Source organism: Streptomyces sp. NPDC055189, from assembly GCF_053606765.1.
The window spans coordinates 1-113282 of the sequence record NZ_JBSGSG010000003.1 but is presented as its reverse complement, the minus strand read 5'-3'; the positions used below and the strand labels follow the sequence as shown (position 1 = coordinate 113282).

Sequence of the window (113282 nt, the reverse complement as noted above, 5' to 3'; positions counted from 1 at the left end):
TGGCGACCTTGGGCGCCTCGCCGATGCCGAACCAGATGATGAACAGCGGGATGAGCCCGACGAAGGGCACGGTGCGCAGCATCTGCACGCTGGCGTCGACAAGATCCTCACCGACGCGGAAGAGCCCCGAGACGAGCGCGAGCGAGGTCCCGACGAGCGTGCCGAGCAGCATGCCCACGGCGACCCGCTGCAGGGAGACCCCCATGGCGGAGGTCAGCGAGCCGTCGGAGAGGAGGTCACGGCCGACACCGGCGATGGTCCCCGGCGAGGCGAGGATGTCGGCGCTCAACGTCCCTGTGGAGCTGAGGAGTTGCCACAGGGCGAGGAGCGCGAGGGGGCCGGAGGTGCGGCGCAGCCAGCGGGGGACGCGGGCGCGGCGGGTGGAGGAGGGGACGATGGGGACGAGGTCGGGCTCGGCGCCTGACCGGGTGGCGGTGCTGGGGTCGTCGGCGGTCTCGGCGGGATCATCCGGCTTGGATATACCCGAAATGTCGGATACGGGATCCGGCGGGGCATGGCTGATGCTCAAGGGTGCTCCACGGCAGGGCAGGAGGGAGGGATGCCCGAAGGCCAGGGCGGGGGGCGGCTAGGCCGACTGGATCAACCGCACGCAGGCGTCAGGGCAGAGAAAAGCACAGGGTGCAAAAGAGAGAGGGGGAGCTGAGGCTGAAAGAGCGTCAGCAGCCGCGGCGACACGCAGCAGAAGCCACCCGCAGCAGGTCGATGTGACCGCGCGTGGTGAGCAGGGCTGAACGCAACATGCCGCAGAACGTAGCCAGATCGTCGGCGTACGGTCAATGCCGTCTCGAAAGGCGGACTCCACGTATCAGTGAATGGAAGTCGCGTGAGGGAGGATGGGCCCATGTCCGACGCTTTCACCACACGTGTCCTGAACGTCACCACCGGCTCGGAAGAGAAGGTCTTCGACCTCACCGACGCCTGCCAGAGTTTCCTGCGCGAGGTGGCAGGCGGCCGCGACGGCCTGCTCAACCTCTTCGTCCCGCACGCGACCGCCGGCATCGCGATCCTGGAGACGGGCGCGGGCAGCGACAACGACCTGCTTGCCGCGCTGCACACCCTGCTCCCCGCCGACGACCGCTGGCAGCACCGCCACGGCAGCCCCGGCCACGGCCGCGACCACGTCCTGCCGGCGCTGGTACCGCCGCATGCGACGCTGCCGGTCCTGGAGGGGCGCCTTGAGCTGGGGACGTGGCAGTCGGTGTGCCTGGTGGACACGAACCGGGACAATCCCCGGCGGGAGGTGCGGATGAGTTTCCTGGGCTGACGAAGATCGCCGCCCGGGGCGGGGCCGGGCAGGCGGAGGCTCGCGCTGTATCCGTATTCGGGAGTGCGCCGGTGATCCCCGGTCAGCGGCGGCCGGTGGCCAGGATGACGAGGAACTGGCCGCCGCCCGGCTGGATGTCGGCGGTCACCGGCAGCCCCGGTACCAGTCGGGAGAACCGGTCCACCAGCCAATCCGCCGCCTCTTGGGCGTCCCGCTCGGTCGGACAGCGGCCCACCATTTCGCGGCCCCCCTTGCGCTCCAGCCTCTCGGCAACGGTGATCAGCGGTGCGGGTTCGACCACGTACAGGCGGTCAGGCCAGGCGATGGTCACCTTGACCGCGCCCTTGCGGGTGTTGCATCCGCGGTGCGCGAGCCGCTCGGCGATCTTGGCCTTCCGGTCGGCGGTCCGGCTGTCGACGCTGGGACCCCGCGGGTCGTTGACCGACTCGTCGGGGTCGACCGCTTCGTCACACACCCAGCACTGCCAGCCGTCGCGCTCGGCCACATCATCAAGGAGACTCATCCGAGCAAACTAGCCTGCCCGGCCGCCACTCCGCGCACCAGGGCACGGGCCGACCGCCGCTCCCGCAATGAAGTGATCACAGCCCTGCACATCTACGCCCGTGCGGTCACGGAACGCGACCTGGCCGACGGTGCACGGGCCGATCTACGTGAGGCGAGCCGGAGCTGTTGCGGCGGTAGCCGAGCACGGCAGCGCGAGGCTACGGGGGAGGGGTTGTCCGTCTGCTGCGCGGTGGCTCCGAACGGGTGGACTTCATGACAAGGCGACGGGCGGTCGGGTCTGCGTCACGGACCGAGGTGGTGATGTTCGTGACGTCCGCCCCCTGTCTGGAAGAGGCGCCCCCGAATGAGACGGTCCACCTCCCGCCGTACCCTCTGCGCAGCGCTGCTCGTCGCCTCCTTGTGGGCGCCGACGGCGGCCCATCCCGCCGCGGCCGATCAGCGACCGGTCGCCGCCCATCCCGACAAGGGCGACTGCCCGAACAGCCTGGGACGCAAGCTCACGTCCCGCCTCGACAGGACCATGAACGAGGTCGGAACGAAGGCGGGCATCCCCGGCGCGGTCGTCGGTCTGTGGATGCCGGGCAAGGGCTGCTACGTCCGTTCCATGGGCGTCGCCGACACGAGGACCGGCGAGCCGATGGCTGCCGACTCCTTCGTCCGGATCGGCAGCGAGACCAAGACGTTCACCGTCACCGCGCTGCTCGAGCTCGTGGACGAAGGCAGGGTCAAGCTGGACGATCCGATCTCCACCTACGTCAAGGGTGTGCCCAAGGGTCACCGCATCACGCTGCGCCAGCTCGCGGAGATGCGCAGCGGTCTGTTCCCCTACACCGAGGACGCCGGATTCATCCATGACCTGCTGAGCGACCCGCAGCGCACCTTCACCCCGCGCCAGTCCCTTGCGTACGGCTTCAAGCACCGCAACGCCTTCGCCCCGGGCAAGAAGTTCCAGTACTCCAACTCCAACCTCGTCCTGCTGGGCATGGTGATCGAAAAGGTGACCGGCCACCGGCTCGCCGACGTCATCCACCACCGCGTGCTGCACCCGGCGCACCTGCGCAACACACTGTTCCCGCAGGGCAGAGAGTTCCCCCACCCGCACCCGCGCGGCTACACCGACCAGACACTGAGCGGTGAGGTCGCGGACGCGACGAACTGGAACCCCAGCTGGGCCTGGGCGGCGGGAGCGATGATCTCGAACCTGCAGGATCTGCGTACCTGGGCCAAGTCGGTCGCCACCGGTCAACTGCTCAGCCCCGGCACCCAGAAGCAGCGGCTCAAGACGCTGCCCACCGGCTTCCCCGGTACCACTTACGGTCTCGGCATCCTCAAGACGAACGGCTGGATCGGGCACAACGGCTCGATCCCGGGCTACGAGACCGTGACGGTCTACTTGCCCTCGCAGAAGGCCACCCTGGTCGTCATGATGAACACCGACATCACAAGCCAGGGCCAGGAGCCCTCCACGCTGCTCGCCCGCGCGATCACAGCGGTAGCCACCCCGAAGAACGTCTACGACGGCTCGGCCACCGCGCCCTAGCTCGCGCTTGGGCATGCCCCTCGACCTGCGCGAGGCCGCTCTCGGTACCTCAAGCAGTGCAAGCGCGTGCCGTTCTCCCGGCAGGAAGCAGCTTCACCTGTCCGGCAGGAATCTGCAGGGGCCGGTCCGTCGAGGAGTTCCACAGGACTGCGTTGCCCTCGACGACGCCGAACGAGAGGTACGGGGTGCGTGGTGAGAGCGTTCCGTTCTGTTCGTTCAGGGCGCGGGGCGGGACCGTGGGACGGACGCAGGTCCAGTCCGCGGAGATGCCGAAGTACGGCGGAGCCTCGGTGTGGCGGGCGGCTGCCTGCTTCAGCTTGTCGGCTGCCGTCCGCGGCGACGCGAGGGTCCAGTCGGCGGCGGTGAGCAGGGCCAGGACGAGGGTGAAGGCGGCCAGGGTTCCCGCGACGGCGCTTCGCGGCCGTATGAAGTGGAAGTACCGCAGCACCCCCCAGGCTGCTGCCACGAAGAGGACGGCCGCGAGGCTGGGCCACAGCAGTTTCACCGCCGCCATGAGCTGGTAGGCCCCGCTGACCGCCGTCTCTTCCGAGGTCAGGGACAGCTCATCGGCATAGCCGTCCTGCAGGAGCCGGCCGGTCAGCGGCAGTGCCGCGACGAGCAGCGTGGCGAGCAGGGGCAGCGCGGTCGCGGCCAGTGTCTGCCAGCGCCAGCGGCGGCCCAGCAGGATCAGGCCGGTCACGTAGAAGGCGATGCCCGCCGCCACCCACGCGAACCGGGGCTCCACGCCGTCGAAGAGCCCGGGGATGCCCAGTGCGTAGACGGCTGCTGCCACGGTCGTGACGAGGCAGATCGCCAGACAGTGGGGCCGGGTGCGGGCCAGCGGCAGGGCGAGCGCCGTCCACCAGGCAGGGACGGCACAGACGAGAGCGAGGAACCAGCACACCGCGGCGGCGACGGGCTGCACGTGCTGGGCCGTCGTGAGGAAGAGGGCCATGGCGAGCAGCGGACCGCAGAAGAGGGCCAGAGCCCGGTTGAGGGCGTCCTCCCGGTGCTCGGGGGTGCCGGCGCGCCCCCTGCCGTCGAGAGGCCGTACGCCGAGGTCCGCGCGCGGTCCGTCCTCGCGCAGGTGACGGGCGAGGTGCTGGGCAGCGTCTTTGCTCGTGTGGATGCGAACGCCGACGTCCAGGAGCCCCGTGCGTACGGCGCACCAACGCACGACTGTCCGCCATCGCCGGCGCAAGCCCGGTACGGCAGCGTTCACGGTCCGGGATCCCTCTGCGTGCACTTGCCACTCGGGCTCCATGACGCGGTCGGTCTCGTCGCGCCGGAACAGCCGGCCGTTGATCACCACCTGGGCCGATCTGCTCACATCCGTGATGTGCCAGGCCGCTTCGCGGTCGGCGCGCCAGGAGGAGCCGGTGACCGGAACCTCCACCCACCAGAACTCGCTGGACTCGGCGTCGGCACCGAATGCCCGGCGGACCGTACGCCGTTCTTTCGGGCTGAGCTCGTGGCAGGGCCAGCCGAGCTCTTGTATCCGCTGTCGAGCTTTGTCCCACTGCGGCCGTCCGCCTTGCACTTCGACCAGAGAGGTCACTGTGCAGTCCGGTCCGCGGGGAATCATCGACTACCTCCGTCGTCGCCTGAACTCCCCCATGAGCAAGCATGAGCAAGGGAGTTCAGCGTGCTGCGCGCTCTGTTCCGCCTGGCACGCGCCAGCCTATGATCACGGCTCGTCAGGAGTCAGGAGAGGGAGACAGTCAGAGGTCAGGCCGCCGGGATGAAGCCGGGTCTGCTCTCCGTGTCGGCTTCTTCGGCCTCTGCGGTCAGTTGGGCCCGGAGGCCCGCGAGGCCCTTGGCCAGGGCGCGCCGCTCGGCCGAAGGCAGGGCGTTGATGGCGTGGTGCAGGGTTTCCTCGCGCTGCTCGCGGACGCCTCGCAGGTGGGTTCTGCCCTCGGGGGTCAGGCGCAGGGTTATTTCCCGGCCGTTGCCGGGGCACGGCAGTCGTTCCAGGAAGCCGGTGGCCTGCAGGCGGTCGCACATGCGGGTGACCGAGGGGGCGGCGGTGGCGAGGCGGGTGCATACGGTCCGCATGCGTATTCCCTCGTCGCGGTCGACCAGGTACATCAGGCGTAGCTGCGGGGCGGAGACGGGGGCGAGGGCGGCGGAGCCTCTGGCGTGTTCCCACATCACGTCGAGGTGTTCGACGATCTCGCCGGCGGACCGGGTGGCCTCGCGGGAGAACCTGGGTGCGGTGGGGTGTCGTGTCGGCATGTGTGCCCCGTCAGTGGGTTTGGCTCCCTCCCCGTGCCTGGTCGGGGAGCGGAGTGGAGAGGAGTGGCGTCAGGTGTCGCCCGTGCGGTTCCGCGAGTCGGCCGGGTTTGCTTCGCCGCCGGTGCCCGGGGCTTCTGCCGCGCTGCCGGGGGACGATTCCGTGCCGCCGGACACCGGCGCCGTGAAGTGCTCCAGGGTGCCGGTCAGGGACAGGAGGCGGTCCAGCCTCGCGGGGCGGTCGTCCAGGTGGAGGCGGACGCCGGCCGCGCTGGTCCTGCGGTGGATCATCAGCAGGATCGAGAGGCCCATGGAGTCGACGGCTTGGAGCCCCGCGCAGTGCAGGTGCAGGTCGCTCAGGCGCGGGTGTTCGGCGAGCTTGGCGGTGACCGTGAGCAGGAGGTGGTCGGCGTTGTCGTAGTCGAGGTCGCCGTGGACCTCTATACGGACGGTGTCCTCGGTGTCGACCGTGGTCAGGCGCAGGGGAGAGGGTGGTGTTGTGGTCATGCGGTCTTTCCGGCGGTGGCGCGGTGGTCGGGCGTGAGCGCGGCGATGCCGTGCTCGAGTGTGCAGGTGGCTCTGGGGAAGTCCTTGAGCTCGCGGGCCAGGATCTCCAGGGCCGGCGGCAGGCTGTGCGCGGGCACGCCGCGGGAGGTGAGGATCCCGGCGGTCCAGGTGAGGAACCAGCTGAAGAGGTCCTCGTCGCCGAGGTAGAGGGCGGTGGCGAGGAACTCCACGATGTGCGCGAGGTCTTCCGCGGTGCGTTCGCGCTGCTGGTCGCTATACGTGTGCATGGCGGGGAACGCGTCTTCCAGGGCGGCGAAGACCGTGCGCACGAGCGAGGTGCCGCTGCGCGTGACCATGCTGTATTCCTGGTCTTCCAGGTGAGGCAGGTCGTCGATGGGCTGGTGGTCGGGCTGCGGGCGCGGCAGCGCCACCCGGGCCAGCCGGTCGGCCGCGGCACGGGCGTCGGGAGCCCAGGCGTCGGCGCCGAGCAGGCGGGCGTACTTGCCGCCGGGGCCGAACGCGGCTCCGCCGGCCAGTACGGGTACACCGACGGCCTGGCAGGCGGTGATCGCGGCGTGCGCGGTGGGCAGCCGGGTCGCGATCGAGCTGGAGAGCGCGACCACGTCGGTGTCGGTGCGGTGCAGGTGGGCGATGAGGTGCGGGGAGGGGACCTGCGCGCCGAGGTAGTCGACGTGCCAGCCGCGCAGCTTCAGGACCTCGGCCAGCAGACGCGCGGGCAGCGCATGCCACTCGCCGTCCACACAGGCCACCGTGATCCGGCCCCGGTGCGGGGTCGTCCGCGCGGCCGGGTGCACGGAGAGCGCTGCCACGGCCCGTTCGTTGATCGCGGTCGCGGCGTGTTCCTCGGCCACGGTGAGGCGGTTGGCGGCCCACTCCTCGCCGACCTTGCCCTGTACCGCCGCGATCACGTCGATGAGCACGCTCTCCGGTGCCATGCCGTCGTCCAGAGCGCGCAGCACCATGTCGGTGGCCGCGAATTCATCGGCCGCCGACACGGCTTTCCACAGCGCGGTCGCCAGTTCCTCGACTGCTTCGCCGGCGGTCGGCCGGTGCGGCGTTTCGGTCGTCATGCGGTGTACCTGCCCCGAGTATGGCCGTTCACCGCACTGAGATGTTGCGTACGGGGCGCGGAGATCACCACGACGGCCATGTCGTCGTGCCTGCCCTTGCCGACCCACTGGGAGGCGAGCATCTGGACCCGCTCCACGATGCCCTCGGACGGCATGCCCGCACATTCGGCCAGAACGCGCTGGAGGCGCTCCTCGCCGAACTCGGTCCCGCCCAGCGGTCCGCCCTTGGCCTCGGTGATCCCGTCCGTGTAGAGCACACAGGATTCACCGGGCGCGAGAGTGACCGCGGCGGTGCGCGCCTTGGCCTCGGGGATCGCCCCCACCAGCGTGCCGCGTGTCGCCGCCTCTTCCACCTCGCCGTTCGTGCGGACGATCAGCGGCGGCGGATGACCGGCACTGGTCAGCCGCAGGTTGACGCCGCTGCCCTCCCGCACGGCGGACGCCAGGACCAGCGTGGCGAACCGGGTGTGATGGGAGTTGACCAGGGCGGTGTTGAGCAGGCTGATCATCTGCTGGTGGTCGTCCGCCATGGGCAGCAGGGCATGCAGGGTGTTGCGGATCTTGCCGGTCAGCACGGCGGCCTCGAGGCCCTTGCCGCAGACATCTCCGAGCGCCACGAGTGACGCCTTGCCCTCGACGGGGGCGGGGTGCACGTCGTAGAAGTCGCCGCCGATCCGCTCGTGGTCCTCCGAGGGGCGATAGCCGCCGGAGAAGTCCACCCCGGAGATCTGGTGCAGCGTGGGGGGCAGCAGCTCGCGCATCAGGACCTCGGTGATCGAGGTCTGCTCCGCGTACAGGCGTGCCGCCGACATGGCGGCGCCGGCGCGCGTGGCGAACAGCCGGGCGAAGACCTCCTCACCGTCGGTGAACGCCGCCGTGCCCGAGCGGCGCAGCAGGACGAGGGCGCCTGCGGCGACGCCGTGCCCGGGCAGCGGGGTGATCACTATCGAGCCGACGGGACCGAAGTCCTCGGGCACCATCCAGTCCGGTGCGACGGCGGGGTCGATCCATCGCGAAGGCACCGGCGGGAAACCGCGCAGCGCCTCGCCGAGACCGGGCACGTCGTCGGGGTCGGCCGGCTCCTGGGACCGGGCGGGGCTCTCGCCGCGCAGGCAGGAGACCACCGGAAGGCGCTGCCCGCGTGAGGGCGCGACGACGAGCGCCGCGTCGGCGAGATACTCCGCGGCCAACTGCGCCGTGACATCCATGCAGCGCTCCAGGTTCAGCGAGGAGAGCAGCAGGTTGGACGTCTTGGCCAGGAACTCGGTCCGCTCACGCTCCATGCGCAGGGCGTCGCGTACCAGCCGGTGATCGGTGTCGTCGATCAGCCACCACACCACGGAGCCGTCGCCCTGCACGCTGGAGTGCGCCTCGAAGCTGCGCTCACTGATCGCACCCGAGACCGGTGTGCCCGCTTGCGGGCCCGCGCGCCGGCCGGGCGCCGTCAGGGCGTCGTGCGCGGCGGAGAGCCAGCCGGGGACCACGTCGGTGAAGACGGCTCCGGGACGGGCTCCCGGCAGGAGACCGTCGGCTGCGTCACTGCGCAGCACGATGGTGCCCTCGCCGTCAGCGACGAGGACGGGATAAGGGGCATGGCGCAGCGCGGCGCGATGCTCTGCGCCGGTGCCGCTCTGCGCTGCGATCTGCGCTGGGGAAGAAACCAAATATGGAGGACTCGCTGGGCGAATCCCTCACCTCATCGACTCGAAGGAACATTGCCGTAAAGCAACCATCCCTCAAGCCACACACGTCTTGCAACCAGGGCTTATGGCCGCGAAATTCCTTGGTCCGGAAGACGTTTGACGCATCCGGATCGGGAAACCCCATCGGGGTCGGCCCCCGCATGCCAGATGTGTCTTTCGCCCCTCGGAAACCGGGGGAAACCGGGCAGTGGGGCTACGGCTGCAGGGCAGCCTGACCTGCCGCGCGGTGTTCCGCGGCCGTGGTCGGATCCGTCGCGTCGAGCAGGGCCGCGATTCCCTCGTGGGCCAGCGCTTCTTCGTACCGGTGTCCCAGCCGGGGAGCCAGTTCCAGCGTCTGCTGGTGCAGGCGCAGGGCCTCCTCGGGGAGGCCCGCGAGGCGGCAGGTCTCGGCGTAGCCGTGGAGGAAACGCACCTTCCAGTGCTCCTCGAACAATTCGTCGAGGAGTGTGAACGCTTTCCGGTGACTTTCCAGCGCTTCTTCGTGGCGGCCCATGCGCCGCAGCGCGACGCCCAGGCAGTTGAGGCACCACGCTTCGTTGTGCAGGTGCCCGTCATCGCGGGCCAGCGCCAGGGCCTGCCGCAGGTGGTCCGCCGCCTCGTCGGGCTCCTCGTGGGCGATGGCCACGCCCAGGGTGATGCGGGCCGTCAGCGTGGGCGGCCAGGCAGGGTCGGTGTGGGGGGCGGCAAGGACCTCACGGGCCCGCCGTGCCGCTTCCTCGCGATGGCCCAGCTGCAGCATCGCCCAGGCCTCCGCCGCGGCCGCATACGCCGCGCCCGTACGGCAACCGGCCTGCTCGTACAGCTTGCCCGCGAGACCGAAGAGTTCCAGCGGCTCCTCGACGCGTCCCTCGTCCCACTTCAGGTAGCCGCGCCGCAAGGTCAGTTCGGCCTCCGATTCCGTATCACCCGCCTGGCTCAACCAGGTCTGCGCCGCCTCGTACGACGCGGCGGCCTCCGCCATGCGGCCCGCGTTGTAGCGCGCGAAGCCGAGGTTGCTGTGCGCGTCGGCCAGTTGCAGCGGATCACCCAGGCGCTCGGCGGCGGCCAGGGACCGTTCGAAGAGCACGTTGAGATGGGTCGTGCCGCAGCGCCGCGCGAAGTAGGCCCGCAGGAAGCGCGGCAGCTCGCACACGTGCGCGTCGGCCCCGACGGCCGCTGCCGTCTCGAAGGCGGCCACCACGTTCTCGTACTCCGCGACGAGCCAGGAGAACGCCGCGTGCTTGTCCGTGAACCGCGGCAGCGCGGCCGGGGGCCGGCCCGCGGCGGGCGGCCGTCCCGGCGAGAGGAAGGGCATCGCGGCGTCGGCGGCGGCCGCCGCGTGCACGTAGTAGTCGAGGAAGCGGCCAAGGGCCCGTTCCCGCTCGGCCGGTGAGTCCTGTTCCGCGCAGGACCGCCGCGCGTGCTGGTGCACCAGGTCGTGCAGGCGGTAGCGGCCCGCCGCCGACTCCTGCACGAGGTGCGCGTCGACCAGGTCCTCGAGGATCGCCCGCGCACCGGACAGCGGCACGTCCGCGAGCGACGCCGCCAGGTAGGCGTCGAAGGACCCCCCTGGCAGCAGGCCCAGCATCCGGAACAGGCGGGCCTGCGACCGGTCCAACTGCCGTACGGACATGGCGAACGCGGTGTCGAACTCGCTCACGCCCTCGGCCATCCGCTCGACGAGGATGCCCACCGTCCAGCCGGGCCGGTGCCGCAGCCGGGCCGCGGCAAGGCGCAGGGCCAGCGGCAGATGGCCGCACAGCCGCAGCACCTCGGCGGCGGACTCCGGTTCGCGGGCCAGGCGGCCGTCGGTGCCGCTGGGATCGCCGCTGGCGCGGGCAAGGAGCTGTGCGCTCTCCTGCGGGCTGAGCACGTCGAGGGAGACCGGGGGTACTTCGTCGAGGCCCAGCAGCCGGTTGCGGCTGGTGATCAGGGCGACGGATGCGCCGGCGCCGGGCAGCAGCGGGCGGACCTGCTCGGCGTCGGCGGCGTTGTCGATCACCACGACGACCCGCCGGCCGGCGAGCTCGGAGCGCCAGCAGGCGGCCAGTTGCTCGACGCCTTCGCGCGGGACCTTCTCGGAGGGGACGTCCAGCGCGCCGAGCAGCATCCGCAGCGCGGAATCGGGGTCGAGGGGTTCGCGGCCCTCGGTGAAGCCGTGCAGGTCCACATAGAGCTGGGCGTCGGGGTAGTCGGCCGCGAGCCGGTGCGCGGCGTGCATCGCCAGACAGGTCTTGCCGACCCCGGCCATGCCGTCGACGGCGACCACCCGGTGGCTGTCCACCGCGGCCAGCACGGCGGCGAGTTGGGCTTCGCGGCCGGTGAAGTCGGGCACGTCGCGCGGCAGGTCGTTGCGGGGTTTCGGCCTGCCCTGGCGGCTGGACTTCGGGGGCGCGGGCAGGGGGTTGGAGGCGCGTTCCCACAGGGGGCGCAGCGGGCGGGGGTCGCGCTTGACGAGGCGGCAGAGCGCGACCACCGCGGGCCACGGCGGCGGGGTCCGGCCGCTGAGGTAGCGCGAGAGGGACGAGGAGCTGAGGCCGGTGTCCCGCGCGAGGGCCCGTACGCCGAGCCCGGACAGTTCTTGGAGCAGCCGCAGCCGGGCCGCGAGATCGTTCTGCGGGTCCGTCATCGCCGTGCGCTGCGGCTCGTCCACCAGATACCCCCGTGTCCCGTGTCGGCAGAAATCTATCGGGCCAAGTCGTCGCAGCTCAAGGGTGTTTCAGCTGTCCCACGGTGTCCCATCGCCGTGGTCGTGGCGGGCGGACCGGGCTGATATGGAGTCACGCCCCGGAGGAACGGGGACCAAGCGGAACGAGGAGCAGACCCAGATGCAGTCCCGTATGCAGAACCCCGCCGTCGTCCTGTCCGACGCGATGCCCGCCATCCAGTCCCTCTTCAAGGCCGTGCACTCCGGCGGGGTGGACGCGCAGACCCTGGAACTGGTCCACCTGCGGGTCAGCCAGATCAACGGCTGCAGCGCCTGCGTCGACGGCGGTGCCAAGTCGGCCCGCAAGGCGGGCGTGAGCGACGAGCGGCTCGCGCTGGTCGCCGCCTGGCGCGAGGCCCCGTACTTCACCGAAGCGGAGCGGGCGGCGCTGGCCCTCGCCGAGGCCGCGACGCGGCTCGCCGACCGTGCCGACGCGGTGAACGACGAGATCTGGGACGCCGCCGCCACCCACTTCGACGAGAAGCAGCTGGCCGCGCTCGTCCTGATGGTCGGCGTCACCAACCTGTTCAACCGGCTCAACGCCTCGACCCGGCAGATCGCCGGCGCCTGGGGCTGACCCTCCGGCGGGAGGAGCCGCACCGCCGGCTCCTCCCGGGCACCACCGCAACCCACCGACACCCGTACACACCCCATGCACCCCCCCGTACACAAGGAGACCTGCCATGACTACTGCGAAGTGCGACGGATTCACGGACGAGGAGCGCGGCGCGATGAAGGCGCGCGCCCAGGAGCTGAAGGCGTCCACGCGCCGCGGATCGCGCGCCGCCAAGGCGGCCGAGGAAGAGGCCGCCGTAGTCGCGAAGATCGCCGAGATGCAGGAGTCGGACCGCGTCATGGCCGAGCGGATCCACGCAGTGGTCAAGGAGAACGTCCCGGAGCTCGCGCCGAAGCTCTGGTACGGGATGCCCGCCTACGCCAGGGACGGCAAGGTCGTCTGCTTCTTCCAGAGTGCGCAGAAGTTCAGCGCGAGGTACGCCACGTTCGGCTTCAGCAGCAAGGCGGATCTCGACGAAGGCGCCATGTGGCCGGCCTCGTACGCCCTGAAGGAACTGACCGACGAGGGCGCGGCGCGGATCGCGGCGCTGGTGAAGCAGGCCGTGAACTGACGTGAACTGACGTGAACTGACGTGAACTGACGTGAAGCAGACAGCGCACCGAAGGGACCTCAGGGCGAGGTCGCGTAAGGGTGCCGACATGTCCCGCGTGCCATTCGTGGTTGCCGCCCACCCAGTTCGACAGGCCGGTCATGAACCGGGCGAGGAGCGGATCGGTGGCGGCCAGGGCGGCGGCCTGCTCCTCGAAGAGCCGGACGAGATCGTTGTGGACCTCGATCCTCGCGGTGACCGCACCGCACGGCACGACCGCGCAGGACCCCGGCGCCGCGCGACGCGCTGCTCGCGGTCGGCGTCACCGCGGGCGTGCACCTCGCCTTCGGGCGGCGCACGATTCTGAGCGTCGGCATCGGCACGGCGCCCTCTACGTCGTCCTCGCCAACGCCCTCTGAGGCCCGCTCCCCGATACGCGCCCCGCTCCCCGGAACGCGCCCCGCTCACACCGGCGCGCTGCCCGCTGCGGCGCGTGCCGGGGCCCCAAGGGTGATCATGAGCGTGGCCGGGTGTGTCCGGCGCTTCCCCGCCGGGCGGCTTCGTAGCGTCGCTGCGTGACCGAAACCTCTCGTTCTCTCGTACGTCCTCCCGCCTCCCTCTCCAAGCGCACCGTGATCACCTGCGCGGCCGCCGCGCTGGTGCTCGCCCTCGGCGCTCCGGCAGGCCCCTCCACGGCCACCGCCGCGGGGCCCGCACCCGCCGCGCCCGCCGGGGTGCCGGTGCAGCTCCTGGCCCTCAACGACCTGCACGGCAACATGGACCCCGTCGAGGGCGCCGCCGGCCGCGTCAAGCGCGGGCGCGACCAGCAGGCGGGCGGCCTGCCCCAGCTGGCCACGCTCATGGACAAGACCCGCAGCGGACCGAACTCACTGAACGTGGCGGCAGGCGACATGATCGGCGGAAGCCCGCTGCTGTCCGCGCTCTTCCACGACGAGCCGACGATCCAGGCACTCGAAGAACTCGGCCTCGACGTCGCCTCGGTCGGCAACCACGAGTTCGACGAAGGACCCGACGAACTGAACCGCATGGCCCGTGGAGGCTGCCACCCGCAGGACGGGTGCGCGCCCGGCGGCGAGTACGACGGCACGGCCTTCCCCTACCTCGCCGCCAACGTGACCCGGAAGGGCAGTGAGGCACCGCTGCTTCAGCCGTACATGGTCAAGACGCTGCCGGGCGGCGAGCGGATCGGGTTCATCGGCCTGGTCACCAAGGACGCACCCGAGGCCGTCAACGCCTCCCAGATCCGTGACCTGGAGTTCCACGACGAACTGCCGGTCATCGAGCGCTACTCGAAGGAGCTCGCGCGGCGCGGGGTGGACGCCCAGGTCCTCCTGATCCACGAGGGCGAGTCCGTCAACGGGAAGGCGGGGGCCGGGGACTGCGACGACGAAGGCCCCGGGTCCCGGCTGCGCGGCCGCATCAAGGGCATCGCGAAGGAGGCGTCGAGCGCGGTCGACCTCATCGTCACCGGCCATTCGCACGACTCCTACGAGTGCACGGTCACCGACCCGGCAGGGCGGCCCCGCACGGTCACGCAGGCCGACTCCTTCGGCCGCTCCTTCACCGAACTGAACTTCCGCCTGGGCAAGGGCGGTGACGTCCTCCGTCGCTCGGTGCGGGCCCAGAACCACGTCGTACCGGTCGGCACCCCGAAGCAGCCCGCGATGAACCGGCTCGTGGAGACCTGGCGCAAGCGCTCCGAGACGGCGGCCAACCGCAGCGTCGGCTACATCTCCGCCGACATGCCCGGCCGCGGCTCGCCCGAGTCCGAGACCCCGCTCGGCAGCCTGCTCACCGACGCCCAGGTGCAGGCGACCCGCGGCTACGAAGCCGACCTGGCCTTCCTGAACCCCGGCGGCATGCGCGCCGACCTGGTGCACAAGGGCGACGGAACGGTCACCTACGCCGACGCGTACCGCACCCAGCCCTTCGACAACCCGCTGTGGACGATGACGCTCACCGGCGAGCAGCTGGTCGCCGTCCTGCGCGAGCAGCTCAGCGGCTCCAACGCCGACGAACCGCGCTTCCTGCAGCTGTCGTCGGCCCTGCGCTACTCGGTGGACATGAGCCGCCGGGGCGCCGACCGGCTGCTGACGGACACCGTCAGGGTCAAGGGCGAGGCGGTGCGGCCCACCGACAAGTTCCGCGTGACCGTCAACGACTTCCTGGCCAACGGCGGCAACGGCTTCACGACGTTCACCAAGGGCACCAACCGTGACGGCGGGGACGTGACGGACCTCGAGGCGCTGGTGGCATACCTGGACAAGTCCTCCGCCGAGACCCCGATCGCGCCTCCGGCGCCCGGCCGCATCACTTTCGTCGGGAGGTAGATCCGGCGTTCCCGGGAGTGGAGTGCCGCCCGGCGGCCAGTGAACCCGAGGCCGGGAACCCGAGTCAGGGAACCGCCCTGGTGAGCCGTGTCTCACCAGGGCGGCCCCACTTGTTTATGCAACGAGTTGCATAGCAGGATCGGGGCATGGCGCTAGAGCACGCGATCCTCGTCTCGCTCCTTGAAAAACCGGGCTCCGGCTACGAGCTGGCCCGGCGGTTCGAGCGGTCCATCGGCTACTTCTGGACCGCCACCCACCAGCAGATCTACCGCGTACTCAAGCGCATGGAGAGCGACGGGTGGATCGACGTCCGCGAGGTGCCGCAGCAGGCACGCCCGGACAAGAAGGAGTACTCCGTCGCCGCCCCCGGGCGCTCGGCGCTCTCCGGCTGGCTGCACGAACCGATCGAGCCCGAGAGCGTGCGCCACGAACTCGCCGTGAAGATCCGCGGCGCCGCCTTCGACGACCCGGCCGCGCTGATCCGTGAGGTCGAGCGGCACCGCCAGGCGCACACCGACCGCCTCGCGCGCTATCTCGCGGGCGAGCGGCGTGACTTCACCGGACCCGACGCGCCCGCCGTGCCCGATGCCGGGCAGGAGCTCCAGCATGTCGTGCTGCGCGGCGGCATCGCGTACGAACGGATGACGCTGACCTGGCTCGACGACGTGCTCGCCACCCTCCACCGGCTCGGTCCTCCAGGGACCTGAACCGGCACCACCTCACCACCCCGCACTGCCGAAACCCTCCCAACCTCCCGAGCCGGAAAGGCGAACACCCATGGCCGACCCGCTGCTGTTCAACCCGCGCACCTACGACCCCCAGCAGTTCGACCCCGAGACCCGCAGGCTGCTGCGCGCCACCGTCGACTGGTTCGAGGCCCGCGGCAAGCGCCGGCTGATCGAGGACTACCGCGAGCGCGCCTGGCTGGCCGACTTCCTGGAGTTCTCCGCCAAGGAGGGTCTCTTCGCGACCTTCCTCACCCCGGCCGCCGCGGCCGGCGGCAGGGAGGACGCACGCTGGGACACCGCCCGGATCGCCGCCCTCAACGAGATCTTCGGCTTCTACGGGCTCGACTACTGGTACGCGTGGCAGGTCACCATCCTGGGCCTGGGCCCGGTCTGGCAGAGCGAGAACGAGGCCGCCCGTACCCGCGCGGCGGAACTCCTCTCCCGGGGCGAGGTGTTCGCCTTCGGCCTGTCCGAGAAGTCGCACGGCGCCGACATCTACTCCACCGACATGCTCCTGGAGCCCGACGGCGACGGCGGCTTCCGGGCCAGCGGCTCCAAGTACTACATCGGCAACGGAAACGCGGCCGGACTCGTCTCCGTCTTCGGCCGCCGCACCGACGTCGAGGGCCCCGACGGCTACGTCTTCTTCGCCGCCGACAGCCGCCACGACGCCTACCACCTGGTCAAGAACGTCGTCGACTCGTCGAAGTACGTCAGCGAGTTCCGTCTGGAGAACTACCCCGTCGGCCCCGACGACGTCCTGCACACCGGACGCGCCGCCTTCGACGCCGCCCTCAACACCGTCAACGTCGGCAAGTTCAACCTCTGCACCGCCTCCATCGGCATCTGCGAGCACGCGATGTACGAGGCCGTCACCCACGCCCAGAACCGCATCCTCTACGGCCGCCCCGTCACCGCCTTCCCGCACGTGCGCCGCGAGCTGACCGACGCCTACGTCCGTCTCGTCGGGATGAAGCTGTTCAGCGACCGCGCCGTCGACTACTTCCGCTCCGCCGGCCCCGACGACCGCCGCTACCTCCTCTTCAACCCCATGACGAAGATGAAGGTGACCACCGAGGGCGAGAAGGTCATCGACCTGATGTGGGACGTCATCGCCGCCAAGGGATTCGAGAAGGACAACTACTTCGCCCAGGCGGCCATCGAGATCCGCGGCCTGCCCAAGCTGGAGGGCACGGTCCACGTCAACCTCGCCCTGATCCTCAAGTTCATGGGCAACCACCTGCTCAACCCGGCCGAGTACGAGCCCGTGCCCACCCGCGTGGACGCGGCCGACGACGACTTCCTCTTCCGGCAGGGACCGGCCCGCGGCCTGGGCGCCATCCGCTTCCACGACTGGCGCACGGCCTACGACGCTTACGCCGAGGTGCCCAACGTCGCCCGCCTCCGCGAACAGGCCGACGCCCTCTGCGAGTTCGTGACCACGGCCGCCCCCGACGAGGAGCAGAGCCGCGACCTCGACCTCCTCCTGGCCGTCGGCCAGCTGTTCGCCCTTGTCGTGCACGGCCAGCTGATCCTGGAACAGGCACGCCTGACCGGCCTCGACGAGGACGTGCTCGACGAACTGTTCGCCGTGCTCGTACGCGACTTCTCCGCGCACGCCGTCGAGCTGCACGGCAAGGACTCCGCCACCGAGGCACAGCAGAACTGGGCCCTTGGCGCGGTGCGGCGCCCGGTCGTCGACGAGGCGCGCTCGGCGCGGGTGTGGGAGCGCGTGGAGGCGCTGGCCGGGGAGTACGAGATGGCGCCGTAGCCCGGTCGATCCGCTCGACGGCGGCGCGCGGGCCTCAACTCGGCGGCCCGCGCACGCCGTCGCGAACCGGTCAGACGGCGAAGACCTGGGAGTCGTCGGCGAACGCCTTGAACTCCAGGGCGTTGCCCGCCGGGTCGAGGAGGAACATCGTCCACTGCTCGCCCTTCTCGCCCTCGAAGCGCACGTACGGCTCGATGACGAAGTCGATGCCGGCCGTGCGCAGCCGCTCGGCGAGCTCCTGGAACTCGGGGATCGGCAGGATCAGTCCGAAGTGCGGTACGGGCACTTCGTGGCCGTCGACCGGGTTGTGGATGCGCCGGACGCGCTCGGCTGCGAGGTGGGTGACGAACTGGTGGCCGTGCAGATTCCAGTCCACCCAGCTGTCCGAGCTGCGCCCCTGCTCCAGGCCGAGCACCTGGCCGTAGAAGAGGCGGGCCGCGTCCAGGTCGTCGACCGGCATGGCCAGGTGGAAGCGGGGGACGGCGGAGTCGGGAGCGGTCATGGCATGCCTCCTGTTGCGCGGATTGCGTGGGTGTCGGGGCTGGGTACCCGGGCGGCATGTGCCCACGCTCGGTGTATGTGCCGCCCTTGATGCCTGCCTTCGGTGCGGGTGCCTGCCCCCGGTGCGTGTGACCGCCCCCGGTGTGCCGGGCGGGTGCGCCGCCCGTTCTACGACTTGCCGATGCCCAGCGTCGTCTCGCCGGGCAGCAGCCCCGATCCCAGGACGGTGACCCAGGGCGTGCCGAGCAGTCCGGCCAGACGTTCGGTGTCCTCGGCGCCGATGGCCTGCCACGGTCCGGCGGCGAGCGTGTCCGTCTGGCGTTCCACCTCCTCGCGCAGGGCGCGGCCCGCGTCGGTGGCGGTGCCGCTCGCCGGATCGAGCAGCCCCCGGACGACGAGCCGTTCGCGGGCGGCCTCCCACTGCTCCTTGCTCCAGCCGCGACTCTGGAAGGTCTCGTCGGACGCGGCGCCCACCGCGGCGAAGGACACCAGCGCCTCGGTGCCATCGAGCCCGGCGGTGAGCAGAGCGGTCAAGTGGCCGTCACCGCGGTGCTCGCGCAGGATGTTCGCGGCCTGCCAGAGCTGCACGTGCGGTTGATCCGCCCAGGACAGTGCCTTGTTGGCCGCGGCCATCGGCCGCCCCGCGACCTCGGCGGCCTCGGCGGCGCGGCGCGCGAGACGTGCGGCTTCGGCGAACTCCGGCCCCTCGACGGCCTCGTCGCCGAAGAGACTCCGGTAGGTCCGGTCGATGGCCCGCTCGCGGGCGGTGATGACATCGGCGGGCGCGGCGACTTCCCAGGCGCCGGACACGTACCGGGCGACCATCTCCGGGTTGAAACTGTAGAAGGCGGCGCTGACCAGCGCGGGTCCGACGGGACCGAGCGGCGCGGCGCGGTAGGGGAAGTAACTCGGCCACCGGGGCTCGGTCTTGAAGCCGAGCGACCCGGCTTCGTCGAATGCCTCGGGGGAGTAGTAGAGGACGCCGTAGAGCGGCTCGATCAGGTGCCACATCTGGCGTACCTTGGCCCGTTCGACCGTCATCGGATCTCTCCCTCGGGTCACATCGGTCGCATCCCGCTCACTTGTGAACGTTGCAGTCCGGGCATATACCCCGGTAGGTCACCTCGGCCGCGGAGACGGTGAAGCCGAAGCGCTCGGAGGCCGGAAGCGCGGACAGCGGGTCGCCGCCCGGGTGCACGTCCTTGATGGCACCGCAGCCCGAGCACACCAAATGCTGGTGCGGACGGTGGGCGTTGGGGTCGTACCGCTTGGCGCGGCCGGTCGACACCTCGATCACTTCGCCGAGGGTGACCAGCTCACCGAGGGTGTTGTAGACCGTGGCGCGGGAGATCTCCGGCAGTCGGGCGGTGGCACGCGCGAGCACCTCGTCCGCGGTCAGGTGGACGTGTTCACCGTCGAGTACTTCGGCGACCACCCGGCGCTGAGCGGTCATCCTCCACCCACGGCCGCGGAGTCGTTCCAGAAGGTCGCTCATGCCTACCAGCCTAACTGTGCTTTGTCTGACGACTGAATTCCGTACGAACCCGTCTGTCGTATTGACTTGGACTTCGTCCATCGTAGGATCAGTTCCGGCCGACGGCCAAGGCACAGGGCAACAGCAGGGAACAGCACGTGACTTCAGGAGACGGGTCCGCTCGGCCCGGCATCCGGTACCCCGCTCGCGGAGAACCAATCCGGCGAGCAGGCGGACGTCCGCGGCCTGGAACCGCTCCCGGGCCCGGCCCTGCATCCCGGCCGATGAGGCTCGTACCGCCTTCGGGCACCCCCAGACTGTTCTGCCGTTCGCAGTTCCCGAGCAGCACCGTGTTCCTGAGCAGCACCGTGATCCGCCCCGTCCGGAAGGATTCCCATGACTGAGAACCATGACGCGATCGTCACCGACCCGAAGCCGGAAGAGACAGGCGGCTGCCCGGTCGCGCACACTCGCGCCCCGCACCCGACCCAGGGCGGTGGCAACCGCCAGTGGTGGCCGGAGCGGCTCAACCTGAAGATTCTTGCCAAGAACCCCGCCGTGGCCAACCCGCTGGGCGAGGAGTTCGACTACGCCGAGGCGTTCAACTCCCTCGACCTGCCCGCCGTGAAACGGGACATCGCCGAGGTCCTCACCACCTCGCAGGACTGGTGGCCCGCCGACTTCGGCAACTACGGCCCGCTGATGATCCGCATGGCCTGGCACAGCGCGGGCACCTACCGCATCAGCGACGGCCGCGGCGGTGCCGGCGCCGGTCAGCAGCGCTTCGCGCCGCTCAACAGCTGGCCGGACAACGCGAGCCTGGACAAGGCCCGCCGTCTGCTGTGGCCGGTCAAGAAGAAGTACGGCCAGAACCTCTCCTGGGCCGACCTTCTCGTGCTCACCGGCAACGTGGCCCTGGAGACGATGGGCTTCGAGACCTTCGGCTTCGGTGGCGGCCGCGCGGACGTCTGGGAGCCCGACGAGGACGTGTACTGGGGCCCGGAGACCGACTGGCTCGGCGACGAGCGCTACACCGGTGACCGCGAGCTGGAGAACCCCCTCGGCGCGGTCCAGATGGGCCTCATCTACGTCAACCCCGAGGGCCCCAACGGCAACCCGGACCCGATCGCCGCGGCCCGCGACATCCGCGAGACGTTCCGCCGTATGGCGATGAACGACGAGGAGACCGTCGCCCTGATCGCGGGCGGCCACACCTTCGGCAAGACCCACGGCGCAGGACCGGCGGACAACGTCGGCGACGACCCCGAGGCCGCGCCGATGGAGCAGCTGGGCCTGGGCTGGAAGAGCACGTACAACACGGGTGTCGGCAAGGACGCCATCACGTCGGGCCTCGAGGTCACCTGGACCGAGACGCCGACCCAGTGGAGCAACCACTTCTTCAAGAACCTCTTCGAGTACGACTACGAGCTCGGCAAGAGCCCGGCAGGCGCCCACCAGTGGGTGGCGAAGGACGCCCCGGAGATCATCCCGGACGCCTTCGACTCGTCGAAGAAGCACCGCCCCACGATGCTCACCACGGACCTGTCGCTGCGCTTCGACCCGATCTACGAGCCGATCTCCCGGCGCTTCTACGAGAACCCGGAGCAGTTCGCGGACGCCTTCGCCCGCGCCTGGTACAAGCTGACGCACCGCGACATGGGCCCGGTCGTCCGCTACCTCGGCCCGGAGGTCCCCTCCGAGGAGCTGGTGTGGCAGGACCCGCTGCCGCAGCGCACGGGTGAGGTCATCGACGCCGCGGACATCTCCTCCCTCAAGGAGCAGATCCTCGGCTCCGACCTGACCATCTCGCAGCTGGTCTCCGCCGCCTGGGCCTCGGCGTCCTCCTTCCGCGGCAGCGACAAGCGCGGCGGCGCCAACGGCGCACGCATCCGCCTGGAGCCGCAGCGCAGCTGGGAGGTCAACAACCCGGACGCGCTCGCGCAGGTGCTGCGCACACTGGAGGGCATCCAGGAGTCCTTCAATTCCTCCAACTCCGCGGGCGGCAAGCAGGTCTCGCTGGCCGACCTGATCGTGCTCGCCGGCACCGCGGCCGTCGAGCAGGCGGCCAAGGACGGCGGCGTCCCGGTCGAGGTGACCTTCACGCCGGGCCGCGTGGACGCCTCGCAGGAGCAGACCGACGTGGAGTCGTTCGCCGCGATCGAGCCCGCCGCCGACGGTTTCCGCAACTACGTCGGCAAGGGCAACCGCCTCCCGGCGGAGTACCTCCTTGTCGACAAGGCGAACCTGCTGAACCTGAGCGCGCCCGAGCTGACGGTCCTCGTCGGCGGCCTGCGCGTCCTGGGCGCCAACTACCAGGGCTCCAAGCACGGCGTCTTCACGACGTCTCCCGGCACCCTGACGAACGACTTCTTCGTCAACCTGCTCGACCTGGGCACGGCGTGGAAGTCGACGTCGGAGGCCCAGGACACGTTCGAGGGCCGCGAGGGCGCCTCGGGCGACGTGAAGTGGACCGGCACCCGCGCCGACCTCGTCTTCGGCTCGAACTCCGAGCTGCGCGCGGTCGCGGAGGTCTACGCGAGCGATGACGCGAAGGAGAAGTTCGTCAAGGACTTCGCGGCGGCGTGGTCCAAGGTCATGGACCTGGACCGGTTCGATCTGGTCTGAGGTCTCTGATCGTGATGTCCGGGGTGGCTTGCGTGGGCCGCCCCGGACATCTTTTTGGATGTTCAGGAGGGCATGCCTAGACATAGTGAGAAGGCCAGTTGACCTGCACGCTCTCCGCGAAGGGCCCAGTCGTGCGCTGATCTCCCTTGATCGAGGGTTATGGCTCATGCCGTGTGGTGCTGTTCTTGCTGATCAGCGTCACACGGCGTGGTGATCTATCCAGTGTTGGGAGGTGAGTACACGGCAGTGCGCTCACGTATCTCGCTGATGGTCATGCGTGCTGTCGAGCAGTTCGGCGGCACTCACCACCCCTCGCGGCGTCCGATGCTGATCGTCGATCTTGTGGACCGAGACCTTGCAGGGGATAGCTCCCCCAATTGAAAGGTTACGACTGCGGCTTCGTGGAGACCCGTGGTTGCAGGTTTCAGCGTTGATGGTGGTGTCCCTCATTGTCGGCCTGGTTCATCCAGTAGGCGATGTTCTTGCTGATGGTGGGGATGATGGGATCAGCAGGGTCTACTAGGCGTCGTGTTTCTGTGAGCATCCGGGTGAGGATGTGGACGGCTTCCCCGGTGTGGCCAGCGCGTCCGCGCCACATGGCGAGCTTGTCCAGCACCGACAGCGTGGCGACATGATCAGGGCCGAAGTGGCGTTCGATGCGGGTCAGCAGGGTCTGGTATGTGTCCCCTGCCGACTGTGCGTTGCCCGTTGCACCCTGCCAGTTGGCAAGGCTATCGAGGGTTGTCAGGGTTTGGAGGTGGCCAGGGCCTAGGACGCGGTCTTGATCGGGGAGGAGCTCTTGCAGTGCGGCGATGGCCGCCTGGGGTGCTCCTGCAGAGCCACGCATGACGGCGAGGCTGTGGCGGGTGCTGAGAATGTCCGCTTCTTCTGACGCGAGACGGCACTGCTGATCACGGAGGACATCCTCCAGCGCTTGTACAGCCTGCTGAGGTTTTCCTGCCCAGCTCAAACACAGGGCGTGGCTATGCCGGGAGCTGAGTGTTTCGGGGTGGTGAGGACCGAGGACTCGGGTTCTGTCCGCGATGACGGCGGTGAGGTCCTTAGATGCGGTGGTCGGATCGATTCTTGCCCGCGCAAGGGCGAGGTTGTGGCGCGCGGCGAGCAACTCGGGATGGTCGCGTCCCAGGACCTCACCCATGTCGGGTATCAGTGCCTGATACCCCTCTATGGCTTTATCCGTCTCGCCCGCTTCTCCCTGCCAACGGGCAAGACTTTGCCTGGTGGTCAGCGTGCGCAGGTGCCGGGGCCCAAGCGCTCGTGTCTGGTCGAGTAGCAGCGCTTCGAGCAGGCTGAGGGCCTCGGCGGCATTGCCAGATTCGCCCAGCAAGCGGGCCAGATTGTGGCGGGCGGTGAGGGTGCCATCGGCATCGGCACCAAACTCCTCTTCCATGAGGGGGATCAGCTTGCGGTATGCGTCAGCAGCCTCTACTGCGTCACCCGCGACGCCCTTCCAATAACAAAGGTTGTGGAGAGTGGCGAGTATCGCACCACGGCTCGCTCCGTTGCGTTGCCGGACAGTGAGAATCTCCTGGAGGGCCGCGATGGCGCCGCTCGTGTCGCCTGCTGCACCACGCTCGACGGAAAGGTTGTGACGAGTCACGAGTGTCTCGGGGGCTTCGTAGCCGAACAGCCGGATGTGATCCGCCTCAAGGAATTCCAGGGTCTGAACTGCTGCAGCGTGATCTCCGGCTTGGCTTTGCCAGCGGGACAACTCGCCGCGGGCGACAAGGGTGTGTTGGTGGTCGGCTCCAAGTCGCTGGTGGGCGAGGGAGCAAAGCCCGGCGAAATAGGCCTGCGCCCAGGAAGCGTCGCCCGATTCACCCGCGCTCGTGCCTAGCCGGAACAGGAGGGTGTATGCGGTGTCGTTCTGCCACAGAGGGTGGCTCTCACCGTCCTGATCGTGGGTGGCCAGCAAGCGGGCGCTAGCCCGCAGCCGCAGGGCGTGGTCCTGGTTATGACCGGTGTCGGGCCAGATGTTGAGCAGGGCGTGAGCAGCCGCCGGCAGTACGGCGTCCCTGCGATGCGTCCGGATGTCGGGCGGTGAACCAGGAGGCTGCTGCTCGCGTACGGCCCGCTGGATGAGCTGGTGCATGCGGACCAACCATGCGTCATTGCAGCCCTCGTCTGGGATGTGATCAATGAGGTGGAGCCGGTCCAGAGTTGCCAGGGTGTGCTCAGCATCGAGCTCGTCGACGGGTTCGTCTGCTCGGCTCCGCTCGGTCAGCCAAGCGCGTGCGGCGTCGCTGGTGAACAGTACGGCGGGAATGCCGGTTGTACCGTCGAGGACGGCGGCCAACTCGAGCATTGGCCGGGCAAGCAAGCCGGTGTGTTGGTCGGCCTGATCGACTGAGATGTCCCACAGCGACGCAAATGAGCTTGTCGTAGCGCTACCGCGCATGGCTGGGATCAGTCGTTCGAGGGTAAGCCGACGGTCCGCGAGCCGGCGTCGGTAGCGGGCGACACTGCACGAGGCGTCGTAGTCGAGGTACGCGGCAGCGCGCGAAAGCGCCAGGGGGAGATGGCCAAGGTCATCGGCGAGTCCCGCTAGCTCCACGTCCGTACCGGCGGGCATGGTTCGTTGCAGTGTGTTGCGCAGGTGCTTGAGGGATTCCTGGGGGGTGAAGATGCCAACAGGCAGAAAAGAGAGACCACTTGCGGTGGCAAGATCCCTTTCGCGGCTGCGGGTGGTGACGATGACCCTGCCGCGACCGGCTGTGTGCCGAGGCGCCCACAGCCCCTCCAGCGCGCCGGCGGAGTGCACGTCGTCGAGGACGATGAGCCAGCTGCGATCCGTGACACGGAGCCAGTTGAGGAAATGCTCAGCGGCCGAAGCAGTGTTTTCGTTGTTGGACACCAGCTCAAGATCGCGGGCTGCCCGGGCATAGGCACCGGTAACTGCCGGAGTGGTGTTCGCCGTGACCCATATGAGTACGTCGACTCCAGCGTCTGTTCCGTCGGCGACGCGGTGGCAGTAGTCGGCGGCCAGACAGGTTTTGCCCACGCCTCCGGTTCCTGTGATCACGCGCCCTCTGACCAATGCGCCAGCTGTGTCCGTGACGACGTCTCTGTCCTCGGAACCCTCCAGGGCGCGTGCCAGGGCTTCGCGATGTGCCCGCTTGATGAGCACATCGGCTGTATCGGGGACCAGGCCTATGCGCAGTGGCCTCGCGCTGCGGGGCTTGTCGCCACAGTGTTTCTGCGTGCGCGACCCCGACGCTTCACTGTCTCGGTGAGCTGGGGGTCTGCTTCGCTCGGCTGCTTGGCGCAAATTCTCCCACCGAGCACGGGAGCGTGGAGCTGGCCCTGAGCTGGTGCGGCTATCGAGGAGTTCGGTCAGGAAGGTGAATGGCTTTCCGGCCCGCGGAACACTCTGACCGTTGAACCACGCGCTGAGAGTGCTCTTGTTCAGGGAGACGGGCGGAGAGTGCCGCTTACTGTGCTGGATGATCTGGCCGAACGTGAGTTTGGAGGCTTGCCGATGTGCTCTCAGCTCCTCGGCCAGGCGCGACATTGCAGCCGGGTTATCAACCATGCCATTCCCCGTTCGTTCCGAACCTTCTACGAACCCTATTCCTTGCCTGTCTGACCACCACATACCTGCAGTCCGGCGGGAGTCGCTTCTCGCCGAACCCTGGGCCGAACAGGTCTGGTGGCGTCTGACCGATCGCTTGGTTGGTCAAGTCCACGGATGGGACGAGTTATGCGCATTCTCTGGCGTAAAGCGCGGTACGTGTGGCACACGCCAAGGCTCAGGCGGTACATGGTCGTGCTTGTTGTGCGGTGGATGGCTGGTGTCGCGCTGAGGGCACTGGTGGTCATTTTGTGGGAGTGGTTGACCAGACAGTGACTTGAGAGGGCCTTACGTCCATCCGACGGAAGGCTCTCTGGGCAGGTGATTTTCTCTATACCCGCCGGATTCGAACCTGCGACGCCCGTTTGAGGAGTGGGATCGAATCCTTGATCGGGCGTGGTCGTTCATGCTGGGGGTGTTGCCACCCGCCGGCGTCTTTGCCGCAGGCGATGTCGTGAGCCACGCCTGCAGGCAGTCCATCACCGCAGCCGGCAGAGGCGCTTCGGCGGCTTTGGATGCCGAAGCGCTAGCTGTCCGTTCTTACGGCCGACGACCTGCAGGAGCGCCTGACGCTGCGAGAGTGAACCCCAGTGAAGCGCGGCCGGGGGTGCCGTGAATCTCGTGCCGGGGGCGTCGGCCGCCCGTAGCATCTTTCGCGTGACTGATGCGACCGCGAAGGACAGCACTGACATCCCTGGCAGCGTCCTCGCGGAGCTGACCAGCACATTTGGCCTCGGTGAGGTCCGGAAGCAGCGCTACCTCACCGATGGGCTGATGAACGCGAACTGGAAGGTGGACACCGCAACCGGGGTGTTCGCGCTGAAGAGGGTCACCGATGTGTCGCTCGATCGATTGGTGCGCAACCTTGGGGTGCTGGATTCGCTGGCCTTCGATGGAGTCCCGGCCAGTGCTCCCGTCCCCACCGCCTCCGGCTCTCTGGTGGCTGAGGTTGGCGGCGGTGTCTGGTGCCTCTTCCCGTGGGTGGCAGGCAGCCATCTCCGTGGAGTGGACCTCAGCCTGTCTCAGGCCGCTTCCCTTGGGGTGCACCTGGGGCGCCTCCACGAGGCGCTCGATCGTGCCTGCGACAAAGGTTTGCTGCCCGCAGTGCCGGAGACGGTGCCTGCCGACCTGACGACGCCAGAGCGGGCAGTGGAAGAGGCCGAGCGGTTGTCCGGAGCGGTTGGAAACGAGGGCGCCGGCACTGCCTTCGATATGGTGGCGATGGCCGCCCTGGAGCAGCGACGTGTGCTGATTGGCAAGCACGCCGATCGGCGGCCACGGAACGAGGGGCCTGCGGGCAGGCATGGGTGGACGCACGGTGACGTCCAGTACCGGAATCTGTTGTGGGTGGGCGGAGATCTGGCCGCCATCCTCGACTGGGACCGGGTCGGCGTCCGACCGTACGCCGATGAGGTCGTGCGGACGGCCCAGGTGCAGTTCGGTGTGGACGGCGTGTTCGACCTAGGGCGGGTGTCGGCATTCGTCGGTGGCTACCGGTCGGTGATGCCGCTGGAAGCGTCGGCGCTGGCTGACGGTATGCGTCGGCTGTGGTGGAAGCGGATGACGGACTTCTGGCAGTTGGAGTTCCACTACGACCGCGGTGACTTCTCGTTCGACGATCTCTTCACGGCGGACGAGGCGTTGCTGCACTGGTGGACGCAGCGGCTCGATCAGGTCGAGGACGCGTTCGCCGCGGGGTAAATCCCGAGGGCTGCTAGCTCTGGCAGCCTGGGGCGGGTGTGGCATGCCGAGTGGCCTTGGGCTTGTTGGCCGAGGGCGTGATGTTCGGCGGCGTTGATGGCGTTCGCCCAATCCTGTGGTCCCGCAGTGCGAGGCAGGACGATTCCGTGTGGGCCGATGGCCTCCGCGATGCCGCCTCTGTCGCTGCCGATGCTGGGGGTGCCGTGAAGCGCGGCTTCGACGATCACCCGGGGGAACGCGTCCTCCACCGTGGACGGCACAAGTAGCAGGCGATGGCTTCGGTAGAGAGTGTCCATGTCGTAGGTGCGGGGGACATAGGTCACGTTCGGGTAGGCAGCGAATTCGTCGGCGTTGTTCCACCAGCCTTCGACCAGCGTGAAGTGCTGTTCGGGCATCATGCGGATGACATCGTGCAGGAGGCCCGCACCCTTCGCCGGGATCGGGTTGACCATCAGCACCGACTTGCTCCGCTGCACGGTCGCACCCTGCGAGGGCTGCACGAACGGCGGGTGGAAGACGGCGAGACGCGTGCCCGGGTGGTGGCGTGCTCGGCTGAGTACGAACTTCGAGACGGCCAGGCCGTATTGAGGGCGTCCGGCCAGGACTCCGAGGCCGGTCTTCGATACGGAGTGCAGGATGCCTACGACGAGTGCAGAAGGCCGGGCCCGTTCGGCTAGGTCGGCCGCGCCCTCTTGAGAGGTGAACACGACGTCGGGGTGCAGGCCGGCCAGCAGCTCGTGCAGGGCGGTGCCGATCTGATGCTGTTGTGCGGCGATGCAGTCCACTCCGTTCCAGCGGTAGCGGAGTACCCCCTCGGCCTCCTCGTATGGGGTCTGACGTGCGTCGAGCAGGCTTCGTAGCTGAGGGAGTTGTGTGGTCTGGTTCCATGGGGCCTGGTGGGAGCCCAGGTAGACGACCTGCCAGCCGGCGACCGCGAGTTCCTCGGCCAGGAGTTGCTGCGTGACTTCGGCGCCTCCGATGAGGAGTGGTGGGGGTGTGCGGCGCCAGGCGAAGAGGGCACTGGGCATGGGCGGGTCACCTGGTCCAGAACGAGACGAGGGCTTCCACTGCCTGGGCGATGCCGTCTTGGCTGGTGTCGGCAGGGATCACAGTGACCTCTTGGGAAACGGGAGGCTGCGCGCGGGCGAGGAAGTAGTCGCGGGTGTGCGTGAGGAAGGTGGCCTCATGCAGGAAGTAGTCGGGCTCGGTGGCCGTGTGCCCTGCGGTTTTGCGGCGTAGGCCGAGCACCTCGGCGGGCACGTCGAGGTAGAGCGTGTGATCGGGGCGCAGGTGGGGGAGCACCTGGAGCCGGTCGCGTAGCTGGTGCTGGACGGCGTAGCCGAACAGGGCGTCGACGGCGTGTGCGTGAGCGAGGAGGGTGTCCACAGAGCGGTCGAGGATCACTACGGGCTTCGCGGCTGCGAGTGCCGTGTGGACGCGGGCCTCCTCGACGGCCATGAACGTCTCGAAGGCGGCGACCTGTTCGGCGGCGGACGCTGTGCGTGCCGGAGGTACGGCGTCCCGACGGCCGATCTGCCTGACGTAGCAGCCCGCGATGTAGGCCCGCTTCCCGTAGCCGATCCTGCGCAAGTGACGTACTGCCGTCGTCTTCCCGGCGTATGAAGGCCCTTCTATCGCGATGACCTTCACAGCGACTCCGTCCGGTAGAAGCGCTCCGCGTACGTGCCGGAACTGTCCGAGAGATCGGCGGCGGTCCAGGCGTGGCGGATCGGCCGGTACATCTTCCGGGACGGGTACATCTGCGAGCCGTGCATCCGCAGGACGGTGCACTTGTCGAGGACCACCGAGGTGATGTCGACCAGTGAAGGCACGAGCGCGACCCGCGTTCGGGAGCGGAAGAGATGCTGGTCGCAGCCCGCGAGAGCGTAGGTGGACCAGAACGCCAGGTCCTCCCAGAACCACCGGCATCCCAGGCGGACCGCGGCGTCGTGCACCAACAGGTGGTCGGGGTGGCGGGTGACAGCGGCGGGGGCCAGGAGTTCGGCGTCCGGGTGGGCGGCGACGATCGCGCGGAGTTCCTCCGTGATCTGGTTGAGGCGGCCTTCGTCGTAGGGGCGGTAGGGAGGTTCCGCGTCCTTGTGGCCGAGGGCGAGGCGGGTCGCGGCGAGGGGTGCCAGGGCGGCGGCACCTTCCCGATCGCGCAGGTGCGAGACCGCCGATTCGGTGCTGTAGGCGTCTTCCAACGACGGGTGGACGCTGTTGGAGCGAGTGAAGACCGTGGCCACGGTGAGCGGGCGAGGGTGCACGAGGAAGGTCCCAGAGGCCGACAGCGCGAAGTCGTCGTGGTGCGGTTCGAGCGCGAGGACGGGGCGGCCGGTCGGGCGCCGCAGCTCGATGAAGTGGGGTCGGCCGCTGTGCGGGGCCATCAGCTGGAGGACCTGGTGGTCGTGTGCGCGGTGGCGGGTGAGGAGCTGGTGGGTCCACTTGTGGTGGGCGTGGTCGAGGTCGTCGGGGAACGTATAGATCCCCATCGCGTCCGGTACCGGCATGGGAACCGACGGTGCGGACGTGTTGGTGAGGGCGGTCGTGCCGTTCATCTGGGGCTCCTGACTCATCGGACGGTGGTCTCGTACCAGTGGCGCCACATGCGCGGGGAGCTGAGCCGCAGGCGAGCGGTGACCGGGTTCTGCCACCACAGCATCCGGAGGCTCGACCACTGGTCGTAGCGGCGGGTGGAGGGGCGTACTCGCAGGTCGTCCAGAATCTTGACAGGTGCGGCGGTGATACGGCCGTGGACGGTCAGGCGGGCAAAGAGGTCGACGTCCTCGCTCATGAGCAGGTCCTCGCGGTATCCGCCGATCGTCTTGAACGCGGCGGCGGTAGCGAACTGAGCGACTCCCTGCGCGCCGCCATGTCGGGCGCGGTAGTGGTCCCAGTACGCGCACAACAGTCGCGCCCCGAGTCGGTCCGGCGTGTAGAGGGGCGGGATCGCTCCGCCTACGGCTCCTGCGTCCAGCGCGGTGGCTGCCGCGCTGATCGCTTCGGCGGGCAGGGCGACATCGGCGTCTGTGAAGAACAGCCGGGGACTACGCGCAGCGCTCGCGCCGGCGTTGCGTACCCGGCCGATGCTGCGGACCGACTCGCTGACCACACGGATCCCGAACGCGGCGGCCACGTCAGCGGTGGCATCGGTGGAGGCGTTGTCGACCACGATGACTTCGCCCTGCTCACCGCTCGCGGCCTCCCAGTGCGCGAGGGAAGTCAGGACGGTGGGGAGATAGCGGGGCAGGTAGGCAGCTTCGTTGTGCGCGGGGATGACTACCGTCAGGCCGGGGGCGGGGTTGGTCATTGGGCTCTCCTTCTCGCGTGAGGTGCATGGGAGTGCTCCGTGTGGGGCCGGAAGAGGTGTGGTGTCCGACGCGACAGCTCGGCCAACCGGTTGGACCAGGCGGTCCGATTGTTGCCAGGGCCGGCATGGGTCCAGCAGCTCACCGTGAGGAACGCCGACCATGCCGCGAGGTGGGTGTCGTTCACAGCGTGCGGATAGGCACAGAGGAGGGTGTGCCGGTCCCATTGCGAGTGGGCGCCCGTCATGATGAGGGCGTGTGCCACGTCCGCTTCCCGGCGTCCGGGTGCGGCGTCGGTGAAGTCGACCAGGTGACAGGATTGCCGGGTCCCGGAGAGGACCACGTTGTCGAGGTGGGGGTCGCCGTGGCACCACACGACGGACGCCTCGTCGAGGGGTTCGGTGACGATGGCGAGGGCGGGTGCGAGCCGGTCCAGTACGTCGAACGGGCAGCGTCGACTGAGGGAGGCAACTGTTTCGATCACGGGACGCCAAGGAGAGCTGGTGGAAACCGGTGCCTCGTGCATGCGGCCGAGGAGCGTGCCGAGGTCCCTGAGCGCCTGGAGGCGCGGGACGCTGCCCGAGCGCACGGCGGAGCCGAGGGTGCCAGGGCCCAGGTCGGAAGTGACCAGAGCGGTGGCGCCGGCACTGGAGGTGGTGCCGTAGCCGAGTACCTCCGGTACGGGCACGGCGGCCGAGACCGCACACATCGCTGCGGCTTCGCTGAGGGCGTTCCGGCGTGCGGTGTGGGAGTAGAGCTTCACGATCACGGTCGAGCCGGCGAGGAGGGCGACTCGGTAGACGGCGGTACGCGAGCCGGTTGCCAGGCGCTCGGCGGCCTTGGCGGGGCTTCCCAGCAGCAGGTTGCAGGCGCGCGAGACCATCGGCAGCCCGGCCGGGGCGAGGGGTGAGGTGGTCATCGGAGCTCCGGTTGCTCGGGGGCGAAGCCCAGGGCACGGACGTGGCGTATGGTGCGGCGCAGGTGGGTGCGGTACTCCCGGACTTCCTCGGTGCGGGGGCAGTCGGTCTGCCAAGGCTTCTCGGGACCCACGAAGTGGACGAGGGGTGCGGAGGCGTCGGGGAGCGGAGAGCGGGCGACAACGCGTCGGGCCCAGTTGCCGCGTTCGAGGAACCGGCCGAGTTCGAAGCGGTTGTATCCGGGGCCGACCGGGCGAACGCGGCCGGTGTGGAGGAACCAGAGGTTCAGGGCGTCCTGGTCGTTGTGATGGATGTGCCGGCGCAGCCGGACCAGTGCATGGCCGACTCCGCGACGTACCCGTGGTAGGTCGGCGACATGTGCCCACAGCACTCCGGCGTTGTAGTACGGCCTGCCCTTCAAATGAGGCCAGCGTTCTGCGGCACCCGGCAAGGCGTGGCTGTCACCCACGGACGGGCCGAACTCGTCCCGTACCGCGCCCACGTCCCCCAGGCGCAAGTCGTTCAGCGGTGCGCTCAGTTCGCCTCGCACGAGAGTGTCGGCGTCGAGGTAGATCAGATACGGGCGTCGGACGAACGCGGCGGTGAACTCGAACCGCAGGTAGGTGGCGACGCTGATGTAGGAGGAGTCCGCCATCCGCGCGGTACGCAGCGTGGAGCGGTGGGCCAGGTCGAACGAGCCGAAGCCGACGCGTCGCGCCAGGTGCGAGAGGAGCACGGCCTCGGACGGAGTCAGGTCGAGGGTGAGGACGCGCAGCGCCACGTCCCGACGGGCTCGGAGCGTGAGGCTGTCTGCGAGGGCGGTGATGGAGGCCAGGCCCGGGACGAGGTAGCGCTGGTCGAGACATAAGCCAAATGCGTACACAGCGGATTCGCCTTCCAGAGGCAGGGGTGGGGATGTCTGTGTGTGTGGGGGGCGCTTACTACTCGTCCCGCTGACGAGCGAACCGGGGCGTGCGGGTCTCCTGCACGTGGAGGGAGTCGGGGGCGTCGGTCTCCCACTGGTGCGCCGTACCGCCCGACGGTCGTCGCAGGACCCCGGTCCTCCCCTGCTTGACGTCAGTCATGATCGCCTGCTGTCCGGTGCCGTCTTGGACGAGATCGCCGATCTCCTCACGTACGCGGCTCATTGGACGTTTCCGGGGATGAGCTGCCCCCACGGCGTCCAGCCGGCCGCCGCCTTGAAGAGGATCCGGCGGCGGGTGTGCTGGTCGGGTGTGTGGCCGGAGGGGGCTGTTCGTCGCCTCGGCCAGGAATCCGCTACGGTCGCGGATGAGGACGCCGAGCGCGGCGAACTGGGCGTCGTCGGCGACGTGTGTGGCTCCGGCGACGACGATGCCGCGGACCAGTCCGGACGACAGGGCCCCCGTGATGGCGGACCAGCCCAACCGGGTGTCCAGGGGCGCGGTGGGGCCGTTGTCGGACCAGACACCGGCGACGTGCCGTGGCGGGCGTCGGAGTAGTGGCAAGCGCGACGCTCGGCCTCGCGTACTGCAGGGGGCTCGACAGCGCAGTAGTAGACGGCGACGGGAACGTGTCCGAGGCCGCCGGACGAGGAGTTCGGCATGCTCCAAGCGTGCTGGGACGGCCCTTTGGCCAACAGGCACGGTCCGTGGCTACGGCGGAGGTTGGGAATAATCCGGACTGTCACACCCCGTATCCGTAGAGCCCGCAAGCCGGGTTCGGACTGCCACGGAGCGTGGCAGGCGGCAAACTTCTGACCGCCGAACTACCACGGGTCGTGGTAATGGGCGGTCAGCGCACGCCCAAAGGAACGCCGGCTGCGTGCGCGAGTCCGCGAAGTCGGCCCACGGACACACCTGCCAGCCGCGAGATGATAACGCCTGGCAGCATCTGGTGCCGAACCCATCCCGGTGCCATGGTGCAGACCTCCTCCAGGGTGTCAGCAGCCCGGTCCCACCGGCGGCACTCCACGTGGGTCAGGGCGACGTCGAGTCCGTAGCGAGCTCGGGTCGCGAGCGGCACCGTTTCGTCCAGTCGAACGGTGTCCATGAGCCGCAGCGCCCCCGCCGTATCGCCCAAGGCGACGGCGATGCTCATGGCCTGAGTGGCGGCGTACAGCGGTCCGTACGGCTGGGCATGGCCGCCGCGCGCGTACTCGCTGCCGAGGCGGGCGCCGACAGCGTGGGCCTGGGACAGGTACTCGCGTGCCGTGTCGGCGGAAGCCCCTCCCCGTGACGCGGCCACGGCTGCATTGGTGACGAGCTGCCCGTACACCGACAGGCGGTCGGGGCCGTGCTCGGACATCCTGGGCTCGATCCGATCTGCCCGCGCGGCGGCGAGCGCGAAGCCCTGCGCCGTACGGCCGTCACGGAGGTTCACCCAGGCAGTCGTGGCGGCGAGGTGTGCCTCGCGCAGGTCGTCCCCGGCCTGGACGGCGATCTGGCGCCCGTAGGTGAGGGCGGCGTAGGCGAGGTCCCGCGATCCCCAGACGTTCGCGGCCATGCCCGCAGTCTGGAAGACGTCGGCCAGCAGACCGGCCGCGGCTTCTCTCTCATCGGTGCCGGCGGCGTCGTACCGGGCACGGGCCTCCGGCAGCAGGGCCGCCAGCAGGGTGCCGAGTTCGGTGTACCGGCCGGCCCAGTAGGCGGTGTCCGCGTGCTGGACGACGGCACGCAGCTCGGTGACGGTGCCAGGCTCAGTGTCGGCGGGGATGCCGATCGCGGCGTCGTGCGTGGCAGCCGAGAGGGTTCGCAAGGCCGCCCGCTCGTCACGATTCATCGAGCGGCGAGGGGCCTGCTGCCCGAGGAGTACGGCGATGTCGGTGCCGAGCGTGGAAGCGATGGCCAGCAGGGAGGGAAGAGAAGCGGTGCCGCCACGTTCCAGCTTCCGCACGACACCGACCGATACCTCGGCGGCCTCGGCCAGTTGCTCTTGCGTCATCCCGCTGCGGAGGGTCTTGAGGCGTTCAGCGGTGGTGTATTCCGACCATTGCATGGCAGTAACTCCCCGGGCCGTTCAAGCCAGGCTTGGACCGTACCCACTTCGCCACGGGCGCGTGCACTCATTGGACGAGGGCGAGTTGGCGGGCTGGCTGGATAGCGCCTACACGGGGAGGACTGCGTTTACCCCGAGAAGGCGCTCCAGCTCGTCGACTGTCTCGTTCTCAGTTGTCGCGAGGACGGTGGTGATGCCGAGGGCCTCGGCAGGCGGAAGGTTGACCGGGTGGTCGTCGACGAAAATGCAGGCCGGCCCCGGCAGACCGAGGCGGTCCAGGGTGAGCTGGTAGATCGCCGGGTCGGGCTTCGCGAGACCGGCGACTTCCGAAACCACGTGGACGTCGAACAGCTCCCAAATACCCGCATGTGCGTAAGGGTTGAACGGCTCCAGTCCGAAGCTGTTCGACAGGAGCGCCAGCCGATATCCGGCATCCTTGGCGGCGCGGGCGAGCGCGGCCATGCGTCGAGCCGGCGGCACGTTGGCCCAGGCGCGTCCCATCAGGTTCTCCGGGGGGACGTGCGCGCCGAGCAGGGCGGCAGTCCCCTCGTTCCACTCGGCCTGGCCGATTTGGCCGATCTCCAGGGCGGTGTACAGCCGCCGTCCCTCGGGATGGTCGTTCAGGGTCGCCCGCCATGCTCCCGCGAGGAGCCCTTCGGACTCGCACCAGGCGTGGTGCACGGGGCGGGGGTCCCCGGTCAGCACCCCGGCGAAGTCCAGGATGAGCCCGCGCGGGGCGTCGTGATGGGCGGTGTCCTTGGGCTGCGGCATGCTGCGGGGTTCCTCTCCGTCGACCTCAACGACGACGCTACCGCGAGGTGTTCCGCTCCTTCATCGCCGTGCACCGTGTGGGCCGTGCCGACGACGCCGTCACCGTCTTGCTGTTCGCAATAGACGTAAAGGCACTGAAATGGGCAGATATTTGCTGTGCAAGCTTCTGCAAGTTCATGGATTGCGATCGTGGAGTCTCTCTAGCGTTCGTCCCGCGGGGCAACCCCATCGGAGGTGCGCCAGGCGGCGTCGGTAACGCCGGGAGTGCAGATGGAGCGGGGCTAGTGCGCGTGTACCTGCGTCCGCCGGGTGGCGGCAAGGAGTGGGAGGCGGAGCACGGCAGCGTGCGGAAGGCCGACCGGCACGAGGAACTTCAGGCGAAGGTAGCCATGGTCAATGCAGAAAGCAGGCGGCCCCGGTGAGTACCCCGGCGCCCGCGCCTGTCGACTGGCGCACGTTGAACGGTGACCAGCTGAAGGGCTGGGCATGCGCCCTGTGCGGCGCCCGGTTGTACGCAGACCGGCCGATCGGCAAAGTGACCATCCATTTCAGGGGCAGGGAACCCGAAGACGTCGAATTGTGGGCCTGCGCGCCTGAGTGCAAGGGCGTCGCTTCCCGATCGACCAGTGGTGCTTCAGATAGGACAGGCGGGGCGTGACGTGACAGGCATCGACCAGGCCAAGCAGGCCGTCCGCGAGCGGGTGTGGCGACGACTCATTGACGGCGGCGGCGCACCGGCTGACTCGTACGGGAAGATCCCCGGCTTCTACGGAACCGAGGGAACGGCCGATCAACTGGCCGGTCTGGAGGAATGGCAGCGAGCCACGACCGTCAAGGCGAACCCCGACTGGGCACAGCTTCCTGTCCGCGTCCGCGCCCTGAAGGACGGCAAGCGCGTTTACATGGCCGTACCGAGGATGGCGAGCGCCGAGCCCTTCTACTTGCTCGACCCCAAGACGCTCGGCATCTCGCCTGAAGAGGCCGCCGAGAAGAAGGGCGCGGCCCGCGTCGCCCGGCGCGTCGGGGTGGACGACGTTGCACCGATCGACATCGTCATCTGCGGCAGCGTGGCCGTGAACCGCTCTGGTGCCCGCATCGGCAAGGGTGCCGGGTACTCCGACCTTGAAGTTGCGCTTCTTATCGAGGCTGGCCTGGTCACCGAGAAGACCGTGATCGTGGCGCCGGTGCATCAGCTCCAGGTCATCGAGGGCGACATCCCCGAGACGGATCACGACTTCTCGGTGGACTACATCGTCACGCCGGACACGGTGATTCCCTGCCCTGACCGCCGACGGCCGTCCGGCTTGGTGTGGGGCGACCTCACGGCTGCGAAGATCGCGGCGATCCCAGTGCTGGCGCAGCGGAGAGCTGCGCAGTAAGCACAGCCCTCCCTCAGCTCACCGCTCCATCAGACTCCGCGCATCCACCGGAAACCCCGTAGCGAACGAGCGGTTCGCGGCGAGGCCCGTCGCCAGGGAGAGGGCTCCGTCGTCGGCGTTCGCCGCGCGGCCCAGGGGATCCGCCTCGCCCGGCGTCCGCTCGCCGAAGAGATCGGCCAGCATGCGTACGTCCCCGCCCCCGTGCCCGCCCTCGCCCGTGGGCACCTTCACCTCCCGTGGCTCCTCCCAGAAGCGGCGCACCAGGAGTTGGGTACGGCCCGCCTCGTCGCCGATCGCCGCACCGTGCATCACGGCGCTCGCACCGTCGCTCCGTACATCGGGGCGCGTCCAGGTGGACTCCTCCACGAGGAGTTCGATGCGGCCCTCGCTTCCGTTGCAGGCGATCCGGTAGCCCTCCCAGGGTGCGTATGCGGTGAGGTGGTAGGTCAGGGTCGCGCCGGAGGAATAGCAGACGAGGACCGCCATGTCGTCCTCGATGCTCACGCCGGGGCCGAACACGTTCTGGTCGCGGTGGTAGCCGTCCTCGGCCTCCGCGTCCAGGTACAGGGCGCTGAGTACGGAGGAGTCGGCCAGGCGGATCGCGAAAGGATCGCCCTCGGCTGCGGGGGAGTTGTGGGCGCGGGTGTAGTCGCGGGCCAGGCCGCGACGGGTGCCCGCCTCCTCGCCGTAGAAGAAGAGTCCGCCCTGTGCGTAGACGGTCTCGGGCTGTGCGCCCAGCCACCAGTTGACCAGGTCGAAATGGTGGGTGGCCTTGTGGACCATCAGGCCGCCGGAGTTGGCCTTGTCGCGGTGCCAGCGGCGGAAATAGTCCGCGCCGTGCCTCAGGTCCAGCAGCCACTCGAAATGGACTGAGCCGACCTCGCCGATCTCGCCGCCCGCGATGAGGTCGCGTACGGCGGAGTGCACCGGGTTGTAGCGGTAGTTGAAGGCGACCCTCACCTCGCGGCCCGTGCGGCGCTTGGCGTCGAGGATGCGGCGGGCGCGCTCGGCGGTCGTGGTCATCGGCTTCTCGGTGACCACGTCACAGCCCGCTTCGAGCGCGCGCACGATGTAGTGGTCGTGCAGGTGATCGACAGTGCAGACCACGACGAGGTCTATGCGCTCGCGGCTCAGCATCTCCTCGAAGTCGTCGGCTGAGTAGGCGGGGATGGGTGGTAGGCCGGGGCGGGTGGGGGCCAGCCAGGCGTTGTGGACGGCCATGCGGTGCGCGTTGACATCGCAGAAGGCGGCCAGGTCGATCCGGTCCGCGTAGGGGCCGGCGAGCGCCTCGGTGAAGAGCTGGGCGCGGGCGCCGAGTCCCACCACGGCACAGCGGCGACGGTGCGCGGTATCGGGAGGCATGGGGGATTCCCTTCGGGCAGAGGGGGGAGGGAGGTGCAGAGGGAGGGTGCGGGCGTTCGGACGGGGCTTTGCGGGGAGGTGGTGAACGCGCGGCGACGTTCGCGAGTGCGCCCGGACCGGGCCTCGCGGGCGCCTCGAGTCGCTGGCCATTGGCGGCCCCGCGGGTGCGGAGCAGGCGGGTATGCCTGCAGGCATTGCAGGAAAGTCCCACCGCGATGCCGGTATTGCCGTACCTGGCTGCGATTTTTCTGCAATCCGCCGACCGATCCGGCGTACCCGGACCAGACCAGGACGCCCCCGCGGGTGCGCCCGGACCGGACCGTGACGTCCACATGTTGAGTCGTTTCAGTTTTCGGCTCCGAGGTCTTGTCCTGACATTCCCGCGGTGCCTAGGGTCGGCCCCAGTGCAAGCGCTTTCTAAGCTCGTTCGAGGAGACCGTATGTCCTCCACCCCCACGCGTCTACGGGCCACCCCCACCCGTCTACGGGCCGCGGTCGTCGGCACCGGCGGCATCGTGACCGGCAGTCATCTGCCCGCGCTGCGGGCCCACTCCGACCGGATCGAGCTGAGAGCCGCCGTCGACGTCGACCCCGCCCGGCTCGACGCCTTCCGTACGGAGGCCGGGGCGCTGGGCATGAATGTTGAGGGCTACGGCGACTTCGACGCCATGCTCGACGAGGTCCGTCCCGACCTGGTCCTGATCGGCACCCCGCCCTCGCTGCACCGCGCACAGACCGTGGCCGCCCTCAAGGCCGGCGCGTGGGTGCTGTGCGAGAAGCCGCTGTGTCTCTCGCTCGCCGAGTACGACGAGATCGCCGCCGCCGAGGAGGCCTCGGGCACGTACGCCTCCGTCGTCTTCCAGCACCGCTACGGCTCCGGCGCCGTCCATGCCCGCGAACTGCTCGCGAGCGGCGAGCTCGGCGCGCCCCGCGTCGCGCACTGCCAGACCACCTGGCACCGCGACAGCGCCTACTACGCGGTGCCCTGGCGCGGTCGGTGGGAGAGCGAGGGCGGCGGGCCCACCATGGGGCACGGCATTCATCAGTTCGACCTGCTGCTGCATCTGCTCGGCGACTGGACCGAGGTGCGCGCCATGGCGGCACGCCTCGTCCACGACACCGAGAGCGAGGACGTCTCGACCGCCCTCGTGCGCTTCGAGAACGGCGCGCTCGCCACCGTCGTCAACAGCGTCCTGTCCCCGGACGAGGTCAGCCGCATACGCATCGACTGCGCCGACGCCACCGTCGAACTCACCCACCTCTACGGGCACTCCAACGCCGACTGGACCTACACCCCCGCCCCGCACGTCGACGCCGGACGGGCGGATGCCTGGCGCAGCCCCGCCGACGACGTGCCCAGCTCCCACGCCGCCCAGCTCGGCACCCTCCTCGACGCCTACGAGCAGGGCATACGGCCGCCGGGCAGCGGCTCCGACGCCCGGCGCACTCTCGAATTCGCCGCCGCGCTCTACAAGTCGGCGTTCACCGGAAAGCCGGTGCACGCGGGCGAGATCGCCGCAGGCGACCCCTACTACCCGGCCATGCACGGCAGCCACCCCGACTGGAGCCCCGCACGATGACGATCCAGGTCACCCACACCCACGGCGAGCGCATCACGGTCCGCTCGGGCGGCGGCGTCGAGCTGATGAGCTACGTATACGCCCCGGACCCCGACCCCTTCGAAGCCCGCAAGCCCTACATCCACCCCCTGCGCACCCTGGCCGGCAACCAGGTCTCGGGATACCGGCCCAACGACCACCGCTGGCACAAGGGCCTGCAGATGACCGCCAGCCATTTGTCGGGGCAGAACTTCTGGGGCGGCAACTGCTATGTCCACGGCGAGGGTTACCTGCGCCTGCCGGAGCGGGTCGGCTCCATGCGCCACGACGGCTTCCCCGCCCTGGACGTGGGGGAGGACCGCTTCCACCTCACCGAAGAGCTGACCTGGATCGAGAACGGCGGTCAGAAGTGGGCCAGGGAAGAGCGTGACATCACCGTCCACTCGGTCGACGAGGAGGCCGGGTCCTGGGCCCTTGACTGGTCGATCCGACTGACCAACATCCGTGACGAACCCCTGCGCTTCGGCTCGCCGACCACCGCGGGCCGCGACATGGCCGGCTACACGGGCCTGCAGTGGCGTGGACCGCGCGACTTCACCGGCGGCACCGCCTTCGGTCCCGACGACGAGAAGGACGCCGCCCAGCTGATGGGCACCCAGAGTCCCTGGCTCGCCTTCACCGCCGAGCACGACGACGTCGACTCGCACTCCACGCTCGTCTTCGCGCACGCCCCCGAGAATCTGGAGGAAGGGACCGCCATCCATGACTCGCACTGGTTCGTGCGGTCCGAACCCATCCCCACCGTCGCTTTCTCCTGGGCCTTCTTCGACGAGTTCGCGCTGCCGCCCGGCGCATCCTTCACCTACCGCTACCGCATCGTCGTCGCCGACGGGGCCTGGGACCACGACCGCGTCGCCACCCACCTGAAGGGACTGTCATGGTGAGCCTTCCCCACTCGCTGCCGAGCCTTCCGCACCCGCTGCCCGGCGCCATCGGCCTCTCGCACCTGAGCGCCTACGACTGGGAGGCCGCCGACGGCGTCTGCGGCGGCAGCCCGCATCTGCACCTGGTGTGCACCGAGGCGTACGTCGTCACCGGGGGGCGCGGCGCCGTCCAGACGCTCAGCCCCGACGGCTACCGCGAGGTCCCCCTGGAGGCGGGCTCCGTCGCGTGGTTCACGCCCGGCACCGTGCACCGGATGGTGCAGGGCGGCGATCTGCGGATCACGGTCCTGATGCAGAACAGCGGCCTGCCCGAGGCCGGCGACGCCGTCTTCACCTTCCCGCCCGACGTGCTCGCCGACCCCGAGCGGTACGCCGCCGCGGCCAAGCTCCCCGCGAAGGAAGGCCCCGAGGCGGAAGCCGCCGCCCGCAAACGCCGTGACCTGGCCGTGGAGGGATACCTGCCGCTGCGCGAGGCGCTTGCGGCCGGGGACAACGGCCCCTATCTGGAGTTCCAGCAGGCGGCGGCCCGGCTCGTGCGGGACAAGGTCCCCACCTGGCGCGAGCTGTGGCGGGCCGGGGCTCTTGCCACCGCCGAACGCACCGGCGCGCAGCTCGACGCCCTCGCGTCCGGCAGCCCCGACTACCTCGCGGGATCGGGCTCGTACGACAGTCGGCCATCGCGTCGTGGCGGCTACGGCATGTGCGGGCGCCGCGACGAGTACGAGCTGCCGGGCACCACGCTGCCGTACCACGGCGAGTAACCGCACCGGCCCGCGAAGCGCCTGTCAGAAGTCCACACACGTATCAGAAGACCACACACGTATCGGAGAGGAGAGGTGCCATCGGCATGCCCGGAAACAGGACAACGTGGTCCTGCGCGACGGCCGCGGTGCTCACGCTCAGCGTGCTGCTCACCGGCTGCGGCGGCTCGGACGAATCGAGCGGCGGCGGCAAGACCGTGCTGCGCTACACCTGGTGGGGCAACCCCGACCGGGCGGCCCGTACCCAGGAAGCCGTCGCGCTGTTCGAGAAGGAGCACCCGGGGATCACGGTGCAGACCTCGTTCGCCGGCTACGAGGCGTACAAGCAGAAGCTCGCCACCCAGGCGGCGGGCGGCGACGCCCCCGACGTGATGCAGCTGGACTACCGGCAGATCGACCAGTACGCGGCCGGCGGCATCCTCCTCGACCTGGGAAAGCAGAAGAAGGCCCTGCGCACCGACGAGATCGACGCCGGGCTCCTGGCCACCGGAGTCGTGGACGGCACCCAGTACGCGATCCCGCAGGGCAGGGGCACCGAGACCGTCGTCTACGACGCCAAGCAGTGGAAGGCGGCCGGGGTGACGCCCCCGCGCAACGGCTGGACCTGGGACGACTGGGCCGATGCGATGCGGGACCTTGCGAAGAAGACCGGGAAGCCCGGCTCCGTCGATCCGGGACAGAGCGAGGACTGTTTTGAGGTGTGGCTGCGCGGCCAGGGCAAAACCCTCTACACCAAGGACCGCGAGCTCGGATTCACCGCCGATGACCTGACCCGCTGGTGGACCTTCACCGACAAGCTGCGCCGCGAGGGCGCGGTATCGGCCGCCGAGCAGACCACGCAGCTCGACGGGACGGTGGAGAACCAGCCGCTGGCCCGCGGCAAGGCCATCTCCGACTTCAACTGGGATGCGCCCTCCAGCGGCTTCACGCCCATCGTCGGCGAAGGTCTCACGCTCGCCCCGATGCCCTCGGGCACGGACGGCACGCCCGGCCAGTACTTCAAGCCCTCGATGTTCATGGGCGCCGCGGCCACCAGCGAACATCCGGAGGAATCCGCCCAGTTCATCGACTTCATGATCAATGACGAGAAGGCGGCGAAGATCCTCGGCGCCTCGCGGGGTATCCCGGTCAACGAGCCGATCCGCGACGACATCGGCCCCGAACTCAAGGACTTCGACAAGACCGTCGCCGACTACCAGGACTCCGTCGACGGGAAGCTCGAAGCGCCGCCGCAGGCCCCGCCCTCGGGCGACAACGCCCTGCAGACCACCTTCGGGCGGGACTACGACCAGGTGTCGTTCGAGCAGATGTCACCCCGCGAGGCCGCGGAGGACTTCATCACCGAGGCGAAGGCGGAGGTGCGGTCATGACCACCACCGACATACCCGCGAAGGCCGCCCGCGCCAAGAGCCCCGAGCCGCCGCGAGGGCCGCGCGGAAAGCGCGAACGCGAGGGCGCCGCCTGGGTGTTCCTCTCGCCCTGGGTGCTCGGCGCCGTCGTCCTGACGCTGCTTCCGATGGCCGTCTCGCTGTATCTGTCCTTCACCGACTACGACCTGTTCAACGCCCCGCGCTGGGTGGGCTTTCGCAACTACGTCCAGATGTTCACCGAGGACCCGCGCTACTGGCGCTCGGTCGGCGCGACCCTGACCTACGTCGTCATCGCCGTGCCGCTGCAACTGGCGCTCGCGCTCGGCGTCGCCCTGGCCCTGAAGTCCATGCGACGCGGCAAGGCCTTCTACCGGTCCGCCTTCTACGCCCCCTCGCTGCTCGGCGCCTCGATGTCGATCGCCCTGGTGTGGCGGGCGGTGTTCAACGACGGCGGCACCGTCGACAACCTCCTCTCGGACATCGGCATCCACACCGGCGGCTGGGTCAACAAGCCCGGTTGGGCGCTGTTCGCCGTTGCGCTCCTGACCGTCTGGCAGTTCGGCGCCCCCATGGTCATCTTCCTGGCCGGCCTGCAGCAGATCCCCACCGAGCTCTACGAAGCCGCGGCGGTGGACGGGGCCAGCCGCAAGCGGCAGTTCATCTCCATCACGCTGCCGATGCTGTCCCCGGTGCTCTTCTTCAACCTGGTGCTCCAGACCATCCAGGCCTTCCAGGTCTTCACCCCCGCCTTCGCGGTGAGCGGAGGCAAGGGCGGGCCCGCGGACTCCACCCTCTTCTACACGCTCTACCTCTACGACCGCGGCTTCGTGGCCTCGCACATGGGCTACGCCTCCGCCATGGCCTGGGTCCTGCTGATCGCCATCGGAGCCGTGACCGCGGTGCTCTTCCGCACCTCGCGCTCCTGGGTCTTCTACGCGAACGAGGGGGAGCGATGACCACCACCACTGCCACCACCGCGGGCCGGCGACCCGTTCCCTGGCGCCGCATCGCCCTGCACGCCGGATGCCTGGCCGCGCTCCTGGTCATGCTCTATCCGCTGGCCTGGCTCGTCGCCACGTCGCTCAAGCCCGCCGACGAGGTGATCGCGAGCCTGAACCTGCTGCCCAGCAAGCTGGAGTGGTCGAACTACTCGACCGCCCTCGACGGCGTGGACGACGTGTCCGTGGGCCGGCTGCTCTCCAACTCCCTGCTGATCGCGGGCGGCGCGGTCCTCGGCAACGTACTGAGCTGCTCCCTGGCCGCCTACGCGTTCGCGCGGCTGCGGTTCCGCTTCCGCGGGCCGCTCTTCGCCTTCATGATCGCGACGATCATGCTGCCGCACCACGCGGTCCTGATCCCGCAGTACATCATCTTCAACCAGCTCGGCATGGTGAACACCTACTGGCCGCTGATCCTGCCGAAGTTCCTGGCCACCGAGGCCTTCTTCGTCTTCCTCATCGTGCAGTTCATGCGCGGCCTGCCGCGCGAGCTGGAGGAGGCGGCGAGGATCGACGGCTGTGGTCCGTTCCGCAGCTTCTTCCTGGTCGTCCTGCCGCTCACCCGGCCCGCGCTGATCACCACGGCGATCTTCACGTTCATCTGGACGTGGAACGACTTCTTTACTCAGCTGATCTATCTCTTCTCGCCGGAGAAGTTCACGCTGACCCTGGCGCTGCGGTCGTTCGTGGACGCCTCCAGCCAGTCGGCGTTCGGCCCGATGTTCGCGATGTCGGTGATCGCGCTCCTGCCGATCGTGCTGTTCTTCCTCGCCTTCCAGCGCTTCCTGGTCGAGGGCATGGCCAACTCGGGGGTCAAGGGATGAGCGCCCGGACCCGCGAGACGGGCGAGATCTTCGGGCCGCGGATGACGCTGTTCGCCGACGTCCTGGCCCTCGGGGTGATCACCGCGCTCGCCTGTCTGCCGCTGCTCACCGCTCCGGCGGCGCTCTCCACCGCCTGCGCGATCGTGCGCGGCACCAGGGACGAGCAACCCGCCACCGCGCGGCGGTACCTGGCGCTGCTGCGGGAACGCTTCCGTCCCGGTGACCTCGCCGCGGGCGCCGTCGTACTCGCCGGGGTGCTGCTGTTCGCCGCGGACCTGGCGCTTGCCGGGGCGGGGCTGCCCGGAGCCGGCGTCTTCGCCGTGACGGCCGCGGCGATCGGGACGTGCGCCGTGGTCGTGGGCCTGCGTGCCTGCGCCCGCCCCGAAGCGCTCACCGACTGGCGGGCCGCTGTGCGCGGCGCCGCCGGTGACGCGGCACGGGACGTGGGCGGCAGCGTTCTGGTTCTGTTCGCCCTTGCGGCGGCCGCGCTGTGCGCCTGGATGATGCTGCCGCTCGCCTTCCTCGTACCGGGGCCGCTGGCCCTGGCCCTGACCGCCATCGACGTACGGGGCGTCCGCGTGCCCCACGGGGAGACAGCGTGATAGCCCGCAGAACCTTCCTCGCCACCTCCGCCACGGCCACCGCCGCGGGCATCGGCTCCATGTCCGGCCAGGCGGCGGCAGCGGCGGAGGGCGCCGCATCCGCAAAGCCCCGGCGAGACGAGGGCTTCCTCGGCTTCCTCACCGAGGCCGCCGACGCGCGCGCCACCGCCGTCCTCGACGGCTACGACGACAACCTCACCGAACTGCGCGACCGGGGCAAGGCCCGCGCCGCCGCCCGCAGTCTGCGCACCCTCACCTCCGTCTACGTACACGCCGCATCGGCGTACCACCACGACGGCGCGCTCCCGGGCCCGCTGGCAGAACTCGCGGACGCCCTCGCCGACGAGCAGTTCGACGACGGATTGTGGGACCAGGGCGCCGTCCACTCACCGCCCGACACCGCCTTCTCCATCGTCGACCTCAACATCGCCTACGCCCTGCTCGACCAGGACGGCGAACGGGCCACCGCCGAGCTGCGGTCCACGATCGAGCGCATCCTGCGCAAGGCAGGACCCGGACTCGCCCACGGCGGTGTGCACACCGCCAACCACCGCTGGCTGGTCTGCTCGGCACTCTCCCGCATCCACCGCCGCTGGCCCGATCCCACCTACCCCCGGCGCATCGACGCCTGGCTGGCGGAGGGCATCGACCAGCTCGCGGGCGGCGAATACAGCGAGCGCAGCCCCACGTACTCGGCGGTTGTCACCAACCCCGCCCTGCTGACCCTCGCCCGCTTCCACGACCGGCGCGACCTGTACGCACACGTACGCGACAACCTCACCGCCTCGCTGTATGTCACCGAGCCCAACGGCGAGGTGGAGTCCGTCCATTCGCGGCGCCAGGACCAGGCGGCGCTGCGCTACCTGCCCGAGTTCTGGCTCCAGTACCGGGAGCTGGCGATCCGCGACGGCAACGGCACGTTCGCGGCCATGGCCGCGCTGATCCAGAAGCGCGGCATGGCGCAGACCTTCGGCGAGACCCCGCCGGGCGACCGGCTCGCCGAGGTCCTGGACCGCCCCGAACTCGCCCGTGAGCTGCCCGCGGCCAAGGAGCTGCCGACCGACTTCGCGCACCACGACGACAGCTGCCGCCTGGTGCGCGTGCGCCGCGGCGAGCGGACGGCGAGCATCTTCGGCGGCACCGACCTGCCGGAGCTGCACGCCATCTCATCGGGCCTGTCCACCAACCCCACGTTCTTCAAGATGCGCAAGGGCGCCGCGATCCTCGACTCGCTGCGGCTCGCCCCGCAGTTCTTCTCGCTGGGCCCCTTCCGCTCCGAGGGCCTTGAGCGCCGTGGCGACGCCTGGCGGCTGCACGCGGAGGTCCGCGCGGCCTTCCACCAGCCGCTTCCACGCCGCCACCGGCGCAAGGACGGCCTCTATCCGCTCACCGACGACGGGCGCTTCTGGTCGGCGATGGACTTCCCGCACCGGCCCAAGGAGTACCGGGCGCTGCGCACCGAGATCCTGGTGCGCGAGACGGACGACGGCGGCTGGGAGCTGTCCTTCGACGTGTCGGAGTCCGCCGTGCCACTCGCCCTTGAGCTGTGCTTCCGGCGGGGCGGGAAGCTGGCCGGGGATGGTCTGGAGCCGGTCGGCGGAGCCGACGACACCTATCAGCTGGTCAGCGGCGAGGCGAGCTACACCGTTGGCGAGGACCGGATCACCTTCGGCCCTGGCAACGGCAAGGGCGGCAAGCAGCCTCCCGTGGTCGAGCCGGGGGAGCGGTACACCTGGATGAACGGCTCTCTGACCCCGGACGGCATCCGGGTATTGATCACTGGCCGCTCGCCGCTGACGTATCGGCTGTCCCTGCGCTGACGGGCTGCGGGCCTGCGGGCCCTCGGCCCTACGGGCGGCGGGCGAGGAAGACGAACTCCTTGCCGGGGCGGTCCGGGGCGTCGCGGATCTCGTCCACCGCGTAACCGTGCGCCGTGAGCGAGGCGGTCACTTCGTCGCGCTCGCGGAAGCGCAGGGTCGAGTCGGAGGTGAGGGTCTCGCCCGTCGCGGCGAGGATGTAGGTGTGGCGGAAGGAGACCAGCGGCAGGCTCACGTCGGTGGCGTCCACCCAGGTCTCGATGTCCCCGACGCCCTCGACGGTGACGGTGCGCTGGGTCGCGGCGCGGTTCCATTCCTCCCATGCCCGCCGGGCGGGGTCGCGGGTCTCGAAGACGAGGTGGCCGCCGGGGCGCAGGGCGGCGTGGATGCCGTGCAGGCTGTCTTCCCACAGTGTCGGGTCGGCGATGGCCTGGGCCACGTTGGCGGTCATGGTGACGAGGTCGACCTGCATCCCGGGGAGCGTGGTCGCGTCGCCGTGGATCCACCGGACGTGCTCGCTGCCGGGCTTGGAGCGCGCGACGGCGAGGGAGGCGGCGGCCGGTTCCACGCCGGTGACCCGCATTCCGCGCCCGGCGAGCAGCAGCGCGAACGTGCCGGTGCCGCAGCCCACGTCGAGTACCTGACGCGCGTTCAGTTCCGTTGCGACAGCGGCGTATACGTCCAGGTCGCTGCGATCCGGGTCGAGCGGGTCGTAGAGCACTGCCAGTCTGGGATTCGCGTACGCCTCGTCTGCCACGCCCGGCAGGTTAACAACGGGAGCGGCGTTGGAGGCACTGGATTTCCGTGCCTCCACCACCGCTCCCGCCGATTCGGCCGCGAACTATCGCTTTACGGTCAACTCCTGGATTCCAGCGGGCTTCTTGGCGTCCTTGGAGGTGAACTTCACCCGGACGTAGCGGGCTTGCGTGTCTCCGTCGTCTCCGCCCGGTGAGGCCTTGCTCCAGTGCCGCCCGTCGAGCGACGTCTGCACGGTGTGCTTCTTCGGCTTCACGTCCGTCCAGTGCGGGGTGATCCCGGAGATGCGGGAGGCCTTGCCGAGGTCCGCGGTGAGAGTGGCGCGGGCGGAGTCGGGGACCCAGGCGGTGGCGGTGTTGCCGTCGAGCGCGGCCTTCGCGTACTGGCCGGGCTGTTCCGAACTGGCCTTGCCCGTACGGCACCTGGCCAGGTTGTCGGTCGGCTCCAGGTCCGGGCGGCGGGTCTTGAGGTGCGCGGGCGCGCCCTGGCTGACGACCTGCTTGCCCTGCGGGGTCTCGATCTCGAAGGGCCCACCGTGGGTCAGGCGCACGGTGGTCTCGTGCGGGCCGATGGCGATGTCGTACGTACGGCCCTGCCAGTGCTGTCCGTTGAGCTTGATTCCCTGCGACAGCTGCGGCGGCAGCATCGGGTCGAGGTGCACGCTGTTCTCGCGCAGCCGCTGCCCGGTCAGGCCATTGGTGAAGACCTGGAGGAAACCGCCCTGGCCGGTCGTGAAGTTCTGGGCCGGGGAGCCCGACAGCGGGTCGGTGGCCCCCGCCTTGTCGCCGCGCGCTTCGGAGAAGAGGTTGAAGGGGCCGCGGACGAAGGGCCGGATGGAACGCTCCAGATAGGTGTACGCGGAGCAGCCGGGCTCACCGATGGACGCGGCGTCGATGGCGTGCACCGAGTCGGTCATGGCGGGGCCGTCGGGGTCGGTGCGGGCCGCGTAGTAGTCGAGGGTGTTGGTGGCGGCCTTCTTCGACATCGGCCACTCCAGCGGGTACATCAGGAGCACGGTGTCCGCCTGCTTGATGACCGAGCCCTTGTAGCCGTCGTACTGCTTGAAGACCTGCTTCTTCTTGTCGTAGGGGATGCGCAGCTTGTCGGCCACGGTGTTCCAGCTCGCCGGGGTGCCCTCGCCGAGGATCTGTGCGACGCGGCCGGCGGTGCGCAGGGTGGTGGCGGCGCCCGCGTTGGTGAACACGCCGTCGTCGACGCCGTTGCTGTACTCGTCGGGCCCGGCGACGTCCTTGATGGAGTAGCTGCCGTCGGCGTTGTGTGTGGCGCGGTCGGCCCAGAACTCGGCAATCCCCTTGATCACGGGCCAGCCGCGGGTGCGCAGCCAGTGGGTGTCCTTGGTGGCGAGGTAGTACTGCCAGGTGGCCAGGGCGACGTCGCTCTGGAGGTGGTTCTGGGTGCGGCAGTGCGGCGGGTCGACGCTGTGGCACTCGGACTTGAGGTCGCCCCTGCCCGCGCTGGTCCAGGGGTAGAAGAGGCCGCGGTGGCCGAGCTGCTTGGCGTTGGCGCGGGCGGCGTCCCTGGTGCGGTAGCGGTAGTCCACGACGGACTTGGCGAGGTCGGGGTGGGCGGCGAGGAGAGCCGGGTACATCCAGGTCTCCGCGTCCCAGAAGACGAGGCCGGCGTAGTTGTCGCTGCTCAGGCCGGTGGGGGAGATGCTGTTGGATGAGCCGGTACGGGTGCTGGAGAGCAGCCCGTACTGGGCGGATCGCACCCATGACTGCAGGTCGCCGCGGCCGGGCACCTCGATGTCGCTGCGCCACAGCTTGCGCCAGGCGGCGGTGTGCCCGCTGAAGAGGGCGTCCCAGCCGCGTCCGGCGGCCCGCTGCGAGGCCGCCACGGCGTCGCGTTCGGGGGAGCGGGAGGTCAGTGCGGTGTCGACGCCCACGTACTTGGTGAGTTCGTAGGTCTGTCCGGACCGGACGGGGACGCCGACGGACTGATGCGCGCTCAACTTGCGGGCGTCAGCGGAAGCTTGTTCATTTCCTGTACGCACTCCGTGCCCTGCGCGGAGTGTCGAGGCGACCGTCCCTTCGGTCTTCGTACCCTGCGTGCGGAAACCCACGGTCATGGTCCCCCGGTCGGCGCGGGTGCCTTCGGCGGTGGGGGAGACGCGTCGCGCGCCGCGTCCGTCGATGCGGTCGGTGACCTTCGCGTCGCCGTCCCAGTGCGGGGTCATGCGCAGGCGTACGGCGCCGACGTGGGGGTTGTCGCGGTCGGCGAGGACGTCGTAGACGAGATCGGTGGCCCGGCCGTCCTTCGCCGTCCAGGTGAGCTCGGTGCGCACCAGGCCGCGGCGCAGGTCCAGGCTCTGCCGGTAGTGCGAGATCCGGGAGGCCGGTGTCGCGGAGGTGAACGTCTCGGAATCATGCCCGCCGGTGGAGACCGTGAGCGGCGACCAGGTGGGGATGGCCGCGGCGACCTGGCGGTTCTCGGTGGTTTCCTTGTTGTGGGCGTAGAGCCCGGAGACGAAGGAGCCGTCGTAGCGGGGGGTGAACAGCGGCCATCCGGTCTTGGCGTCGGAGGCGGTGTAGCCGCTTCCGTTGGGCGCGACGCGCTGGCCGAGATAACCGTTGCCGACGAAGGCGTGGTACGTGTCCTTGGCGTCGATGCGGGTGGACGTCATCGTCCAGCCGTCACCGGAGAGCGCGGGCGTCGTCGGCGCTTCGGTACGCGGTGTCGCGGTGCCGGCCGCCGCGGTGGGGGGAACGGCCGCCGCCAGCACACCCACGAGGAAGGGTGCGATGAACCGGGCCGTGCGGGGGAGGGACCTCATTGTGCTCCGTTGCGGGGTCGCCGGGGAAGGTCAGGCGACCATAAAGACGTGAACGGTCCGCGTCAATGAACCGCGCAATGCGTTGAAGAATCAAACGAACTCGCGGGTAGGTCAGCCCGGGGCGGACCGGGCCCTACTCCTTGTCGCCGCGCGCCCAGAGTGAGCGGACATGCCCGAGATGGCGGGTCATGCACGCTTCCGCCCCTTCGGCGTCACCGGCGACCATCAGGTCGAGCAGCTCGATGTGCTCCTGCGCCGACGGGATGAGGCGCCCGCGCTCGTCCAGCGCCGTCAGTCCGTACAGGCGGGAGCGCTTGCGCAGGTCGCCGACGGTCTCGACGAGCCGGTCGTTGCCGCCGAGCGCGAGCAGGGAGAGATGGAACTGCCGGTCGGCTTCCAGATAGCCGATGAGGTCGTGGTCGCGGGCCGCGCGGACGATCTCGTCGGCCACCGGGCGCAGCCGCTCCAGCTCCGCGCGTGCGGCGGACCGGGTGATGCGGCCGACCATGGGCACTTCGATGAGGGTGCGGATCTCGGTGTACTGGTCGAGGTCGCGTTCGTTGACCTCGGTGACGCGGAAGCCCTTGTTGCGGACCGGCTCCACCAGGCCCTCGCGGGCCAGGTCGAGCATCGCCTCGCGCACCGGCGTCGCGGAGATCCCGAAGTCCTCGGCGAGCACGGGCGCCGAGTAGACCTCGCCGGGCCGCAGCTCGCCGGATATCAGTGCGGCCCGCAGGTGGTGGGCGACCTGGTCGCGCAGCCGCTCCCGGGGGGTGACGAGGGTGCGCTGTGTGAGGTGACCCATGGTGGTGATCCCTTCGTGGCCCGCAGGTCGTGGCCCGCGCGCCCGCCCCGAGTGGTTCACCAGCGTACAAGGTCACAAGTGTGACGAACGGGCAGTGACCGAGGGGGAGTTGGGAGCTGTCTAGCGTCTGAGGGGTTGTCAGTACCATTTCACATTACTACGTTACGCATCACATGGCGCAGGGCCTTGACCGTCAAATGCCTTTGTACGTACGGCAGTTGGTGCCCTCGGCCCTCCGTGCACCTCCCACACTCCAGGAGCCTGTCGTGCACCAGCCCCGAACCCTTCGCAGATCCGTGGTCGTCGCCGCGATATCCGTGGCCCTGTGCGCCACTGCCGCACCGGCCGCACCCGCCGACGCCCCCGATCCCGCCCGGCGTCCGGCCACCACCGCGCCCGACGCTCCCGCCGCTCCGGGACCCGGGGCGCCGAACCCGTTAGACCGGGTCGACCGCCGCGCCAGCGCCCCGAAGTCCGCAGCCCGGCAGCTCCCCGCCCCCGGCGGGCTCACCGGCGGCCGCGTCCCCGGCGCCCGTACGGACAAGAAGAAGGCCACGTCAGACGTGCCCCGCGCACGAGTCGGCAAGGTGTTGGTGCCGTGCACGCTCGACGGCGTCACCGGCCTGTCGCCCGCAGAGTTCACCGCGTTTCTCGCCGACCCCGCCATCACCGCCGACGGCTGTCTGCGCGGTCTCATCTGGACCTGGGACAAGCGCCTCGCACCGGTCATGTCGGCCGCGCACATCCAGGCCGTCTCCCGGCGCATCACCCAGCTCGCCGCCTCCCACGACGCCACCAACGGCACTCACCTCCTGGAGCTGTTCACCTACCTCCATGCCGTCTCCTACCAGGGCTTCTCGCACGACGAGGTCGACCTCTCCGACCCGGCGACCCTGGCCGCCATGCGCGGGGCGGTCGACGCATTCGGCAAGGCCTCCCGCGCCTTCGACGTCACCCGCTCCAATGCCGAGACCCTGCGCGAGGCGCTGACCGCGGCCAGCGCTGCGGGGCTGCGCCAGCACCAACTCCCGTTGGTCAAAAGGGTCCTGGCGACCATGGACGCCGCCCATCCCGACACCGCGCGGGACGCGAGCTGGGCCGGTGCCGCCCTCGCCGCGCTCTCCCTGAACTACCTCGGCGTCTACCCCGGCAACCAGGACGCCGCCTTTCGTGCGGCGGTGGCCGCCGACCCCTCCTACCGGGCCGGGTTCAAGGCGTTCGGCGGATACGCCCATCTCAAGGGCGGGTCCAATGCCTGGGTGGCTCGTGACGCGGTCAGCGAGTACGGGCGGATGGGCCAGATCGACGCCCTGCGCGGCGAGATCGTCGCCGGGCTCGGCCCGCTCCTGGACACCACCGCCCGCACCTTCGGTGACGGCAGCGCTCCGTGGGCCAAGGCCGTCACCTGGCTGATCGAGTTCGACGCCTGCAAGCCGTACCAGGTGTGCCGCGACGACATCGAACGCCGCCTCTTCCCGCAGACCTACACCTACGACGAGGGCGGCATGAAGGTCCGCACCGCGCTCGACCGCCGCACCGTCGACCAGCTCTACTACGCGAGCAAGCAGGTCAAGGCCCAGTTCCACCGCGTCGTCGGCACCGAGAAGCCGCTCGGCGGCGACCCCAACACCACCCTGACCACCGTCCTGTACGCCTCGCGCGCCGACTACGAGAACTACCATCCGCTCCTGACCGGCATGGGCACCGACAACGGCGGCGTCTACATCGAGAAGGGCGCGACCTTCTACACCTACCAGCGGCGCGTCCCCCAGGACTCCTCGCTGACGCTGGAGGAACTCTTCCGCCACGAGTACACGCACTACCTCAACGGCCGCTGGGCGGTGCCCGGCTTCTTCGGCGAGGGGCGCTGGTACGAGGGGGACCGGACGACCGCGATGGACGAGGGCACCGCGGAGTTCTTCGACGGCGCCACCCGCGACGACGGCATCAAGGTCCGCAAGTCCCTCGTCCAGGGCATCATCGACGACACCGCGGGCGGCGGGCCGCGCATGAGCGTGAACCAGCTGCTGCACGCCACCTACGACGGGGACGGCTTCCGCTTCTACGACTACGCGGGCACGTTCTTCGAGTTCCTGTGGGCCGAACGCCCGGCGCTGCTCAAGGAGATGTACCGCTACCTGCGCTCGGACGATCCGGGCGCCTTCGACGCCTGGCGCGACCGCCTGGGCCGGGACGCCGGGCTGCAGCGCGCGTACGACGCCTTCCTCGACGAGCAGATCGCGCACGTCGACGAGCTGTTCGTGCCCGACACCGCGTACGTGCCCGTGGACCGGCTGCGCGACAGCACCGCCGGCCAGGTCCGCTCCTCCTTCGTCGCCACGACCGGCATCACGCCCGACTGCCGCTCCACCAGCGCTCCGGGGCGCCCGCGGTTCGTGTGCGCCGGGCGGATCACCGCGAACCTGGGCGACGCGGCCAGCCCCGACCGGGTCTTCAAGGACATGTCCGAGACCGTCGACGCCTACATCCTCGACCGCGCGGCGGGCGGCGACAACAACCTCACCGACATGAACTGCACCTTCGGCGAGGTGGACATCTGGACCGGCGGACGCGCCGGAACGTCGGACTACTCGTGTGAGGGGCCCCTGCGCGGCTGACACCCCCGTACGGCCGACGTGCGCGCGACACCGGTGATTTCGCCGATGTCGACACCCCGTCAACAGCGCCACGGTGGGGACCGCCAACCAACACGGCGGTCTCCACCGGGGCTCATCTCCTTCCTCCTGTGTGGCTCCGCCCCGACAGAGAGGACCCCTCCGTGCGCCTGCACGTCTTCTCCCGCCCTGTGGTGCGGGCAACCCTGGCCGCCGCGGTCGCCACCGCCGGCCTCCTCGGCACGGGCCTCGCGCCCGGCGCCCAGGCCGCCGCCGACAACCCCTACGAGCGTGGGCCCGCGCCCACCAACTCCAGCATCGAGGCCTCGCGCGGCTCCTACGCCGTCTCGCAGACCAGCGTCTCCTCGCTGAGCGTGTCGGGCTTCGGCGGCGGCACCGTCTACTACCCGACGTCCACCGCCGACGGCACCTTCGGCGCGGTCGTCATCTCGCCCGGCTTCACCGCCTACCAGTCGAGCATCGCCTGGCTCGGGCCGCGCCTCGCCTCGCAGGGCTTCGTGGTCTTCACCATCGACACCAACACCACGCTCGACCAGCCCGACAGCCGCGGACGCCAACTCCTGTCCGCACTGGACTACTTGACCAAGACCAGCTCGGTGCGCAGCCGCATCGACACCTCCCGGCTCGGCGTGATGGGGCACTCGATGGGCGGCGGCGGCACCCTGGAGGCCGCCAAGAGCCGTACGTCCCTGAAGGCGGCGATCCCGCTGACGGGCTGGAACACCGACAAGACCTGGCCCGAGCTGAAGACGCCGACCCTCGTCGTCGGCGCGGACGGCGACACCGTCGCCCCCGTCGCCACCCACTCCGAGCCGTTCTACGAGTCGCTGCCCGGCTCCCTGGACAAGGCATACCTGGAGCTCAACGGCGCCACCCACTTCACGCCGAACTCGTCCAACACGACGATCGCGAAGTACAGCATTTCCTGGCTGAAGCGGTTCATCGACAACGACACCCGCTACGAGCAGTTCCTCTGCCCGCTGCCGCGGCCGAGCCTCACGATCGCGGAGTACCGGGGCAACTGCCCCCACGCTTCCTGATCCTGATGCTCTGTCACTGGGGGGGGCGTCCGTCCGCCACCGGGCAACCGGCGGCGGACGGACGCGCATTCCCGCCGGATCGTGACATAGCGGGCCCCGGCTGTGCCCGTGCACATCGGGACGCGGCGGCCGTTGGGGCCGTGCCCAGCCCTGCGGACGCGGGGCTTCCGGGCTGTGTTACGCGGAAGTAACGTGCGAGCGTGACCCCTTCGACGACCGTACCCGGCGCGCTCCGGCCCCCCGAGCTCCACGGCCGCCGCGAGGAGACCGCCGCCGTGGAATCCCTGGTGAACGGCTTGCGCGCCGGTCGCGGCGGCGTACTCGTCCTGGCCGCGCAGCCCGGCCTCGGCCGCACCGCGCTCGTGGAGCACGCCCGGGCGATCTGCGCCCCGATCCCCTCGGTCCAGCCGACCGCACCGGCGCCGCTGCCGCAGGACGGCCCGCTCCTGGTCTGCGTCGAGGACGCGCACACCTGGCACCCCGCGGACCGGGCCGCCCTCCTGGCCGACCTGCGCCGCCTGCCCGCCGCGCGCCCCGTGGCCGTCCTGCTCACCCTCGCCGAACACCGCGCCGTCACGGGCGAGTCGGACGGTCTGGCCACCCTGCGCCTGCGCCCCCTGAACGACGGTGCGGCCGCCGCCCTGCTCGACGGGCTCACCCCGGGCGCCACCGACCCCGTCGTCGCCGCCTGGCTCATCCGCGAAGCCGCGGGCAATCCGCGCCTGCTCACCGCCCTGGTCGCGGCCCTGACCCCCGACCAGCTGGCCGGACGCACCCCGCTGCCCGACCCGCTGCCCGGCGGAGAAGATCTCCTGGACGCCTACGCGGCCCGCATCGACGCACTGCCCGCTGCGGCCCGCACCTTGTTGCTGCTCGCCGCGGCGGCCGGTGAACACGAGCCCGACGGCGCGGGCGCGGACCTGGCCCTGCTGCTGCGGGCCGGCGGCGCCTCCTCGGGACTGGCCCCCGCCGAAGCGGCGGGAGCGGTGGTCGGAGCGGGCGGGCGCCTCCACTTCACCCACCCGCTCCTGCGCCGCGCCATGCTGCGCCGCACCCCCCTCGCCCGCCGCAGAGCCGCTCATGCCCGCCTCGCCGAGGCCTGCCGCGACCGCCTCTCCCGCCTGGTCCAACTCGCCTGCGCGGCAGGGGACCACGACGCGCGGCTCGCCGGAGACCTCGCCGCGGCGGCCACCGCACCCCGCCCCTACGCCGAGCGCTCCGCCGCCCTGGCCCGGGCCGCGGCGCTCACCGCCGACACGACACTGCGCACCGACCGTCTCGCCGACGCGGCGGAGGCATCGCGCCTCGCGGGAGACCCCGTACGGGCCCGCGCCCTGCTGGCCCGCACCGCTGCCGCCCCCGCCCACGGCGGCGTGCACCGGGTGCGCGGCCTGCTGTCCCTCGCCGACGGCCCGGCCGCCGACGCCAGGGAGGCGCTGCTCACCGCGGCCGTCCTGCTGCCGCCCGAACCGGCCCGCCACGCGCTGATCGGCGCGGCGGAGGCGGCCTGGGCGATGGGCGACGCGGCGGCCTACCAGGAGGCGATGGCGCGATTACCCGTCTGCACCGACGACCCGTCCCTGGAGGCCTACCGCGCCGGGATGTGCGCGGTCCTCGCGGGCCGCACCGCCGAAGGCCACGTGCTGCTGCGCCGCTGCCTGGAGGACGTGGCCACGGAGAGCGAGCCCGCCGGGCTGCTGCGGGCCGGTAGCGCGGCCCTGGTCGTCGGCGAGGTCGAGACGGCCTGTGCGGCGGGCGCCCGCGCTCTTGCCGCCGTGCGCGCCTACGGCCCCGAAGTTTTGCTGCCGCGCGCCCTGGAACACCTGGCCTACGGAGAGTTGCGCGCGGGCCGGCACACCAGGGCCAGGGCGCACGCCCTCGAAGGTCTCGGGGCCGCGCACCGCACCGGGCAGCCCAACGTCGCGGTCTGTCTGCACGCGGTCCTCGCGCTCGCCGCGTCCGTGGAGGGCGACGCGGCGGCCTGCGCGGCGCACGCGGCAGCCGCGGCGGACGGGGCGGGACCGCACGGCCTCACCCAGGCCGCCACGCTCGCCGTCTGGGCCGTCGCCCGGGCGGATCTCGCCGCGGGGCGTCCGGGAGACGCGGCCGCCCGGCTGGCCCCGCTGGTCGCTGCGGGACCGCGCGGCGGGCACTTCGCCGTGCGGAAGCTGGCCGTCCCCTGCTTCGTCGAAGCGGCCGTCCAGGCCGGACGCACGGCGGAGGCCCAAGCCGCCACGGCGGAATTCACCCGCTGGGTCGAGGCCACCGCGGACCGGCAGGCGCCGGCCCAACTGGCTCGCTGCCGCGCCCTGCTGGCCCCGCCCCAGCAGACGGACGCCGCCTACGCGAACGCGCTCGCGCACCACGACCGCTCGCCCGGCGAGTTCGAACGCGCCCGTACGCAGCTGCTGTACGGCCAGTGGTTGCGCCGCAGGCGCCGCACCCGCGAGGCCCGGGGGCCCCTGCGGGACGCGCTGGTCGGCTTCGAGCGGTGCGGGGCGCGCGCCTGGGCGGACCGCAGCCGCGGTGAACTGCGCGCCGCGGGCGAGGCGGTGGCGGGGGAGCCGGGGCCGGGCCCGCTGGCGGCACTGACCCCGCAGCAGCGACGTATCGCCCGTCATGTGGCCGAGGGTGCCACCAACCGTGAGGTGGCGGTGCACCTCTCGGTGAGCCACCGCACCGTCGACCACCACCTGCGCAATGTGTTCGCCGCACTGGGCGTACGCTCCCGCGTCGAACTGTCGCGACTGCTCGCCGGGGAGGGTGAGTTGCCGGACCGTGATGTGGAGATTGCCGCACAGCTCTAGGTACCGACTGGGCGGTATGCCATTCTTCGGGCGTCAGGAAGATCCTGCTGTGCGCACATTCCCCGGGGAGGCCCCATGCCACACGTCCTGCGGTCACGGGTCGGAACCCTGCACGAAGTACCCGTCCTCACCCCCATCGCACCGGGCTCACGCTCCCTCCTGGACGCCGAGGCCGTCGCCGTGCTGCACCGCGCGGCGCGCGCCCTGCTGCGGGACCTGGCCGCGATGACCGACCGGCTCGTCGCCGCCCTGGGCGAGCAGGAGCCCGCCTACCGGACGGACATCGAGACCCGCCCCACCGAGGTGTGGCAGGAGGTCCACCGCTCCCTGCGCTACAGCGTCACCTCGCTCCTGGAGCCGGGCGGGACCAGGGAAGCCGCCCACCGCACGTCCGTGCAGATCGCCGCGGTGCGCGCCGAACGGGGCCTGCCGCTCGACGCGCTGCTGCACGCCTTCCGGCTCGGCGGGGCGATGGTCTGGCAGGGCCTGGTCGAGGAGGTCTCGCGCGGCAACCCCGACGACATGCGCCTGCTCATCCATGTCGCCACGGACGTGTGGAACTTCGTCGACGAGCACTGCCGGGTGGTCGCCGACGCCTACCGCCGCACCGAGCGCCGCATGGCCTGGCAGCACGAGAACCGGCTGCGGCTGCTGACCGCGAGCCTCCTGGACGGCAGCGCCCGCCTCACCGACCTGCCCACCGCCGCCGACGTCCTGGGGCTGCCCGAGGACGGCTGGTACGCCGTGATCGCCCTCGCGGGCGACGACAGCCGCCTGACCCTGCCGACCGGGACGCGAACCCTGCGCCACACCGCTCCAGGAATCCAGTACGCGCTGGTGCTGCTCGGCGACGCCGACGGCGACCCGGCGGCCGAACTCTCCGCGCTCGGCTCCGCTCTCGCCCTGCCGCCCGGAGCCCGGGCCGGCATCGGCTCACCCGTGGAGACCCTGGCCGCCGTCCCCCACGCCCGCCGCCTCGCCGACACGGCGCTGCGCGCCTGCCCCCGCAGCGGCGGCACCGTCCTGCTTGACGAACGCCTGCCCGACGCCCTGGTCGTATCGTCCCCCGAACTCGCGGAGGCGCTGGCCGAGCGCGTCCTGGGCCCGCTGCGCACCCTCGACCCCGCCGACCAGGACCTCCTCCTGGACACCCTCGTCGTCTGGCTGGAGGCCGACGGCTCCGCACAGCGCGCGGGCACCCGCCTCTACTGCCACCGCAACACCGTCCTCAACCGGCTGCGCCGCGTGGAGCAGCTGACCGGCCGCAGTCTCACCCGGGTCGGCGACCTGGTGGAGATCTCGCTGGCCCTGGGGGCCCGGCGGCTGCTCGGCGGCTGAGCGGCCGCCGAGCGGGCGCGCCAGGACGTCCGGCAGCCAGGCGGCCCGGATGCCCCCTGCCGACATCAGACGCTGAACCGCGACGACTGCTGTCGCCCCCGAGGCGCGCTTGATCGAGTCCAGTGCCCGCAGGGACTCTACGTACCCCTGTGCGTAGGCCCGGTTCGCCTCGATGAGCTGGTGACCGGCTGGGATGTCCCGGAACAGCGCGGGCGACGCGGTGGCGACGCGGCGCACGATCTCCCTTGCCGCGCAGGCGCCGAGCCGCTCGCTTACGTCGGCCACGACCACCGGCAGCAGCCGCTTCACCCGGAACCACAAGGTGATCTCGGCCAGGCCGGGATGCTTCTCGGCGGCCTGCTGCTCGGCGATCATCGCCCAGCCCTCCAGGGCGCTCGTCTCCCCGAGGACCGCCGCCGCGACGCCGAACCGCAGCCGGGCGTGATGGGCGTGCAGGGCGTGGCCGGGGAACGCCTCGTGCGCCAGGAGCAGCAGCAGGGCAAGGCGGTCACGGGCCGTCGCCTCGCGCGCCGTGGGCACCTGCGGTCCGAGGTACACCACTCCGCCGCGGTGATCGGGCCGGAACAGGGCCACCGGCACGAGATCGGCCATGGGGCCGCGGGCCCGGCGTATTTCGGGCGGTTTGAATCCGGTGGGCAGGCCGGGCGCCCCGGTCGTCAGGAGCAGGCGCAGAAGAGCGGTCGGCTCGTGCCCGGCCAGGTCGTGTGCCAGGGCGGCTGCCTCACCGGCATACCGGTGGCGGGCCGTGGCGTGCTCGGCGGCGGTTTCGAGGAGCAGGTCGCTCATGGCCCGGTGTGTGTCGCCGGGCGGCGCCGCCCAACGGTCGGGGGAGGCCTCTTGGGAGCGGGGCGTCCGCAGCAGGCTCGGGTGCCGTGCGGCTGCTCTCAGCGCACGGACATACCGACGGCACTCCTCCGCGTACTCGGGCCGCTCGGCCGCCAACGCGCGGCTCTGCGCGCAGGCGTCGGCCAGCGTCGTCCCGCGCTCCCCGAGCCGTCGCAGCCACCGGTCCTGCCCGTGGATCCAGTCGCCCAACTGCCGGGCCACTGCCCGGTCGCAGGCGGTCGGCGCGGCGCCGGGCACGGGGGAGAGGCGCGCGGACAAGGCATGCAACTCGGCCCTGCTCGCCTCCCTGTCCCAAGGGCCGTCCCAGTCCGGCTCCGCACCCCTGAGCCAGGCCGCCGGCGGACACGTGCGGCAGAACCACCGCACCGCGTCGGCAAGAACCCCGGCCAGCACCGGATCGAGGTCGGGGAGAGACCCGAGCCGCGCGCTCACTGCGGTCAGCCCGTACTGAGGGAGTACATGATCTGGTGGCGCGCGTCGGAGAGCCCCAGGAACGCGTTGCCCTGCGAGTCCCGTGCGGCGGGGCTGATGTGGGTGGACTTCCGCAGTGCGGTGGCGCTGAACAGGAGGTAGCCCATGGCGTGCGCCGCGTCCAGCCACAGGTGGCGCAGCGCCCGTTCGTGGCGGTAACGCCACTGGTAGCGCTCGAAGTCGGCGGCCAGGACCACGGTGGCCGCGGCCGACAAAGGGGCGGGCTGGCCCACGAGGATCTCGGACATCCGCCGGCGCAGGGCGTCGGTGTCCGGCCGGCCGGGCAGAGGGCTCAGGCCGTCCTCCGCCACGTCGTAGCGGTAGACGCCCGGTGCCAGGCCGTCCACCGCGTAGGCCACGACGTAGAGGTCCAGCGCGCTGCCGAAGCTGGTCAGGAGCGCCAAGGGGTCCTCGGCGGCTGCTGCCTGGTGGGCCAGGGCGGCCCGCATCTGCGCGCAGCCGGTGTACAGGATCCAGCCCAGTTCGGCCGAGGAGAAGGGCCGTCGCCGGGGCCGGGGCACCGAGCGCCTGGCGGCCAGGGTGCCTCCGACGTCGAGGTTCGCGGAGACTTCCCGGTGGTCGAGGTGGATCGTCGGAGGGTCGGTGTGCGTCGGCTGCGGCGGGTCGCCTTCGGCCAGGTAGGTGCCCAGGACCCGGCGCCGGATCTCGCCGTCCGGGTCGTCCGCGTCGGCGTACTCGGAACGCCGCGAGAACAGGTAATAGGGGGCGCACCACTCCCAGTTGCGCTCGATCCACAGATCGAAGTCCCCGCCGTCCCTCTCCGGTGTGTCCTGCGACTCGCCGATGAGAGCGCCGAGTTCGGCGCGGCGCGGCCCGTCGTAGACGTACTCCAGGGCGGCCGCGGTGGACAGGCCGAACTTTCTGGCGCTGCCCGGCCGGACCAGTTCGAGCCGTCGGGCGTTGTTCTCCTGCGCCGGGAGGGCGCGCACGTAACTCAGGCTGACCATGTCGTTCACGGCCTTTCGGGCGAAGGGGGTTCGGGGACCGGCCGGCCGTCTCCCAGGGCGACCGAGAGCAGCGGGGCTTCTTCGTCCGGCGCGAGGCGCAGGACATCACCGATGACCGCGTCGTCGATGCCGTGCTGCCCGAAGACGGAGATGCCCGTGGCCCGCCCCACGATCTCCGCGGTGGTGAGCAGGTGGCCGACGTCCATGAACAGGGTGCGGAACGTGCGCGGTTCGCGATAGCGGTACATGTTGCGGCCGAACACGCTGGTCATGACCAGGACGGCGCGGACGGGGAACGGCGCCCGCAGCGCCCCGAACAGTGCGCGACGCGAGCGCTCGGTATCAGAATCGGCGACCTTGCACAGCTCGTCGTCGCCGCAGGAGTAGTGATACCAGCCCGCTTCGAGCCCCGGCACGTCGAAGACGCACACGTACCCCTCCGAGGGATGGCGCGCCCCGCCCGAGGGGCTGGTGCGCCGGATGAAGGGGGCCGTGCCGGGCCCGCCGCCCTTGCTCTCCAGGATGCCGAACACGACGGACATCAGGCGCAGCAGGGCCTCCGCGTCCATCGTGTTCGCGCGGCGGGGAGTTCCGCTGAGCTCATCGAGCCCGGCGGTCAGGGTTGGCAGGATGTCGGTGACCCGGGGCGCCGGCAGCCCCTGTGCTGCCGATTGGTCCCGGTCCGCGGGCTTGTACCGCCGGCCGTCGAACTCGGCGTCGCGGTAGGCGCGCATGATGGCGCGGTCCTGCGTCCAGCCGTCGGCGCTGTAGTCGTAAAAGGGGTAGTCGAAGGTCATCAAGTGGTGGTCGGCGGCCTCGGCCCAGCCGTACGCCCGCCATTGGGCGAGCAGTTCGTCCACCCAGCGGCTCTGCTCCGAGGGGTCCGCCGCCACCAGGATGTCCTGGTCCAGGAGCGTCGTGAACGTCTTGGTCAGTTCGTCCACGGGTGCGTCCGCGTAGTCGGCGACGGCGTTTACCGCTTCTGCCAGGGTGGTCGGCCCCGCGGCGAGTACGCACAGCGCCACGGCGTGCCTGCCGATGGCGAGCCGGCGTTTGGTCACCAGATCGACCGCGAACCATTGCCGGTTGCCGAAGGAGTCCGGCGGCAACAGCCGCACGGCGGGACTGAGCCGGTAGCGTCCGTCGGTCTTCAGGTCTGCGGTGTGCAACTCCTCGTGTCCCCTCATATGTCGCCCGGGGCACCGGCGCGGGGACACAGCAGCCCCGCGCCGGCAGTCTCAGGTGATTTCTCGGTGGGTTCAGCCCATGTCGGGGCGGTACTGGATCAAGGCCGCGGAAGCGTCCTCGACCTCGGTCACCGCGAAGTCGTCGATGTCGGGTACCGCGGTGTGCGTCTCGGTCTCTTCCGGCTGCGGAGCGTTCTCTTCGCCCATGCGTCCATTCCTTTCTCGGTGTTCTCTCTGCGTCCCGCGTTCTTTCTGCATCCCGCCGAGGGCTCAGGCCTCCGGCGGAAACTCGACGTCGCCGCTGCGTCCGGCCGTGTTCCTGGCGGCACGGAATCCGAAGCTGAGCAGGACGATCTCCTCGCCGCCGGTCACCGGAGTGCGCCCGTGCGGCGCGAACACCCCGTCGAAGACCAGGATTTCCCGCTCGGCGAGGTCCACGAAGCGGCGGCGGCGCCCCTCCAGGAAGACGGTGCGGCTGCCCGCGCTCCCGTCGCCGGACGGCTTGCGGTGCAGGCACAGGAGGAGGGTGATGTCGCCGTAGCGCTCGTCGTCCAGGTGCAGTTCGAGGGCGCTGCCGTCGAACAGGTAGCCCAGGTAGGTCGAGGCATGGGGCGGCCGGACCGCGACGCCGGTCACCGACTCGACGTACCGCGCCAGGTCCACCGTGCGCACCAGTTCCCGGGCCAGCGGGCCGAACTTGGCATTGACCTTGCCGTTGTTGTGCTCGGGGTCGCTACGGATTCCCTCGCGCGCCTCCGCGAGCAGGGCGGCGCGCCGCTCGGGGGTGAACCACAACGGCCGGTCGGTGCGCGGCCGGTCGGTGAGCCGCCGGTCGGCCAGCCGTGCGGCCGCCTCGTCCACGCGGCGGCCCACCACGGTCCCGGGGCCCGGCAGGTCCCTGACGGTGACCGTCCTGCGGAACCACCGTGTCCATGCGAGCGTGGCCGATACTTCCTCGGCATCGTGCAGCGCACTCATCCTCCCGTTGCCTCCCCGCAGCCCCACGGCCGCCGATGTCGCTGACGGGAGAAACGGTGCGCCGCCGCGCTGTCACGCCGGTCACTTGCCGGTCACGCGCGCCGCCCGGGGCAACGTCGTTCCCGGGTGTCACCGGAATGTGGGGAGATCGCAACGACCCCCGCCCGGCAGTCACAGTCTGCGATACCTTCGTCACGGTGCGCTGATAAAGCGTGTTCGGGGTGGGTGTGGACGGGGGTCTCGATGAGCTGGGAATTCGGGTTGCTGGGGCCGATCGACGTGGTGTGGGACGGTGTCGTCGTGCCGATCCCGGCCACCAAACAACGCATCGTGCTCGCCACCCTCCTGCTCGACGCGGGGCGCGTCGTCCCGCTGGACACCCTGGTGGACCGGCTGTGGGACGAGGACCCGCCGGGCGGCGCCCGCAACACCCTGCAGAACCACGTACTCAGACTGCGCCGCGCCCTCGGCGGGGCGGGCGGCCACGGTCCGGTGCGGACCCATCCGCGCGGGTACGCGATCGAGGTGGCCGACGGCGAGCTCGACCTGCGGCGCTTCGACCTGCTGATGCGCCGCGCCAAGTCGGCACTGTCGGTGCACGACGCGGAAGGCTCCTCCGCGCTCCTGGCCGAGGCTCTGGGACTGTGGCGCGGACGTCCGCTCTGCGACGTCCCCTCGGCGGCCCTGCAGCGCGACGTCGTGCCCGCCCTGCTCGAACGCCGCCTGGTGGCCCTGGAACTGCGGGTCGGCGCCGACCTCGTACTGGGCAGGCATACGGAACTCCTCCCGGAACTGGCCGAGTTGACCTGCTCGCACCCTCTCCAGGAGCCGTTCTGGGCGCAGCGGATGCTGGCCCTGCACCGCGCCGGGCGCCAGGGCGAGGCGCTGCACTGCTATCGCACGGTCAGGGCGCTGCTCGCGGAGGAGCTCGGCGTGGATCCGGGCGCCGAACTGCGCGAGCTGCACCGCCGGATGCTGGCCGACGACCCCGAGCTGGCCTGGTCGTCGCCGGGCGGCCGGGCGACCACCGTCCGGGGCAGCGCTCCGGCCGCCGCGACTGTCCCGGAGCGGGGCCGCGGGCTGGGCGGCGGGCTGCCCGCCGAGACGACCTCGTTCGTCGGGCGGGACCGGGAGCGGGCCGAGGCCGGGCGGCTTCTGGAGGTCGCGCGCCTGGTCACCCTGACGGGCGTGGGCGGGGTCGGCAAGACCCGTCTGGCGCTGCGGGTGGCCGCCGACGCGGCGGGCTCGTGCCCCGACGGGGTGTGGACGGTGGACCTGGCCCCGCTCACCGACCCCAGACTCCTGGACCGGGCCGTGTGCGAGGGCCTCGGGTTCCATGACCAGTCCGCGCTTCCGGGCCGCGAGGTCCTCGTACGGCGGCTGCGGGACATGCGCACCCTCCTGGTCCTGGACAACTGCGAGCATGTCGTGACCGCCACCGCCGATCTGGTCCACACGCTGCTGCGCGCGGCCCCCGGTCTGCGGGTCCTCGCCACCAGCCGTCACCTCCTGCGCGTCCAGGGCGAACACGTGCTGCCCCTGGCGCCGTTGACCCAGGACGAGGCCCTGCGGCTGCTGTCCGACCGGGCGGCGGCGTCGGCGCCCGGCGTGCGGGTGGTCGAGGCGGGCGGCGGCGCGGCCCATCAGCTGTGCCGGCGCCTGGACGGCATTCCGCTGGCGATCGAACTGGCGGCGATCCGCCTTGCCACGTTCTCGGCGGAGGAGATCCTGGAACGGCTCGACGACCGCTTCCAGTTCCTGGCCGACACCGACACCCGCGGCACCCCGGGAACGCCGCACACCCCCGCCTCGCGCTACGTGCGTACGCTGCGCGGCGTGGTCGACTGGAGCCACGACCTGTGCACGGAACCGGAACAGGTCCTGTGGGCCCGCCTCTCCGTCTTCTCCGGTGACTTCGGACTCGAAGCGGCGGAGACGGTCTGCTCGGGCGACGGGATCGACCGCGAGCAGCTCGTACGCCTCCTTTCGGGACTGATCGACAAGTCGATCCTGAGCATGGGCAGCCGGGAGAGCCGCACCCGCTACCGGCTGTTGGAGACCATCCGCCAGTACGGAGGCCGCCGGCTGCGGGCCCTGGGGCAGGAGACGGTCCTGCGGCGTCGGCACCTGGACTACTACCGGACCATGGCGGCCACGACGGCGGCGCAGTGGTGCGGCCCCCTGGAGGTCGAAGGGCTCACCGCTCTCCGCCGCGAACTGCCCAACATCCGGGCCGCCCTGGACTTCAGCGCCACCCACCCCGGCGAGGCGGGGGCAGGGCTTGAGATCACGGTGAACCTCACCCGCACCCGCTTCTGGTTCTTCAGCAGCACGCTGGGCGAGGGACGCCACTGGTTCGAGCGGACGCTGGCACCGGTCGGGCCGTCCCCCGGCCCGGACCCCGCACTGATCGGAGCCATGACCCTCCAGGCGTGGGTGGCCATGTGCCAGGGCGAACAGGACACCGCCCGGACCTATCTGACCGCCTGCTACCGCTTGGCCGAGCGGGCTCCCGGCGGCGCCCCGCTCCCGTCCATCCTCTTCATCCAGGGTGCCGACGCCATACTGATCCGCAGCTGTCCCACGTCGATCGCGCTGTTCGACAAGGCCCGCCACAGGATGGGGGAGGCCGGTCTCACCGGGGACGCTCACATGGCGACCATGCTCTGGGCGATGGCCTGCACCTTCTTCGGGGAACGGGACGCGGCGTTCGCGGCCTGCGAGGAGTACGTGGCCGACGGCCTGGCCCGCGGCGGTTCCTGGGCCTGCTCGTGGACGCAGTGGGTGCACGGACTGACCGAACTGCTGCACGGCGACCCGCATGACGCGGCCCGCCTGATCCGCGAGAGCCTCGTCCCCCAGTGGGACATGGACGATCGCTGGGGGCCCGTGTGGGGCGTGGAATCCCTCGCCTGGGCCGCCGAAGCGACGGACGAACCCGACTACGCCGCGCAACTCCTCGGCGCGGCCGCCCAGTTGCGACGGGTGACCGGGGTCGCTCTCGGTGGCCTCGCACCCTTGCACGACGTCCACACACGGACGGTCGTACGGGTGCGCCGGGCGCTGGGGGAGAGCGCGTACGTGGCCGCCTTCGCCCGGGGGACCGTCGCGGGCGCGGCGGATGTGCCCGGTCTTGTCCTGCGGCAGCGGGTGCCCGACCGGCAGTGACGAGAAGGACGGCGGAGGGGCCCTGCCCGGATAGCGGTATCCGGGCAGGGCCCCTCCGTGAAAGCTGCCGCGATCAGGCCACCGGCACCGGGTAGGTCGGGTACTCGACCCCGGAGACGTGCTGGACGACGCGGATCACCTGGCACGAGTAGCCGAACTCGTTGTCGTACCAGAGGTAGAGGATCGCGTTGTCGCCGTCGACCTTGGTGGCGCCCGCGTCGACGATCGAGGCGTGGCGCGATCCGACGAAGTCCATCGAGACGGCGTCGGGAGCGGTCGTGAAGTCGATCTGGCGCTTCAGCGGCGAGTGCAGCGAGACGTCGCGGAGGTGGTCGAGGACCTCCTCGCGGGTGGTCTCGCGGCCCAGGCGCAGGCTCAGGATGGCGATCGAGACGTCCGGGACGGGGACGCGGATCGAGCTGCCGGTGATGGGCGCCTTGAGGTCGGGCAGCGCCTTGGCGACGGCGGAGGCGGCGCCGGTCTCGGTGATGACCATGTTCAGCGGCGCGGAGCGGCCTCGGCGGTCGGCCTTGTGGAAGTTGTCCAGGAGGTTCTGGTCGTTGGTGAACGAGTGGACGGTCTCCACGTGGCCGCGCAGCACGCCGTACTCGTCGGCCATCGCCTTGAGCGGCGGGACGATCGCGTTGGTGGTGCAGGAGGCGCAGGACAGGATCTGCTCGTCCGGCTTGATCATGTCGTGGTTGACGCCGTGCACGATGTTCGGGACGTCGCCCTTGCCCGGCGCGGTCAGGACGACCTTGTCGATACCGGGGCGCAGGTGCTGGGAGAGCCCCTCGCGGTCGCGCCACTTGCCGGTGTTGTCGATGAGGATGGCGTCCTTGATGCCGTACGCCGTGTAGTCGACCTCGGAGGGGTCGTTGGCGTAGATCACCTTGATCACGTTGCCGTTGGCGACGATCGTGCTGGTCGCCTCGTCGACGGTGATCGTGCCCTGGAACTGGCCGTGGATGGAGTCGCGGCGCAGCAGCGAGGCACGCTTGACGATGTCCTGCTCGCCGCCCTTGCGGACGACGACGGCGCGCAGGCGAAGGCCGTTGCCGGAGCCCGCCTTCTCGATCAGCAGGCGGGCGACGAGGCGGCCGATGCGGCCGAAGCCGTAGAGGACGACGTCGCGTCCCTCGCGGCTCTCGATCTTGTTCTCGCCCGTGGCGCCGGCGACGGCCTCGGCGGTGAACTCCGCCACCGACAGGCCGCGGTCGTCGGCCCTGAAGGACTCGGCGAGCAGGCCGATGTCGATCTGCGAGGGGCCGAGGTCGAGCGTGGTGAGGGCCTTCAGGAACGGCAGCGTCTCGGTGACGGAGAGTTCCGCCCCGGCTATCTGACGGGCGAATCGGTGGGTCTTCAGGAGGCTGACCACCGACTTGTTCACCAAGGAGCGGCTGTGGAGCAGGACGGTGACGTCCCGCTCCCGGTGCAGCTTCCCGATGATCGGGATCATCGACTCCGCGATCTCCTCGCGGTTCTTCCAGTTGGTGAACGAGTCGTCATTGACAGTCACAGGTTTATCTTTCGAGCTAGGCGACGCTCATATGCTAACCCGGCGCCACTTTGATCTTTCAATCGGTGCCGCCCGACGCCGTCCGGCCTCGAATCAAAGGGGCGCGGTTCAGAGGGGGACGGCGACGGCGTTGAACGTCGTCGTGGGCTCCTGCGGGCTGGTGAAGCGGGCGTTGACGAGATAGAGGCGATCGCGCCGGCGCGCCGCGGTGGTGGGGACGTCGAAGCGGGGGTCGGTGATGGTGCGGCGCAGGGTGGCGGTGGTGGCCTTGGCGTCGAGGTGGAACACGCTGACCTTGTTGAGCCGGTTCTGGACGACGTACAGGGTGCGGCCGACGCGCAGGAGCCCGTCGCCGTTGACCACGTCGCCCGCTCCGACCAGCGTGATCTCCGTGGCGTGCCCGGTCGTGAGGGGGACGCGGTAGAGCTTGCCCGGCGTGCTTCTGACGACGATCAGGGCCCGGCCGTCGGGGGCGTCGACGATGCCGTTGGCGTTGATCACGTCCGGTGTCTGCTCCCAGTCCCCGCCGAGCGGCAGCGCGCGCACCGTGCCTCTGCGGCCGCGCGGCACTCCGTACAGCACGCTGTCGCGGGAGTCGGTGAACCAGGCGCGGTCGCCGAGCAGGGCGACGTCATTGATGAAGTGGCCCTCCGCCTCCGTCAGCCGGTAGGTGTGCACCAGCTGGCGGCTGCGGGTGTCCAGGACGCGTGCGACCCCGGTGTTCCCGGCGATGTAGAGCAGGCCGTCGTCGTCGATCTTCAGGCCCACCGCCACCGTGCCCGCGGCGCCCTCGTGGAAGACTTCGCCCCGGCCGGTGCGCAGGTCGGCGCGGTAGACGGCGCCGTTGGCGCGCGATCCCAGGTAGGCGTACGGCTTGTCCCCGATGGTGATGCCCTCGGGCAGGAAGCCGTCGGGGAGCGCGAACTCGGTGGGCCAGGCGGCGCCCCGCGCGCTCCGTGCGCTGTGCGGGGCGGCGGCCGTGGCGGTGCCGGTCGTCGCGGCCAGGGCGGCGACGGCGGCGCCGCCGATGATGGTGCGGCGGGACGGCTGGGAGTGATTTCGGTGACTACGGTTCATGGTTCCGGGCCTCCGTGAAGAGCGGAAGATGCGCGGAGTGAGAGTCGACCAACTCCGTTGCACAGGGTGAGCTCGGACCCAACTCGGTTGCGGGTCAGGTGAGTTGACAACGAGGTGCCATCTGCCCGAGTTCCCCGGCGCCCCGCCCGTATCTCCGCACGCCTGGAAGCGCGGCGGCCCCCGGCCCGGCTCAAACCCTTCCTACGTGACCCCATAAGCTGGCCTTATGGGGTCATAGGTCCGACCCGAGTACTAACTTAGGATTGCCTTAGTTTAGGCTTCCCCACGAGCCCCACGTCTTCGCTCGAAGGGAAACCTGATCATGTCTCGCCCTCTGCGGGTAGCTGTTGTCGGAGCCGGTCCGGCCGGCATCTACGCCGCCGACGCGCTGCTGAAATCCGCAGCTGCGGTCGAGCCCGGCGTCTCGATCGACCTCTTCGAGCGGATGCCCGCGCCGTTCGGCCTCATCCGCTACGGCGTCGCCCCCGACCACCCCCGGATCAAGGGCATCATCACGGCCCTGCACCAGGTCCTCGACAAGCCGCAGATCCGCTTCTTCGGCAACGTCGACTACCCGCGGGACATCGACCTGGACGACCTGCGCTCCTTCTACGACGCGGTGATCTTCTCCACCGGCGCGACGGCCGACCGGGCCCTCGACATCCCCGGCATCGACCTCGACGGCTCCTACGGCGCGGCGGACTTCGTCTCCTGGTACGACGGCCACCCGGACGTGCCGCGCACCTGGCCCCTGGAGGCGGAGAAGGTCGCCGTCCTCGGCGTCGGCAACGTCGCGCTGGACGTGGCGCGCATCCTGGCCAAGACCGCCGAAGAGCTGCTGCCGACCGAGATCCCGGCCAACGTCCACGAGGGCCTCAAGGCCAACAAGGCGCTCGAGGTGCACGTCTTCGGGCGCCGCGGCCCCGCGCAGGCCAAGTTCAGCCCGCTGGAGCTGCGCGAGCTCGACCACTCCCCGAACATCGAGGTCATCGTCGACCCCGAGGACATCGACTACGACGACGGCTCGATCGCGACCCGGCGCGGCAACAAGCAGGCCGACATGGTCGCCAAGACCCTGGAGAACTGGGCGATTCGCGACGTCGGCGACCGCCGGCACAAGCTCTTCCTGCACTTCTTCGAGTCGCCGACCGAGATCCTCGGCGAGGACGGCCAGGTCGTCGGCCTGCGCACCGAGCGCACTGCCCTCGACGGCACCGGCAACGTCAAGGGAACGGGCGAGTTCAAGGACTGGGACCTCGGCGCCGTCTACCGCGCCGTGGGCTACCTCTCCGACGAGCTGCCCAAGCTGCCCTGGGACGTCGCCTCCGGCACGGTGCCCGACAAGGGCGGCCGGGTCATCGAGGAGACCGGCGAGCACCTGCAGTCCACGTACGTCACCGGCTGGATCCGCCGCGGCCCCGTCGGCCTGATCGGTCACACCAAGGGCGACGCCAACGAGACGGTCGCCAGCCTCCTGGACGACCACGCCAACGCCCGTCTGCACACGCCCGCCGCCCCCGAGCCCGAGGCCGTGAACGCCTACCTCGCCGAGCAGAACGTCCGTTTCACCACCTGGGAGGGCTGGTACCGCCTGGACGCCGCGGAGAAGGCCCTCGGCGTGGCCGAGGAGCGCGAGCGCGTGAAGATCGTCGAGCGCGAGGACATGCTCAAGGCGAGCGGCGCCTAGCAGCGGATCGGCGCCGGGCAGCAGGTCCGGCGCCCCCTGCTCCTCACGTCGGACCCCGGCCGGGGCGCACCCGGTGTGCCGGCATGTACCCGGCGTGCGGTAGGCACCCGGCGTGAGGATGTACGCATGGACGTTCGTCAGCTGGAGTACTTCCTCGCCATCGTGGATCACGGTGGTTTCAACCGGGCCGCCTCGGCGCTCTACCTCTCCCAACCCTCGCTGTCCCAGGCCGTGCAGGCACTGGAGCGGGACCTGGGCAGCAGCCTGTTCCACCGGATCGGCCGCCGGGCCGTGCTGACCGAGGCGGGTTCGGCACTGATCGAACCCGCCCGCGCGGCCGTGCGCAGCCTGGAGACGGCCCGCGCCAGCGTCAGCGCGGTGCACGAACTGCGCGAGGGACGGTTGGACATCGCCGCCATGCCCTCGCAGGCGGTGGAGCCGCTGACCACGATGATCCGCGCGTTCCGCGGCCGGTATCCCGGAGTGTCGGTGAACATCCGGGCCGCCTTCACCTCGCGCGACGTCGTCGACATGGTGCGCACCGGCGCCGCCGAGCTGGGGCTCCTGGCGACGTCGGGCCCGCTGACCGGCAAGGAAGTGGTCGCCCATGCCGCCGGGGAGCAGCGTTTCGTCCTGGTCACCCCGCCCGACGGCCCCTTCCCGGCGGGTCATCCCGTCGCGTGCGAGGAACTGGCCGGGAAGCAGCTGATCGTCGGGCAGCGCGGCACCGGGATGCGCGCGTACGTCGACGGGCTGCGCGAGCGGGGCATCGACTTCGCGATCGCGGCCGAGACCGAGCACCGGGTGGCCATCCTGCCGCTGGTGCTCGCGGGGGCCGGGCTCGCCGTGGTCACCGAGTCCTGGCGCACGATGGCCGAGCGTGCCGGCGCGCTGGTGCTCGACATCGAGCCGAGGACGACGCTGCAGGTGGCTCTGGTCAGCCGCCGTGCCGAACAGGCCCCGGCCGCCCGCGCCTTCGTGACCTGCGCTCTCGCCGCCGTCGAGAGCTGAGCGAGAACTGATCCAGGGCCGGAGCGAGAATGATCCAGGGCCGGAGCGAGAGCTGATAGGGCTGCCTTATAAGGCAGATCGGCAGAGCGTCTTGGACGGCTTCATGGCCTGATTGCTGCAATCGGCACATGACCCACCACCACATCGCGCTCATCCCCGGCGACGGCATCGGCGCCGAGGTCCTGCCGCCCGCACAGCAGGTCATCGACGTCGTCGGCGCCCGCCACGGCTTCCGTGTCTCCTACACCTCGTACGACTGGTCGTGCGAGCGCTACGTCAACGAGGGCGCCATGATGCCCGAGGACGGCATCGACCAACTGCGCGACAAGGACGCCATTCTGCTCGGCGCGGTCGGCTACCCGGGCGTGCCCGACCACGTCTCCCTGTGGGGACTGCTGATCCCGATCCGGCGCAGCTTTCGCCAGTACGTCAACCTGCGCCCGATCCGCGTCTTCGAGGGCGTCGACAGCCCGCTACGAGCTGCCGCGCCCGGTGAGGTGGACTTCGTCGTCGTCCGCGAGAACGTCGAGGGCGAGTACAGCGAGATCGGTGGCCGCCTGAACCGGGGCTTCCCGGAGGAAATGGCCGTACAGGAGTCCGTGTTCACCCGCGCCGGAGTGACCCGCGTCCTCGACTACGCCTTCGAGCTGGCCGCACAGCGCGGCGGAAGGCTCACCTCGGCCACCAAGTCCAACGGCATCGTGCACACCCTGCCGTTCTGGGACGAGCTGGTCGCCGAGCGCGGCGCCGAATACCCGCAGGTGAGCTGGGACCAGGAGCACATCGACGCGCTGGCCGCCAAGTTCGTCCTCGACCCGGCCCGCTTCGACGTGGTGGTCGCCTCCAACCTCTTCGGCGACATCCTCAGCGACCTGGCCGCCGCCGTGGCCGGCTCCATCGGGATCGCCCCGGCCGCCAACCTCAACCCCGAGCGCACCCACCCTTCGATGTTCGAGCCGGTCCACGGCTCGGCCCCCGACATCGCGGGCCGGGGCATCGCCAACCCCCTCGGGGCGATCTGGTCGGCCGCCATGATGCTGGAGCACCTCGGCCACGGCGAGGCGGCCACCGACATCACCGACGCGATCGCCGCGGTGCTCGCCAAGACCGACGTGCGCACCCCGGACCTGGGCGGCAACGCCACCACGACCGAGTTCACCGAGAAGCTCGTCGAACTCCTCTGAAACTCCTTAGACGCGCGCCCGGCCAGGGGCGCGGGCCGCCCGCACGGACGCCCCGTCCCCGGCTGCATTCACGTTCCTCGACGAGGAGAAACGCCATGGCAGCAACCGAGTCCGAGACTTCCCCCGCGACCCCGGCCGCCCCGCGGCCCAAGCCCTGGTACAAACAGCTGTACTTCTGGGTCCTGACCGCGATCGTCGCCGGCATCCTCACCGGCTGGCTCTGGCCCTCCGTGGGCGTCGCCCTCGAACCCGTCGGCACCACGTTCGTCTCCGCCATCAAGATGCTCATCACGCCGATCGTGTTCCTGACGATCGTCGCCGGCATCGGCGGCGTCGACAGCCTGCGCCGCGTCGGCCGGGTCGGCCTGAAGTCACTTCTCTACTTCCAGGCGGGGACCCTGGTCGCCCTCGCCGTCGGGCTGATCGCCGTCAACCTGTTCCGGCCCGGCGCCGGGGTCCACGCCCACCCCGGCGACCTCCAGCTGTCCGGCGACGCGGCCCAGTACGTCAAGGACGGCGAGAACCAGAGCTGGTGGCACTTCCTCACCGACATCGTGCCCTCCAGCGCGGTCGGAGCGTTCGCCGAGGGCAAAATCCTCCAAGTGATCTTCTTCGCCGTCCTGTTCGGCATCGCGCTCAAGGCCGTGGGTCCCGTGGGCGCCCCGCTCGTCGACGGCATCAACCGGCTGAGCACCGTCGTCTTCAAGATCCTGCACTACATCATGCTGGCTGCTCCTGTGGGTGCCTTCGGTGCCATGGCCTACACCATCGGCAAGTACGGCATCTCGACCCTCACCAGCCTGGGCCAGCTCATCGGGCTCTTCTACGGGACCTCGCTCTTCTTCGTGGTGGTCGTCCTCGGCGGCGTTCTCGCGCTACTGAAGATCAACGTCTTCCGGCTGCTCGGTCATCTGCGCGAGGAATTCCTCATCGTCCTGGGCACCTCGTCCTCCGAGAGCGTCCTGCCGCGCGTGATGTCCAAACTCGAAGGGCTCGGCGTCCGGCGCGACATCGTCGGCCTGACGGTGCCCACCGGCTACTCCTTCAACCTCGACGGCAGCTCCATCTACCTCTCCCTGGCCGCCGTCTACATCGCCCAGGCCACCGACACACCCCTGACCATCGGGCAGCAACTCGGTCTGCTCGCCGTGATGATCCTGACCTCCAAGGGCTCCGGAGGCATCACCGGCGCCGGGTTCATCGCCCTGGCCGCCACACTGTCCACCGTCGGAACGGTCCCCGCCGCGGGCATCATGCTCATCTTCGGCATCGACAAGTTCATGTCGGAGTGCCGTGCCCTGACCAACCTGGCGGGCAACAGCGTCGCCACCCTCGTCGTCGCCCGCTGGGAAGGCGTCCTGGACACCGCACGCGTCAACCGCGTCCTGCACTCGGGAACCCCCGAGCCCGATGCGGTGCCGGAGTCCGAGCAGGTCACGGAGCAGCCGCAGAGCGCCGGCGCGCCCGCGGCCCTCGCCAGGACATGACCGTGTCAGGCGAGCAGCCTGGCGATGCCGTTGCGCTGGATCTCTGAAGTCCCGGTCAGGACGCGGAACATGCGGATCTTGCGGAACAGGAATTCGATCTCGTTGCCCCGGGTCAGGCCCTCCTTGCCGTGGATCTGGACGGCCTGGTCCAGGGTCCGGAAGGCGGACTCGGCGACGAAGAGCTTGCACATGAAGGCTTCGGCGTGCGCGTCCTCGCCCCTGTCCAGTGCCGCGAGCGCCGCGTACGTCATCGACCGGGCCGCGTAGAGCTCCGTGGCCATGTCGGCGACCTTGTGCTGGATGGCCTGCAGCGCGAGCAGCGGCGTGCCGCCCGCGACCGTGCGGTGGCGGGTGCGGTCCAGGGTCAGGTCGAGGGCGCGGCGCGTCGCGCCGATGACGGTGGGGCAGTGCAGCAGCCGGTTGGTGGTGACGCGGCCGAGTGCGATGCGCATGCCCTTGCCCTCCTCGCCCAGGAGGTTGGCGGCGGGGACGTGGCAGTCCTCCAGGACGATGTCGCTCTCGATGTGCTCGCCGGACATCGGGGTCGCGCCGTCCTCGACGCGGCAGCCGGGGCTGTCCAGGTCGACGAGGAAGGCCGAGAACCGCGGCTTCTCGCCCTCCTGCTCGCCGGTTTTGGCCATGCGGGCCACCACGATGGCGAAGTCGGCGAACGGGCCGGCCGAGGAGAACACCTTGTGGCCGGTCAGCCGGTAGCCGTCGCCGTCGCGGACGGCGGTGGTGCGCATGGAGCGCACATCGGATCCCGCGTCGGTTTCCGTGAGGGAGAAGCAGCAGGCGCGCTCGCCGCGCACCAGGGGCAGCAGATACTTGGCGAGCTGGTGGTCGGTGGCGTACTTGAGGATGTCGCCCGCGCGCAGCGGGCCGCCCATGTCGCCCAGGACGCTGTGGGCGAGGACCCGGCCGCTGGCGCCGATCTCCTCCTTGAGGGCGGCGAGCTGGGTGTAGGTCAGGTTCTGGCCGCCGTACTCCTCGGGCAGGTGGATGCCGTAGAAGCCCAGCTCGCGGCTGCGACGCCAGACGGGTTCGAGGTCGGCGCGGGTGAGGCGGCTCTCGTGGTGGAGGCCGCGCGCCCGTTCGTGGTCGGCCAGTTCGCCGTCCAGGTAGTCGCGCAGCCGGCCGACGAGGTCGGCCAGGTACGGGTCGTCGTAGGCGGGGCGCAGGGAGAAGGTCATGTCGGGTCGTTCCTCGTTCAAGGGCGGCGGGAGTGGCTGCGACGGGGGTGTACGGATCAGTTCACGCGGCGGACGGCATCGGCCCAGTACGGCTCGCGCACCGCCCTGCGGTCGAGTTTTCCGTTGCGGTTGTGGGGGAGTTCGGCGACGAAGTCCACGGAGCGGGGCTTCTTGAGGCGGTCCAGGCGCTCGGCGCAGAAGGCGATGAGCTGCTCCGCACTGATGGTGGCGCCGGATTCCGCGACGACGACGGCCTTGACGGCCTCGCCCCACGTCTCGTCCGGCACGCCGATCACACAGGCTTCCCGGACGGCGGGGTGTTCGTAGAGGGCGGATTCGACCTCGGTGCAGTAGATGTTGAACCCGCCGGAAATGATCATGTCTTTCTTGCGGTCGACGAGGAAGAGATAGCCGTCCTCGCGCATCCATGCCAGGTCACCGGTGTGCACCCACCCGTCGCGGAAGGTCTCGGCGGACAACTGCGGCTCCTGCCAGTACTCCCGTACGCAGTCGGGGCCGCGCACGATGACTTCGCCGATCTCGCGCGGGGCGCGCTCGCGGCCGCTCTCGTCGACGATCCGGATCTCGGTGTCGTAGGAGGCCCGGCCGCAGGACTGCAGCAGTTCCGGGTCCTCTTTGACGGCGCGGGCGATCTCCTCGCTGCTCAGTCCGGCGACCACACTGGTGGTCTCGCCCAGGCCGTACCCCTGGGCGACGACGGGGCCGAAGAACTCCACGGCGTCGCGCAGGCGCTGGGGCGAGATGGGCGCGCCGCCGATGCGCACGCTGGTCAGCGAGGACAGGTCCCGGGCGGCGGAGTCGGGGTGGGCAAGGACCATGTTGAGCATGGCGGGCACGAGGAATGTCGCGGTGATGCGTTCCTTCTCCACCGCCTCCACGAAGGCCTCGGGGCTCCAGGCGGGCAGGACGTGGGTCGTGGAGCCGCCGAACACCCCGGCGAGCAGGCCCATGCCGGTGGCGTGGGTGATGGGGCCGCAGGCGAGATAGCGGGTGCCGGGCCGGGGGCGGGACTCGTCGCTCATCAGCTGCTTGCGCATGTTCGCGAGCCGGTTGCCGACCGTCTGCACGGCGGCCTTGAGGGCGCCGGTGGAGCCGGAGGTGAAATTCAGGACGCAGGGGGCGTGTTCGTCGAGGTCGACGGCGATCGGTTCCCCGCCGCCCTCGGCCAGGAGCGTCTCGTAGGCAATCACCCCCGCATCCCCTTCTGATGTGCCGTCGAGCGGGACCGACAGGCAGTCCGTGCCGGCCTCGGCGATCGCGGCGAGGGCGTCCTCGCGGTGGGCCGCGTCGTAGACGAGAGCGCGCACGGGGGCGTAGCGCAGGATGTGCGCCATCTCCCCGCGGCCCAGGCGGGCGTTGACCGGAGCGCGCATCAACCCCGCCTTGTACAGGGCGAACTCGACCTCCACCAGCTCGCCCCGGTTCCAGGCGAGCGAGGCCACCGCGTCGCCGGGACGCAGGCCGCGGGCGATCAGCGCGGAGGCCAGCCGGTTGGTCGTGGTGTCGAGCCGGTCGTAGGTCCACGAGCGGTCCCCGCAGACGAGGGCCGTCGCCTGCGGCCAGTAGCGGGCGCTGCGGGTCAGATAGGTGCCGAGATTCATCGCGGTTCTCCGGAGCAGTGCAGGGGATGTGTGGCGCGAAGCATGAAAATAAACAAGCTGCTCAATAACAGACAGCTTGTTCAGTAACCTCTGGACTGTCAAGAGTCTTCTAGACTGGGGCCGCATTCACGACTGCGGGCGAGGAGGGCCGACATGGCCGAGGACAGGCGGACACGACGCTCACGGCGGGCTCTCGGCTCGGCGTTGGTGGAACTGGTCCTCGAGCGGGGCTTCACCGCGCTGACGGTGGAAGACATCACCGAACGCGCCGACGTGGCCCGCGCGACCTTCTACGCGCACTTCAAGGACAAGGAAGGCCTGTTCGCGCGCGTGACGTCCGACCTGCTCGACGAGCTCGCCGAGCGACTGCGCCCGGCCATGGCCGACAGCGCCGTCGGTTTCACCGGCAAGCCGGTCCTGGAGATGCTGCGCCACGCCCGCGACGAGCGCGACCTGTACCGCATCGTGCTGCGCGGCGAGGGCGACGGCAAGCCGCTGCAGATGTTCGTGGACAACTGCGCACGGGTCACCGCCGAGGAGTTCCGCGCCCGCGCCGATCGCAACGGAGTCGAACCGCGCATGGACGCCGACCTCCTGGCCCGCGTCTGGGTGGGCGAGCAGATCGCCGTACTGCGCTGGTGGGTCGAGCAGGAGACACCGCCGATGCCTCCCGAAGAGGTCGTACGCCAGCTGCTCGACCTGGCCCTGCGCGGCCGCTACTGGGCCAGCGGCTTCGACGCGCCGGCCTGAGCGGGCGCATCGGGGGTGAGGCCGAGCCGCAGCGCGTCCCGCTCCGGACGTATGCACAGCAGTGCGGTCAGCCCGCTCAGGAGCATGACCGCCGCCGAGAGCAGGAACGATCCGGTGTAGCCCGCGCTCTGCGAGTCCGCGGTGTCGAGCAGATGACCCGTGAGATACGGGGCGATCAGGCCCGGCAGCGTCCCCGTCGCGGCGACGATCCCGAAGAGCGCTCCGCGCTGCTGGGTGGGCACGACGGCGGCCGTCGTCATGTAGTGCAGCGGGAAGACGATGGCGTTGCCGCCGAACGCCACCGCGATCAGCAGGACTTGGGGCCAGCCGTCCCCCACGAAGGAGAAGCTCGCCATGGCAAGGCCGGCGACGAGGACCGCGATTCCCTGCGGCGCTCCGTTCGCCCAGCGGCTGGACACGCCCCTGCGGCGCAGCGCATCGGCGAACGGCGAGACCGCCAGGAGCAGCACGAAGCTGAAGGCGGAGATGCCGCTGATGACCGTCGCCGCGCCGCCCGGTGTCATGTCGAGCTGGGTCCTGAAGTACGCGGGCAGCCATGCGTGGCTGATGGCCAGGGCCCATGAGGCGCCGAATGCACTCGCGATGCTGCCGATGACCGTGCCGTTCAGCAGGAGCTTTCGGTAGGGCAGGCGGGGTTCGCGCGACTGCTGCGGCCCGCTCGCGCCGGAACTGGCGGGGCGCGCCTGACCGTAGGGGCCGTCGTGTCCGACCCGCCACCAGATGAGGCTCCACATCAGGCTGACCGCCGCGAGTGCCGCGAAGGCCGAGCGCCAGCCGAAGGCCGTGATGAGCCAGGTGACGACGGGTGCCGCGATCAGCGTGCCCAGGGCGGCGCCGCTGATCTGCAGTGCCGACGGCAGGCCGCGCCGGTCGAAGGGGAACCACTTGTAGAGCGCGTGCATGGACATCGAGGCGGCAGGGCCCTCGGCCGCGCCGAGCAGCACCCGCCCCGCGATCAGCGTCGGGACCGCCGCCACGATCAGCACCGGCAGCTGGGCCACCGCCCACAGCAGGGACATGGTGAAGAGCAGTGCCCGGCTGGAGATGCGTGACGAGACGAAACCGACGACAAGGCCCGAGAGGCTGAACAGGATCGAGAACGAGCTGGAGATCATGCCGTACGTGCTGTTGCTGATGTCCAGCTCGTCCATGATCGGCACGGCCGCGAGCCCCAGAACGGACTTGTCGGCGTAGTTGATCAGCATGAACGCGACGATCATCGCGGTGATCAGCCAGGCGCGCCGCCGGTCGAATGCGGGTGGGGCTGCGGTGTCTTCGAGGGTCATGGACGTGGTGTGCGGGGTGGCCATGAGGACTCCTGCGGTCGGGGGAGCAGGGGCGAGTGCGGTTGCGGCGCAGAGTACTGAACAGTTTGTATGTTAACGATTAGAGTGAAGTGAATCTATGGCTTGATGATGCCGAGCTGCTGCCGACCTGAGGCCGCTGATGGGAGCAACCCATGACTGAATCCGTGACCGAATCCATGGCTGAATCCGTGACCGAATCCGTGACGGGCCGCACGACGACCGGACCCGCGACGACTGGACCCACGACCGAGACGGCGCCGCTGAGCGACCTCATATGGGCCCGCGGATACACCGACCCCGCGTGGGTCCGGCGCTACACGGCCGCGGGCCGCGAGATCTCGCCCACCCGGCGGGTGTGGCGGGGCCCGGCGCCCGCCCGCGACCTGCCCGCCGACCCGCACGACCTGGACTCCCTGGAGATCACCGCTCCGGACGGGGCCACGCTCAAACTGCCGGAGGTGTTCGCCGCCGCGCAGACCGACGCCGTCGTGGTCCTGCACCGCGGATCCCTCGTCCACGAGCGCTACTTCCACGGAACCCAGCCGCACAACCCGCACTTCAACGCCTCGGCGGCCAAGTCCTACACCGGTCTCGTGGCAGCGATGCTCGCGCACGAAGGACTCCTGGACCGCACGGCCCTGACCTCGCACTACGTCCCCGAGCTGGCGGGAACGGCGTTCGGGGACGCCAGGGTCGACGACCTGCTGCACATGGGCACGCAGATGAGCTATGCGGGCCGGCGCTTCGACAAGGCCATCGAGGCGCAGCGCTACTTCGCCGTCGTGGGGCCCCAGTTGCGGCCCTACGGCTACAGCGGGCCCACCAGCATCCGCGAACACCTGGCCACCGCACGGGCCACCGGCGCGCCGGGCACCGAGTTCCGCTACGAGAACGGCAACGTCGAAGCCCTCGCCGAGGTCCTGCGCCGCATCACCGGCATCACCACCTCCGCCCTGCTCAGCGAGCTGATCTGGTCCCATCTGGGCGCGGAGGAGGACGCCTACTACACCCTCGACGGCGAAGGCATCGAAGCCGCGTGCGGCGGATTCAGCGCCACGGCCCGCGACGTGGCCAGGCTCGGCGAGATGCTCCGCCGCGGGGGAACGGTCGGGGAGCGGCAGATCGTGCCGGAGGCCGTGGCCACCACCATCACGAGCGGGGTCCCCGACGGCTACCCCCGGCGCGTCCGATTCCCGGCCGCGCCCCCCGACTCGCCCGCCACGCTCTCGTACCACGACCTGTGGTGGATCCCGAACGACCCCTACGACTCCTACATGGCCAGCGGAATCCACGGCCAGCGCCTGTTCGTCTCACCCGGACTCGATCTGGTCGTCGTCCACTTCGCCTCCCAGGTCATGTCGCCCGCGGTGCCACCGGCCCCGCTCGTCCGGGCCTTCCTCCAGATCGGCACCCGCCTCGCCGGCCGGAACTGACCGAGAACCCCTCGGAAACCAGACCCGGGAACCCCTCGGGAACCAGAAGAGACCCGCAGCCGACCCTTGGTGAGCAAGTCCCGTACGCACACGGCCCGCGCAGCCGCGGCGTGCGGGCCGGAACAGCCCACTGGATCGAGGTCGCGGCAGCATGCACTGGTACGAGGACGACGGATTCTGGTCCGACTTCTCCGAGACGATGTTCTCCGAGCGGCGGCGGGCGGAGACGGCGGACATAGTCGCCGGTTCGCCGCTGCTCGTGTTCCCGGCGGGAAGCCGCGTCCTCGACCTGTGCTGCGGGCCCGGCCTCTACCTCGTGCCGCTGGCGCGCCGCGGCTACCAGGTCACGGGGGTGGACCTCAGCGCGGAACTCCTGAAGCGGGCGCAGGCCGTGTGCGAGGACGCCGCGGCCGACGTCCGCCTGGTGCGGGCGGACATGCTCACCCACGTCGAGCCGGACTCGTACGACGTGGTGCTCAACGTCTTCACCTCCTTCGGCTACTTCGACGACCCGCGGGACAACTTCCGAGTGCTGCGCAACGCCCGTGAATCGCTGGTGCCGGGCGGGCAGTTGCTCATCGACGTGATGGGCAAAGAGGTCCTCGCCGGCTGGATCGGCCGCCCTCAGATCGTCGAACTCGACGGCGCCTACGTGGTGCAGCGCGACACCGTCCTGGACAGCTGGACGCGGCTGCGCACCGACTGGACGCTCGTGCGCGACGGCATCGCACGCGAGGCCTCCCTCACCTCCTTCCTCTACAGCGCGGCCGAACTGCGCCGCCTCTTCGAGGACGCCGGGTTCACGGATGTCGAGTGCTTCGGCGGCTTCGACGGTGAGCCCTACGACCACCACTCCAAGCGCCTGATCGTGCGCGGGACCAAGCCCGGTCGGTGACCGGGGCAGTTCGTGCATCTCCCTGTCGATCGACGGGAACTCGGCGGCGCCACCCGCCGACTACTGGAGCGTGCCGCGCCGCGCAGGAGCGGCCCTGCCGCTGCGAACTGCCCGACGGGCGAAGGGACTTCATGACCGAGGCCACATCAAGGACCGCCGCCCCTCCGCAGGCGGCCCCGCACGAGCCGACGGCAAGACAGGAGGGCAAGGCGGGCCGCGGTCGGCTCGTGACCACGCTGACGGTGCTCTCCGTGACCCTGGTGATCTCCGTTCTGGCCGGGATCGCCCTCGGCCCGACCGTCGTACCGCTAGGGGACGTCGTACGGTTCCTGACCGCCGCCCTCACCGGCGGCAGCATCGGCGCCGACGAGGTCAGCGGATACTCCATCGTCTGGCACGTGCGCACCCCGCGGGTGCTGCTCGCCGCCGTGGTCGGAGCGGGGCTCGCGGTCGTGGGCGTCGCCATCCAGGCCCTGGTGCGCAACGCCCTCGCGGACCCCTTCGTCCTCGGCATCTCCTCCGGCGCGTCCGTCGGGGCCACCGCCGTCGTGGTGTTCGGGGTCTTCGCCGGCCTGGGCGTCTACGCCCTGTCCGCCGCCGCCTTCCTCGGAGCGCTCGGCGCCACCGTGCTCGTGTACCTGGCGGCGCGCGGGCCGCTGGGCCTGACGCCGCTGCGGCTCGTGCTCACCGGAGTCGCGCTGGCGTACGGGTTCCAGGCCTTGATGAGCGTGCTCGTCTTCCTCTCGCCGAACGGCCAGGCCGCGCGCACGGTGCTGTTCTGGCTCCTTGGCAGTCTCGGCTCGGCGTCCTGGCAGTCGCTGCCCCTGGCGGCCGGAGCCGTCCTGGTCACGGTCGTGGTGCTGCTGCGCCAGAGCCGCTCCCTGGACGTCCTGTCGCTGGGGGACGAGACCGCGGCCAGCCTGGGCGTGGACGCGGAAGCCCTGCGGCGCAGACTGTTCCTCCTCACGGCGGCCGTCACCGGCCTGATCGTCGCGGTCAGCGGTGCGATCGGCTTCGTCGGGCTCGTCCTGCCGCATGTCGTGCGCATCCTCGTCGGCTCGACGCACCGCCGCGTCCTTGCCGTCGCGCCGCTCGCCGGAGCCTGCTTCCTGGTCTGGGTCGACCTCGTCGCCCGTACCGCCTTCGCCCCCGAGGAACTGCCCCTCGGGGTCATCACCGCCCTGATCGGCGTACCGGTGTTCATCGTGCTGATGCGCCGCCGCGGCTATCTGTTCGGAGGGCGCTAATGACCCTCGTACTCAGGGAGTTGTCCGTCGAGACGGCGGGGCGCGCCCTCGTCGACCGGCTGAGCATCGAGGTGGACGCCGGGCGGATCGTCGGGCTCGTCGGACCCAACGGCAGCGGCAAGTCCACCGCCCTGCGCTGCGTCTACCGCGCGCTGAAGCCGACCTCCGGCGCCGTGCTCCTGGACGGCGCCGACCTGACGTCGCTCAAGCTGCGCGACAGCGCCCGCTCCATCGCCGCGCTCACCCAGGAGAGCCACACCGAGCTCGACTTCACCGTCGAGGAGGTCGTGGCGCTGGGCCGCGCCCCGCACGCCCGCGGCAACCAGCCGCTGACCGCGCGCGAACGCGCCCTGTGCGGGCAGGCGATGGACCGTCTGGACGTCACCCACCTCGCGGACCGCAGCGTGCTCACCCTCTCCGGCGGCGAGCGCCAGCGCGTGCTCGTGGCGCGCGCCCTGGTCCAGGAACCCCGCGTCCTGGTCCTCGACGAGCCCACCAACCACCTGGACATCCGCCACCAGGTCGAGCTCCTGTCCTTCCTGCGCGGATCGGGCCTGACCGTGCTCACCGCCCTGCACGACCTCAATCTGGCGGCTGCCGCCTGCGACAGCATCGCCGTCCTCAGCTCCGGCTCGCTGGTCGCCACGGGCAGCCCGGCCGAGGTCCTGAACCCCGAGCTGATCCGCAAGGTGTTCGGCGTCGACGCCACCGTCGTGCACCACCCGCGCACCGGGACACCCCAACTCGTCTACGACCTCGCCCCCACCGGCGCCCCGGCCCCCGCCGCCGCCCGATCAGAAGGATTCCGCCCATGACCCGACCACCGCTGCCCCGCGCCCTGGCGGCCGCCGTACTCCTGACGACCGGACTCCTGGCCACCGGCTGCGGCGCCGAGGTCGAGCCGGCGGCGAAGAACAAGACCACGACCGTCACCGTCTCCAACTGCGGCAAGGACGTCACCTACACCCGCCCGAAGCGACCGGTGGCCTACGACGTCAGCGGCGCCGAGAAGATGTTCTCCCTCGGCCTCGCCGACCGGATGCGCGGCTACGTCATGAACAAGCTCGGCGATCCCTCCATCAAGGGCTCGCCCTGGCGCAAGGACTACGCCGACGTGGAGCGCCTGGGCACCGAGCGCATCACCCGGGAGATCGTCGTCGACGCCAAGGCCGACTTCGTCTTCGCCGGGTGGAACTCCGGCTTCAGCGAGGAGCGCGGCATCACGCCCGCCCTCCTGGAGAAGGTCGGCTCCGCCAGCTACCTGCATACCGAGACGTGCTGGGACTACGGCGACAAGAGCGTCGACGTCACACCCCTGGAGGCGCTCTACACGGACCTGGACAACCTGGGCCGGATCTTCGGCGTGGAGAAGCGGGCCGACAAAGTCGTCACCGACCTCAAGGGGCGTGTCACCGCCCTGAAGAAGACCTGGCCCCAGAAGGGCGACCCGGCCAAGGTCTTCGTCTACGACTCGGGCACCGACCAGCCCTTCACCGCCGGACGCCACGCCGCACCCAACGACATCATCAGGGCCGCCGGCGCCACCAACGTCTTCGACGACCTCGACAAGGGCTGGACCACCGTGGGCTGGGAGCCCGTGATCAAGGCGAAACCCGAGGTCATCGTCATCATCGACTACGCAGACCAGCCCGCCAAGGACAAGATCGCCTACCTGAAGTCGCTGTCCAGCCTGAAGTCGGTCCCGGCCGTCAAGGAGAACCGCTTCTTCGTGATGTCCTACGGCGACGCGGTCAGCGGCCCGCGCAACGTCAAGGGCGCCGAGCGCCTGGGCGGCTACCTCCGGTCGGTCGGGCGGTGACCCCCTTGCGCACGGCGGCAGCCCCCGCGGCCACCGTCCACGGACACATCACCGACGCCATGAAAGCCCCCGACCTGCTGCGGCTATCGGACAACGTCGTCCTCGCGCGCTTCGAGACGATGAAGGTGTACGCCGCGCTCGGCGCGGTCCGCACTCTGCTGGAGCGCGGCACCGTCCGGCCGGGCCAGACCCTCGTCGACAGTTCCAGCGGCATCTACGCCCTTGCCCTCGCCATGGCCTGCCACCGCTACGGGCTCGGCTGCCACATCATCGCCTCCACGACCGTCGACGCCGCGATGCGCGCCCAGTTGGAGATCCTCGGCGCCACGGTGGACCAGATGCCGCCCTCGGACAGCCTGCGGCTGGACCAGGAGCGGCGGGTGCGCCGCGTCCGCCAACTGCTCGTCGAGCGCAGCGATCTGCACTGGATGCGCCAGTACCACGACGGCGTCCACTACGCGGGCTACCAGGAGTTCGCGGACCTGGTCGACACCGCGCTGCCCGACACCCCGCTGACCGTGGTCGGGGCGGTCGGCACCGGCGCTTCCACGGGCGGTCTCGTCCAACCGCTGCGCCGACGCGGCCGGGACATACGCCTGCTGGGCCTGCAGCCTTTCGGCAGCGTCACCTTCGGCAGCGAGGGCTTCAGCGACCCCGAGGCGATCATCGCCGGGATCGGCAGCTCGATCCCCTTCGACAACGTCCGCCACGACCTGTACGACACCCTGCACTGGGTCGACTTCCGCCACGCCATGGCCGGAGCCGTCGATCTGCTGCGCGCCCACGCGGTGTTCGCGGGCCTGTCCACCGGGGCGGCCCACCTCGTGACGGCCTGGGAAGCGGCCCGCAACCCCGACCGGATGCACCTGGTGATCGGGGCGGACACGGGGCACCGCTACACCGAGCGGGTCTTCGCCCGCCACCAGGAGGCGCTCGATCCGCGCACCCTCAAACCCCACCAGATCACGGACCTGGCCGACCTCGCCCTGCCGTGGTCGGCGATGGAGTGGAACCGGCGCAGTTACGACGTACGCGCCAGGACCTCCGCGCCCGCTGTACGCATGGACACGCACGACAAGGAGGGGAAGGCATCGTGACCATCGCCGCCCTGGAAGCACTCACCTTCGGCCTGGGACGCCTGGTGGAAGCGGCCGACGCCGCCGGGCACCGGCTGTGCCTGCTCACCGGCAACCGGTCCGTCTACCGGCACGAGCTGGCGGGCCTGGCGCCGGGAGCACTCGACATCGTCGACGTCGACACCCGTGATCCGGCCGCGTCCGCCGCGGCCCTGGCCGCCGTCCCCGGCCTGAAGGGGCTCATCAACTCCACCGACACTTGGAGCGTGCCGGGCGCTGACCTGGCCGCCGCACTCGGCCTGCCGGGACCCGACCCGGCCGCCGTGCGAGTCCTGCGCGACAAGAGCCGGGTGCGCAACCTCCTGCACGAACAGCACCTGAGCCGCGGCCCCGCCCTGACGATCCCGGCCGACCCCGCGGCAGCCGACGAGGTGCTCCGGCGGATCGGCCTGCCTGCGGTCCTCAAGGACTCCGCGGGCACCTCGTCGCGCAATGTCTGGCTGGTCCGCGACGAGCGACAACTGCACGCGGCTCTCCGCGAAGCCGCTCAACGCCCCTTCTCCGGGGTCCTGTTCGCCGAGCCCTTCTTCGCCGGGCCCGTCTACAGCGCCGAGACCCTGAGCTGGGCGGGGGAGACGAAGCTCTTGGGCGTGCTCAGCCGTCAGATGTCTCCCGAACCGTCCGTCCGCGAGGAGGCCGCCGCCTTCCCCGTCGCCCTGCCGGAGGCGGAATTCGCCCGGCTCCAGGACTGGGCGGGGCGCGTCCTTAAGACCGCGGGTCACACGGAGGGCTTCGCGCACGTCGAGCTGGTCCTCACCGCCGAAGGACCGGAGCTCGTCGAGATCAACCGGCGCATCGGCGGAGCGCTCGTCGGCGAGGCTCTGTGCCGCGCCCTGCGCACCAACGTGTACGACGCGATGATCGCCGTGGCGCTCGGCCTGCGCCCCGCCCTGCTCGACGCACCCTCCGCCGCGGGCCCCGCCTCGGGATTCGTCCTGGTCTACCCCGACCGGCCGGGCACCCTCACCGGGTGGACCGGAGTGGAGGGCCTGGCCGCCTTCCCCGGCGCACCCGAGTGGTATCCCACCGCGGCCCCCGGCGATCGCCTGGAGCACGTGAGCGACCAGCGCGGCTGCACCGGCATCGTCCTGACCGAGGGGGCCACCGCGGAACTGGCCCTGCACCGTGCGCTCAGCGCCGCCGGGAGCATACGGCCGCTCATTGCGCCCCGGTGACGCTGCCGGTCACGCCGCGCGGGCGTCTGCGGTCCGGCCTCGCGCGGCTCACCGGGCCGCAACGGTTCCTGCTCGCCGGGTCGTTCCTGATACCGCTGGGCAGCTTCGCCGTCCTGCCCTTCATGTCGGTGCTGCTCCACGAGCGGCTCGGCATGGGGCTCGGCGCGGTCGGCGTCGTGCTTGCCGTCGCCTCCCTGGTGCAGTTCTCCGGCGGTGTGGTGGGCGGTGCGGTCGCCGAGCGCATCGGGCTGCGGCGCACGATGCTGCTCGCGCTGGTGATCCGTACGGCCGGGTTCGGCTGTTTCCTGCCGGGCCTGCGCCATCCGGCCGCCGCGGTCTTCGCGCTCTTCCTGGTCTCCGCGGGCGCCGCGCTCTATCTGCCCGCCAACAAGGCCTACTTGATCCACCAGGTGGACGAGGAGCAGCGCCCGCTGCTGCTGTCGGCGAGCAGCTCCGCGCTGAACGCGGGCATCGCCCTGGGCCCGCTGGCGGCGGCGCCCTTCGTCCTCAGCGCATCGGCCGGACTGTTCACCGCGGTCACAGCGCTGTTCGCGGCGATCACCGTGGGCCATGTGCTGCTGCCCGGGGAGAACCCCGGCCACGGGGCGGTCACCGGGGCCGGACAAGTCCAACCACCGTGCCGCGAAAGGGCGTTCACCGGCCTGGCCGTACTGCCCTTTGCGACCACCGTGCTGAGCCTGTACGTCTTCATGTTCTTCCAGCACTACCTCGCCCTGTACGCGGTGCCCCGCACCTCGACGACGTACTACGGCCTGGTTCTCGCGCTCTACGCCCTGCTGCTCGTGATCGCGCAGCCCCTTCTCTCGGACCGGATCGCGCGCCTGCCCTACGCCCGGGCCCTGTGGCTGGGGTTCGGTGCGATGGCCGCGGGCATGGCCACGCTCGCCGTCGGCAACCATGTCGCGATCCTGGCCGGCGCCCTGTTCGTGTGCCTCGGCGAGATCGTGCTGTTCCTCAAGAACGACCTCGAAGCCCTGGCGCGGTCGCCCCGGGCCCCGGCGGTCGTCTTCGGCCACCAGCGGCTGGCGGCCGGAATCGGCGCCTTCGTCAGCGGAGTTGCCGGAGGCGAGGGCTATCAGCTGGCCGAACGCAGCGGCGGCGCGGGCCTGTTCTGGGTCGCGGTGGCCGCGCAGTGCGCGCTGCTGCCGCTCGTCATCAGTCGCTGGTCCGGGGGCAGGGGTGACCCGGGAATCACAGGCCCAGGTCGCTGAGGCCCGGGTGCTCGTCGGGGCGGCGGCCGAGCGGCCAGTGGTACTTGCGGTCGGACTCCTGGATGGGCAGGTCGTTGATGCAGGCGTGCCGCACGCGCATCAGGCCGTCGTCGTCGAACTCCCAGTTCTCGTTGCCGTACGAGCGGTACCAGTGGCCGGAGTCGTCGTGCCATTCGTAGGCGAAGCGCACAGCGATGCGGTTGCCGTCGTGTGCCCACAACTCCTTGATGAGGCGGTAGTCGAGCTCCCGGTCCCACTTGCGGGACAGGAAGGCGACGATGGCGTCGCGGCCGGTCACGAACTCGGCGCGGTTTCGCCAGCGGGAGTCCTTGGTGTAGGCGAGGGCCACCTTTTCGGGGTCGCGGCTGTTCCAGCCGTCCTCGGCCAGGCGGACCTTCTCGGCCGCGGTCTCGCGGGTGAACGGCGGAACGGGGGGTCGAGCAGACACGGCGCTCTCCTGGAGGTCGAGGGCGATGCGGTGGAGAACGTCCGTTCTCCACTCGGGTCGCTCACGATAGGAGAACGTGCGTTCTCGCGCAAGGGTGCGACCGTGCCCGGCCGCACAGGGGAGCCGGGCCGCGTAGTAAGGTCGGAGAACGACCGTTCTCACTTGTCTGGAGCCCTCATGGACCGCGCCGAAGCGGAAGTCAGACTCCTCGACGCCGCCGAGGAGCTCTTCTACGAGCGCGGCATCCAGGCCGTGGGCATGGACCAGGTCCGCGCCGCCTCGGGCGTCTCGCTCAAGCGGCTGTACCAGCTCTACCCCTCGAAATCGGAGCTGGTCCTCGCCTGCCTGGAGCGCCGCGACCGCCGCTGGCGGACCCGGCTCGCCGAGTACGCGCAGAGCAGGCCGGACGGGGTCGAGCGCGTCCTCGCGGTCTACGACTGGCTCTACGAGTGGTTCTCCGAGCCGGACTTCCGGGGCTGCGCCTTCATCAACTCCTTCGGCGAACTCGGAGCCGTGGAACCGGCGGTGGCCGAGGCCGTCCGGGCGCACAAGGCCGCCTTCCATGACTACATGGCCGCACTTGTGGCCGCCGCGGGCCGATCCGGGCAGACTGTCGGCCCGTTGGTCCTGCTCGCGGAGGGGGCCATGACCACGGCCGCGATATCAGGGTCACCCCAAGCGGCGCGCCAGGCCCGCCTTGGCGCGGCCCAGTTGCTGGCCGCGCGGTAACCGCCGGCCGCTCGACAGGAAGAAGGCTGATGGCCAAGACGTATCGCATCGGTTTCGGCACGCGTCTGATCAACGGCGTGTTCGCGACGATGACCCGGTTCGGGATCGGCAAGGGCTACCGGTACATCCTGACCGTGCCCGGCAGGAAGTCGGGCCGCCTGTACTCCACCCCCGTCGACGTCATGTCGGCCGGCGGCGAGCGCTGGGTGGTCGGCGCCTACGGGGTGAGCAACTGGGTGCGCAACGCCCGCGCGGCCGGGCAGATCGACCTCAGCCGGGGCGGCAGGTCCGAGACCGTGCGCGTGGTCGAGCTCGGTTCCGAGGAGAGCGTGCCCGTCCTGCGCCAGTACTGGCGCGAAGTGCCCGTCACCCGCGCCTACTTCGACGTGACGGGCGACTCGACGGACGAGGAGTTCGCCGCCGAGTCGCCGCGCCATCCGGTGTTCCGCCTGGCCTAGCCTCAGCCCGCCTCGGCCCCGGTGTGCAGGGCCAGGGCGCCGTGCGCGGGCACGGTCGTCTCGATTTTCCCGTCGTCCCCGACGGTGACCGTGTTGCCTTCGCAGCTGTCGGGGGAGGCCTTGGCGACATTGCAGTAGGTGCCGCCGGGCAGGGAGGTCGCGAACGTCTGGGCCAGCTCGCCGTCGCCGTTGTTGAGGGCGACGAAGCCCTTGTCGCCGCGGCCGAAGGCCAGGGCGCTGCCGCCGTTGTCCCACCAGTCGGTCAGCTCGGCGGCGCCCACCTCGTTGCGGAAGCCGACCAGACCGGTGACGGCCTGCTGGGTGTGCGTGTCCGTCCAGCCGTCGCCGCCGCTGGGCGGGCCCGCGTCCTTGTCGGTCCACTCGTAGCCGGAGTACACGTTCGGGGAGCCGTAGGGCGAGGCGAGCATGAAGACGTTGGCCAGGGCGTAGGCCGTGCCGTCCTTGTAGGTGAGCGTCGAGCCGTTGCGCTCGGTGTCCCAGTTGTCGACGAAGGTGCGGGCCGACGCGCTGCCCAGCTTGCCGTCGGCGACCGACTTCAGCTGCGCGATGTCGCCGCCCTGGAAGGCGCTCTTGAGGTGCCCGCCGTAGCGGAACTCGTCGACGTCCCCGACGCCCGTGTACTCGTCGGGCTGGACGGCCTCGCCGCCGCCGTGGATGACCTCCGAGACCCAGAATCCGGGGTCGCTCATCTTGCCCTTGATGGCCGCGACGTCGTCGGCCGACATGTGCTTGGCGGCGTCGATGCGGAAGCCGTCCACGCCCAGGGAGCGCAGGTCGTCGAGGTAGGCGGCGATGGTGGTGCGCACCGCGTCGCTGCCGGTGTCGAGGTCGGCCAGGCCCACCAGTTCGCAGTTCTGGACGTTGTCACGGCTGGTGTAGTCGTTGATGCTGGTGCGGCAGGTGTGGAAGTCGGCGTCCTGGAAGTAGCCGGGGTAGTCGTACTTGCCGTACTGCGTGCCGCCGGTGCCTGTCCCCGGACCGGCCGCCATGTGGTTGATGACGGCGTCCGCGATCACCTTGACGCCCGCCTGGTGGCAGGCGTCGACCATGCTCTTGAACGCGGCGCGGTCGCCGAGACGGCCCGCGATCTTGTAGCTGACGGGCTGGTACGAGGTCCACCACTGGTCGCCCTGGATGTGCTCGGAAGCCGGCGACACCTGGACGTAGCCGTAGCCCGCCGGGCCGAGCTGGTCGCCGCAGGCCTTGCCGACATCCGCGTAAGGCCGCTCGAACATGGTGGCCGTGACGGTCTTCTCGCCGGGCGGTGTCGCCTGCGACTGGGTGGGGGCGAACGTCGCGAGACCGGCCGCGGCCAGGACCCCGGCCGATGTCGCGCCGATGAGGCGGGAACGGTGCTGCATGGTGCGGCTCCTTCGGGACCGGGCACAGCTGTGCCCAAGAAGGGCAGCGGCTCGTGGGGGAGGCTGCCGTGGGGGGATTCCGCCTCGGAGCCTGCCGTCCGCGCATGTACGCGTCAATGCTTTCTGCAAGATATTTCAACTACCTGTGCCGGGAGTGGCTTTGGCGGCCGGTGCGGCGGGCGAGTTCCGTGGATTCGGTGCCCGAAGGGTGTACCTAGGCGGCGCGACCTGCACGGGAGTCTTGCTGCAAGAACTTGCGCGGATTCGGTTCTTACTCGGGGGTAGGCTCGGCGGCCCGCTTGTTATACCGTCTGTCTAACAAGCGGGCCGCGGCGCGTCGCGGGACGGCGCCCCGATCCGTTGCCTGAGCGAACAAGAGAACGTACGCATCAGAGTCAAGGAGCCGCAGCATGGCAAGCAGCACTGTTCGGCCGGCATCGCATGATCACCCCGAAGAAGACGACGTGGCCCGGCGGTTGCTCGACTCGGCCGCCGAGCTGGCCTACGACCCGGCCACCGAAGTGGACTGGGAAACCCCCCTCGACAAGGACTTCCACGGCGCGAGCCCGGAGTGGTGCTCCCTGTACGGCACCGCGTACTGGCAGGAGCTCACCGAAGCCCAGCGCAAGGAGCTGACCCGGCAGGAAGCCGCGTCGGTGGCCAGCACGGGCATCTGGTTCGAGATGATCCTCCAGCAAATGGTGCTCCGCGACGTCTACATGAAGGACCCCGCCAGCGACGAAGTGCAGTGGGCGCTCACGGAGATAGCCGAGGAGTGCCGGCACTCCATCATGTTCGCCCGCGGCGCCCGGAAGCTGGGCGCGCCCGCCTACCGGCCCAAGCGGTTCGCGATGGAGCTGGGCCGGGCGTTCAAGACGGTGGCCTTCGGCGAGGCGGCCTACGCCGCGATCCTCGTGGCCGAGGAGGTCCTGGACGTCATGCAGCGCGACTGGATGCGCGACGAGCGCGTCGTCCCCTTCGTCCGCACGATCAACAACATCCACGTCGTCGAGGAATCGCGGCACATGAAGTTCGCCCGCGACCAGACGACCAAGCGCCTCTCCGGGGCGGGCCCGGTGCGCCGCCAGATCAACGCTTTCGTCGTCGCCATCGCGTCGTACTACATCGTCACCAGCATGGTGAACGACAAGGTGTACGCGAACGCCGGGCTCGACGAGAAGCGTGCCCTCGCCGAGGCGAAGAACAACGAGCACCACAAGTCCATGATGCGCTCCAGCTGCGCGGGCCTCATGGAGTTCCTGGCCTCATCGCGCCTGCTCACCAAGCCGGCCCTGGCCTTCTACAAGCGCGCCAACCTCATCTGACGCATACACCTCATCCGATCCCAGCAGCGCCGAGCAGTTCCGTTGTGAGTTGATCCCAGCCGATCGAGCTGAGAACCAGCCGATCCGAGCCGAGCGAGTCGAGCCGACGACATGACCTCCTACGCCATCACCCAGACCTGCTGCAACGACGCCACATGCGTGGCCGTGTGCCCGGTCAACTGCATCCACCCGACGCCGCAGGAAAGGGCGTTCGGCAGCACGGAGATGCTGCACATCGACCCGGCGACCTGCATAGGCTGCGGCGCCTGCGCCGACGCCTGCCCGGTCGAGGCGATCTTCCCGGTGGACAGCCTGCCCGTCGCCCAGCAGGAGTACGCGGAGATCAACGCGGCGTACTTCGGCGACCAGGAGCCCGAACCGGCCCCGGACGGACCGAACTTCCACGCCTGGGACAAGCCGTCCTTCCCGCGGGTCCTGCCCTCGGACTTCGCACCGCTGAAGGTCGCCGTCGTCGGCACCGGGCCCGCCGGAATGTACGCGGTCCAGGACCTGCTCCTGCACACCAGCGCCGAAGTGACCCTGATCGACCGGTTGCCGGAGACCGGCGGCCTCGTACGCTTCGGTGTGGCACCTGACCACCCCGCCACCAAGAAGGTCGGCGACACCTTCACGCGCTTCCACACCCACCCGCGGGTGCGCATGCACCTCGGGCTCGATGTGGGCGCCGACGTCACCGCGCAGGAACTGGCCGCACACCACGACGCGGTCATCTACGCCGTGGGCGCCTCGGCCGACCGCACGCTGTCCGTGCCGGGCGAGGAACTGCCGGGCAGCATCTCCGCGAGGGCCTTCGTCGCCTGGTACAACGGCCACCCCGAGGAGGCCCCGGACGCGATCGACCTGTCCGCCGAGCGCGTGGTCGTCGTCGGCAACGGCAACGTCGCCCTCGACGTGGCCCGCATCCTGCTCGCCGACCCCGACAGCCTCGCCCGCACCGACATCGCCGACCATGCGCTGAAGGCACTGCGCGCCGGCAACGTCCGCGAAGTGGTCCTGCTCGGACGCCGGGGCCCCGAGGACGCCGCGTACACCAAGTCCGAACTGCTCGCCCTCAAGCACGTGCCGGGCCTTGACCTGGTCGTCGACGACCATGACCCCCGGGTCGCCCCGGCCATCGATGAGCCGGACCCGGCGTCCGATCCGAAGGGGAAGGCGGCCCTCCTGCAGGGCGTCACGCGCGCCCCCGTCGACTGGGCGCAGGCGCCCGAACCGGGACGGCGCATCGTGCTCCGCTTCCACTCCGCCCCGGTGGCGATGGTCGGCGAGGAAGCCGTCGAGGGCGTCCGCGTCGTGGAGGCGTCGGGGGAGCGGACGATCCGGGCCGACATGGTGCTGCGCGCGATCGGATACCGCGGGAAGCCGGTCGCCGGACTGCCCTTCGACGAGGCCACCGGCACCGTCCCGCACGAGGGCGGCCGGGTGACCGGGCAGCCGGGGACCTACGTCGTGGGCTGGATCAAGCGGGGCCCCAGCGGCGGCATCGGCGCCAACCGCACCTGCGCCGCCGAGACGATCACCACGCTCCTGGCCGACGCGGTCGCCGGCGCGCTGCCCGCGCCGCCGCGCGCACCGAAGGCCTTCCACCGGCTCGCCCGGCGCCGCAGCCGCTCGGGGAGCGCCGTACTGAACCGGTAGCGGGGATTCATGGGGCGCGGTCTACGGGGCGCGGCTCATGCGCTGCGGTTCACGGGGTGCGGCTCACGCGCTGCGGGTCTCGGCCAGGGTGTGCGCGACCAGTGCGTTGGCGTGGCCGTGCCCCAGGCCGTGTTCGGTCTTGAGCCATCCGACGAGTTCCATGTGTTTGGTCAGTGGCGAGGACCGGATCAGTTCCTTCCACTCCGCGACCGGACGGCCGTACTTCTTCTCGATCGACGGGAAGTAGCTGGCAGGGCCCTTGGTGGCTTCGGTCATGGTGACGCGGTCCCGTCTCTCGGAAGGCTGTTGCCCATAGGACGTGAGGGACTCGATCAAGTCATCGGTCCGGCGAGGTGACTCACGTCACATGCCCCTCTCACTCGTTCGGGTGACGCAGGTGCAGCCGAAGCCGTTCGTGTCCGGGCGGTGGGTGGCCTGATTCCCCTGGTGTGCAGCTGAGTTGAGAATGGGCAGACGTAGTATGACCAGCCGGTCGGGGGGTTGAGGGCGGCGGGGGCTGCGCGGGGCAAGGACCCATGGAGACGGGCGTGAACACGGACACCGACTACCGCTTGCTGGGTCCGGTCGAAGCATGGCGCGCGGGCCGCCGGCTCTCCCTCGGCGGACCCAAGCCCCGGGCCCTGCTCGCCGCACTGCTCCTCGAGCCCGGACGCGTGGTGTCCGTGGACGCGCTGGTCGACGCCATCTGGGGCGAGCGGCCCCCGGACACGGCACGCTCCCTGATCCAGTCGTACGTCTCCGCGCTGCGCCGCGCGCTGTCCGCCGAAGCCATCGAGACACGCCCGCCGGGCTATCTCGTCCACGCCGATGCCGCCCTCGTCGACCGTGCCGAGTTCGAGCGCCTGTGCACCCGGGGGAGGCAGGCCGCGGCCGACGGCGATCCCGCGGCGGCCGCACGACTGTTGGGAGACGCCCTCGCTCTGTGGCGCGGTCCCGCACTGGGCGGCATCGGCGAAACGCTGCGGGCCGTGGCCGACCAGCTCGACGAGGCGCGGCAAGCCGCCCTGGAGGAGCGGATCGCCGCGGAGCTGGCGCAGACGGGCCGCGAGACGGAACTGGCGGGCGAGCTCACGGCGCTGGTCGCCCGGCACCCGGGACGGGAGCGGCTGCGCGGCCAACTGATGCTCGCCCTCTACCGGTTGGGGCGCCAGGCCGACGCGCTCCAGGTGTACGCGGAGGGGCGCGACGTACTCGCCGAGGAGCTCGGGATCGACCCCGGCCCTGACCTGAGGCGGATGTACGAGGCGATCCTGCGGGCCGACGAAGAACTGCTGCCCGCTGCGGCGGATGCCCGCGAATCCGCGCCCGGCGATGCCGTCGCCGCACCGGTGGCCGCCCTCCTGCCGCCCACCATCGGCGACTTCACCGGCCGGGACACACAGCTCGCCGATGTGCGGGCCGCACTGTCCGAGGCCCGCGAGGCCATGCCGGTCGTCGTCCTGTCCGGTCCCGGCGGCGTCGGCAAGTCCACCCTGGGCGTCCGCGCCGCGCACCAGGTCGCCGACGCCTACCCGGACGGGCAGCTGTACGCCGAGCTGCGGGGCGCCACCGATCCCGTGGCACCCGGCGAAGTGCTCGGACGACTTCTGTACGCCCTGGGGGCCGACCCGCCCGACGGGGACGCCGAGCGGCGCGATCTCTTCCGCAGTCTGGTCGCCGGGCGGCGCGTCCTGCTCGTACTGGACGACGCGGGCAGTGAGTCCCAGGTGCGCCCGCTGCTGCCGGGGAGCGCCACCTGCGGGGTCCTGATCACCGCGCGGGCGCGCCTGGGCGCCCTGCCCTGCACCCACCGGGCCGATCTCGACGTGCTCGACACGGAGCCCGGGACCGAGCTCCTCGGGCGCGTCGCGGGGGAGCGGCGTGTGCGGGAGGAGCCGGACGCCGCCCGGCGCATCGTCGAGCTGTGCGGCGGGCTCCCGCTCGCCATCCGTATCGCGGGCGCCCGCCTCGCCACGCGCCGGCACTGGACCGCGCGCATGCTCGCCGACCGGCTGGCGGACGAACATCACCGCCTGGACGAACTCGCCGTCGGCGACCTGGAGGTACGGGCAGGGCTCGGCATGAGCTACCGCGCCCTGGACGCCCCCGCCCGCACCGCACTGCGCCGCTTGGGCCTGCTCGCGGCGCCCGATGTGGCCGCCTGGGTGGTGACCGCGCTGCTCGACGTGCCCGAGGCCGAGGCGGACCGCGTCGTGGAACAGCTCATCGACGCCCAGCTCCTGCACTGCACCGGCGTCGACCGCGCGGGCCAGCCCCGCTACCGCCCTCACGACCTGGTACGCGTCTACGCCGCCGAACGCGCCGACGCCGAGGACCCGCCCGCCGAACGGGCCGCCGCCGTCGGCCGCGCGCTGGGCGCCTGGCTCTGGCTGACCGGCCGCGCCGCCTCCGCGACGCCGTCCGGCGCCGTCGAACTCCACCGCGGCCTGCTGTACTCCAGCGACTCGGACGGACCCGCAGCCGTCGCCCTGCGCCGGCTCGTCAGGCCGGTCGGCCCGGAAGCCACCCAGCGAGCTCTCGCCGACCCGGCCGCCTGGTTCGAGGCCGAGGCAGACGCCATAGCCGCCGCCGTCGAGCGCGCCGCCTCCCTGGACCTGCACACCCTCTCCTGCGAGGCGGCGGCCGCCCTGTGCTCCTCCGCCTACACCGTCGGCAACCGCTTCGAAGCCTGGTGGCGCACCCACGACGCGGCGCTGGCCGCGGCCCGCCGCGCCGAGGACCGGGCGGGTGAGGCCCTGCTCCTCATCGGCCTGGGCCAACTCCGCTACGAGCAGGACCGGTTCACCGACTCGCAGCGCTACTTCAAACAGGCGGCCGGGCTCTGCGCCGAACTCGGCGACGTACGCGGCAGGGCCGCCGCCTTCGCCGGGCTCGGCAGCGCCCGGCGGGAAGCGGGACGGCTGCGCGACGCGCAGGACACGCTCGTGCGCGCCGTCGAGGGCTTCCGGCAGCTCAAGGACGACCCGGGCATCGGCCTGTCCTGCCGGTACGCCGGCTCCGTCCAGCTGGAGCTCGGCGACTTCGACGCCTCGCGCTCGTTCCTCGACGAGTCGCTGCGGGCCTACCGCAGGCTCGGCAGCCGCCGCGGCGAATCCCTCACGCTGCGCTCGATCGGCCTGGTGCACCGCGCGCTCGGCGAGTACGCGCAGGCCGAGGAGCTCTCCGGTCGCGCGGTGGACCTCCTGAGCACACTGGGGGATCCGCTCATGCTCGCGTACGCGATGCAGGCAAGGGCCAAGTCCCGCATACGTCTTGGCCGGTCGGAAGAAGCGGCGGTCGAGATCCGCTCCGTCCTTGATGTCTGCCGGGGCCACCGCGACCGCTTCGGCGAGGCGCTGGGCCTGCGCACCCTCGGCGAATGCGAACTCGCCGCGGGCCGCCTGGACACCGCCGAGCAACACCTGACCATGGCCGCCGCCCTCTGGAACGACCTGGAGCTCCCGCTGCCCCGCGCCCGCACCCTGCGCGACCTCGCTATGGCGCGGGAGGCGGCGGGGGACGGGGCGGGGGCGGGTGCGCTGCGGGCCGAGGCGCGGGAGGTCTTCACGGCGTACGAGGCACGGGAACGGAACGAGCCGGGCCTCTGAGCCCTGCAAGGATCCCTCTACGGGGCCTTCCCACGTGCCCCCTCCACGTGCCCCCTCCACGTGCCCCCTCCGCGGGGCCCTGCAATCCGCTTGGCGCGGACTTGCAGAGAACTTGCAGCGGAGTGCGTCATTCTGTGGGTGTCGGCGGGTGAACACGCCGACGGCAACGGGGGATCGCAGGAAACAACGGGGGACTCAGCGGAATTCAACGGGGGAAGCACGGGGGAAGGCCACTGATGCCTCGTACGGCCCACACAGCCGACACCGTCGGTCGTGTGGGCCGCTCGGTCGCGTAGAGCCCCTGCCAGGGCACGGAGGGGACTCCGGGGGCGGGCGGCAGCCCGTCCCCGGAGCTGTGCCCGCCACCGTCGCCACGAAGGGGCCAAGCATGTCGTCGATCATCCTCATGAACGATCCCAGAGTCGTCGGCATACCGGTCCACGAATGCGGCGAACCCCTGGTAGACCTACGCCAACTGCCGTTCGTGGACGTCGACGACCGCCTCGCCGACCCCGCAGGTGCCTACGCCCAACTACGGGAGGGCGTCACCTGGCGCCTGGCCAGAGCCGCCCGTCTGCTCCCCGAGGGCCTGCGCCTCCTGGTCACGGAGGGATACCGCCCCCTGGCCCTGCAGATCGAGTACTTCGAGGAGTACGCGGCCGAACTGCGCAAGGCGAATCCCGACTGGTCGGCGGAGTACCTCCACCAGCAGACGAGCCGCTCCCTCTCCCCGCCCGAGGTGGGCCCTCATGTGGCGGGCGCAGCAGTCGACTTGACCCTGTGCACGGCATCCGGGGAGGAACTCGACCTGGGCACCCCGGTAAACGCCAGCCCGGAGGAGAGCGACGGCGCCTGCTACATGGACAGCCCCCTGATCTCCCCGACGGCCCGCCGAAACCGCCGCACTCTCACCGCGGCCCTGTCCACGGCCGGCCTGGTCAACTACCCGACGGAGTGGTGGCACTGGTCGTTCGGCGACCGCTATTGGGCGTTGGTGACGGAGGTCGACGAGGCGCGGTATGGCCCGATGACGCTGGAGGACTAGGGAGCGGTCGCCCCGGAGATACGGCCCTGCCCGGCGGACGGCTTCTGCTTCGGGGAATCGCGGTCGGCCAGCCAGGTGATGAGAGCGTTGGCGATCCGGTCGACGCTGGTCTCGGTACTCACGGAATGCTCGCGACGGGAGGCATCCCGCAGAACGATCTCGTACCCGTCTTCGTCGAGCACCCCCACGGTGGCGAACCAGGGTGGATCGTCCATGTCGGGCTGAATGACGAGGAAGGTGTTGTCCGAGTCGTTGAGATCCTCGACGAGCATGAACAGCGAGTCCTCGGAGGGATTATCGACACGATCCCCGTCCTCGCTGTCGGCACGGAAATACAGGGGCCTCACTGGTCTGCCTCCTCGCGAGGCGCTCCGGCTCGCGGATCAACCGATCGAATCCGCTCGCCAAGCCCGGGAAACCCCACTGCTGCACCGGCTGCTGCGCGAACCGTGACCAGACCGACGCTGTCGGTACCAAGGGCCGCGACCGCGGGGCGGGGGAGGACGTAGAACTCCCACTGAGAGGTGTCGAGCGGGTCATAGGCATCATGTTCCCGCGCCGCCTGAAGGGCGAAGACGTAGACGTCAGCGTTATATGTCTTCGCCTCCGCGTAACCGCGATCGGGCGACCAGATACGAGCGCGAAGCCCGCTGAACCGTATCTGGGAGGGTGTTCGCTGCTCCCAGGCCTGCAAATAGGCGCCGGCCTTGACCTCGACGCGGAGCCTGTCGTCAGTCTCGACGTCGTGGCTGGCCCATTCCACGCGGGGCTGGCGGGAGTTGAGCGCCTGGTGCACCAGGAATTCGGCGAACAGGCCACGCGTGTTGTTCATACGGAGATCGGGCATGGCAAACCGCCAGAAGTCGACGACGGTAGCGTCCAGAACGCCGGCAATCGTCTCGTCACCGCGGAGCGGGGGTATGGGCCGCGGGGACAGAGGCGGGCGAGCAGGCTTCGGCATGGGACGCAGTCTGTCAGGCCGGCCGGGAACGGCCGCCCGTGGATGTCAGTTGGCTCTGTCCACAGAGGGCCTCTCTTGGCGATCAGTGATGGTGAACTCCATCCACTCGATGCCGGGGACACTGAAACTGGCTCCGACGTTGGAGGACGCGGTGCCCTCGAACTCATGGCGTACCCCTGGCTCTGGGCCGCTGAGGCTCCAGGGAGCCGCGATCTTCCATGCCCACTGGAGGGTGGTCAGGAGTGCGTCCTCCGGGGTGCCGCAACAGAGGGGAGAGACGAACCGCAGCTCGGCCAGTTCCGGGAACTTCCAGTACCGCTCGTAACTTTCGATCTCGATGGTGTGCGGCAACAGCTTTCCGATGCGGTCGACCACGCGCTCGGCGGCACGGCGGTTGCCCACATGCGCGTAGCAGCGCCAACGGATCGTCTCGAACATGCCGACACTGTATGGCTCTTGCGGCACGGTGCCGCGGCTCCTCCCGGTCCAGACTGCCGGTCCGCCTTTCGGAACAGAGCGTGAGCGATCGTGCTTGTAGGCGGGCACGTTGTCAGAGCTGACCGTTAGAGTCTCGGACGCGCGGCCGACTTCCGAGGTGTCCAGCTCTGTAGAGCAGCTGCATCCCCGACTCTGTATGGGGGCGGCCCGGGTGCAGCTCGGGACCTAACCAACGGTCGGGCTTCGTCGATGGCTAAGAAGAGACCTGTCAGCGTCGGCCGCGCACCGAGTTCGACCTTGCAGCAGGAGCAGACGCCCGCTTTCCAAGTGCGGTGGTGGAGTGCTGAGGTTCATGTGCGGCCGTTCACCAGCGTTCATGGTCGATTGGATCTTAAGCCAGCGCTTGATTGGTGTCTCGTCTGGACGGTGGTGAACGGGGTTGAATGAGACGGCCACACTCCTCGTGGCATTACGAGCTGTGAGCACGATGCGCGTGAGGACGGGACGCGATGGCTTCAGTACTGTTCAGCAGCGGACTCGCACTGGTCGGTGTCGCGCTCGGGGCATGGCTTACGGCTCGCAGTGGCGCTCGTCAGTGGACGCGTCAGACACAGTTGCGAGCCTGCTTGCGCCTCATGGACGAGTTCGCCTTGCTCTACGACGGCCTGGCGCGTTCGCGTCGTGGCGAAGTGCACGATCTGACATGGGCCGCATGGAACCAAGCCCTGACAGAAGTCTCTTTTGTGTGCACCGCACCGGTTGTCGAGGCGGCGTATGACCTGGATGAGACTTTGTGGCGGGTCGACTGGGCCATTCGCGGCGGCCGAACCGGACAGAGCGCTTGGTTGGAGGCCCGCCGTCCAGTTGAGGCCGCCCGCGCCGTTGTCGTTCACGCCGTTCGTGGCCAGACAAGCCGTCGGCTTCGTGCGGCTGTTCGGACTCATGGACGGCCGCCGGATAACGATCCGATGTGGGGGACGCCGGGGGCCTGACGTGCCGTGCTCAGGCAGTCCCGATCGTCTTGATTTGTGGTGAGCTTGATGGCCGACCTGCGCGTCCATCTTGCTGCGCTTCTGCTGACTTCAACCGCGGGGCTGGCGATGCCTTGAAGGCCATGCGGGGCGCCTCAGCGGGGTCCGCAGGCCCTCAGCTTGGGAGGCTGTGATCTTTTAGGTCTTGTTCGGGCGCTGACCTGGGGGAGCGGTTTGAGTACCCTGCCGGCCTTGACTCATCTCACCGTGGTTCCCAGCGCGATCTGGTGCGGCTGTGGTGCGGATCTCGTCGCTGGGTCGCCTGCGGTTGCCATGAGACACCCCGGATTCGGAATGAATTCTTCCCAGCGGTTCAGGGTATTGACCTGCACAGGCGATTCAGGGGGCGGGGGAGTGGATAGCGCAGCAATGACGGCCGCTATAGCGAGTGGTGCGGGAATTCTCGGGACCTTTATCGGATTCATGTCTACCCGACACGTTGAGGCTTTCAGGGTTCGTGCAGCTTTAACCGAGAAGGCAGAAGAGAGAAAACTTGCAGCCCTCGAATGCTTCTTGATCGCCGTCCATCAGTGGATGGACGGGTTGTTGCACGCAGAGGAACGGGGTTGGGATAATCGGCCTGAAGACTTCCATGAGCGTGTGATAGCTCGTGATGAAGCATGCCGTCGACTCATGCTGCTCGCGTCAGACGAGATGTACCAATGGATTGTCGACGAATACTGTCCACGCGAATATGAATTGAAGAAAGTGTATGTCGCTCAGGTGAGGGCAGGGGGTGAGGTGTCCGAGGTGGCCTGTCAGGCAAGGCGCGAATTTGGCAGAATGATTCGAGAGGATTTGATCCTTGTAATGCGCCCCGAGATCGCAACCCTTCGCGACCCGACGGAACGCGTCAACAATAGGCGCCGTCAGCTACGGGCATCTGCCAGGGATGCTTGAGGGTGGCTGGCTGGGCCAGCTATCGGCGAGACTCCGCCAACAACGCCTTCGCCAAGGTTCGCAGCTCCACCCGCTGATCCGGCCACAAGTGCTGCACGGGCACGGGGGCCACCGGGCACGAAGGCAGGGCCTCTTGGCAGCTCGGGATGGTGCCTTCGGGCCCGGTCTCTTCTCTCGTCGCTGCCGGCTGTGCAGGATCTGTTTGGTCCCGGAGCGGCTGGCACAAAGCCTCGCCGCACCGGGTAACGTAGTGATCTTCGGTCGGCGCAAGCCGTACGGAGTCCCTGAAGGCCAGGCCCATCTTGCATCTCGCCGACCGTCCCACACAGCGCCGCCTCAGCGCGGCCCTGGAAAACCTCTCGGTCTCCTTCCGCGGCATGACCGCACACCCGGATGAGCACAACTGCGAATGTCACTGGGGCAGCGCGGAGGAGCTCTCTCTTCTGAAGACGCCGGATGTGGAACTGGAGCCGGACCTTCTGCGCAGGGCCTGGCAGGCCATCGACTGGACCGATCATGCGTCCGTGCTGCGCCGCGTCCTGCCGCAGTTCGCCACGGTCCTGGTGGCCGGCCGCGCGGAACCCCTGTTCGGGTTGGAGGAGGCTGGATTCTCCTTCGCCCGCGGCCGTTGGCAGGAGTGGCCCGACGATCACGCCGGTCCGGTACGCGAGTTCCTGCATGCCTGGTGGGTGGACAGCCTCTCCAATCCGGATGCGGTAGTCCCGGCGCACCAGGTCTTCGCGATGTGTGCCGAGGCGTCCGGAACGCTCGGGCCTTGGCTTGCCGACTGGGAAGAGCAGACCGGGTATCTCAGCGACCGACGTCTCGCCGAGGCGGCAGCAGAGTGGGAGTACGAGCTCTTGGGGGAGAGCCTGCCGTGGAGCGTCGGCTGGTACGAGCACGATGAGGAGCAGCTACGTGCTGAACTGGTCGCCTGGCTCCTCGGCCATGGTGCGAAACGGCTTCGGGAGTCGGGCGCATCGCAGGATCTACAGCAGCGGATACGGTTGCTCGGCCTCAGCGGCGAGGGCCGCTGGTTGGATCCGCACTGGCCTGGTCACCGCTACTGACGGCCCGTGGATACGACGGCTTCCGTGTCCGGACTCTTGGCTCGGGGCGCGGCCTTGGGGTCGACCGTTGTACCCGACAACGGCGTGCGAAGTGTAAAGGCCCCGGACCATGATCGGTCCGGGGACGTACGTCGTCGTTGATGTCAGCTGTGTATGTCAGGCAGCCCGAGGCACGATGCTCACCGCGCGGTAGTCGTACCCGTCCTGCTTGAAGCCAGGGGCTTCCCATGTGAGGTCGACCCGCTGTCCGGCTGACAGCGTGCGAAAGCCGGTCGCCTGGATGTCGGAGTAATGGCCGAAGCAGCCACCGGGAGTCTCGGGGGAGTCGAGAACACCCCACCCTTCCTCGTCGTTCCACTCGCGGACGGTCGCAGTCACCATGGACGGAACCCTACGGCTTCCATTGCGCCGACCCGTCTGGCTTCTGAGCTTGAGAGGCTGAGGCACCCGCAGAAAACGATGGGACACCGGCTTTGAGGGCCCGTACTCTCCGGTTGCAGGGAGACGGGGAGAGCCATGGCGGATGAGTACTTCTTGCTCGTGTGCGATGACGTGCTCAATGACGTGGTGCTCATTGGTTCGGGCCCCCGCATGTTGGACGTCGTGCAGGCCGTGCGTCGACTCACCGGGCTGAGTCTGTGGCACAGCAAAGTGCGCGTGGCTCAGGTTCCCGCAGTGATCCTCGACAGCGTCCCGGAGGAAGTTGCCGAGGCCGTGGCGGCCGAGCTTCGTGGTGCGGGAGCGCAGGCAGAGGTGTGGGAACAACCGGAGCGGGATTTGCTCAAGGGCTGAGCACGGCCTGATCGTGCAGTTGACGCGGAGGGGACGCCTCTCGGGCTACGAACTGACAGGCAGCTCTCGGGCTCGACTTCGCGCTTGCGCGCGGATCTCCTTGAGGCGGTCGTGGAAAGCGTTGTGGCTGTTCTGCTGGAGGTTCAGCGGTAGGTCGAGCTGGGAGATGAACTGTGACTCCAAGGTCCACGGCTCGTCCTGCTCGATCCAGCACACCTTCGCGTTGTCCGCCATCCACTCGCTCAGGTGGGCTTCGCCGGCCTTGCCGAATGTCATCCGCGTGCCGCTGCCGACACGGCGCAGTTCAAGTCCGAGCAGGCAACCGAGGGTGAGACGCAGCGTCGAGACGGATGCATTGCCCCGGTAGTGGCTCCGCACGCGCTTGCGCAGGTTCTGCTTGCTGGTCTTGGTCTCCATATACCGCGGAGCAATGCCGACGTAGAGCAGACGGCCGGCATCGAGGTCCGGATGGGGCGCCTGCTCGAAGTTCCACCCGTAGACTCCCGCCACCGCCGGAACAGGGCTCGGACGCATCAAGACGTCCTGCGCTGACCACAGTCGGTCCGGATCGGTAAGAAAAGCAGCTTCCATCGAACCTCCAGGGGCGCGGAGAGGGGTGGGGCACGGTTTCGTCGGTTGAGTCCCGAGCTGGCTGCCGGGGACCTTAATTCCCACCCCTCATGACCGCGGAGTCCTGTACGGACGTGCCTAATCGGCCCAACGGCTCAGACCGTAGCCGACGCCACTGACAGAGATGTCCACGAGGGGTGGGCCGGTGGTCAAGATGGACGGTTCAAGGTCTCAGCATCCTTGATGTGCGTCCGCATTGCAGTCCGTAGCGCTTCGAGTTCGGGTCGTGGGAACGGGCGGCCCCACTGAGATGCGTAGCCCTCTTCCCCTACGTCGTGGGCGACTTGGTCGAAGGCGCGCACAGCCGACCTTGCCAGGACCGAGATCGGGTGGCACCCCGCCCACAGTACGGTTCCGGAGCTCTCAGGCGCCTGGTCGTCGTCGGCTACGAGCAGGCGTATGTCGACGTCGGGCCCGTCCTGATGGAAGAACCACCGGTAGATCTGCGGCTCGCCCTCCAAGTCGGCGCGTGCATAGCGCTCGCCCGTCGCAAGTCTGGCAATCGCGTACAGGAACTGCTCGGGCCCATCAGTGACGTAGGAGGCAAGGACCTCTGACGCGCTGTGATCGTCGGCGACCTTGAGAAACGCCCAGCCGTGCGACCACAGTTTCCACGTAATCGTGAGAGGAGCCATCCCACCCCCTATGAGATCTGTCATCTGTCCGTGCTGCTACGACGAGTCCGGCATCGGGGATGGCTCCGTGTCGCAGGTGCGTGAGTCGCGTACCAGCCTCCCCGTCCGTAGTTGATCAGGAAGAGCGTAATATCCGGGTGGGGCGGGTCGGCGTCGCAGAGGTCGGACAGCTGCACCAAGACTTGCTGGACGAGCGTTTGCAGGAACGTCGTTGTCGCGATCATGGCTCCGGTCTGCACGATCATCTGCGTGATGTTGTAGGCGACGCCGGGCTCATGGCCGCCCGTCAGGGAGCGGCTGACGCTGCTGTGCAGGCCTTAAGCGCGTACGGCCATTGCGTGTTGATACCTTGCGTCAACGATTGAAACGAAGCGTGCACTCTTGCCGGAGTTTGCCTCTCGCATCAAGTCTGTCCAGAACTCCCGGTTCTTGAGCCAATACCGCCTCCCGACCTCCCCCTTGAAGAAGATGTCGAGGGTGAGAGAAAGCTGTTCGTCGTTGAGGTCCTTCACGATGTAGCAGGAGTGCCACCAGGTGACTATCAGGTTGGTGAACATGATCTGCCTGGCTTCCTCTTGCGGGACCGTTGCCAGATCGCCGCCCCAGCAGACACGTAGTTCTGAATCGTGAATGGCCATACCTATGAGGTCGCGATGGTAGGCCCTGACGCTCTCTTCTCTGGAGAGTCTCGTCTGTCGGGACTGGTAGACGAGAGACAGAACGACGCCTAGCAGTGCGAAGATCGAGATGGTCAGCGAAATTGCAGCCACCAAGTGAATCACCCCGAGAGCTGACAGCCTCCTCTTAACGTCCCACTCAACGTTCCACCTCTCGACTCCGCCCGCCAGGCGCGGGCCCTACGAAGCGAACGGCACCGCCGCCGGGGTCTCATCGAGCGATGCCGCCGCCGGGTGGTGCCACAGGCCCCGCGCCGCCAGCTGCGGCAGCACGCCCTCGCCGAACCAGTACGCCTCCTCCACGTGCGGGTAGCCGGAGAGTACGAACTCGTCTATTCCCAGGGCGTGGTACTCCGCGATGCGGTCGGCGATCTCGGTGTGGGAGCCGACCAGGGCCGTGCCCGCGCCGCCGCGGAGCAGGCCGATGCCGGCCCAGAGGTTCGGGTAGATCTCCAGGCGGTCCGTCGAGCCGCCGTGCAGGGCCAGCATGCGCTTCTGGCCTTCCGAGCCGGAGCGGGCCAGGCCTTGCTGGACCTCGGCGATTACCTCCGGGTCCGTGCCGGAGAGGAGTCGGTTTGCCTGGGTCCAGGCTTCCTCGGCCGTGTCCCGGGCTATGACGTGCAGACGGATGCCGAAGCGCACCTCTCGGCCCTCCGCCTTCGCCAGGGTGCGGATCCAGCCGATCTTCTCCGCCACCTGCGCGGGCGGCTCGCCCCAGGTCAGGTAGACGTCGCTGTGGCGGGCCGCCACCGGGCCGGCTGCTTTCGATGAACCGCCGAAGTAGACCGGGGGTACCGGGTTCGGGAGGCGGGTGAGGCGGGCCTGCTCCACGCGTTCGTGTTCGCCCTTGAAGTCGACCGTTTCGCCGCGCCACAGGGAGCGGATGATGTGCAGGAACTCGTCGCAGCGGGCGTAGCGCTCGTCCTTGCCGAGGAAGTCTCCGTACGCGCGCTGCTCGTGGTCCTCGCCGCCCGTGACGATGTTGAGGAGCAGGCGCCCGGCCGAGTGCCGTTGGTAGGTGGCCGCCATCTGGGCGGCCAGGGTTGGCGTGACCAGGCCGGGGCGGAACGCCACCAGGAATTTCAGGCGCTCTGTCGATTCCACCAGCATCGCCGTCGTCAGCCAGGCGTCCTCGCACCACGCGCCGGTGGGGGTGAGTGCGCCTTCGAAGCCGAGTTGTTCTGCCGTGCGCGCCACCTGGGTGAGGTAGGCGAGCGATGCGGGGCGGTCGCCGCCCGCGGCGCCGGTGGGTACGCCGTGGCCGCCGCCGACTATGTGGCGGCTGTCGCCGTTGGTGGGCAGGAACCAGTGGAAGGTCAGGGTCATGGGGTCGGGTGTCCTCTGCGGTGGTGAACTTGAACTCGGAGGGCTGTCTCAGACCAGGCCGTTGCGCGGCGGCGGGGTGTCGTTGAGTTCCCAGCCGCCCAGGTAGCGGAGCTTGAGGCGGCGCGGGTCGTGCAGGGTGTGGGTGCGGGCGTTGCGCCAGTGCCGGTGCAGGTTGAGGTCGTGGTCCGCCGAGCGGGTACCGATGAGTTCGAAGATGCCGCTGGAGACGGCCAGCGCCACCGCGTCGGAATGCGCGCGGGCGGCGGCCACCGCGGCCGATGCCTCGGCCGCGCTCTGGCCGGTCAGTTCGGCGTGGGCGGCGTCCAGGGCGTCGCCGGCATCGCGGAGCAGGGCGCGCGCGGTGCGCACCTTCAGGGCCAGTTCGCCGAAGCCGTCGATGACGGCGCCCTCGTCCGCGGCGCGCTCCACGCCCGCCTCCAGGCGGGGACGGGCCAGCTCGTGGATGAGGCGCTTGCCCTCGCGCAGGGCGCCGACGGCAATGCCGGTGTCGATGGCCGCGTGCAGATACTGGCCGAAGGCGCCGAACACCTCGTCCTTCTCGAAGATCGAGTACACGGGCACGATGTGCTCGGCGGGCACTCGCACCTGGTCGAAGCGGACGGTGCCGCTGCCGGTGGTGCGCTGCCCCATGCCGTTCCAGTCGTCCTCGACCTGGACGCCGGGGTGGTCGGCGGGCACCCAGGCCGCGTGGGTGCGGCCTTCCTCGTCGTTGGCGTACACCGGGATCCAGTGCGCGAACAGCGAACCGGTCGCGTAGAACTTGGTGCCGTGCAGGACCCGGCCGCCCTCGGGGTGCGGTGCGAAGCCGATGGCGAACTCACGGGCCGTACGGGTGCCTCGTTCGGAGAGGGCGTTGCCGAAGTGCCGGCCCGCGAGGATCTCGCGGTAGAAGAACGCGCGCTGTTCCTCGGTGCCCGCGTGCGCCAGGACGTTGACGAAGGCGTAGTGGTTCTGCGGGATCTGGCCGATGCTCGCGTCCCCGGCCGTCAGCTCGGTGAACACCTCGCCGAGACTGCGGGCACGGAGCCCTGGCCCGCCGTGCGAGCGGGGGATCGAGAGCGTGAAGAGCCCGGCGTCGGTGAGGTCTCGTACCTCGTCGTACGGGAGGACGCGCTCGGCGTCCCGGCGCGCGTCGTCGGTGGTCAGGCGCTCGGCCAGCTGGCGGGCGACCGCGATTGCCTCCGCGTCGGAGGCGGGGATGCGGGGCATGGGGCGGGCCTTTCGGTGCGGAAGTGGGGCTCTCGCGGAAGAGGGGCTCTCGCGGGGGAGGCGTGCTCGCGTAGGACGGGCGCTCGTGGAGGAAGGGCGCCGGCAGTGGACCGGCGTTCGCGGCGGAAGGGCGCCGTCCCGGCCCGGCGCCCGGAAGAACCGGTAAGAGGGGAGCGGGCCGGAGCGGAAGGGAAAGCCGATTACCTCTACGCCGCAGCGAGCCGCGACGGTTCCGCGAGCACCTCGTGGAAGCGGGCCACGACAGGGGTCAGGCCCGCGTCCGCGTCCGGTGTGAGGCTGACCGTTCCGTCGTCGGCGGCCGTGATGTGGCGGTCCAGTACGAACCAGCCCTGGGCGACCTCGGCGCCGAGCGACGTGAGGACGGGCCGCAGTGCGTAGTCGACGGCCAGGACGTGGGCGGGGGAGCCGCCGGTGGCCAGCGGCAGGACGGGCTTGCCGCGCAGCGCGAACTGCGGGAGGAGGTCGAGGAACGTCTTGAGGACGCCCGAGTACGCGGCCTTGTAGACGGGTGTGCCGACCACGAGCGCGTCGGCGTTCTCGACGAGGGCGACGGCCTCGGCGACGGCGGGGTGCGAGGTGTCGGCGGACAGCAGCGCGTCGGCGGGCAGCGTGCGGACGTCCAGCGTCCGCACCCGGTGTCCTTGTGCGGCAAGGTCGCGGCCCAGGTGCTTGACGAGCCGCGCGGTGCGCGACGAGCCGGGGGCGGAGGCGCTGCCGGTGAGCGTGAGAACGGTGGCCATGGCGGAAGTCCTTCGGGTACGCGGCCACATGGGCCGGTGCGGCGAGGCAGAGGGGAGGGGAAGGGAGGGGTGGGAGGAAGAGGGCAGGGGCAGGCCTGCGGATGCGCTCGGCCGCGAGTTCAACCCGCAGGTCACTCGCGAAGAGCGCGTGGCGCTGCTCGATACGTGCGGGGCGAAACGTCAGCGAATCGCCGGGGCTCTCAACGGGCCCGGCAGGACGCAGAGTCCACGCGCACGAGACCGCATGAGACGCGGATCAGTGCCCGGCGAACGCTCAGAGGCAGCGGCGACAGCAGGCGCTGCACACCCGCGCGAGGTCGACATACCGTCGCCGCGTGAGATGGAGCCGCACTGCATTCATGTCCTCGATTCAAGCAGCTGCCCCCATCAGGCGTCGAGTCGGTAATGACTAAGCCCTGATAGGGTTTCCCTCCCACAACGGGGGTTCGGTGAGAGGCGCGCGCGATGCGGACAGAGCAGCTGGAGTACATCGAGGCCGTCACCCGGCTCGGGTCGCTGCGCCGCGCCGCGGGCGAACTCCACCTCTCGCAGCCCGCGTTGAGCGAGACCGTGCGGAACCTGGAGCGGGAGCTCGGCGTCTCGCTCCTGGACCGCCACCGCTCCGGGGCGAAGGTCAGCGACGAGGGGCGTGAGCTGCTGCCGCACATCATCGGCGTACTGGAATCGGTGGACCGGCTGCGCAGGGCCGCGCACGACCAGCACCAGTCCAGCCGCGTGGTGCGCGTCGGCACGGTGAACGCGGCCACGGCCCCGCTCCTGGTCCCCGCGGTGCGCGCCTTCCGGGAGACCCACCCGGCGACACAGGTGGAGATGGTCGGCTCGCAGCAGGACGACATCCACCGGGGACTGCGCGAGGGCCGCTTCGACCTGGGCCTGGTGAACTACCTGGACGGCGACGACACTCCGCCCGACTTCGACACCACCGAGCTGCTGCGCGGCAGGCCCGTCGTCTGCCTGCACCCCGACAGTCCGCTGGCCCGCCTGCGTGCCGTCTCGCCCGCCGACCTGGAGACGGAGCCGTTCATCGCGATGCGCGCCGGCTACGTGATGCACCGCTACGTCCACCGCCTGCTCGGCGGCTCCCCGCCGTCCTTCGCGTACTCCACGGACGGCGCCGAACTCGGCAAGTTCATGGTCGCCGAGGGCCTGGGCGCGGCGCTCCTGCCCGACTTCAGCGTCGTCGGCGACCCCTTGGAGCGGGCCGGAATGATCACGCACCGGCCGCTCACCGACGAGACCACCCACGTCCTGGTGGTCCTCCAGCGCCGCCGCAGCGATTCCTTCCCGCGCGCCGTACGCGAGCTGCACGCCGCCTTCGTGACCAGGGCGACGGAGATCAGGGAACGTCCCTGAGCCGCGCGGCCGCCGCCACCCCCCCCGGCACCCCGGCGGGCGCCGTTGATCTACGAGGAAGAAGCGAGCTGTTCGCGCACCCACGCAGGATCGGGGTTGACGTGCGGCGTGCCCGCCACGATCAGGGTCGGAACGGTCTCGTTGCCGTCGTTGGCCGATCGCACCACTGCGGCCCCTGCCGGGTCGCGCCAGATGTTGACCCAGTACAACTGGCCCGCGCGAAAGCCCAGTCGGATGCGCAGGCGCAGGCAGTACGTGCAGCCGGGCCGCCAGAAGACGATCGGACGGCCGTCGACCGCGCTGCGGCGTTGTGCCTCCTGCGCACCGATCGACTTCGGGAAGATCAGTGGCGAGGTCACGGCCGAGAGCAGCACGAACAACAGCAGGAGTGCCACGGCCGCTGCGAGGTTTCCCCTGATCAGCTGCCCGGCGGCAACGACCGCGCCGCAGAGCATGAGAATCGCCGGCGAGATCCATACGCGCATCATGGTGACGCAGGCTAGCGGGTCAGGGCCTGGCGGGCGCGGGGGCGTCGGGGTCCGTACGACGTGTGTCGGGGCCCGGTGGCGAGGCGCCCGCAGGACCACTCGGAGGCTGCGGCGGCTCGTCGGGATCATCGGCGTCCCCTTGGGGCTGATAGCCGCGGGGTTCACCGGGATGGGCGGGGAAGTCCCCGTACCACGGCGTCAGTTCGTCATCCGGTGCTGTCATTGCGGTTCCCTTCGGGGGTGTTGACCAGTTCCACCAGGTCAAGATCGGCCATGCGGAGGTAGATCCCGTCCGTGGACTCCACCCGGGGCCCGAAGGAGCCGTCCGCGCCCATCTGGTACGACACCTGAAGGTACAGGTCCGCTTGCTGCGGGTAGCCCGAGGCGTACAACCGGGTGCCGAACCAGCCTCCGACCCACGTGCCGTCCTTGAGCCGCGCCCGCACGAAGCGTGCTCCGCTGTCGGCGCGGGTGCCGAAGGCGTAGTCCCATGCCGTGGGAACCGGCCGGTAGACGGAACGGGCGCGATGCCGCTCGCGGTACGAGACGGCGGCCGCGGCTGCCGCGGGTACGCCGAGGAAGAGCAACAGTGCCCACAGGCCGATCGTCCGCGGGTGCTCGGCTGCCAGCGCGCTCGCCCCGGAGCGCTCTGCCTTGCGCCACGCCTCGACGAGGACGGGCCCCGCGGCGACGGCGTACACCCCGTTCAGGGCGATGCTCGCCGTGATCGCGCGGAGTATTCGCTCCGGGAGCTGGGCCTCACCGGCGACGGGGCCGCGCCAGCGCTCGCGCAGGAACTGGTAGGTCAGCCCCGGCAGAAGAAGCAGTACGAGGGCCACGAGCTGGCCGATCGTGGACGGGGGCTGCATGCCTCTCCTCGCGGGTACGCGTGATCCGGATGATCCGTCAGGAGAGCATTCCAGATGCCGGGCACCGAGAGTTGACTTCCTCCCCCACCTAAGGGAGGGGGATTCCCGCCTGACCCGCCGCTGCAAGAGAGGAGGCCTTCGGATGGGTTCCTGTTTCACCGCGCTGTGCCGGGATTGCTCCCGGTCTTACCCGCGCTCCGCAGGCTGTCACCGCCTGTCCGGCGGCCTTCGCGACGTTGACCGCCGCGTTGATGTCCCGGTCCAGAACCGTCCCGCACGCCCGGCACGTCCACACACGCACGTGCAGGGGCTTGGGGCCGTCCTTCACGCCGCACGCCGAGCACACCTGGCTGGTGGGCTCGAACCGTCCGATCCGGTGGAACTGCCGCCCGTACAAGGCGGCCTTGTACTCCAGCATGCCGACGAACGCCGACCAGCCCGCATCATGCACGGACTTCGCCATGCGCGTGCGAGCGAGTCCCTTCACCGACAACGTCTCCACGGCGACCGCTTGGTTATCGCGGATGATCCGGGTGGAGAGCTGATGGTGGAACTCGCGGCGGGCATCGCCCGCCCTGGCGTGAGCACGGGCGACCCTGATGCGGGCCTTCGCACGGTTCGCCGACCCCTTGGTCTTTCGCGACAGGTTCCGCTGTGCCTTGCGCAGTCGCTGTTCGGCGCGGCGCAAAAAGCGCGGGTTGTCGACCCTGCTGCCGTCGGAGAGCACGGCGAAGTGGATCAGTCCCAGGTCGATGCCCACGACCCGATCGGTTTCGGGCAGGGGTCGCGGGTCGGTCCCGACGACGAACGACACAAAGTAGCGGCCCGCCGCG

The 113282-nt window shown here is 70.1% G+C and carries 99 protein-coding genes (1 of these 99 running past the window's edge); 47 read left to right on the top strand and 52 right to left on the bottom strand.

Features of this window, described 5'->3' with window-relative positions:
* Nucleotides 1–529, bottom strand: the 5' portion of a protein-coding gene (locus ACWFR3_RS03755; RefSeq protein ID WP_453732907.1) for an ABC transporter permease. The gene continues 392 nt to the left of window position 1, outside the view; only the first 529 of its 921 coding nucleotides appear in the window; its start codon is at nucleotides 527–529; its stop codon lies off the left edge, out of view.
* Nucleotides 530–677: 148 nt separating this feature from the next.
* Complete coding sequence (locus tag ACWFR3_RS03750; protein WP_349817350.1) at nucleotides 678–761, bottom strand: putative leader peptide; 84 nt, start codon at nucleotides 759–761, stop codon at nucleotides 678–680.
* A 101-nt stretch (nucleotides 762–862) separates the two neighbouring features.
* On the opposite strand from ACWFR3_RS03750, the gene ACWFR3_RS03745 reads away from it, so the two are divergent.
* Entirely contained in the window at nucleotides 863–1285 is a 423-nt protein-coding gene (locus ACWFR3_RS03745) for a secondary thiamine-phosphate synthase enzyme YjbQ (RefSeq protein WP_453732906.1), read from the top strand.
* A gap of 82 nt (nucleotides 1286–1367) precedes the next feature.
* Here the strand turns inward: ACWFR3_RS03745 and ACWFR3_RS03740 are convergent, their stop codons facing one another.
* Entirely contained in the window at nucleotides 1368–1808 is a 441-nt protein-coding gene (locus ACWFR3_RS03740; protein WP_453732905.1) for a hypothetical protein, read from the bottom strand.
* Nucleotides 1809–2153: 345 nt separating this feature from the next.
* On the opposite strand from ACWFR3_RS03740, the gene ACWFR3_RS03735 reads away from it, so the two are divergent.
* The gene (locus ACWFR3_RS03735) at nucleotides 2154–3350 is read left to right on the top strand and encodes a serine hydrolase domain-containing protein (protein WP_453732904.1); all 1197 of its coding nucleotides are present in this window, start codon (nucleotides 2154–2156) and stop codon (nucleotides 3348–3350) included.
* Nucleotides 3351–3399: 49 nt separating this feature from the next.
* On the opposite strand, the gene ACWFR3_RS03730 is transcribed toward ACWFR3_RS03735, so the two are convergent.
* The 6 genes from ACWFR3_RS03730 to ACWFR3_RS03705 form a co-directional block, all read right to left on the bottom strand.
* The gene (locus ACWFR3_RS03730; protein WP_453732903.1) at nucleotides 3400–4935 is read right to left on the bottom strand and encodes a hypothetical protein; all 1536 of its coding nucleotides are present in this window, start codon (nucleotides 4933–4935) and stop codon (nucleotides 3400–3402) included.
* A gap of 143 nt (nucleotides 4936–5078) precedes the next feature.
* The gene (locus tag ACWFR3_RS03725) at nucleotides 5079–5585 is read right to left on the bottom strand and encodes a MarR family winged helix-turn-helix transcriptional regulator (RefSeq protein WP_453732902.1); all 507 of its coding nucleotides are present in this window, start codon (nucleotides 5583–5585) and stop codon (nucleotides 5079–5081) included.
* A gap of 69 nt (nucleotides 5586–5654) precedes the next feature.
* Nucleotides 5655–6089, bottom strand: coding sequence for an STAS domain-containing protein (locus ACWFR3_RS03720; protein ID WP_453732901.1), 435 nt, complete (start codon nucleotides 6087–6089; stop codon nucleotides 5655–5657).
* Entirely contained in the window at nucleotides 6086–7180 is a 1095-nt protein-coding gene (locus ACWFR3_RS03715) for a cobalamin B12-binding domain-containing protein (protein ID WP_453732900.1), read from the bottom strand. Before ACWFR3_RS03715 ends, ACWFR3_RS03720 begins: the two co-directional genes overlap by 4 nt.
* A complete protein-coding gene (locus tag ACWFR3_RS03710) occupies nucleotides 7177–8730 on the bottom strand; it encodes a PP2C family protein-serine/threonine phosphatase (protein ID WP_453733016.1) in 1554 nt (517 codons plus the stop codon). Before ACWFR3_RS03710 ends, ACWFR3_RS03715 begins: the two co-directional genes overlap by 4 nt.
* 346 nt (nucleotides 8731–9076) lie before the next feature.
* The gene (locus ACWFR3_RS03705) at nucleotides 9077–11515 is read right to left on the bottom strand and encodes a tetratricopeptide repeat protein (protein ID WP_453732899.1); all 2439 of its coding nucleotides are present in this window, start codon (nucleotides 11513–11515) and stop codon (nucleotides 9077–9079) included.
* A gap of 175 nt (nucleotides 11516–11690) precedes the next feature.
* Between ACWFR3_RS03705 and ACWFR3_RS03700 the strand changes: the two genes are divergently transcribed.
* The 6 genes from ACWFR3_RS03700 (at nucleotide 11691) to ACWFR3_RS03675 (ending at nucleotide 17525) form a co-directional block, all read left to right on the top strand.
* Nucleotides 11691–12146: a carboxymuconolactone decarboxylase family protein gene (locus ACWFR3_RS03700; RefSeq protein WP_453732898.1), complete on the top strand. Its 456-nt coding sequence runs from the start codon at nucleotides 11691–11693 to the stop codon at nucleotides 12144–12146.
* A gap of 106 nt (nucleotides 12147–12252) precedes the next feature.
* Complete coding sequence (locus ACWFR3_RS03695; protein ID WP_453732897.1) at nucleotides 12253–12696, top strand: iron chaperone; 444 nt, start codon at nucleotides 12253–12255, stop codon at nucleotides 12694–12696.
* Between the two features lie 88 nt (nucleotides 12697–12784).
* The gene (locus tag ACWFR3_RS03690) at nucleotides 12785–13042 is read left to right on the top strand and encodes a hypothetical protein (RefSeq protein WP_453732896.1); all 258 of its coding nucleotides are present in this window, start codon (nucleotides 12785–12787) and stop codon (nucleotides 13040–13042) included.
* Nucleotides 13043–13250: 208 nt separating this feature from the next.
* Nucleotides 13251–15026 (top strand): bifunctional metallophosphatase/5'-nucleotidase, encoded by a 1776-nt coding sequence (locus tag ACWFR3_RS03685; protein ID WP_453732895.1) that lies wholly within the window; start codon nucleotides 13251–13253, stop codon nucleotides 15024–15026.
* A 146-nt stretch (nucleotides 15027–15172) separates the two neighbouring features.
* Nucleotides 15173–15733: a PadR family transcriptional regulator gene (locus ACWFR3_RS03680; RefSeq protein ID WP_453732894.1), complete on the top strand. Its 561-nt coding sequence runs from the start codon at nucleotides 15173–15175 to the stop codon at nucleotides 15731–15733.
* Nucleotides 15734–15803: 70 nt separating this feature from the next.
* Nucleotides 15804–17525: an acyl-CoA dehydrogenase family protein gene (locus tag ACWFR3_RS03675; RefSeq protein ID WP_453732893.1), complete on the top strand. Its 1722-nt coding sequence runs from the start codon at nucleotides 15804–15806 to the stop codon at nucleotides 17523–17525.
* 70 nt (nucleotides 17526–17595) lie between these two features.
* Here ACWFR3_RS03675 and ACWFR3_RS03670 read toward each other — a convergent pair whose 3' ends face one another.
* From ACWFR3_RS03670 to ACWFR3_RS03660, 3 genes are all read right to left on the bottom strand, one after another.
* Complete coding sequence (locus ACWFR3_RS03670) at nucleotides 17596–18027, bottom strand: VOC family protein (protein WP_453732892.1); 432 nt, start codon at nucleotides 18025–18027, stop codon at nucleotides 17596–17598.
* 167 nt (nucleotides 18028–18194) lie between these two features.
* Nucleotides 18195–19067, bottom strand: a complete 873-nt coding sequence (locus ACWFR3_RS03665) for an SCO6745 family protein (protein WP_453732891.1) — start codon at nucleotides 19065–19067, stop codon at nucleotides 18195–18197.
* A gap of 37 nt (nucleotides 19068–19104) precedes the next feature.
* Nucleotides 19105–19521: a Fur family transcriptional regulator gene (locus ACWFR3_RS03660; protein WP_453732890.1), complete on the bottom strand. Its 417-nt coding sequence runs from the start codon at nucleotides 19519–19521 to the stop codon at nucleotides 19105–19107.
* Nucleotides 19522–19896: 375 nt separating this feature from the next.
* Here ACWFR3_RS03660 and katG point away from each other — a divergent pair, with 375 nt between their 5' ends.
* On the top strand, nucleotides 19897–22125 hold the full coding sequence (katG, locus tag ACWFR3_RS03655; protein WP_453732889.1) for a catalase/peroxidase HPI: 2229 nt from the start codon (nucleotides 19897–19899) through the stop codon (nucleotides 22123–22125).
* 424 nt (nucleotides 22126–22549) lie between these two features.
* Here katG and ACWFR3_RS03650 read toward each other — a convergent pair whose 3' ends face one another.
* Nucleotides 22550–25168, bottom strand: coding sequence for a tetratricopeptide repeat protein (locus ACWFR3_RS03650; RefSeq protein ID WP_453732888.1), 2619 nt, complete (start codon nucleotides 25166–25168; stop codon nucleotides 22550–22552).
* Nucleotides 25169–26374: 1206 nt separating this feature from the next.
* Here ACWFR3_RS03650 and ACWFR3_RS03645 point away from each other — a divergent pair.
* A complete protein-coding gene (locus ACWFR3_RS03645) occupies nucleotides 26375–27418 on the top strand; it encodes a phosphotransferase (RefSeq protein WP_453732887.1) in 1044 nt (347 codons plus the stop codon).
* Here the strand turns inward: ACWFR3_RS03645 and ACWFR3_RS03640 are convergent.
* From ACWFR3_RS03640 to ACWFR3_RS03600, 9 genes are all read right to left on the bottom strand, one after another.
* Nucleotides 27388–28446 (bottom strand): glycosyltransferase, encoded by a 1059-nt coding sequence (locus ACWFR3_RS03640; protein WP_453732886.1) that lies wholly within the window; start codon nucleotides 28444–28446, stop codon nucleotides 27388–27390. The genes ACWFR3_RS03645 and ACWFR3_RS03640 overlap by 31 nt on opposite strands.
* A 7-nt stretch (nucleotides 28447–28453) precedes the next feature.
* A complete protein-coding gene (locus ACWFR3_RS03635) occupies nucleotides 28454–29068 on the bottom strand; it encodes a dTMP kinase (protein ID WP_453732885.1) in 615 nt (204 codons plus the stop codon).
* On the bottom strand, nucleotides 29065–29976 hold the full coding sequence (locus tag ACWFR3_RS03630) for a PIG-L family deacetylase (RefSeq protein ID WP_453732884.1): 912 nt from the start codon (nucleotides 29974–29976) through the stop codon (nucleotides 29065–29067). Before ACWFR3_RS03630 ends, ACWFR3_RS03635 begins: the two co-directional genes overlap by 4 nt.
* A gap of 14 nt (nucleotides 29977–29990) precedes the next feature.
* Complete coding sequence (locus tag ACWFR3_RS03625; RefSeq protein WP_453732883.1) at nucleotides 29991–30728, bottom strand: glycosyltransferase; 738 nt, start codon at nucleotides 30726–30728, stop codon at nucleotides 29991–29993.
* Nucleotides 30725–31645 (bottom strand): phosphotransferase family protein, encoded by a 921-nt coding sequence (locus ACWFR3_RS03620; protein ID WP_453732882.1) that lies wholly within the window; start codon nucleotides 31643–31645, stop codon nucleotides 30725–30727. The genes ACWFR3_RS03625 and ACWFR3_RS03620 overlap by 4 nt, the downstream gene beginning before the upstream one ends.
* Entirely contained in the window at nucleotides 31642–32526 is an 885-nt protein-coding gene (locus ACWFR3_RS03615) for a glycosyltransferase family 8 protein (RefSeq protein WP_453732881.1), read from the bottom strand. The genes ACWFR3_RS03620 and ACWFR3_RS03615 overlap by 4 nt, the downstream gene beginning before the upstream one ends.
* Before the next feature lie 58 nt (nucleotides 32527–32584).
* Nucleotides 32585–32791 (bottom strand): hypothetical protein, encoded by a 207-nt coding sequence (locus ACWFR3_RS03610; protein ID WP_453732880.1) that lies wholly within the window; start codon nucleotides 32789–32791, stop codon nucleotides 32585–32587.
* A gap of 625 nt (nucleotides 32792–33416) precedes the next feature.
* Nucleotides 33417–34619, bottom strand: coding sequence for a helix-turn-helix domain-containing protein (locus ACWFR3_RS03605; protein WP_453732879.1), 1203 nt, complete (start codon nucleotides 34617–34619; stop codon nucleotides 33417–33419).
* 108 nt (nucleotides 34620–34727) lie between these two features.
* Nucleotides 34728–35390, bottom strand: a complete 663-nt coding sequence (locus ACWFR3_RS03600) for an HAD-IA family hydrolase (protein WP_453732878.1) — start codon at nucleotides 35388–35390, stop codon at nucleotides 34728–34730.
* 659 nt (nucleotides 35391–36049) lie between these two features.
* On the opposite strand from ACWFR3_RS03600, the gene ACWFR3_RS03595 reads away from it, so the two are divergent.
* A complete protein-coding gene (locus ACWFR3_RS03595) occupies nucleotides 36050–36769 on the top strand; it encodes a 5-formyltetrahydrofolate cyclo-ligase (protein WP_453732877.1) in 720 nt (239 codons plus the stop codon).
* A gap of 18 nt (nucleotides 36770–36787) precedes the next feature.
* On the opposite strand, the gene ACWFR3_RS03590 is transcribed toward ACWFR3_RS03595, so the two are convergent.
* Nucleotides 36788–38131 (bottom strand): Gfo/Idh/MocA family protein, encoded by a 1344-nt coding sequence (locus ACWFR3_RS03590; RefSeq protein ID WP_453732876.1) that lies wholly within the window; start codon nucleotides 38129–38131, stop codon nucleotides 36788–36790.
* Between the two features lie 440 nt (nucleotides 38132–38571).
* On the opposite strand from ACWFR3_RS03590, the gene ACWFR3_RS03585 reads away from it, so the two are divergent.
* From ACWFR3_RS03585 to ACWFR3_RS03550, 8 genes are all read left to right on the top strand, one after another.
* Nucleotides 38572–39711 carry a Gfo/Idh/MocA family protein gene (locus tag ACWFR3_RS03585; RefSeq protein WP_453732875.1) on the top strand — a complete coding sequence of 380 codons (1140 nt, stop codon included), beginning with the start codon at nucleotides 38572–38574 and terminating at the stop codon, nucleotides 39709–39711.
* Nucleotides 39708–40634: a DUF6807 domain-containing protein gene (locus ACWFR3_RS03580; RefSeq protein WP_453732874.1), complete on the top strand. Its 927-nt coding sequence runs from the start codon at nucleotides 39708–39710 to the stop codon at nucleotides 40632–40634. Before ACWFR3_RS03585 ends, ACWFR3_RS03580 begins: the two co-directional genes overlap by 4 nt.
* Nucleotides 40628–41395, top strand: a complete 768-nt coding sequence (locus ACWFR3_RS03575; RefSeq protein WP_453732873.1) for a cupin — start codon at nucleotides 40628–40630, stop codon at nucleotides 41393–41395. The genes ACWFR3_RS03580 and ACWFR3_RS03575 overlap by 7 nt, the downstream gene beginning before the upstream one ends.
* 86 nt (nucleotides 41396–41481) lie before the next feature.
* Nucleotides 41482–42765 (top strand): ABC transporter substrate-binding protein, encoded by a 1284-nt coding sequence (locus tag ACWFR3_RS03570; RefSeq protein ID WP_453732872.1) that lies wholly within the window; start codon nucleotides 41482–41484, stop codon nucleotides 42763–42765.
* The gene (locus tag ACWFR3_RS03565) at nucleotides 42762–43721 is read left to right on the top strand and encodes a carbohydrate ABC transporter permease (RefSeq protein ID WP_453732871.1); all 960 of its coding nucleotides are present in this window, start codon (nucleotides 42762–42764) and stop codon (nucleotides 43719–43721) included. The genes ACWFR3_RS03570 and ACWFR3_RS03565 overlap by 4 nt, the downstream gene beginning before the upstream one ends.
* Nucleotides 43718–44587, top strand: coding sequence for a carbohydrate ABC transporter permease (locus tag ACWFR3_RS03560; protein ID WP_453732870.1), 870 nt, complete (start codon nucleotides 43718–43720; stop codon nucleotides 44585–44587). The genes ACWFR3_RS03565 and ACWFR3_RS03560 overlap by 4 nt, the downstream gene beginning before the upstream one ends.
* Complete coding sequence (locus ACWFR3_RS03555) at nucleotides 44584–45189, top strand: hypothetical protein (RefSeq protein WP_453732869.1); 606 nt, start codon at nucleotides 44584–44586, stop codon at nucleotides 45187–45189. Before ACWFR3_RS03560 ends, ACWFR3_RS03555 begins: the two co-directional genes overlap by 4 nt.
* Nucleotides 45186–47009 (top strand): hypothetical protein, encoded by a 1824-nt coding sequence (locus tag ACWFR3_RS03550; protein ID WP_453732868.1) that lies wholly within the window; start codon nucleotides 45186–45188, stop codon nucleotides 47007–47009. Before ACWFR3_RS03555 ends, ACWFR3_RS03550 begins: the two co-directional genes overlap by 4 nt.
* A 28-nt stretch (nucleotides 47010–47037) precedes the next feature.
* Here ACWFR3_RS03550 and ACWFR3_RS03545 read toward each other — a convergent pair whose 3' ends face one another.
* From ACWFR3_RS03545 to ACWFR3_RS03535, 3 genes are all read right to left on the bottom strand, one after another.
* Entirely contained in the window at nucleotides 47038–47763 is a 726-nt protein-coding gene (locus ACWFR3_RS03545; RefSeq protein ID WP_453732867.1) for a class I SAM-dependent methyltransferase, read from the bottom strand.
* A gap of 84 nt (nucleotides 47764–47847) precedes the next feature.
* Entirely contained in the window at nucleotides 47848–50556 is a 2709-nt protein-coding gene (locus ACWFR3_RS03540; RefSeq protein ID WP_453732866.1) for a discoidin domain-containing protein, read from the bottom strand.
* 133 nt (nucleotides 50557–50689) lie between these two features.
* The gene (locus ACWFR3_RS03535; RefSeq protein ID WP_453732865.1) at nucleotides 50690–51361 is read right to left on the bottom strand and encodes a GntR family transcriptional regulator; all 672 of its coding nucleotides are present in this window, start codon (nucleotides 51359–51361) and stop codon (nucleotides 50690–50692) included.
* Nucleotides 51362–51627: 266 nt separating this feature from the next.
* Between ACWFR3_RS03535 and ACWFR3_RS03530 the strand changes: the two genes are divergently transcribed.
* From ACWFR3_RS03530 to ACWFR3_RS03515, 4 genes are all read left to right on the top strand, one after another.
* Nucleotides 51628–53979 (top strand): collagenase, encoded by a 2352-nt coding sequence (locus tag ACWFR3_RS03530; RefSeq protein WP_453732864.1) that lies wholly within the window; start codon nucleotides 51628–51630, stop codon nucleotides 53977–53979.
* A 161-nt stretch (nucleotides 53980–54140) separates the two neighbouring features.
* Nucleotides 54141–55037: a bis(hydroxyethyl) terephthalate hydrolase gene (gene bdeA / locus ACWFR3_RS03525; protein ID WP_453732863.1), complete on the top strand. Its 897-nt coding sequence runs from the start codon at nucleotides 54141–54143 to the stop codon at nucleotides 55035–55037.
* A 200-nt stretch (nucleotides 55038–55237) separates the two neighbouring features.
* Nucleotides 55238–57844: a LuxR C-terminal-related transcriptional regulator gene (locus ACWFR3_RS03520; RefSeq protein ID WP_453732862.1), complete on the top strand. Its 2607-nt coding sequence runs from the start codon at nucleotides 55238–55240 to the stop codon at nucleotides 57842–57844.
* 75 nt (nucleotides 57845–57919) lie between these two features.
* Nucleotides 57920–59182, top strand: a complete 1263-nt coding sequence (locus ACWFR3_RS03515) for a PucR family transcriptional regulator (RefSeq protein ID WP_453732861.1) — start codon at nucleotides 57920–57922, stop codon at nucleotides 59180–59182.
* A 1304-nt stretch (nucleotides 59183–60486) separates the two neighbouring features.
* Here ACWFR3_RS03515 and ACWFR3_RS03510 read toward each other — a convergent pair.
* The 4 genes from ACWFR3_RS03510 to ACWFR3_RS03495 all read right to left on the bottom strand — a co-directional run bounded on the left by ACWFR3_RS03510 (nucleotide 60487) and on the right by ACWFR3_RS03495 (nucleotide 63653).
* Nucleotides 60487–61470, bottom strand: a complete 984-nt coding sequence (locus ACWFR3_RS03510) for a SagB/ThcOx family dehydrogenase (RefSeq protein ID WP_453732860.1) — start codon at nucleotides 61468–61470, stop codon at nucleotides 60487–60489.
* Between the two features lie 23 nt (nucleotides 61471–61493).
* Nucleotides 61494–62657 carry a SagB/ThcOx family dehydrogenase gene (locus tag ACWFR3_RS03505; protein WP_453732859.1) on the bottom strand — a complete coding sequence of 388 codons (1164 nt, stop codon included), beginning with the start codon at nucleotides 62655–62657 and terminating at the stop codon, nucleotides 61494–61496.
* A 90-nt stretch (nucleotides 62658–62747) separates the two neighbouring features.
* The gene (locus ACWFR3_RS03500; RefSeq protein WP_453732858.1) at nucleotides 62748–62882 is read right to left on the bottom strand and encodes a hypothetical protein; all 135 of its coding nucleotides are present in this window, start codon (nucleotides 62880–62882) and stop codon (nucleotides 62748–62750) included.
* A gap of 63 nt (nucleotides 62883–62945) precedes the next feature.
* Entirely contained in the window at nucleotides 62946–63653 is a 708-nt protein-coding gene (locus ACWFR3_RS03495; RefSeq protein WP_453732857.1) for a hypothetical protein, read from the bottom strand.
* 243 nt (nucleotides 63654–63896) lie between these two features.
* Here ACWFR3_RS03495 and ACWFR3_RS03490 point away from each other — a divergent pair, with 243 nt between their 5' ends.
* Nucleotides 63897–66821 carry an AfsR/SARP family transcriptional regulator gene (locus ACWFR3_RS03490; protein ID WP_453732856.1) on the top strand — a complete coding sequence of 975 codons (2925 nt, stop codon included), beginning with the start codon at nucleotides 63897–63899 and terminating at the stop codon, nucleotides 66819–66821.
* A 73-nt stretch (nucleotides 66822–66894) separates the two neighbouring features.
* On the opposite strand, the gene ACWFR3_RS03485 is transcribed toward ACWFR3_RS03490, so the two are convergent.
* Nucleotides 66895–68340 carry a glyceraldehyde-3-phosphate dehydrogenase gene (locus tag ACWFR3_RS03485; RefSeq protein ID WP_453732855.1) on the bottom strand — a complete coding sequence of 482 codons (1446 nt, stop codon included), beginning with the start codon at nucleotides 68338–68340 and terminating at the stop codon, nucleotides 66895–66897.
* Nucleotides 68341–68448: 108 nt separating this feature from the next.
* Complete coding sequence (locus tag ACWFR3_RS03480; protein ID WP_453732854.1) at nucleotides 68449–69417, bottom strand: SMP-30/gluconolactonase/LRE family protein; 969 nt, start codon at nucleotides 69415–69417, stop codon at nucleotides 68449–68451.
* Between the two features lie 322 nt (nucleotides 69418–69739).
* Between ACWFR3_RS03480 and ACWFR3_RS03475 the strand changes: the two genes are divergently transcribed.
* The 4 genes from ACWFR3_RS03475 to dctA all read left to right on the top strand — a co-directional run bounded on the left by ACWFR3_RS03475 (nucleotide 69740) and on the right by dctA (nucleotide 74786).
* The gene (locus ACWFR3_RS03475; protein WP_453732853.1) at nucleotides 69740–71104 is read left to right on the top strand and encodes an FAD-dependent oxidoreductase; all 1365 of its coding nucleotides are present in this window, start codon (nucleotides 69740–69742) and stop codon (nucleotides 71102–71104) included.
* Nucleotides 71105–71230: 126 nt separating this feature from the next.
* Nucleotides 71231–72115: a LysR family transcriptional regulator gene (locus ACWFR3_RS03470; protein ID WP_453732852.1), complete on the top strand. Its 885-nt coding sequence runs from the start codon at nucleotides 71231–71233 to the stop codon at nucleotides 72113–72115.
* A 128-nt stretch (nucleotides 72116–72243) separates the two neighbouring features.
* Nucleotides 72244–73299 carry a tartrate dehydrogenase gene (locus ACWFR3_RS03465; RefSeq protein WP_453732851.1) on the top strand — a complete coding sequence of 352 codons (1056 nt, stop codon included), beginning with the start codon at nucleotides 72244–72246 and terminating at the stop codon, nucleotides 73297–73299.
* Nucleotides 73300–73394: 95 nt separating this feature from the next.
* Nucleotides 73395–74786 (top strand): C4-dicarboxylate transporter DctA, encoded by a 1392-nt coding sequence (dctA, locus tag ACWFR3_RS03460; RefSeq protein WP_453732850.1) that lies wholly within the window; start codon nucleotides 73395–73397, stop codon nucleotides 74784–74786.
* A gap of 5 nt (nucleotides 74787–74791) precedes the next feature.
* On the opposite strand, the gene ACWFR3_RS03455 is transcribed toward dctA, so the two are convergent.
* Nucleotides 74792–75979 (bottom strand): acyl-CoA dehydrogenase family protein, encoded by a 1188-nt coding sequence (locus ACWFR3_RS03455; RefSeq protein WP_453732849.1) that lies wholly within the window; start codon nucleotides 75977–75979, stop codon nucleotides 74792–74794.
* Nucleotides 75980–76035: 56 nt separating this feature from the next.
* A complete protein-coding gene (locus ACWFR3_RS03450) occupies nucleotides 76036–77601 on the bottom strand; it encodes a class I adenylate-forming enzyme family protein (RefSeq protein WP_453732848.1) in 1566 nt (521 codons plus the stop codon).
* Between the two features lie 153 nt (nucleotides 77602–77754).
* Between ACWFR3_RS03450 and ACWFR3_RS03445 the strand changes: the two genes are divergently transcribed.
* Nucleotides 77755–78351, top strand: a complete 597-nt coding sequence (locus ACWFR3_RS03445; RefSeq protein ID WP_453732847.1) for a TetR/AcrR family transcriptional regulator — start codon at nucleotides 77755–77757, stop codon at nucleotides 78349–78351.
* Here ACWFR3_RS03445 and ACWFR3_RS03440 read toward each other — a convergent pair.
* The gene (locus tag ACWFR3_RS03440) at nucleotides 78318–79682 is read right to left on the bottom strand and encodes an MFS transporter (protein ID WP_453732846.1); all 1365 of its coding nucleotides are present in this window, start codon (nucleotides 79680–79682) and stop codon (nucleotides 78318–78320) included. The genes ACWFR3_RS03445 and ACWFR3_RS03440 overlap by 34 nt on opposite strands.
* Nucleotides 79683–79831: 149 nt before the next feature.
* On the opposite strand from ACWFR3_RS03440, the gene ACWFR3_RS03435 reads away from it, so the two are divergent.
* From ACWFR3_RS03435 to ACWFR3_RS03400, 8 genes are all read left to right on the top strand, one after another.
* A complete protein-coding gene (locus ACWFR3_RS03435; RefSeq protein WP_453732845.1) occupies nucleotides 79832–81112 on the top strand; it encodes a serine hydrolase domain-containing protein in 1281 nt (426 codons plus the stop codon).
* A 151-nt stretch (nucleotides 81113–81263) separates the two neighbouring features.
* On the top strand, nucleotides 81264–82007 hold the full coding sequence (locus tag ACWFR3_RS03430) for a class I SAM-dependent methyltransferase (RefSeq protein WP_453732844.1): 744 nt from the start codon (nucleotides 81264–81266) through the stop codon (nucleotides 82005–82007).
* A gap of 131 nt (nucleotides 82008–82138) precedes the next feature.
* The gene (locus ACWFR3_RS03425; RefSeq protein ID WP_453732843.1) at nucleotides 82139–83254 is read left to right on the top strand and encodes a FecCD family ABC transporter permease; all 1116 of its coding nucleotides are present in this window, start codon (nucleotides 82139–82141) and stop codon (nucleotides 83252–83254) included.
* A complete protein-coding gene (locus ACWFR3_RS03420) occupies nucleotides 83254–84069 on the top strand; it encodes an ABC transporter ATP-binding protein (protein WP_453732842.1) in 816 nt (271 codons plus the stop codon). The genes ACWFR3_RS03425 and ACWFR3_RS03420 overlap by 1 nt, the downstream gene beginning before the upstream one ends.
* Complete coding sequence (locus ACWFR3_RS03415) at nucleotides 84066–85073, top strand: ABC transporter substrate-binding protein (RefSeq protein ID WP_453732841.1); 1008 nt, start codon at nucleotides 84066–84068, stop codon at nucleotides 85071–85073. Before ACWFR3_RS03420 ends, ACWFR3_RS03415 begins: the two co-directional genes overlap by 4 nt.
* 59 nt (nucleotides 85074–85132) lie before the next feature.
* Nucleotides 85133–86170: a pyridoxal-phosphate dependent enzyme gene (locus ACWFR3_RS03410; protein ID WP_453733015.1), complete on the top strand. Its 1038-nt coding sequence runs from the start codon at nucleotides 85133–85135 to the stop codon at nucleotides 86168–86170.
* On the top strand, nucleotides 86167–87384 hold the full coding sequence (locus tag ACWFR3_RS03405; protein ID WP_453732840.1) for an ATP-grasp domain-containing protein: 1218 nt from the start codon (nucleotides 86167–86169) through the stop codon (nucleotides 87382–87384). Before ACWFR3_RS03410 ends, ACWFR3_RS03405 begins: the two co-directional genes overlap by 4 nt.
* Nucleotides 87381–88616: an MFS transporter gene (locus ACWFR3_RS03400; protein WP_453732839.1), complete on the top strand. Its 1236-nt coding sequence runs from the start codon at nucleotides 87381–87383 to the stop codon at nucleotides 88614–88616. Before ACWFR3_RS03405 ends, ACWFR3_RS03400 begins: the two co-directional genes overlap by 4 nt.
* Here the strand turns inward: ACWFR3_RS03400 and ACWFR3_RS03395 are convergent.
* Nucleotides 88597–89064, bottom strand: coding sequence for a nuclear transport factor 2 family protein (locus ACWFR3_RS03395; RefSeq protein ID WP_453732838.1), 468 nt, complete (start codon nucleotides 89062–89064; stop codon nucleotides 88597–88599). The two genes, ACWFR3_RS03400 and ACWFR3_RS03395, sit on opposite strands and share 20 nt — an antisense overlap.
* A gap of 177 nt (nucleotides 89065–89241) precedes the next feature.
* Between ACWFR3_RS03395 and ACWFR3_RS03390 the strand changes: the two genes are divergently transcribed.
* Both ACWFR3_RS03390 and ACWFR3_RS03385 read left to right on the top strand, forming a co-directional pair.
* The gene (locus ACWFR3_RS03390) at nucleotides 89242–89793 is read left to right on the top strand and encodes a TetR/AcrR family transcriptional regulator (RefSeq protein ID WP_453732837.1); all 552 of its coding nucleotides are present in this window, start codon (nucleotides 89242–89244) and stop codon (nucleotides 89791–89793) included.
* A gap of 29 nt (nucleotides 89794–89822) precedes the next feature.
* Complete coding sequence (locus ACWFR3_RS03385; RefSeq protein WP_453732836.1) at nucleotides 89823–90251, top strand: nitroreductase/quinone reductase family protein; 429 nt, start codon at nucleotides 89823–89825, stop codon at nucleotides 90249–90251.
* 2 nt (nucleotides 90252–90253) lie between these two features.
* Here the strand turns inward: ACWFR3_RS03385 and ACWFR3_RS03380 are convergent, their stop codons facing one another.
* On the bottom strand, nucleotides 90254–91633 hold the full coding sequence (locus tag ACWFR3_RS03380) for an alpha-amylase (protein ID WP_453732835.1): 1380 nt from the start codon (nucleotides 91631–91633) through the stop codon (nucleotides 90254–90256).
* 410 nt (nucleotides 91634–92043) lie between these two features.
* Here ACWFR3_RS03380 and ACWFR3_RS03375 point away from each other — a divergent pair, with 410 nt between their 5' ends.
* Together ACWFR3_RS03375 and ACWFR3_RS03370 are read left to right on the top strand one after the other, a co-directional pair.
* Entirely contained in the window at nucleotides 92044–92958 is a 915-nt protein-coding gene (locus ACWFR3_RS03375; protein WP_453732834.1) for an AurF N-oxygenase family protein, read from the top strand.
* A 111-nt stretch (nucleotides 92959–93069) separates the two neighbouring features.
* The gene (locus ACWFR3_RS03370; RefSeq protein WP_453732833.1) at nucleotides 93070–94614 is read left to right on the top strand and encodes an FAD-dependent oxidoreductase; all 1545 of its coding nucleotides are present in this window, start codon (nucleotides 93070–93072) and stop codon (nucleotides 94612–94614) included.
* A gap of 63 nt (nucleotides 94615–94677) precedes the next feature.
* Here the strand turns inward: ACWFR3_RS03370 and ACWFR3_RS03365 are convergent, their stop codons facing one another.
* Nucleotides 94678–94890 carry a DUF4287 domain-containing protein gene (locus ACWFR3_RS03365; RefSeq protein ID WP_453732832.1) on the bottom strand — a complete coding sequence of 71 codons (213 nt, stop codon included), beginning with the start codon at nucleotides 94888–94890 and terminating at the stop codon, nucleotides 94678–94680.
* Nucleotides 94891–95162: 272 nt separating this feature from the next.
* On the opposite strand from ACWFR3_RS03365, the gene ACWFR3_RS03360 reads away from it, so the two are divergent.
* A complete protein-coding gene (locus tag ACWFR3_RS03360) occupies nucleotides 95163–98222 on the top strand; it encodes a BTAD domain-containing putative transcriptional regulator (protein ID WP_453732831.1) in 3060 nt (1019 codons plus the stop codon).
* Between the two features lie 388 nt (nucleotides 98223–98610).
* Nucleotides 98611–99267, top strand: a complete 657-nt coding sequence (locus ACWFR3_RS03355; protein WP_453732830.1) for a M15 family metallopeptidase — start codon at nucleotides 98611–98613, stop codon at nucleotides 99265–99267.
* On the opposite strand, the gene ACWFR3_RS03350 is transcribed toward ACWFR3_RS03355, so the two are convergent.
* The 3 genes from ACWFR3_RS03350 to ACWFR3_RS03340 are packed head-to-tail and all read right to left on the bottom strand — an operon-like array spanning nucleotide 99264 to nucleotide 100666.
* Nucleotides 99264–99614, bottom strand: coding sequence for a hypothetical protein (locus ACWFR3_RS03350; protein ID WP_453732829.1), 351 nt, complete (start codon nucleotides 99612–99614; stop codon nucleotides 99264–99266). The genes ACWFR3_RS03355 and ACWFR3_RS03350 overlap by 4 nt on opposite strands.
* Nucleotides 99611–100228: a hypothetical protein gene (locus tag ACWFR3_RS03345; RefSeq protein WP_453732828.1), complete on the bottom strand. Its 618-nt coding sequence runs from the start codon at nucleotides 100226–100228 to the stop codon at nucleotides 99611–99613. The genes ACWFR3_RS03350 and ACWFR3_RS03345 overlap by 4 nt, the downstream gene beginning before the upstream one ends.
* A 45-nt stretch (nucleotides 100229–100273) precedes the next feature.
* The gene (locus tag ACWFR3_RS03340; RefSeq protein ID WP_453732827.1) at nucleotides 100274–100666 is read right to left on the bottom strand and encodes a hypothetical protein; all 393 of its coding nucleotides are present in this window, start codon (nucleotides 100664–100666) and stop codon (nucleotides 100274–100276) included.
* A 1223-nt stretch (nucleotides 100667–101889) separates the two neighbouring features.
* Between ACWFR3_RS03340 and ACWFR3_RS03335 the strand changes: the two genes are divergently transcribed.
* Together ACWFR3_RS03335 and ACWFR3_RS03330 are read left to right on the top strand one after the other, a co-directional pair.
* The gene (locus tag ACWFR3_RS03335; RefSeq protein WP_453732826.1) at nucleotides 101890–102597 is read left to right on the top strand and encodes a hypothetical protein; all 708 of its coding nucleotides are present in this window, start codon (nucleotides 101890–101892) and stop codon (nucleotides 102595–102597) included.
* A 302-nt stretch (nucleotides 102598–102899) separates the two neighbouring features.
* Complete coding sequence (locus tag ACWFR3_RS03330) at nucleotides 102900–103667, top strand: hypothetical protein (RefSeq protein WP_453732825.1); 768 nt, start codon at nucleotides 102900–102902, stop codon at nucleotides 103665–103667.
* Between the two features lie 156 nt (nucleotides 103668–103823).
* Here the strand turns inward: ACWFR3_RS03330 and ACWFR3_RS03325 are convergent, their stop codons facing one another.
* Nucleotides 103824–104048 carry a cold-shock protein gene (locus tag ACWFR3_RS03325; protein WP_453732824.1) on the bottom strand — a complete coding sequence of 75 codons (225 nt, stop codon included), beginning with the start codon at nucleotides 104046–104048 and terminating at the stop codon, nucleotides 103824–103826.
* A gap of 135 nt (nucleotides 104049–104183) precedes the next feature.
* Here ACWFR3_RS03325 and ACWFR3_RS03320 point away from each other — a divergent pair, with 135 nt between their 5' ends.
* Nucleotides 104184–104459 carry a ribosomal protein L7/L12 gene (locus tag ACWFR3_RS03320; protein WP_453732823.1) on the top strand — a complete coding sequence of 92 codons (276 nt, stop codon included), beginning with the start codon at nucleotides 104184–104186 and terminating at the stop codon, nucleotides 104457–104459.
* A 45-nt stretch (nucleotides 104460–104504) separates the two neighbouring features.
* Here the strand turns inward: ACWFR3_RS03320 and ACWFR3_RS03315 are convergent, their stop codons facing one another.
* The 6 genes from ACWFR3_RS03315 to ssuE all read right to left on the bottom strand — a co-directional run bounded on the left by ACWFR3_RS03315 (nucleotide 104505) and on the right by ssuE (nucleotide 109718).
* On the bottom strand, nucleotides 104505–105050 hold the full coding sequence (locus ACWFR3_RS03315) for a GIY-YIG nuclease family protein (RefSeq protein WP_453732822.1): 546 nt from the start codon (nucleotides 105048–105050) through the stop codon (nucleotides 104505–104507).
* A gap of 188 nt (nucleotides 105051–105238) precedes the next feature.
* On the bottom strand, nucleotides 105239–105748 hold the full coding sequence (locus ACWFR3_RS03310) for a hypothetical protein (protein WP_453732821.1): 510 nt from the start codon (nucleotides 105746–105748) through the stop codon (nucleotides 105239–105241).
* A gap of 293 nt (nucleotides 105749–106041) precedes the next feature.
* Nucleotides 106042–106494 carry a DUF6082 family protein gene (locus ACWFR3_RS03305; protein ID WP_453732820.1) on the bottom strand — a complete coding sequence of 151 codons (453 nt, stop codon included), beginning with the start codon at nucleotides 106492–106494 and terminating at the stop codon, nucleotides 106042–106044.
* Nucleotides 106495–106581: 87 nt separating this feature from the next.
* Entirely contained in the window at nucleotides 106582–107727 is a 1146-nt protein-coding gene (locus tag ACWFR3_RS03300; protein ID WP_453732819.1) for an LLM class flavin-dependent oxidoreductase, read from the bottom strand.
* A 48-nt stretch (nucleotides 107728–107775) separates the two neighbouring features.
* Nucleotides 107776–108957: an SfnB family sulfur acquisition oxidoreductase gene (locus tag ACWFR3_RS03295; protein ID WP_453732818.1), complete on the bottom strand. Its 1182-nt coding sequence runs from the start codon at nucleotides 108955–108957 to the stop codon at nucleotides 107776–107778.
* A gap of 206 nt (nucleotides 108958–109163) precedes the next feature.
* The gene (ssuE, locus tag ACWFR3_RS03290; RefSeq protein WP_453732817.1) at nucleotides 109164–109718 is read right to left on the bottom strand and encodes an NADPH-dependent FMN reductase; all 555 of its coding nucleotides are present in this window, start codon (nucleotides 109716–109718) and stop codon (nucleotides 109164–109166) included.
* 465 nt (nucleotides 109719–110183) lie between these two features.
* Between ssuE and ACWFR3_RS03285 the strand changes: the two genes are divergently transcribed.
* Nucleotides 110184–111092 (top strand): LysR family transcriptional regulator, encoded by a 909-nt coding sequence (locus tag ACWFR3_RS03285; protein WP_453732816.1) that lies wholly within the window; start codon nucleotides 110184–110186, stop codon nucleotides 111090–111092.
* 50 nt (nucleotides 111093–111142) lie between these two features.
* Here ACWFR3_RS03285 and ACWFR3_RS03280 read toward each other — a convergent pair whose 3' ends face one another.
* The 4 genes from ACWFR3_RS03280 to ACWFR3_RS03265 form a co-directional block, all read right to left on the bottom strand.
* Nucleotides 111143–111580 carry a hypothetical protein gene (locus ACWFR3_RS03280; RefSeq protein WP_453732815.1) on the bottom strand — a complete coding sequence of 146 codons (438 nt, stop codon included), beginning with the start codon at nucleotides 111578–111580 and terminating at the stop codon, nucleotides 111143–111145.
* Nucleotides 111581–111599: 19 nt separating this feature from the next.
* Nucleotides 111600–111803, bottom strand: coding sequence for a hypothetical protein (locus ACWFR3_RS03275; protein WP_453732814.1), 204 nt, complete (start codon nucleotides 111801–111803; stop codon nucleotides 111600–111602).
* Complete coding sequence (locus tag ACWFR3_RS03270) at nucleotides 111787–112449, bottom strand: DUF6338 family protein (RefSeq protein WP_453732813.1); 663 nt, start codon at nucleotides 112447–112449, stop codon at nucleotides 111787–111789. The genes ACWFR3_RS03275 and ACWFR3_RS03270 overlap by 17 nt, the downstream gene beginning before the upstream one ends.
* Before the next feature lie 88 nt (nucleotides 112450–112537).
* A partial coding sequence (locus ACWFR3_RS03265) for an RNA-guided endonuclease TnpB family protein (protein WP_453732812.1) occupies nucleotides 112538–113282 on the bottom strand: 745 nt, incomplete at its 5' end.

What these genes read in the sequence shown, in the direction of transcription:
- ACWFR3_RS03750 (WP_349817350.1), bottom strand. Translation starts at nt 761, where the DNA reads ATGTTGCGTTCAGCCCTGCTCACCACGCGCGGTCACATCGACCTGCTG.
- ACWFR3_RS03745 (WP_453732906.1), top strand. Translation starts at nt 863, where the DNA reads ATGTCCGACGCTTTCACCACACGTGTCCTGAACGTCACCACCGGCTCG.
- ACWFR3_RS03730 (WP_453732903.1), bottom strand. Translation starts at nt 4,935, where the DNA reads ATGATTCCCCGCGGACCGGACTGCACAGTGACCTCTCTGGTCGAAGTG.
- ACWFR3_RS03500 (WP_453732858.1), bottom strand. Translation starts at nt 62,882, where the DNA reads ATGGGCGAAGAGAACGCTCCGCAGCCGGAAGAGACCGAGACGCACACC.
- ACWFR3_RS03630 (WP_453732884.1), bottom strand. Translation starts at nt 29,976, where the DNA reads ATGAACGGCACGACCGCCCTCACCAACACGTCCGCACCGTCGGTTCCC.
- ACWFR3_RS03610 (WP_453732880.1), bottom strand. Translation starts at nt 32,791, where the DNA reads ATGAGCCGCGTACGTGAGGAGATCGGCGATCTCGTCCAAGACGGCACC.
- ACWFR3_RS03600 (WP_453732878.1), bottom strand. Translation starts at nt 35,390, where the DNA reads ATGCCGCAGCCCAAGGACACCGCCCATCACGACGCCCCGCGCGGGCTC.
- ACWFR3_RS03585 (WP_453732875.1), top strand. Translation starts at nt 38,572, where the DNA reads ATGTCCTCCACCCCCACGCGTCTACGGGCCACCCCCACCCGTCTACGG.
- ACWFR3_RS03300 (WP_453732819.1), bottom strand. Translation starts at nt 107,727, where the DNA reads ATGACCCTGACCTTCCACTGGTTCCTGCCCACCAACGGCGACAGCCGC.
- ACWFR3_RS03370 (WP_453732833.1), top strand. Translation starts at nt 93,070, where the DNA reads ATGACCTCCTACGCCATCACCCAGACCTGCTGCAACGACGCCACATGC.
- ACWFR3_RS03425 (WP_453732843.1), top strand. Translation starts at nt 82,139, where the DNA reads ATGACCGAGGCCACATCAAGGACCGCCGCCCCTCCGCAGGCGGCCCCG.
- ACWFR3_RS03275 (WP_453732814.1), bottom strand. Translation starts at nt 111,803, where the DNA reads ATGACAGCACCGGATGACGAACTGACGCCGTGGTACGGGGACTTCCCC.
- ACWFR3_RS03580 (WP_453732874.1), top strand. Translation starts at nt 39,708, where the DNA reads ATGACGATCCAGGTCACCCACACCCACGGCGAGCGCATCACGGTCCGC.
- ACWFR3_RS03620 (WP_453732882.1), bottom strand. Translation starts at nt 31,645, where the DNA reads ATGACCACCTCACCCCTCGCCCCGGCCGGGCTGCCGATGGTCTCGCGC.
- ACWFR3_RS03375 (WP_453732834.1), top strand. Translation starts at nt 92,044, where the DNA reads ATGGCAAGCAGCACTGTTCGGCCGGCATCGCATGATCACCCCGAAGAA.
- ACWFR3_RS03475 (WP_453732853.1), top strand. Translation starts at nt 69,740, where the DNA reads ATGTCTCGCCCTCTGCGGGTAGCTGTTGTCGGAGCCGGTCCGGCCGGC.
- ACWFR3_RS03560 (WP_453732870.1), top strand. Translation starts at nt 43,718, where the DNA reads ATGACCACCACCACTGCCACCACCGCGGGCCGGCGACCCGTTCCCTGG.
- ACWFR3_RS03435 (WP_453732845.1), top strand. Translation starts at nt 79,832, where the DNA reads ATGACTGAATCCGTGACCGAATCCATGGCTGAATCCGTGACCGAATCC.
- ACWFR3_RS03470 (WP_453732852.1), top strand. Translation starts at nt 71,231, where the DNA reads ATGGACGTTCGTCAGCTGGAGTACTTCCTCGCCATCGTGGATCACGGT.
- ACWFR3_RS03555 (WP_453732869.1), top strand. Translation starts at nt 44,584, where the DNA reads ATGAGCGCCCGGACCCGCGAGACGGGCGAGATCTTCGGGCCGCGGATG.
- dctA (WP_453732850.1), top strand. Translation starts at nt 73,395, where the DNA reads ATGGCAGCAACCGAGTCCGAGACTTCCCCCGCGACCCCGGCCGCCCCG.
- ACWFR3_RS03285 (WP_453732816.1), top strand. Translation starts at nt 110,184, where the DNA reads ATGCGGACAGAGCAGCTGGAGTACATCGAGGCCGTCACCCGGCTCGGG.
- ACWFR3_RS03455 (WP_453732849.1), bottom strand. Translation starts at nt 75,979, where the DNA reads ATGACCTTCTCCCTGCGCCCCGCCTACGACGACCCGTACCTGGCCGAC.
- ssuE (WP_453732817.1), bottom strand. Translation starts at nt 109,718, where the DNA reads ATGGCCACCGTTCTCACGCTCACCGGCAGCGCCTCCGCCCCCGGCTCG.
- ACWFR3_RS03390 (WP_453732837.1), top strand. Translation starts at nt 89,242, where the DNA reads ATGGACCGCGCCGAAGCGGAAGTCAGACTCCTCGACGCCGCCGAGGAG.
- ACWFR3_RS03325 (WP_453732824.1), bottom strand. Translation starts at nt 104,048, where the DNA reads ATGGTGACTGCGACCGTCCGCGAGTGGAACGACGAGGAAGGGTGGGGT.
- ACWFR3_RS03450 (WP_453732848.1), bottom strand. Translation starts at nt 77,601, where the DNA reads ATGAATCTCGGCACCTATCTGACCCGCAGCGCCCGCTACTGGCCGCAG.
- ACWFR3_RS03725 (WP_453732902.1), bottom strand. Translation starts at nt 5,585, where the DNA reads ATGCCGACACGACACCCCACCGCACCCAGGTTCTCCCGCGAGGCCACC.
- ACWFR3_RS03660 (WP_453732890.1), bottom strand. Translation starts at nt 19,521, where the DNA reads ATGAGCGACCTTCTGGAACGACTCCGCGGCCGTGGGTGGAGGATGACC.
- ACWFR3_RS03575 (WP_453732873.1), top strand. Translation starts at nt 40,628, where the DNA reads ATGGTGAGCCTTCCCCACTCGCTGCCGAGCCTTCCGCACCCGCTGCCC.
- ACWFR3_RS03535 (WP_453732865.1), bottom strand. Translation starts at nt 51,361, where the DNA reads ATGGGTCACCTCACACAGCGCACCCTCGTCACCCCCCGGGAGCGGCTG.
- ACWFR3_RS03410 (WP_453733015.1), top strand. Translation starts at nt 85,133, where the DNA reads ATGAAAGCCCCCGACCTGCTGCGGCTATCGGACAACGTCGTCCTCGCG.
- ACWFR3_RS03480 (WP_453732854.1), bottom strand. Translation starts at nt 69,417, where the DNA reads ATGAACCGTAGTCACCGAAATCACTCCCAGCCGTCCCGCCGCACCATC.
- ACWFR3_RS03270 (WP_453732813.1), bottom strand. Translation starts at nt 112,449, where the DNA reads ATGCAGCCCCCGTCCACGATCGGCCAGCTCGTGGCCCTCGTACTGCTT.
- ACWFR3_RS03495 (WP_453732857.1), bottom strand. Translation starts at nt 63,653, where the DNA reads ATGAGTGCGCTGCACGATGCCGAGGAAGTATCGGCCACGCTCGCATGG.
- ACWFR3_RS03320 (WP_453732823.1), top strand. Translation starts at nt 104,184, where the DNA reads ATGGCGGATGAGTACTTCTTGCTCGTGTGCGATGACGTGCTCAATGAC.
- ACWFR3_RS03340 (WP_453732827.1), bottom strand. Translation starts at nt 100,666, where the DNA reads ATGTTCGAGACGATCCGTTGGCGCTGCTACGCGCATGTGGGCAACCGC.
- ACWFR3_RS03565 (WP_453732871.1), top strand. Translation starts at nt 42,762, where the DNA reads ATGACCACCACCGACATACCCGCGAAGGCCGCCCGCGCCAAGAGCCCC.
- ACWFR3_RS03735 (WP_453732904.1), top strand. Translation starts at nt 2,154, where the DNA reads ATGAGACGGTCCACCTCCCGCCGTACCCTCTGCGCAGCGCTGCTCGTC.
- ACWFR3_RS03715 (WP_453732900.1), bottom strand. Translation starts at nt 7,180, where the DNA reads ATGACGACCGAAACGCCGCACCGGCCGACCGCCGGCGAAGCAGTCGAG.
- ACWFR3_RS03625 (WP_453732883.1), bottom strand. Translation starts at nt 30,728, where the DNA reads ATGACCAACCCCGCCCCCGGCCTGACGGTAGTCATCCCCGCGCACAAC.
- ACWFR3_RS03695 (WP_453732897.1), top strand. Translation starts at nt 12,253, where the DNA reads ATGACTACTGCGAAGTGCGACGGATTCACGGACGAGGAGCGCGGCGCG.
- ACWFR3_RS03670 (WP_453732892.1), bottom strand. Translation starts at nt 18,027, where the DNA reads ATGACCGCTCCCGACTCCGCCGTCCCCCGCTTCCACCTGGCCATGCCG.
- ACWFR3_RS03420 (WP_453732842.1), top strand. Translation starts at nt 83,254, where the DNA reads ATGACCCTCGTACTCAGGGAGTTGTCCGTCGAGACGGCGGGGCGCGCC.
- ACWFR3_RS03570 (WP_453732872.1), top strand. Translation starts at nt 41,482, where the DNA reads ATGCCCGGAAACAGGACAACGTGGTCCTGCGCGACGGCCGCGGTGCTC.
- ACWFR3_RS03440 (WP_453732846.1), bottom strand. Translation starts at nt 79,682, where the DNA reads ATGGCCACCCCGCACACCACGTCCATGACCCTCGAAGACACCGCAGCC.
- ACWFR3_RS03700 (WP_453732898.1), top strand. Translation starts at nt 11,691, where the DNA reads ATGCAGTCCCGTATGCAGAACCCCGCCGTCGTCCTGTCCGACGCGATG.
- ACWFR3_RS03740 (WP_453732905.1), bottom strand. Translation starts at nt 1,808, where the DNA reads ATGAGTCTCCTTGATGATGTGGCCGAGCGCGACGGCTGGCAGTGCTGG.
- ACWFR3_RS03385 (WP_453732836.1), top strand. Translation starts at nt 89,823, where the DNA reads ATGGCCAAGACGTATCGCATCGGTTTCGGCACGCGTCTGATCAACGGC.
- ACWFR3_RS03680 (WP_453732894.1), top strand. Translation starts at nt 15,173, where the DNA reads ATGGCGCTAGAGCACGCGATCCTCGTCTCGCTCCTTGAAAAACCGGGC.
- ACWFR3_RS03665 (WP_453732891.1), bottom strand. Translation starts at nt 19,067, where the DNA reads ATGACGGTCGAACGGGCCAAGGTACGCCAGATGTGGCACCTGATCGAG.
- ACWFR3_RS03640 (WP_453732886.1), bottom strand. Translation starts at nt 28,446, where the DNA reads ATGCCCAGTGCCCTCTTCGCCTGGCGCCGCACACCCCCACCACTCCTC.
- ACWFR3_RS03540 (WP_453732866.1), bottom strand. Translation starts at nt 50,556, where the DNA reads ATGAGGTCCCTCCCCCGCACGGCCCGGTTCATCGCACCCTTCCTCGTG.
- ACWFR3_RS03515 (WP_453732861.1), top strand. Translation starts at nt 57,920, where the DNA reads ATGCCACACGTCCTGCGGTCACGGGTCGGAACCCTGCACGAAGTACCC.
- ACWFR3_RS03315 (WP_453732822.1), bottom strand. Translation starts at nt 105,050, where the DNA reads ATGGAAGCTGCTTTTCTTACCGATCCGGACCGACTGTGGTCAGCGCAG.
- ACWFR3_RS03280 (WP_453732815.1), bottom strand. Translation starts at nt 111,580, where the DNA reads ATGATGCGCGTATGGATCTCGCCGGCGATTCTCATGCTCTGCGGCGCG.
- ACWFR3_RS03430 (WP_453732844.1), top strand. Translation starts at nt 81,264, where the DNA reads ATGCACTGGTACGAGGACGACGGATTCTGGTCCGACTTCTCCGAGACG.
- ACWFR3_RS03675 (WP_453732893.1), top strand. Translation starts at nt 15,804, where the DNA reads ATGGCCGACCCGCTGCTGTTCAACCCGCGCACCTACGACCCCCAGCAG.
- ACWFR3_RS03380 (WP_453732835.1), bottom strand. Translation starts at nt 91,633, where the DNA reads ATGCAGCACCGTTCCCGCCTCATCGGCGCGACATCGGCCGGGGTCCTG.
- ACWFR3_RS03605 (WP_453732879.1), bottom strand. Translation starts at nt 34,619, where the DNA reads ATGCAATGGTCGGAATACACCACCGCTGAACGCCTCAAGACCCTCCGC.
- ACWFR3_RS03690 (WP_453732896.1), top strand. Translation starts at nt 12,785, where the DNA reads ATGTCCCGCGTGCCATTCGTGGTTGCCGCCCACCCAGTTCGACAGGCC.
- ACWFR3_RS03310 (WP_453732821.1), bottom strand. Translation starts at nt 105,748, where the DNA reads ATGACAGATCTCATAGGGGGTGGGATGGCTCCTCTCACGATTACGTGG.
- ACWFR3_RS03590 (WP_453732876.1), bottom strand. Translation starts at nt 38,131, where the DNA reads ATGCCTCCCGATACCGCGCACCGTCGCCGCTGTGCCGTGGTGGGACTC.
- ACWFR3_RS03365 (WP_453732832.1), bottom strand. Translation starts at nt 94,890, where the DNA reads ATGACCGAAGCCACCAAGGGCCCTGCCAGCTACTTCCCGTCGATCGAG.
- ACWFR3_RS03720 (WP_453732901.1), bottom strand. Translation starts at nt 6,089, where the DNA reads ATGACCACAACACCACCCTCTCCCCTGCGCCTGACCACGGTCGACACC.
- ACWFR3_RS03295 (WP_453732818.1), bottom strand. Translation starts at nt 108,957, where the DNA reads ATGCCCCGCATCCCCGCCTCCGACGCGGAGGCAATCGCGGTCGCCCGC.
- ACWFR3_RS03355 (WP_453732830.1), top strand. Translation starts at nt 98,611, where the DNA reads ATGTCGTCGATCATCCTCATGAACGATCCCAGAGTCGTCGGCATACCG.
- ACWFR3_RS03415 (WP_453732841.1), top strand. Translation starts at nt 84,066, where the DNA reads ATGACCCGACCACCGCTGCCCCGCGCCCTGGCGGCCGCCGTACTCCTG.
- katG (WP_453732889.1), top strand. Translation starts at nt 19,897, where the DNA reads ATGACTGAGAACCATGACGCGATCGTCACCGACCCGAAGCCGGAAGAG.
- ACWFR3_RS03345 (WP_453732828.1), bottom strand. Translation starts at nt 100,228, where the DNA reads ATGCCGAAGCCTGCTCGCCCGCCTCTGTCCCCGCGGCCCATACCCCCG.
- ACWFR3_RS03465 (WP_453732851.1), top strand. Translation starts at nt 72,244, where the DNA reads ATGACCCACCACCACATCGCGCTCATCCCCGGCGACGGCATCGGCGCC.
- ACWFR3_RS03490 (WP_453732856.1), top strand. Translation starts at nt 63,897, where the DNA reads ATGAGCTGGGAATTCGGGTTGCTGGGGCCGATCGACGTGGTGTGGGAC.
- ACWFR3_RS03445 (WP_453732847.1), top strand. Translation starts at nt 77,755, where the DNA reads ATGGCCGAGGACAGGCGGACACGACGCTCACGGCGGGCTCTCGGCTCG.